The sequence below is a fragment of the Hymenobacter saemangeumensis genome, from assembly GCF_039541835.1.
Lineage (GTDB): Bacteria > Bacteroidota > Bacteroidia > Cytophagales > Hymenobacteraceae > Hymenobacter > Hymenobacter saemangeumensis.
The window spans coordinates 57,538-166,121 of record NZ_BAABGZ010000080.1 but is presented as its reverse complement, the minus strand read 5'-3'; the positions used below and the strand labels follow the sequence as shown (position 1 = coordinate 166,121).

92 protein-coding genes, 2 tRNA genes and 2 pseudogenes are annotated in these 108,584 nt (G+C 61.5%); 44 read left to right on the top strand and 52 right to left on the bottom strand.

Annotated features, from left to right (window positions below; genetic code table 11):
* The first annotated feature begins 38 nt into the window (after positions 1-38).
* Positions 39-2,801 carry a DNA methyltransferase gene (locus ABD919_RS21870; protein WP_345238217.1) on the top strand — a complete coding sequence of 921 codons (2,763 nt, stop codon included), beginning with the start codon at positions 39-41 and terminating at the stop codon, positions 2,799-2,801.
* Positions 2,802-2,853: 52 nt separating this feature from the next.
* The gene (locus ABD919_RS21865) at positions 2,854-3,369 is read left to right on the top strand and encodes a hypothetical protein (RefSeq protein WP_345238216.1); all 516 of its coding nucleotides are present in this window, start codon (positions 2,854-2,856) and stop codon (positions 3,367-3,369) included.
* Positions 3,370-3,585: 216 nt separating this feature from the next.
* On the opposite strand, the gene ABD919_RS21860 is transcribed toward ABD919_RS21865, so the two are convergent.
* The 3 genes from ABD919_RS21860 to ABD919_RS21850 all read right to left on the bottom strand — a co-directional run bounded on the left by ABD919_RS21860 (position 3,586) and on the right by ABD919_RS21850 (position 6,107).
* Entirely contained in the window at positions 3,586-4,131 is a 546-nt protein-coding gene (locus ABD919_RS21860; protein WP_345238215.1) for a GNAT family N-acetyltransferase, read from the bottom strand.
* A 185-nt stretch (positions 4,132-4,316) separates the two neighbouring features.
* A complete protein-coding gene (locus ABD919_RS21855; protein WP_345238214.1) occupies positions 4,317-5,159 on the bottom strand; it encodes an energy transducer TonB in 843 nt (280 codons plus the stop codon).
* Between the two features lie 393 nt (positions 5,160-5,552).
* Positions 5,553-6,107, bottom strand: a complete 555-nt coding sequence (locus ABD919_RS21850; protein WP_345238213.1) for a 2'-5' RNA ligase family protein — start codon at positions 6,105-6,107, stop codon at positions 5,553-5,555.
* A gap of 426 nt (positions 6,108-6,533) precedes the next feature.
* On the opposite strand from ABD919_RS21850, the gene ABD919_RS21845 reads away from it, so the two are divergent.
* The 7 genes from ABD919_RS21845 to ABD919_RS21815 all read left to right on the top strand — a co-directional run bounded on the left by ABD919_RS21845 (position 6,534) and on the right by ABD919_RS21815 (position 14,985).
* Positions 6,534-7,988 (top strand): erythromycin esterase family protein, encoded by a 1,455-nt coding sequence (locus ABD919_RS21845; protein ID WP_345238212.1) that lies wholly within the window; start codon positions 6,534-6,536, stop codon positions 7,986-7,988.
* Between the two features lie 339 nt (positions 7,989-8,327).
* Entirely contained in the window at positions 8,328-8,657 is a 330-nt protein-coding gene (locus ABD919_RS21840) for a hypothetical protein (RefSeq protein WP_345238211.1), read from the top strand.
* 203 nt (positions 8,658-8,860) lie between these two features.
* A complete protein-coding gene (locus ABD919_RS21835) occupies positions 8,861-9,409 on the top strand; it encodes an RNA polymerase sigma factor (RefSeq protein ID WP_345238210.1) in 549 nt (182 codons plus the stop codon).
* A 119-nt stretch (positions 9,410-9,528) separates the two neighbouring features.
* Positions 9,529-10,395, top strand: a complete 867-nt coding sequence (locus tag ABD919_RS21830; protein ID WP_345238209.1) for a zf-HC2 domain-containing protein — start codon at positions 9,529-9,531, stop codon at positions 10,393-10,395.
* A 217-nt stretch (positions 10,396-10,612) separates the two neighbouring features.
* Positions 10,613-11,380, top strand: a complete 768-nt coding sequence (locus ABD919_RS21825) for a DUF4097 family beta strand repeat-containing protein (RefSeq protein WP_345238208.1) — start codon at positions 10,613-10,615, stop codon at positions 11,378-11,380.
* Positions 11,381-11,538: 158 nt separating this feature from the next.
* On the top strand, positions 11,539-12,285 hold the full coding sequence (locus tag ABD919_RS21820) for a DUF4097 family beta strand repeat-containing protein (protein WP_345238207.1): 747 nt from the start codon (positions 11,539-11,541) through the stop codon (positions 12,283-12,285).
* 111 nt (positions 12,286-12,396) lie between these two features.
* Positions 12,397-14,985: a DUF5916 domain-containing protein gene (locus ABD919_RS21815; protein WP_345238206.1), complete on the top strand. Its 2,589-nt coding sequence runs from the start codon at positions 12,397-12,399 to the stop codon at positions 14,983-14,985.
* A gap of 124 nt (positions 14,986-15,109) precedes the next feature.
* Here ABD919_RS21815 and ABD919_RS21810 read toward each other — a convergent pair whose 3' ends face one another.
* Positions 15,110-15,592, bottom strand: a complete 483-nt coding sequence (locus tag ABD919_RS21810; protein ID WP_345238205.1) for a hypothetical protein — start codon at positions 15,590-15,592, stop codon at positions 15,110-15,112.
* Positions 15,593-15,736: 144 nt separating this feature from the next.
* Here ABD919_RS21810 and ABD919_RS21805 point away from each other — a divergent pair, with 144 nt between their 5' ends.
* The 3 genes from ABD919_RS21805 to ABD919_RS21795 all read left to right on the top strand — a co-directional run bounded on the left by ABD919_RS21805 (position 15,737) and on the right by ABD919_RS21795 (position 18,257).
* Positions 15,737-16,810 carry a hypothetical protein gene (locus ABD919_RS21805; RefSeq protein ID WP_345238204.1) on the top strand — a complete coding sequence of 358 codons (1,074 nt, stop codon included), beginning with the start codon at positions 15,737-15,739 and terminating at the stop codon, positions 16,808-16,810.
* A 372-nt stretch (positions 16,811-17,182) separates the two neighbouring features.
* Positions 17,183-17,506 carry a hypothetical protein gene (locus tag ABD919_RS21800; RefSeq protein ID WP_345238203.1) on the top strand — a complete coding sequence of 108 codons (324 nt, stop codon included), beginning with the start codon at positions 17,183-17,185 and terminating at the stop codon, positions 17,504-17,506.
* Positions 17,507-17,531: 25 nt separating this feature from the next.
* Positions 17,532-18,257: a DUF434 domain-containing protein gene (locus ABD919_RS21795; RefSeq protein WP_345238202.1), complete on the top strand. Its 726-nt coding sequence runs from the start codon at positions 17,532-17,534 to the stop codon at positions 18,255-18,257.
* 281 nt (positions 18,258-18,538) lie between these two features.
* Here ABD919_RS21795 and ABD919_RS21790 read toward each other — a convergent pair whose 3' ends face one another.
* Positions 18,539-19,306: an SDR family oxidoreductase gene (locus ABD919_RS21790; protein WP_345238201.1), complete on the bottom strand. Its 768-nt coding sequence runs from the start codon at positions 19,304-19,306 to the stop codon at positions 18,539-18,541.
* 454 nt (positions 19,307-19,760) lie between these two features.
* Here ABD919_RS21790 and ABD919_RS21785 point away from each other — a divergent pair, with 454 nt between their 5' ends.
* Together ABD919_RS21785 and ABD919_RS21780 are read left to right on the top strand one after the other, a co-directional pair.
* On the top strand, positions 19,761-21,815 hold the full coding sequence (locus tag ABD919_RS21785) for a HelD family protein (protein ID WP_345238200.1): 2,055 nt from the start codon (positions 19,761-19,763) through the stop codon (positions 21,813-21,815).
* A 238-nt stretch (positions 21,816-22,053) separates the two neighbouring features.
* Positions 22,054-22,521: a carboxypeptidase-like regulatory domain-containing protein gene (locus tag ABD919_RS21780; RefSeq protein WP_345238199.1), complete on the top strand. Its 468-nt coding sequence runs from the start codon at positions 22,054-22,056 to the stop codon at positions 22,519-22,521.
* Between the two features lie 147 nt (positions 22,522-22,668).
* Here the strand turns inward: ABD919_RS21780 and ABD919_RS21775 are convergent.
* Both ABD919_RS21775 and ABD919_RS21770 read right to left on the bottom strand, forming a co-directional pair.
* Positions 22,669-22,756: transfer RNA gene (locus tag ABD919_RS21775), tRNA-Ser, on the bottom strand.
* Positions 22,757-22,914: 158 nt separating this feature from the next.
* A complete protein-coding gene (locus tag ABD919_RS21770) occupies positions 22,915-23,997 on the bottom strand; it encodes an asparaginase (protein ID WP_345238198.1) in 1,083 nt (360 codons plus the stop codon).
* 391 nt (positions 23,998-24,388) lie between these two features.
* Between ABD919_RS21770 and ABD919_RS21765 the strand changes: the two genes are divergently transcribed.
* The 3 genes from ABD919_RS21765 to ABD919_RS21755 all read left to right on the top strand — a co-directional run bounded on the left by ABD919_RS21765 (position 24,389) and on the right by ABD919_RS21755 (position 27,243).
* Complete coding sequence (locus tag ABD919_RS21765) at positions 24,389-25,909, top strand: malate:quinone oxidoreductase (RefSeq protein ID WP_345238197.1); 1,521 nt, start codon at positions 24,389-24,391, stop codon at positions 25,907-25,909.
* 110 nt (positions 25,910-26,019) lie between these two features.
* Positions 26,020-26,589: a GNAT family N-acetyltransferase gene (locus ABD919_RS21760; protein ID WP_345238196.1), complete on the top strand. Its 570-nt coding sequence runs from the start codon at positions 26,020-26,022 to the stop codon at positions 26,587-26,589.
* A gap of 39 nt (positions 26,590-26,628) precedes the next feature.
* Positions 26,629-27,243 (top strand): hypothetical protein, encoded by a 615-nt coding sequence (locus ABD919_RS21755; RefSeq protein ID WP_345238195.1) that lies wholly within the window; start codon positions 26,629-26,631, stop codon positions 27,241-27,243.
* Positions 27,244-27,353: 110 nt separating this feature from the next.
* On the opposite strand, the gene ABD919_RS21750 is transcribed toward ABD919_RS21755, so the two are convergent.
* The 3 genes from ABD919_RS21750 to ABD919_RS21740 all read right to left on the bottom strand — a co-directional run bounded on the left by ABD919_RS21750 (position 27,354) and on the right by ABD919_RS21740 (position 30,411).
* Positions 27,354-28,160 (bottom strand): class I SAM-dependent methyltransferase, encoded by an 807-nt coding sequence (locus ABD919_RS21750; RefSeq protein ID WP_345238194.1) that lies wholly within the window; start codon positions 28,158-28,160, stop codon positions 27,354-27,356.
* Between the two features lie 209 nt (positions 28,161-28,369).
* Positions 28,370-29,290, bottom strand: a complete 921-nt coding sequence (ctlX, locus tag ABD919_RS21745; RefSeq protein WP_345238193.1) for a citrulline utilization hydrolase CtlX — start codon at positions 29,288-29,290, stop codon at positions 28,370-28,372.
* A gap of 308 nt (positions 29,291-29,598) precedes the next feature.
* Positions 29,599-30,411 carry an arylamine N-acetyltransferase family protein gene (locus ABD919_RS21740; protein WP_345238192.1) on the bottom strand — a complete coding sequence of 271 codons (813 nt, stop codon included), beginning with the start codon at positions 30,409-30,411 and terminating at the stop codon, positions 29,599-29,601.
* 123 nt (positions 30,412-30,534) lie between these two features.
* On the opposite strand from ABD919_RS21740, the gene pncA reads away from it, so the two are divergent.
* The gene (gene pncA, locus ABD919_RS21735) at positions 30,535-31,152 is read left to right on the top strand and encodes a bifunctional nicotinamidase/pyrazinamidase (protein ID WP_345238191.1); all 618 of its coding nucleotides are present in this window, start codon (positions 30,535-30,537) and stop codon (positions 31,150-31,152) included.
* A 132-nt stretch (positions 31,153-31,284) separates the two neighbouring features.
* Here the strand turns inward: pncA and ABD919_RS21730 are convergent, their stop codons facing one another.
* Positions 31,285-34,188, bottom strand: coding sequence for an endo-beta-N-acetylglucosaminidase (locus ABD919_RS21730; RefSeq protein ID WP_345238190.1), 2,904 nt, complete (start codon positions 34,186-34,188; stop codon positions 31,285-31,287).
* 79 nt (positions 34,189-34,267) lie between these two features.
* Between ABD919_RS21730 and ABD919_RS21725 the strand changes: the two genes are divergently transcribed.
* Complete coding sequence (locus tag ABD919_RS21725) at positions 34,268-34,612, top strand: hypothetical protein (protein WP_345238189.1); 345 nt, start codon at positions 34,268-34,270, stop codon at positions 34,610-34,612.
* 807 nt (positions 34,613-35,419) lie between these two features.
* Here ABD919_RS21725 and ABD919_RS21720 read toward each other — a convergent pair.
* The gene (locus ABD919_RS21720; RefSeq protein ID WP_345238188.1) at positions 35,420-36,271 is read right to left on the bottom strand and encodes a phosphatase PAP2 family protein; all 852 of its coding nucleotides are present in this window, start codon (positions 36,269-36,271) and stop codon (positions 35,420-35,422) included.
* A gap of 123 nt (positions 36,272-36,394) precedes the next feature.
* On the opposite strand from ABD919_RS21720, the gene ABD919_RS21715 reads away from it, so the two are divergent.
* From ABD919_RS21715 to ABD919_RS21705, 3 genes and pseudogenes are all read left to right on the top strand, one after another.
* Positions 36,395-37,477, top strand: coding sequence for a mechanosensitive ion channel family protein (locus tag ABD919_RS21715; RefSeq protein WP_345238187.1), 1,083 nt, complete (start codon positions 36,395-36,397; stop codon positions 37,475-37,477).
* 464 nt (positions 37,478-37,941) lie between these two features.
* Positions 37,942-39,588 (top strand): hypothetical protein, encoded by a 1,647-nt coding sequence (locus tag ABD919_RS21710; protein WP_345238186.1) that lies wholly within the window; start codon positions 37,942-37,944, stop codon positions 39,586-39,588.
* A gap of 316 nt (positions 39,589-39,904) precedes the next feature.
* A pseudogene (locus ABD919_RS21705) lies at positions 39,905-40,012 on the top strand (DUF4197 family protein); the annotation flags it as partial.
* 6 nt (positions 40,013-40,018) lie between these two features.
* Here the strand turns inward: ABD919_RS21705 and ABD919_RS21700 are convergent.
* Both ABD919_RS21700 and hutU read right to left on the bottom strand, forming a co-directional pair.
* On the bottom strand, positions 40,019-41,149 hold the full coding sequence (locus ABD919_RS21700) for a redoxin domain-containing protein (protein ID WP_345238185.1): 1,131 nt from the start codon (positions 41,147-41,149) through the stop codon (positions 40,019-40,021).
* 378 nt (positions 41,150-41,527) lie between these two features.
* A complete protein-coding gene (hutU, locus tag ABD919_RS21695; protein WP_345238184.1) occupies positions 41,528-43,312 on the bottom strand; it encodes a urocanate hydratase in 1,785 nt (594 codons plus the stop codon).
* Positions 43,313-43,561: 249 nt separating this feature from the next.
* On the opposite strand from hutU, the gene ABD919_RS21690 reads away from it, so the two are divergent.
* The 3 genes from ABD919_RS21690 (at position 43,562) to ABD919_RS21680 (ending at position 45,950) form a co-directional block, all read left to right on the top strand.
* The gene (locus ABD919_RS21690) at positions 43,562-44,335 is read left to right on the top strand and encodes a DUF2490 domain-containing protein (protein WP_345238183.1); all 774 of its coding nucleotides are present in this window, start codon (positions 43,562-43,564) and stop codon (positions 44,333-44,335) included.
* Positions 44,336-44,650: 315 nt separating this feature from the next.
* The gene (locus tag ABD919_RS21685) at positions 44,651-44,923 is read left to right on the top strand and encodes a hypothetical protein (RefSeq protein WP_345238182.1); all 273 of its coding nucleotides are present in this window, start codon (positions 44,651-44,653) and stop codon (positions 44,921-44,923) included.
* A 79-nt stretch (positions 44,924-45,002) separates the two neighbouring features.
* Positions 45,003-45,950 (top strand): MBL fold metallo-hydrolase, encoded by a 948-nt coding sequence (locus ABD919_RS21680; RefSeq protein WP_345238181.1) that lies wholly within the window; start codon positions 45,003-45,005, stop codon positions 45,948-45,950.
* Positions 45,951-46,069: 119 nt separating this feature from the next.
* Here ABD919_RS21680 and ABD919_RS21675 read toward each other — a convergent pair whose 3' ends face one another.
* Complete coding sequence (locus ABD919_RS21675; RefSeq protein WP_345238180.1) at positions 46,070-46,867, bottom strand: DUF4097 family beta strand repeat-containing protein; 798 nt, start codon at positions 46,865-46,867, stop codon at positions 46,070-46,072.
* A gap of 97 nt (positions 46,868-46,964) precedes the next feature.
* Complete coding sequence (locus tag ABD919_RS21670) at positions 46,965-47,873, bottom strand: arginase family protein (RefSeq protein ID WP_345238179.1); 909 nt, start codon at positions 47,871-47,873, stop codon at positions 46,965-46,967.
* A gap of 249 nt (positions 47,874-48,122) precedes the next feature.
* Between ABD919_RS21670 and ABD919_RS21665 the strand changes: the two genes are divergently transcribed.
* From ABD919_RS21665 to ABD919_RS21640, 6 genes are all read left to right on the top strand, one after another.
* On the top strand, positions 48,123-48,671 hold the full coding sequence (locus ABD919_RS21665; RefSeq protein ID WP_345238178.1) for a hypothetical protein: 549 nt from the start codon (positions 48,123-48,125) through the stop codon (positions 48,669-48,671).
* Between the two features lie 122 nt (positions 48,672-48,793).
* Positions 48,794-49,528 carry a YebC/PmpR family DNA-binding transcriptional regulator gene (locus ABD919_RS21660; RefSeq protein ID WP_345238177.1) on the top strand — a complete coding sequence of 245 codons (735 nt, stop codon included), beginning with the start codon at positions 48,794-48,796 and terminating at the stop codon, positions 49,526-49,528.
* Positions 49,529-49,618: 90 nt separating this feature from the next.
* Positions 49,619-49,837, top strand: coding sequence for a type II toxin-antitoxin system VapB family antitoxin (vapB, locus tag ABD919_RS21655; protein WP_345238176.1), 219 nt, complete (start codon positions 49,619-49,621; stop codon positions 49,835-49,837).
* Complete coding sequence (locus tag ABD919_RS21650; protein WP_345238175.1) at positions 49,834-50,217, top strand: type II toxin-antitoxin system VapC family toxin; 384 nt, start codon at positions 49,834-49,836, stop codon at positions 50,215-50,217. Before vapB ends, ABD919_RS21650 begins: the two co-directional genes overlap by 4 nt.
* A complete protein-coding gene (locus tag ABD919_RS21645) occupies positions 50,211-51,353 on the top strand; it encodes an acyltransferase family protein (RefSeq protein ID WP_345238174.1) in 1,143 nt (380 codons plus the stop codon). Before ABD919_RS21650 ends, ABD919_RS21645 begins: the two co-directional genes overlap by 7 nt.
* Positions 51,354-51,478: 125 nt before the next feature.
* Positions 51,479-52,582 (top strand): hypothetical protein, encoded by a 1,104-nt coding sequence (locus tag ABD919_RS21640; RefSeq protein ID WP_345238173.1) that lies wholly within the window; start codon positions 51,479-51,481, stop codon positions 52,580-52,582.
* 206 nt (positions 52,583-52,788) lie between these two features.
* Here the strand turns inward: ABD919_RS21640 and ftsZ are convergent, their stop codons facing one another.
* The 13 genes from ftsZ to mraZ all read right to left on the bottom strand — a co-directional run bounded on the left by ftsZ (position 52,789) and on the right by mraZ (position 70,294).
* Positions 52,789-54,270 (bottom strand): cell division protein FtsZ, encoded by a 1,482-nt coding sequence (gene ftsZ / locus ABD919_RS21635; RefSeq protein WP_345238172.1) that lies wholly within the window; start codon positions 54,268-54,270, stop codon positions 52,789-52,791.
* A gap of 105 nt (positions 54,271-54,375) precedes the next feature.
* Positions 54,376-55,767 carry a cell division protein FtsA gene (gene ftsA / locus ABD919_RS21630; protein WP_345238171.1) on the bottom strand — a complete coding sequence of 464 codons (1,392 nt, stop codon included), beginning with the start codon at positions 55,765-55,767 and terminating at the stop codon, positions 54,376-54,378.
* Between the two features lie 85 nt (positions 55,768-55,852).
* The gene (locus tag ABD919_RS21625) at positions 55,853-56,611 is read right to left on the bottom strand and encodes a cell division protein FtsQ/DivIB (RefSeq protein WP_345238170.1); all 759 of its coding nucleotides are present in this window, start codon (positions 56,609-56,611) and stop codon (positions 55,853-55,855) included.
* 123 nt (positions 56,612-56,734) lie between these two features.
* On the bottom strand, positions 56,735-58,138 hold the full coding sequence (gene murC, locus ABD919_RS21620) for a UDP-N-acetylmuramate--L-alanine ligase (RefSeq protein ID WP_345238169.1): 1,404 nt from the start codon (positions 58,136-58,138) through the stop codon (positions 56,735-56,737).
* 276 nt (positions 58,139-58,414) lie between these two features.
* Positions 58,415-59,503, bottom strand: a complete 1,089-nt coding sequence (gene murG / locus ABD919_RS21615; RefSeq protein ID WP_345238168.1) for an undecaprenyldiphospho-muramoylpentapeptide beta-N-acetylglucosaminyltransferase — start codon at positions 59,501-59,503, stop codon at positions 58,415-58,417.
* Between the two features lie 95 nt (positions 59,504-59,598).
* Entirely contained in the window at positions 59,599-60,768 is a 1,170-nt protein-coding gene (locus ABD919_RS21610; protein ID WP_345238167.1) for an FtsW/RodA/SpoVE family cell cycle protein, read from the bottom strand.
* 92 nt (positions 60,769-60,860) lie between these two features.
* Positions 60,861-62,228, bottom strand: a complete 1,368-nt coding sequence (gene murD / locus ABD919_RS21605) for a UDP-N-acetylmuramoyl-L-alanine--D-glutamate ligase (protein ID WP_345238166.1) — start codon at positions 62,226-62,228, stop codon at positions 60,861-60,863.
* Between the two features lie 112 nt (positions 62,229-62,340).
* A complete protein-coding gene (gene mraY / locus ABD919_RS21600; protein WP_345238165.1) occupies positions 62,341-63,561 on the bottom strand; it encodes a phospho-N-acetylmuramoyl-pentapeptide-transferase in 1,221 nt (406 codons plus the stop codon).
* 178 nt (positions 63,562-63,739) lie between these two features.
* Positions 63,740-65,212, bottom strand: coding sequence for a UDP-N-acetylmuramoyl-L-alanyl-D-glutamate--2,6-diaminopimelate ligase (locus tag ABD919_RS21595; RefSeq protein WP_345238164.1), 1,473 nt, complete (start codon positions 65,210-65,212; stop codon positions 63,740-63,742).
* A gap of 116 nt (positions 65,213-65,328) precedes the next feature.
* A complete protein-coding gene (locus tag ABD919_RS21590) occupies positions 65,329-67,809 on the bottom strand; it encodes a penicillin-binding protein (RefSeq protein ID WP_345238163.1) in 2,481 nt (826 codons plus the stop codon).
* Positions 67,806-68,741 (bottom strand): FtsL-like putative cell division protein, encoded by a 936-nt coding sequence (locus ABD919_RS21585; protein WP_345238162.1) that lies wholly within the window; start codon positions 68,739-68,741, stop codon positions 67,806-67,808. Before ABD919_RS21585 ends, ABD919_RS21590 begins: the two co-directional genes overlap by 4 nt.
* A gap of 156 nt (positions 68,742-68,897) precedes the next feature.
* Entirely contained in the window at positions 68,898-69,821 is a 924-nt protein-coding gene (gene rsmH, locus ABD919_RS21580) for a 16S rRNA (cytosine(1402)-N(4))-methyltransferase RsmH (protein WP_345238161.1), read from the bottom strand.
* Complete coding sequence (gene mraZ, locus ABD919_RS21575; protein ID WP_345238160.1) at positions 69,818-70,294, bottom strand: division/cell wall cluster transcriptional repressor MraZ; 477 nt, start codon at positions 70,292-70,294, stop codon at positions 69,818-69,820. The genes rsmH and mraZ overlap by 4 nt, the downstream gene beginning before the upstream one ends.
* Positions 70,295-70,599: 305 nt before the next feature.
* On the opposite strand from mraZ, the gene ABD919_RS21570 reads away from it, so the two are divergent.
* On the top strand, positions 70,600-72,972 hold the full coding sequence (locus ABD919_RS21570) for a TonB-dependent receptor (RefSeq protein ID WP_345238159.1): 2,373 nt from the start codon (positions 70,600-70,602) through the stop codon (positions 72,970-72,972).
* Positions 72,973-73,117: 145 nt separating this feature from the next.
* Positions 73,118-73,465 carry a heavy-metal-associated domain-containing protein gene (locus ABD919_RS21565; protein ID WP_345238158.1) on the top strand — a complete coding sequence of 116 codons (348 nt, stop codon included), beginning with the start codon at positions 73,118-73,120 and terminating at the stop codon, positions 73,463-73,465.
* Positions 73,466-73,663: 198 nt separating this feature from the next.
* On the opposite strand, the gene ABD919_RS21560 is transcribed toward ABD919_RS21565, so the two are convergent.
* From ABD919_RS21560 to ABD919_RS21505, 12 genes are all read right to left on the bottom strand, one after another.
* Positions 73,664-74,323 (bottom strand): fatty acid desaturase, encoded by a 660-nt coding sequence (locus ABD919_RS21560; RefSeq protein WP_345238218.1) that lies wholly within the window; start codon positions 74,321-74,323, stop codon positions 73,664-73,666.
* A gap of 53 nt (positions 74,324-74,376) precedes the next feature.
* A complete protein-coding gene (locus tag ABD919_RS21555) occupies positions 74,377-75,228 on the bottom strand; it encodes a 4-hydroxy-3-methylbut-2-enyl diphosphate reductase (protein WP_345238157.1) in 852 nt (283 codons plus the stop codon).
* 177 nt (positions 75,229-75,405) lie between these two features.
* Positions 75,406-75,984: a hypothetical protein gene (locus tag ABD919_RS21550; protein ID WP_345238156.1), complete on the bottom strand. Its 579-nt coding sequence runs from the start codon at positions 75,982-75,984 to the stop codon at positions 75,406-75,408.
* A 55-nt stretch (positions 75,985-76,039) separates the two neighbouring features.
* A complete protein-coding gene (locus tag ABD919_RS21545; protein WP_345238155.1) occupies positions 76,040-76,882 on the bottom strand; it encodes a phytoene/squalene synthase family protein in 843 nt (280 codons plus the stop codon).
* 72 nt (positions 76,883-76,954) lie between these two features.
* On the bottom strand, positions 76,955-78,439 hold the full coding sequence (locus tag ABD919_RS21540; protein ID WP_345238154.1) for a phytoene desaturase family protein: 1,485 nt from the start codon (positions 78,437-78,439) through the stop codon (positions 76,955-76,957).
* A 144-nt stretch (positions 78,440-78,583) separates the two neighbouring features.
* Positions 78,584-79,129 (bottom strand): sigma-70 family RNA polymerase sigma factor, encoded by a 546-nt coding sequence (locus ABD919_RS21535; RefSeq protein WP_345238152.1) that lies wholly within the window; start codon positions 79,127-79,129, stop codon positions 78,584-78,586.
* A gap of 567 nt (positions 79,130-79,696) precedes the next feature.
* Positions 79,697-80,596, bottom strand: coding sequence for a MerR family transcriptional regulator (locus tag ABD919_RS21530; protein ID WP_345238151.1), 900 nt, complete (start codon positions 80,594-80,596; stop codon positions 79,697-79,699).
* A gap of 44 nt (positions 80,597-80,640) precedes the next feature.
* Positions 80,641-81,147, bottom strand: coding sequence for a sterol desaturase family protein (locus tag ABD919_RS21525; RefSeq protein WP_345238150.1), 507 nt, complete (start codon positions 81,145-81,147; stop codon positions 80,641-80,643).
* 314 nt (positions 81,148-81,461) lie between these two features.
* Entirely contained in the window at positions 81,462-82,268 is an 807-nt protein-coding gene (locus ABD919_RS21520; RefSeq protein ID WP_345238149.1) for an enoyl-CoA hydratase/isomerase family protein, read from the bottom strand.
* Positions 82,269-82,595: 327 nt separating this feature from the next.
* Complete coding sequence (locus ABD919_RS21515; RefSeq protein ID WP_345238148.1) at positions 82,596-84,872, bottom strand: ComEC/Rec2 family competence protein; 2,277 nt, start codon at positions 84,870-84,872, stop codon at positions 82,596-82,598.
* Positions 84,873-85,102: 230 nt separating this feature from the next.
* Positions 85,103-85,534, bottom strand: coding sequence for a GNAT family N-acetyltransferase (locus ABD919_RS21510; protein WP_345238147.1), 432 nt, complete (start codon positions 85,532-85,534; stop codon positions 85,103-85,105).
* A gap of 253 nt (positions 85,535-85,787) precedes the next feature.
* On the bottom strand, positions 85,788-86,876 hold the full coding sequence (locus ABD919_RS21505; RefSeq protein WP_345238146.1) for a PhoH family protein: 1,089 nt from the start codon (positions 86,874-86,876) through the stop codon (positions 85,788-85,790).
* Between the two features lie 232 nt (positions 86,877-87,108).
* Here ABD919_RS21505 and ABD919_RS21500 point away from each other — a divergent pair, with 232 nt between their 5' ends.
* Positions 87,109-87,879, top strand: coding sequence for an SAM hydrolase/SAM-dependent halogenase family protein (locus ABD919_RS21500; RefSeq protein WP_345238145.1), 771 nt, complete (start codon positions 87,109-87,111; stop codon positions 87,877-87,879).
* A 413-nt stretch (positions 87,880-88,292) separates the two neighbouring features.
* Here the strand turns inward: ABD919_RS21500 and ABD919_RS21495 are convergent, their stop codons facing one another.
* A complete protein-coding gene (locus ABD919_RS21495; RefSeq protein WP_345238143.1) occupies positions 88,293-88,490 on the bottom strand; it encodes a hypothetical protein in 198 nt (65 codons plus the stop codon).
* 130 nt (positions 88,491-88,620) lie between these two features.
* On the opposite strand from ABD919_RS21495, the gene ABD919_RS21490 reads away from it, so the two are divergent.
* The 4 genes from ABD919_RS21490 to ABD919_RS21475 all read left to right on the top strand — a co-directional run bounded on the left by ABD919_RS21490 (position 88,621) and on the right by ABD919_RS21475 (position 91,173).
* The gene (locus ABD919_RS21490; protein ID WP_345238142.1) at positions 88,621-88,911 is read left to right on the top strand and encodes a putative quinol monooxygenase; all 291 of its coding nucleotides are present in this window, start codon (positions 88,621-88,623) and stop codon (positions 88,909-88,911) included.
* Between the two features lie 124 nt (positions 88,912-89,035).
* Positions 89,036-89,572: an iron-sulfur cluster co-chaperone HscB C-terminal domain-containing protein gene (locus tag ABD919_RS21485; protein WP_345238141.1), complete on the top strand. Its 537-nt coding sequence runs from the start codon at positions 89,036-89,038 to the stop codon at positions 89,570-89,572.
* Positions 89,573-89,597: 25 nt separating this feature from the next.
* Positions 89,598-89,679, top strand: a tRNA-Leu gene (locus tag ABD919_RS21480).
* Positions 89,680-89,853: 174 nt separating this feature from the next.
* Positions 89,854-91,173 carry a site-specific integrase gene (locus ABD919_RS21475; RefSeq protein WP_345238140.1) on the top strand — a complete coding sequence of 440 codons (1,320 nt, stop codon included), beginning with the start codon at positions 89,854-89,856 and terminating at the stop codon, positions 91,171-91,173.
* 303 nt (positions 91,174-91,476) lie between these two features.
* On the opposite strand, the gene ABD919_RS21470 is transcribed toward ABD919_RS21475, so the two are convergent.
* Entirely contained in the window at positions 91,477-92,142 is a 666-nt protein-coding gene (locus ABD919_RS21470; RefSeq protein WP_345238139.1) for a hypothetical protein, read from the bottom strand.
* A gap of 166 nt (positions 92,143-92,308) precedes the next feature.
* On the opposite strand from ABD919_RS21470, the gene ABD919_RS21465 reads away from it, so the two are divergent.
* On the top strand, positions 92,309-92,872 hold the full coding sequence (locus tag ABD919_RS21465) for a hypothetical protein (protein WP_345238138.1): 564 nt from the start codon (positions 92,309-92,311) through the stop codon (positions 92,870-92,872).
* Positions 92,873-93,038: 166 nt separating this feature from the next.
* Here ABD919_RS21465 and ABD919_RS21460 read toward each other — a convergent pair.
* Positions 93,039-93,152: pseudogene (locus ABD919_RS21460) on the bottom strand (IS5/IS1182 family transposase); the annotation flags it as partial.
* A gap of 74 nt (positions 93,153-93,226) precedes the next feature.
* Between ABD919_RS21460 and ABD919_RS21455 the strand changes: the two are divergent.
* Complete coding sequence (locus ABD919_RS21455) at positions 93,227-94,567, top strand: SWIM zinc finger family protein (RefSeq protein WP_345238137.1); 1,341 nt, start codon at positions 93,227-93,229, stop codon at positions 94,565-94,567.
* A 57-nt stretch (positions 94,568-94,624) separates the two neighbouring features.
* Positions 94,625-97,609, top strand: coding sequence for a DUF6493 family protein (locus ABD919_RS21450; protein WP_345238136.1), 2,985 nt, complete (start codon positions 94,625-94,627; stop codon positions 97,607-97,609).
* 115 nt (positions 97,610-97,724) lie between these two features.
* Here the strand turns inward: ABD919_RS21450 and ABD919_RS21445 are convergent, their stop codons facing one another.
* Complete coding sequence (locus ABD919_RS21445) at positions 97,725-97,925, bottom strand: hypothetical protein (RefSeq protein WP_345238135.1); 201 nt, start codon at positions 97,923-97,925, stop codon at positions 97,725-97,727.
* A 163-nt stretch (positions 97,926-98,088) separates the two neighbouring features.
* On the opposite strand from ABD919_RS21445, the gene ABD919_RS21440 reads away from it, so the two are divergent.
* The gene (locus ABD919_RS21440) at positions 98,089-98,835 is read left to right on the top strand and encodes a hypothetical protein (protein ID WP_345238134.1); all 747 of its coding nucleotides are present in this window, start codon (positions 98,089-98,091) and stop codon (positions 98,833-98,835) included.
* A 140-nt stretch (positions 98,836-98,975) separates the two neighbouring features.
* Here ABD919_RS21440 and ABD919_RS21435 read toward each other — a convergent pair whose 3' ends face one another.
* The gene (locus ABD919_RS21435) at positions 98,976-99,872 is read right to left on the bottom strand and encodes a nucleotidyl transferase AbiEii/AbiGii toxin family protein (protein WP_345238133.1); all 897 of its coding nucleotides are present in this window, start codon (positions 99,870-99,872) and stop codon (positions 98,976-98,978) included.
* On the bottom strand, positions 99,844-100,743 hold the full coding sequence (locus ABD919_RS21430) for a type IV toxin-antitoxin system AbiEi family antitoxin (RefSeq protein ID WP_345238132.1): 900 nt from the start codon (positions 100,741-100,743) through the stop codon (positions 99,844-99,846). The genes ABD919_RS21435 and ABD919_RS21430 overlap by 29 nt, the downstream gene beginning before the upstream one ends.
* Positions 100,744-101,883: 1,140 nt before the next feature.
* On the opposite strand from ABD919_RS21430, the gene ABD919_RS21425 reads away from it, so the two are divergent.
* Positions 101,884-103,503, top strand: a complete 1,620-nt coding sequence (locus ABD919_RS21425) for an autotransporter outer membrane beta-barrel domain-containing protein (RefSeq protein WP_345238131.1) — start codon at positions 101,884-101,886, stop codon at positions 103,501-103,503.
* Positions 103,454-106,252 (top strand): T9SS type A sorting domain-containing protein, encoded by a 2,799-nt coding sequence (locus tag ABD919_RS21420; protein ID WP_345238130.1) that lies wholly within the window; start codon positions 103,454-103,456, stop codon positions 106,250-106,252. The genes ABD919_RS21425 and ABD919_RS21420 overlap by 50 nt, the downstream gene beginning before the upstream one ends.
* A gap of 166 nt (positions 106,253-106,418) precedes the next feature.
* Here ABD919_RS21420 and ABD919_RS21415 read toward each other — a convergent pair whose 3' ends face one another.
* The 5 genes from ABD919_RS21415 to ABD919_RS21395 form a co-directional block, all read right to left on the bottom strand.
* Positions 106,419-107,012 carry a PD-(D/E)XK nuclease family protein gene (locus ABD919_RS21415; protein WP_345238129.1) on the bottom strand — a complete coding sequence of 198 codons (594 nt, stop codon included), beginning with the start codon at positions 107,010-107,012 and terminating at the stop codon, positions 106,419-106,421.
* Between the two features lie 13 nt (positions 107,013-107,025).
* Positions 107,026-107,262 carry a hypothetical protein gene (locus tag ABD919_RS21410; protein WP_345238128.1) on the bottom strand — a complete coding sequence of 79 codons (237 nt, stop codon included), beginning with the start codon at positions 107,260-107,262 and terminating at the stop codon, positions 107,026-107,028.
* 103 nt (positions 107,263-107,365) lie between these two features.
* Positions 107,366-107,680, bottom strand: a complete 315-nt coding sequence (locus ABD919_RS21405; protein WP_345238127.1) for a DUF3846 domain-containing protein — start codon at positions 107,678-107,680, stop codon at positions 107,366-107,368.
* Between the two features lie 85 nt (positions 107,681-107,765).
* The gene (locus ABD919_RS21400; protein WP_345238126.1) at positions 107,766-107,954 is read right to left on the bottom strand and encodes a hypothetical protein; all 189 of its coding nucleotides are present in this window, start codon (positions 107,952-107,954) and stop codon (positions 107,766-107,768) included.
* A gap of 244 nt (positions 107,955-108,198) precedes the next feature.
* Positions 108,199-108,459: a hypothetical protein gene (locus tag ABD919_RS21395; RefSeq protein ID WP_345238125.1), complete on the bottom strand. Its 261-nt coding sequence runs from the start codon at positions 108,457-108,459 to the stop codon at positions 108,199-108,201.
* Between the last annotated feature and the right edge of the window lie 125 nt (positions 108,460-108,584).

Sequence of the window (108,584 nt, the reverse complement as noted above, 5' to 3'; positions counted from 1 at the left end):
TTGAGGAGCCGTGTGAAGCGAAAGTTTCAAGCACGGTTTTGAAGACCAGTCGGTGGGGCGACCTGCCGGCTGAGTTTAATGACACCGGCCTGATTCCCAAAGCCTCCTTCACCGGCATGCTGCGCCAGTACGGCACGCCCGAGCTGCTGGAGTTCTTGCCCGATGCCTTGAGCGCGCTGTGGCGCACCATGGACACGGGCGGCTACGCCTCCGACCTCAAGGCCCGCCTGCGCCGCTTCAACGGCCAGCTCTTTCACGATGCCACGGCCCTGCCCCTGAACGCCGACCAGGCGGCCCTGCTGCTGCTCGCGGCCCAGGCCGACTGGACGGAGGTAGAGCCGGCCATCTTCGGCACCCTGCTGGAGCGGGCCCTCGACCCCCGGGAGCGGCACAGCCTGGGCGCCCACTACACCCCGCGCCGCTACGTGGAGCGCCTGGTGCTGCCCACCGTGCTGGAGCCCCTGCGCCGGGAGTGGACGGCCGCCCAGGCCGCCAGCGCCCGCCGCCTCGACGAAGGCCAGCCCCAGCAGGCCCGGCAGGAGCTGCTGCGCTTCCTGCAGCGCCTCACCTCCCTGCGCATCCTGGACCCGGCCTGCGGCTCGGGCAACTTCCTGTACGTGACGCTGGAACACCTCAAGCGCCTGGAGGGCGAGGTGCTGGCCGCCATCAATGCCTTCGGCCACACGGGCCTGCTCGACCTGGGCGGGGGCACCACCGTGAGCCCACGCCAGCTGCTGGGCCTGGAGCTCAACCCGCGCGCGGCGGCCATTGCCGACGTGGTGCTGCGCATCGGCTACCTGCAGTGGCACCTGCGCACCCACGGCGACACCCAGCTGCGCGAACCCCTGCTCGATGAGTACCAGAACATCCGCCAGCAGGATGCCGCCCTGCAGCACGGCCCGCCCACGCCCCGCCTCGACGCCCAGGGCCAGCCCGTAACCCGCTGGGACGGCAGCACCAAGCCCCACCCCGCCACCGGCCAGCCCGTACCCGACGAAACCGCCCGCACCCCCGTGCTGGACTACCCCAACCCCCGGCCCGCCGAGTGGCCGGAGGCCGATTTTATCGTGGGGAATCCACCGTTTGTGGGGCCAGCCCGCATGCGCGAGGCCCTGGGCGACGGCTACACCGAAGCCCTGCGCAAAGCCTACAAGGGCAAAGTGCCTGACTCGGCCGATTTGGTGATGTACTGGTGGTACAACGCCGCCGCCGCCGTGCAGCGCGGCCCCGCCGAGCGGTTCGGCTTCATCACCACCAACAGCCTCAAGCAAACCTTCAACCGCCGCGTGATGCAACCCTTCCTGGAAGGCGACCCGGCCCCGCTCACCCTTACCTTCGCCATTCCCGACCACCCCTGGGTAGATGCCGCCGAAGGCGCCGCCGTACGTATTGCCATGACGGTAGCGGAACGCACCACCGCCGGTTCTACAGGTCAATTGCTGGTGCTGAAAACGGAAACCGCTGTGGAAGACGACGAAGCGGCTGACGTTACATTTGAGGAACAGCAGGGACAAATTCTTTCGGACTTGACTATTGGTGCTGCCTTGGATAGTGCCGATTCGTTAAAGTCAAACGAAAACCTAGCAAACAGAGGCGTCAGCTTATTTGGTGCAGGTTTTATTGTTGATTCCAATAAAGCTAGCGAACTAGGCTTAGGCAAAGTTGATGGCCTTGATAAACACATTCGCCCTTATCGAAATGGAAAGGACTTAACGGCACGTCCTCGCGGCGTAATGGTCATTGACTTTTATGGCCTAAAGTCACCCGAAGTATTGACGCGCTTTCCTAATGCCTACCAGCATTTGGTTGAAACTGTAAAGCCTGAACGCGACAATAACAACCGTCCTTCTCGGAGAGACAATTGGTGGCTTTTTGGAGAAACCAACCCAAAACTGCGGAGCATGGTCAGTGGCTTAAGTCGCTATATAGCTACAACAGAAACGTCAAAGCACCGTCTTTTCCAGTTTCTCGAAGCGGATATTTTGCCTGATAATAAGCTGGTTGCTATAGCACTTGATGACACTTATTATTTGGGTGTTTTGTCAAGCCGATTTCATACAACTTGGGCTTTTGCAGCTGGTAGCTTCTTAGGTGTTGGCAATGATTCAGTGTATGCAAAATCCCGCTGCTTCGACCCATTCCCCTTCCCCGCCGCCACGCCCGAGCAGCAGGCCCGCATCCGGGAGCTGGGCGAGCAGCTGGATGCCCACCGCAAGCGGCAGCAGGCCCAGCACCCCACGCTCACCCTCACCGACCTCTACAACGTGGTGGAGAAGCTGCGCGCCGGCCAGCCCCTCACGGCCAAAGATCAAACCGTAAACCAGCAGGGCCTGGCCTCGGTGGTGCTCAGCCTGCACCAGCAGCTCGACGCCGAAGTAGCCGCCGCCTACGGCTGGCCCCCCACCCTGCCCGAGGCCGACATCCTCGCCCGCCTGGTGGCCCTCAACCACGAGCGCGCCCGCGAAGAAGCCGGCGGCCTGGTCCGCTACCTGCGCCCGGCGTATCAGGATAAATCAATGAGCAATGAGCAGTTAACAATGAACAATAAGCTGGTTTCCCCACCCAAAACCGAGCAATTGCTCATTGCTCATTCCTCTTTGCTCATTGATTTTCCGAAGGAGCTGGCCCCGCAGATGCAGGCCCTGCGCGACGTGCTGCAGCAGGCCGCCCAGCCCCTCTCAGCTGCCCAGGTAGCCGCCCGCTTCAAGCGCCTCAAACCGGAGAAGGTGGAGCCCCTGCTCGATACCCTGGTGGCGCTGGCTCTGCTGCGCCACACGGAGGAAGGCTACGTAGCAGCGTAGCACCGGCTACTACGTTCGCCTTACCTTACCGCCTCAATTCCAGCTCCCACCTATGAAAACACTTTCCCCACTGGCCGCCCGCCACAGCCGCGCCCTGCTGGCCGGCACCCTCCTACTGTCTGCCCTGGCAGTGCCGGGCTGCAAGCAAGCCAAAGACCCTGAGCCCACCGGGCTGCTGACCGGCAAGAACTGGTACATGGTGTCCTGGAACCTCAGACAGCGTCATTACCCGAGCGGGGCCAACCCCGACACCATCCCTTTCGATTTCAGCTCCGATGCTAACCAGCATTGTGGCCGTGGCCTGGCCTACGACACCTACTTTGAGGATGGCACCATGAAGCACAACCAGGGCCTGGTACAACAATGCTTCCGCCAGCACACTAACGGGGGCTGGGAGTTGCTCAACAACAACACCATTCTACGACGAACTTTCTGGAACGACTACCCCAAGATGCTAATTATCAACGAGCTTACCCCACGGCGGCTGCGCTTTACCGATAGCCTCCACATCATACAGGGTACGTACACCCACGATTTGATATACAAGTTCCAGTATGAGGCGCGGTAGCCGGCGTGCGGCCCCGCATGAGGTGAGGAGGTGATGGGGTAATGGGGTGATGAAGTAAAATAGAACGTTATGCTGAGCGCAGCGCAGCGGAGTCGAAGCATCTTGCCCGCGGCAGTAATCCCTTTGATTGGATTTACTCTCGTGGTAGAGATGCTTCGGCAAGCTCAGCATGACGTTCTTTTTTCTTCTTCCTTCCTCACTTCCTTCCTCACCTAATCACTTCCTCACCTCATCACCAAAAATCACCTCTTTTTCCAGCACCAGTAGCTCCAGGGGCTGCCGGGGAATGCCGAAGCGGGTGTCGGTGGGGAAGGGCTCGGTGGCGCCGGTGGGCTGGTAACCCTGGCGCTGGTAGTAGGCCAGCAGCTCCTGGCGCACCGAAATAACCGTCATGCGGATGCGGGGGCAGCCCTGCTGCCGGGCGTGCTCCTCGGCCGACTGCAGCAGAAACCGGCCGATGCCCGCCCCTTGCCGGGCCGGGTCTACGGCCAGCATCGACAGGTAGAGGTGCTCGGGGCAGGCCCGCAGGTGCACGCAGCCCAGCAGCTCGCCGCCGGCGTCCTGCGCCAGCACAAACGTGGCCCGCGGCAGGTGCAGCATCTCTTCCACCCCGGCCTCGTCGATGCGCTGCCCATCGAGCAGGTGGGCCTCGGTGGTCCAGCCCAGACGGGCATCCTCGCCCCGGTAAGCGCGGTTGACAAAGCGGGCCAGGCGGGGCACGTCGGCGTCGGTGGCGGTAGTCAGGGTAAGGGCGGTGCTCATGATGCAAAAGTAGAAAACCGGCCTTTGCCCAGGGCCCGCCCACGGCCTGTATTTTATAGCTGCCCGTTGCGAGCTAACACACCGCAGTAGTGCGTCATTGGAGCGGCTTGTTAGCCTGGGTTCCTTGTCATTATTCGTAGAGAAGCCGCAAGCCTACTGGTCTGCCTCGCTCACTATGTGGCTACTTACCAACCGTCCGGGGAGCGGCCCAGCCGGGAAGCAGGGTTATCCTGAATCTTGAAGGTGATGGGCAGGGTGATGCCCACACTTACCGGGCGGCCCTGCTGGGTGCCCGGTTGCAGGCGGGGCAGCTTTTTCACGGCCACCAACACGGCTTCATCGCAGCCCCAGCCAATGCCTTTCACAATTTTCGGCTCCTTCACCTGCCCCAGGGAATCTACGGTGAAGCTTACGAACACCCGGCCCTGGACGCTGGACCTCAGCGCAGCCTCGGGGTAGATAAGCCCCCGTTGAATAGCCGCAACAAGTGTGGCGACGCCTTTGCCTTTGTTTTTCTCGCCCGGCATTCGCGGCAGCTCCTCCACATAGGCGGGTTTCTTTTCGGCCAGCTGGTCGGGCTGGCTTGGCTCGGCCAGCTGCAGGGGAGGCACCTCGGCCGGGGCCTGCAGGAGGAACACCACCGGTATTGTGACCAGTACGGCCACCGGCTGCCCGCCCTGCCGCCCAGGCAGCAGCTGGGGCAGCAGGCGCGCGGCCGCCACCACGGCCGAGTCGAGGTCGGCTCGCACGCCTTTCACAATGCGGGGATGCAGCACCTGGCCCCCGGCGGCTACCACAAAGGTCACAAACACCCGCCCTTCCACCTGGTCGCTGATGGCAGAGGGCGGATACACGGTGAGGCGCTGCAAAGCCGCCATAATGGCCGTGCCCCCCTGGCCGTTGGTCAGGGTGGGCATTTGTTCGGCTACGGTGTAAACCTGCGAGGCGGGCCCCTGCTGGGCCAGCGCGGCCGGGCCAGCCAAAGTGGCCAGCAGCAGAAGGCTGTAACGGGTAGAGTTTAGCTTCATGGCATGAAGGTATAGCAAATTGGCTGCCCCAGCGGCCCTGGCAAGCGCCGGCGGCAAACGAGCCTTACAACCAGCTGATACCTCGTATTAGCTTATCCCATTTGCGGAGCAAAACCGGCTCAGCACAAGCGGGGCGGCATGTAGATAGAAAAGAGGGGCCGCACCGCTGGGGTGCTGTTCTGGCTTACTCTACCCTACTATTTTTCTCTTTGGTTATCGCGGCCTGTTTTCGTGGCTTAACCAGAACCCCAGCGGGGTTCTCAGCACCGATTAAGACAAGCTTAAGGGTTGACCTTAAAGGCCGTCGAAAAAATCTTGGGGAAGCTTAGTTCTGGCTTTGTCGTTCTGACGGAAGACGCGAACCGAAGGTCGACGTAGCCAAGGGCATCGTCGCTACAGATGTGCGTCGGGGCTGTTCAGCGCAAACGTGGCCCGGGGCTGCCACTGCCGCCCGTCGTGCCGGAACAGGGTGATGGTTTGCACGTCAAAGCTGGCGCGGTAGTCCCGCTTGTTGAAGAGCTGGCGCAGCGCCGGCACCTGCTCGGCCGGAAGGTCGCGGGTGGCCAGGGTGAGGTGGGGCGTGAAGGGCCGGCTTTCACGGGGCACCTCGGGCAGGTGCCGGGCCAGCCAGTCGACGAGGGCGGCGTGGAAACGCTTTACCTCATCGGCCCCGCTTACGTGCACAAACAGCGTACGGCTGCCAAACCAGGCAAAGCCGTCGAGCTCCACCCGGAAGGCGGCCTGGCTGGCCATAAAATCCGTGAGCGTAGCCACGCAGCGGGCCTCAAAGGCGTCGTTCTGCTTTAGCGGCGGTATCAGGGTGATGTGGGGCGGCAGCTTCAAGGCGTTGCGGCTGCCGGTGAGCTGGTGTACTTCCTGCTTCATGGCCCAGGTTTCGGAGAACACCGGCTCGGGCGGCAGCAGGGCGAGAAGGTAAAGGGTGGTCATAAGATAAATAACTGCTATTACGTGGTATGGCGGTGATGGCGCGGGGTCGTACCCGAAGGGCTCTGCCCCGTGTCTTTTATTTGTCGGCCTCTGGCCGACGGTCGTTGAACGATTCTAACACAGGATGTTCTGGCGTTGCAGGCCAGAGGCCTGCGAATAGTAGACACGGGGCCGAGCCCTTCGGGTACGACCCCGCGCTATCACGCCCTGTGTACGGGCCACACTGTAACGCGGACTTGCAGTCCGCGCCTCAAGCTGTTACCAACGCCTGGCACCTTCCCAAACGCCCCTGCCCACGTTTTCCGACAACCCGACCATCTGCATTCCTGCCTCCTGAAAAACAGCGCAATCCTCAGCTCATCAATAACATCCTTTTTGCAAACCGGGTAAAATCCGTGCGCTGCGTACCATCGTGGCCGCTCTACCATGCCCTTCGCTCCTACCCCTTCCTTCCGCTGGGCCGCGCTGCTCATGGCTGCCCTGCTGCTGGGCTGCGACTCCGGCTCCCGCCAAAGCCAGCCGGCGCAGGCCACCACTGCCCCCGCCGCTGCCGAAACCAACCTCCCCATCGTGCCCGTGGGCGGCCCCACCAACAAGCCGCCGGTGAAGGTGCAGATTCCCAACTACCCCCTGCGCTCGGAGGCCGACCTCGACCCGCTGATGAAGGCCATCGGCAACGCCCGCGTGGTGCTGCTGGGCGAAGCCTCCCACGGCACCCACGAGTACTACACCTGGCGCGCGGCCCTGAGCAAGCGCCTGATTCGGGAGAAGGGCTTCCGGTTTATTGCTGTAGAAGGTGAGTGGGCCGACTCCTACCGCGTCAACAACTTCATTAAAGGGCCGCGGCAGGACAGCGCCGCCACCGTGCAGCTGCTGCGCCACTACAACCGCTGGCCCACCTGGATGTGGGGCAACTACGAAGTGGCCTCCCTGGTTACCTGGCTCAACCAGCACAACCAGGCCCAGGCCCCGGCCAACAAGGTGGGCTTCTTTGGCCTCGACGTGTACTGCCTCTGGGAAGCCCTCTCCGACCTCATGCCCCACCTGGAGGGCGATGCCCCGGCCCAGCAGGCGGCCCGGCGGGCCCAGCGCTGCTTCCAGCCCTACAGCCCCAGCGCCGAAGGCTATGCCGAGGCCGTGGCCCGCGCCGACGCCAGCTGCCGCGCCGAAACCCAGCGCCTGTGGCAAGCCATTCAGAAAAGCACCGGGCCCGGCGTGGCCCAGAATGAAGGTCAGTTTGTGGCCCAGCAGCACGTCCTGGTGGCCCTGAACGGCGAGCGCTACTACCGCACGGCCGTGCAGAGCTACACCGAGTCGTGGAACATCCGCGACCGCCACATGGCCGAAACCCTCAGCCGCCTGATGACCCTGCACGGCCCGGCGGCCAAAGCCATTGTGTGGGAGCACAACACCCACGTGGGCGACGCCCGCTACACCGACATGGCCCGCAGCGGCGAGGTGAACGTGGGCCAGCTGGTGCGCAAGCAGTACGGGCCGGAAAACGTGTTCATCGTGGGCTTCGGCTCCTACCAGGGCTCGGTAATTGCCGCCGACGCCTGGGGCGCTACGCCCCGGGCCATGCCCGTGCCCGAGGCCCAGCCCAACAGCTGGGAGGACCTGCTGCACCGCAGCGGGCCCGGCAACAAGCTGGTGCTGTCGCAGGACCTGCGCGGCAACAAGTTTTTCAAGCGCTCCATCGGGCACCGGGCCATTGGGGTGGTGTACAGCCCCAGCCGCGAGCGGTTCGGCAACTACGTGCCCTCCATCATTCCGCAGCGCTACGACGCCTTTCTGTTCCTGGACCAGACCCAGGCCCTGCGCCCCCTGGGCACGCCCGTGAAAGGCAACGAGCCGCCGGATTTGTATCCGTCCGGGCTATAATACAGGGGCGCTGGATAGGCCCGGGTCTGCTTAGTGGTGCTGCCACTGCTTTAAAGCCATGGCAGCACCATCTGGCCCCGCCCTGCCTTCCGAATGGCAGCCGGCTGCAGCCTATCAGCTAGAAAAGCAAGGCTGCCTGCATCTCCTCCGTAGAAACACGGGTAAGCGCGACTATTACGGGCTGAAAAATCAGGGTTTCTACGTCCAACAACAAGACAATAAGAAGAGTAAATTAGACTATCAGTCCCTCCCTCGCCCAGACCAGCCTGGTGGCCGCTCTGGCCGCCGCTTCGCCCGCGGGACGGCACTATTCTCTTCATCGTTTATCCCACTTTTGGTATGATAACATCTTTTCAAGCTTTCCTGCCCGCCGCGGGCTCCCATTCCCACATTGCTTCGCTCGACCTGGATGCGGTGGATGCCGTGCACATGGCCCGCGGGCTCAGGATGAACCCCCAGCACTCGCGCCCGCACTTCTTTATCGACTGCAGCTCCCTGAGCTGCCAGCGCAACCTGGGCGTCAGCCACGTGGTGTCGCAGCTGCTGCTGCTGCACCAGGCCGGGGCCAGCATCTGGCTGCGCAACGTGAACGCCCCGCTGCGCCACTGCCTGGAGCTATTGCAGCTCAGCCAGTTGTTTCATGTGGAGGCCGCCCTCGAGCAGGCTTAGGCTTGCTCAGCAGGCAGCCAAACAGTATTGTTCACCCCGTATGCCCCCGGCAAGTCGTAGCACTAGCCGGGGGCTTTTGTATGCCTTTGATTATTAGCCGACGACAGGCAGTAAGCGCGGGAACTCAAAAAAATATTTCTTAGCCTTGTAACGAATGGGGAAGCTTCCGGTACTCCTTTCACCAACCCCGAAACACTGACCCCGTGACCACCCCGCGTACGAGCGACGAAGACCTGATGGCCGCTGTGAAGGCCGACAACCTCGACCAGCTCGTGCCTTTGTTCGAGCGCTACCACGCGCCGCTGTTCAACTACCTCTACCGCCTCTGCAACGACCGTGAAACCAGTGAAGACCTCACCCAGACCGTGTTCGAGCGGGTGCTGAAGTACCGGGCCAGCTACCAGCCCAGCCAGCCTTTTAAGGCCTGGGTGTACCAGATGGCCCGCAACGTGCACGCCGACCACTACCACCGCCGCGAGAAGATGCGCGCCGCTGACGTGGACGAAGCCGAGCAAACCGGCCAGCTGCGCGGCGCGGCCTTTGCCCAGATGCGGGTAAGCAGCCACCACGACGACCTGCACGAGGCCCTGGCCCAGCTGCCCACCAACCAGCGTGAAATTCTCCTCCTCAACCGCTTCCAGGGCTTTGCCTACGATGAGATTGGCCAGCTCCTGGGCTGCACCGCCGAAGCTGCCCGCGTGAAGGCGCACCGCGCCCTGCAGGCTTTGCGCAAAATCTACTTTTCCAGCTAGTTGTCAGTTGTTCGTTGTCAGTTGTCAGAATGTTCTATAGCCCTATTCCTGACAACTGACAACTGACAACTGACAACTGACAACTGACAACTGACAACTGACAACTGACAACTAATAATATGCACTCCCTCACCCACTGCGACGAAATCGAGGCCCTGCTGCCGGCTTATGCCGACCGCAGCCTGCCGGCCGCGGATGCTGAGCTGGTAGCAGCCCACCTCCCCAGCTGCCCGGCTTGCCAGCGGCAGCTGCAGCAGCTGCACACCCTCAGCGCCGAGCTGGACGCCGCCATGCCCGAAGTGCCCCGTACCGCCCTGCGTGCCAACTTTATGGCCATGCTCGACGAGCAGAAGGCCCTGCTGGGCCAGCAGCCCGCTGCTGCCCCGGCCCCGGCACCGGTGGCGCCTTCGCCCAAAGTGGTAGCCATGTGGCCCAGCGCCCTGGCCAGCCCCTTGATGCGCATTGCGGCGGCCATTCTACTGGTGGTGGGCGGCGTGCTGCTGGGCCGCAACCTGCCGGGCTTCGGCGGGCAGGCGGGCAGCGTGGCCACAAATCCGGCCCCGGCCCAGCCGGAAGCTTCGGCCTCCGGCCAGCGCCTGGCTACCGTGCTGGCCGGCAACACCCGGCAGCCGGTTTCGGCCAGCGACCGGATTGAGCTGGTGAATGCCACCCGCGCGGAAGTAACGCCCGGCGACCCCACAGTGCAGGTGCTGATTAACACCCTCAACTTCGACCCCAACGCCAACGTGCGCCTGGCCGCCTGCGAGGCCCTGTTCCAGCTGCGGGCCGACCCCCGCGTGGCCGAAGCCTTCGTGCACTCGCTGCCCATCCAAACCGACCCCAACGTGCAAATCACCCTCATCGAGCTGCTGGTGGCCCTGCGCGACCCCCGCGCCGTGCGCTCCCTGGAGCGCCTCTCCCGCCGCCAGGATGCCCTGCCCGTGGTGCGCGACCAGGCCAAAGCCGGCCTCGGCAAGCTGATTTAGAAGTTAGGGACTTAGGTGTTAGGTCTTAGGCCCTAGGGATTGGGGGCTAGAGATTAGGAATTACTCTTCCTTTTTCCTTAATGCCCGACATGCAACAGCCGCTAGCCAGCCTAACACCTAAGACCTAAGTCCCTAAGATCTAATCCCTTTTTTCTGTCAAATGCCGGCCACTGGCTTCCACCCCTACGCCGCTGGCCATTTACCTCCCTTCAAAACCATGAAAAAGACCCTAACCATTAGCCTGTTGAGTTTGCTGGCCGCCAGCACTGCGCTGCAGGCCCAGGAATACAAAACCAAGCTCGCCAAAGACCGCAAGGTGGTGATTGACATGCAGGGCTCCAACGTGACCGTGGAAGGCTACGACGGCAACGAGCTGGTGATTCGGGGCAACGGCTTCGAGCCGGCCCCCAAGCGGGCCGAGGGCCTGCGACCGGTGTACAACTCGGCCGTCGACAACACCAACATTGGCATCTCGGTGACCGAGCAGGGCAACACCGTGCGCATCGCGCGGGCCTCGCGCAAGGATGCCACCTACACCATACGGGTGCCCCGCAGCACGGCCGTGCAGTACAACCAAACCAACTGGAACGGTGGCGACCTGCAGATTCGCGACGTGAACGGCGACCTGGAGGTGAACATGAAGAATGGCGACATCAAGCTGCTCAATGTGGCCGGGCCCGTGGTGGCCAACACCGTGAGCGGCGACATCACCGTGCGCTACAGCACCCTGCGCCAGGGCCCCAGCTCCATCTCGGCCGTGAGTGGCAACGTGGACGTGAGCATGCCCGCCAACAGCAAGGCCTCCCTGAAGCTGCGCTCCATCTCCGGAGAAATCTACACCGACTTCGACCTGGCCCTGCCCAAAAACCAGGGCGACATGCGCCACGTGGGCGGGCAGGTAGTGGACGGCACCGTGAACGGCGGCGGCACCACGCTCTCATTGAAATCCGTGAGCGGCGACATCTACGTGCGCAAAGCCAAGTAGGTGTTAGGTGTTAGGTGTTAGGGCTTAGAGTCCTGGATACCAGGAACGGATAATAAGCCAAGGGCTGAAGCATCTAAAAACAAGCCCTGCTACCTAAGCCCTAAAACCTAAGCCCCACTACCTAAGCCCTAAGACCTAAAACCTAAGACCTAAATCCCATGCCCCGCCTCGTCTTCTTTCTGCTCATTAGCGTTGCCCTTGCCAGCCTGCAGCCGGCCCAGGCTCAGAAAATCATTGAAAAATCGGTTAATCTGGCCAAGGGGCAGCGGGTATACCTCAACCTGAAGCACGCCACCAACATCCGTATCCGGGCCGGAGCGGCGGGCAGGCTGGCCCTGCGGGCGGCCGTCGACATCAACCAAGGCAAGGCGAACGAGGCCCTGCTTCTCAGTCAGGAACAAACGGCCGAGGAGCTTACCTTCATAACCAAGCTCGACAAGGAGCGGCTGCAAAACGGCCAGATGGCCAACTGCCCTGACGGTGGGGCCCACTACGGCGACAACTACGTTACCCGCAATAAGAAAGGGAATTACGGGGTTGACAAATCCGATGGTCACAGCTCCTACTCGGCCTGCGTGCGCGTCGACTACGACATCACCGTGCCGGCCGACGTGACGCTGCGCGTGAGCACCATCAGCGGCGACATCGACATCGTGGGGCTTACGGGCGACATCGACGCCAAGTCCATCAGCGGCTTTGTGGACGTGACCTGGCCCGGTCAGGCCGCCGAGGTGTCGTTCAAAACCATTACCGGGGAGGTGTACACCGACCAGGACGTGGCCTTCAGCAACCACAAGCCCAACCCCATAGTGGGCTACCAGCTGCACGGCAGCCTGGGCAGCAAGGGGCCGCTGGTGAAGCTCGAATCCATCAGCAACGACGTGTATTTCCGCAAGCGGAAGTAACCATTGCCACTTCCGGGAGTTTCCCCGCCCGACAAGGCCCAAAACCTTGTCGGCAGGCTCGCTGCGGCCTTTTTCCTAACGCCACTCTTCTCTCTTTTCCAAGCACCGGCTATGTTTCTCACCTCTTTTCTGCGCCCCTTTTTTCTGCTTCTTGGCCTCTGGACGCTGGCGGCCCGGGCAATGGCCCAGGCCCCGGCGCCCACAGCCCCGGCTGCCGCTACCAAACGCCAGCTCACGGCCGTCCGCATCAGCCAGCCCATCAAGCTGGATGGGGTGCTGGACGAAGCCCAGTGGCAGCAGGCCCGGCCGGCTACGGACTTTATCCAGAACCGCCCCAAGCCGGGCCCGCACGAAAAGCACCCCACCGAGGTGCGCATTCTCTACGACGACACCAACCTCTACGTGGGCGCTATCATGCACGACGTGAGCCCCGACTCCATCATGCGCGAGCTGACGGCCCGCGACCGGTTCGGCAACACCGACTTCTTTGGCATCTTCCTCGACACCTACGCCGACAAGCTCAACGGCTACGGCTTTTTCGTGACGCCCAGCGGCGGGCAGATGGATGCCCGCTACTCGCCGGCCGGTGGCGAAGACTTCAACTGGAACGCCGTGTGGGACAGCCGCACCAGCCTGCAGGGTACCGACTGGGTAGCCGAGCTGCGCATTCCCTACTCGGCCATTCGCTTCAGCACCACCGAGGTGCAGCGCTGGGGCCTGCAGCTGATGCGGCAGCGGCAGCGCGACAACGCCGGCTTTTTCTGGAACGAGGTGAAGCCCGAAGTAAATGGCTTCGTGAACCAGTGGGGCGAGCTGCAGGGCGTGCAGGGCGTGAAGCCGCCGCTGCGCCTCTCGCTCACGCCCTATGTTAGCGCCTACGTCAACCACAACCCCCTCAGCGCCGAAGGCAGCCGGCCCACTACCACCAGCTTCAACGGCGGGGCCGACGTGAAGTGGGGCATCAACGAGAGCTTCACGCTGGATGCCACCCTGGTGCCCGACTTTGGGCAGGTGCAGAGCGACAACCAGGTGCTCAACCTCTCCCCGTTTGAGGTGCAGTTCAACGAAAACCGCCAGTTCTTTACCGAAGGCACCGAGCTGTTCAACAAGGGCAATCTGTTTTACTCCCGCCGCGTGGGCGCCACGCCTATGGGCTTTTATGGGGCCGGCAGCAAGCTGCGGCCCGGCGAAAAGCTGGTGAGCAACCCGTCCGAAACCCAGCTGATTAACGCCACCAAGGTGTCGGGACGCACCAGCCACGGCCTGGGCATCGGCGTGTTCAACGCCCTGAGCCGGGAGATGCAGGCCACGGCGCGCAACACCGACACCGGCGAGGAGCGCACGCTGACCACCCAGCCCCTGGCCAACTACAGCATCGTGGTGCTGGACCAGAGCCTGAAAAACAACTCCTACCTCAGCCTCATCAACACCAACGTGACGCGGGCCGGCAGCACCTACGACGCCAACGTGACCGGCGGCCTGTTCCGCTTCAACGACAAGCAGAACATGTACGCCTTCGACGGCAGCGTGGCGTACTCGCGCCGCCGGGGCACGCAGTTTGGCTCCGAGCGGGCCGTGGACGACCGCGACGGCTACAAGTACAGCCTGGGCTACGGCAAAGTGGGCGGCACCTGGACCTGGGGCCTCAACCACGGCATCGAGTCCGACACCTACAACCCCAACGACCTGGGCATTCTGTTTGGCAACAACAACATCAGCCAGTCGTTTGAAATCGGCTACCACAAGTACCAGCCCTTCTGGAAAGTCAACAACTTCCACATCTTCAGCCAGCTCAGCCACTCGCTGCTGTACAAGCCCACGCGCTACCAGAGCACGCGCCTGTACGTGGGCGCCAACACCGTCTTCACCAAGAGCTTTGCGCAGCTGGGCTTCAACTTCAACTTCGACCCTCAGAACCACAACTACTTCGAGCCCCGGGTGTTCCCCCTGGGCCTGTACTACGTGCAGGTGCCCGGCAGCAGCAACCTGGTGCTGTTCCTGAACTCCGACACCCGCAAGAAGCTGTCGCTGGGCGTGAACGCCGGCCTGCGCTACGCCGCCCTCGACGAGCGCCTGGACCGGCCCCGGCGCCAGAACTACGGCTTTGGCTTCTACCCGCGCTACCGCGTCAGCAACCGCCTCACCTTCCGCTACAGCCTCGACTGGAGCCTGGCCCGCAACCAGATAGGCTACGTGAACGGCGGCCTCGACGCCGGCCAGGCCCTGGACCGCCGCCTGATTCAGGCCCTGGGCGGCGACACGCTGAGCGGGCGCGGCCCGGCCGACGTGCTGCTGGGCCGCCGCGACGTGGCCACGGTGTCGAACGTGCTGTCCATGGCCTACACCTTCACCAACCGCATGTCGTTTACGCTGCGCCTGCGCCACTATACCAGCAACGTGCACTACCAGGACTTCGCCCGCCTGGCCCCCGGCGGCGTGGAGACGCCCGCCGCCTATGCCCGCAACCGCGACAACACCTACAACGCCTTCAACGTGGACGCCGTGTACAGCTGGTGGTTTGCGCCCGGCTCCCAGGTAAGCGTGGTCTGGAAAAACGCCGGCACCACCTTCCTGCAGGCCGAAGAAGCCACCCCGCTCTATTTCGACAACCTGAGCCACACCATCAACACCCCGCACAACAACTCCCTGTCGGTGAAGGTGATTTACTTCCTCGACTACCTCAGCCTGAAGCGGCGCTAGGCTGCCGGATAAAAAGCGCTACCGCTTCCCAAAGCGCAGCAGCCCGCTATTATAGGGGCGAAGTTTACCCCTGCCCGCCGATAGCACGATAATCGTTTCACTACGGGCTGCAAGTGCGCCAGCTTTAAGAAAGCAGCCGGGCCTGATTGGCAGCGCTTATCAGGGCCGGGGCGTTCTGCAGCGTGGCCAGCACCACTTCCTTGGCCGCCTGCTTGAGCTCGTCTTTGCTGATGTCGCGGATTTCTTCGCGCACCAGCTCGGCCAGGGCCTGCGCGGTGTGGGTGAGGGCCTGGCGCCGGGGGCGCGGCTCGCGCAGCTCCTCGTACATCTCGGCCAGGTGGGCCTGAATTTTTTTACGCCGGGTCCGGAACACCGACTCGTTGGCTACCTGGGGCTGAATGGCATCAAGCAGGGCCACCAGCGGCAGCAGCTTGGTGGCGGTGCCCGCCACGGCGCCGGCCAGGCGCTGCCGCTTGCGCCCGCGCCGGGGAGCAGCTTTTTCGGCTGCCGCAGCCTCCTCGGGCAGGTAGGCCAGTACTACATCTGCCGGGCAGGTATCTTCGAAAGCGGATTCTTCCTGGAGTAAGGGCTGCTGCTGGGTGAGCATGCGCGTGAATGAGAAAGATTGGTTGGTCCACTAAGGTAAATCAGAACGGGCAGAACCACTCTCAACCCTCCTGGCAGCTACCACGCCGCTACCCTCGCCTTTTCCCTGTATCTTTCCTTATCTGTCATCCTCAGCGCCCTTTTTATGCCAGCCCCTTCCATGCCGCCCCCCGCTCCCGCTCCTGACCTGTTGCGCCACAAGCTCGGCAAGCGGGCCCGCATCAAGGAGGCCTTCTTCCTCAGCCAGAACATCGTGCGGGGCAACCTGATTCACAACACCGGCGGGGGCTTTCACGTGCTGCGCCTGCTGTCGGTACACAAGATGACAGCCGGCATGCTCCCGGCCGACCACCCCTGGGTGACGGGCCTGGCCCCGCAGGACCAGCAGCCCGTATGGCCGCGCAACGTGGTGTTTGCCACCCCCGTGGGCACGCAGTGGAGCCAGCCCGACTACCAGCCCGATGATGACGCGGCCATTGTGAGCAAGGTGGGCAAGTTCCTGGCCGCCATGGTGAAGAAGTCGGTATCGACGCCGGAAATCCCCCACGGCCCCACCCGGCGCATGCCCCACGCCATCAACTACCTGCACGGGGCGGTGCACTACAACGGCCTGACCATGCTGTTCAACAACTTCGCCGAAGCCATGTGCTACTTCGCCGATACGCGCTTCCGCAAGGAGCTGCGCCGGCTGGTGAAGGAAGAAAAGCGCGAAGTGACGCTGGTGTTCCGCGAGCGGCAGTACGACCCGGTGGAATTTGCCTATTTCTCGGCTTTCGTGATGTCGCACGTGCCCTGGTTTGCCAACGTGAACGGCGCCGGCCGCAAGGTGATGTGGGGCAACCCCTCCCCCTACCCGGCCGTCAACATCATCAACGGCGCCTGGGTACACGACATCGAGCGGCTGCGGCACCACGACGCGGCTGGCATTGTGCGCCCGCCCCTGCAGCCCGGCCGCTACTTCCAGGGCAGCTACGGCGTGCCTACCCGCAGCTTCTGCACCCTGGAGCGCACCCATGCCTTTCTCATCAACAACTGGGTGCGCAGCCGCGGCTTCAAGGGCGGCCTCTACTTCGTGGACCGGCGCCGCATCGAGCCCGAGCGCTACAAGGCCTACCTGGAGTCGGGTGGCACGAGCGGCCCCACCAACCACCCCATTCCCAACCCCCTGCGGCGCCGGCTCGACCGCTTCCGCCGCCCCCGCCCGGCCCGGGAAGAGTAGCGGTTTATCCGGGTGAAGGCCGGTTAGCCTGAGGCATTATGGCTATAGCCCAGGGCAGTTTACAGAGTTATACTTCTCGCGAAATGGTCTGCGAAACCTGAACGATGTAGAGACGCAATATTTTGCGTCTGCGGGACTGCGCCATTAAAGCCGGGATTGCTCCGTTAGTATCGTTCGGGTATCGTTCAACGATGAGACGCAAAATGTTGCGTCTCTACATCCGCCAGACGATTACCGCAATGCACTTTGGGATGAGTTTAAAGGTTGAGAGTTAAATGTTAAAAGTCAGACCAAGTGAGTTTTACTGTTAACTTTTAACTTCTTACAAAAGTCTGCATCAACACTGAAAGCGCTACAACGTACTCTTTCCTTATGCCAGCCGCTCCCGTCCACCCCACCGAAGAACGCCTGTTCCTGGCCGCCTGCCTGGCCCACATCAAACGCGCCGACGGCAGCCTGGCCAAGGACTGGTCGCTGGCCGAAACCGCCCGACGCGGCGCCGACGACTTACTGAAACGCTACCTGGCTTCTCCCACCCTGCCCGACCAGCTCACCGAGCAGGCCTACCGGGCCAGCGAGGACCTGCGCACCAGCCCGGCCGACAGCCACAACTGGCCGGCCACCCAGGCCCAGGCCGAGCGGGTGCTGCCCGTGGCGATGCGCGTGCTCTACGTGCTGAGCACAGCAGCCGGGTAGCCCACTACACCACCGCCATCAGCCTATGCGCCCTGCCGATACGCGCCACCGCGGCCCCCACCCTGCCGATGAGCGGCTCTTTGCCCCTGAGTGGGTGCCGGTGCTGCGCCAGGCCGTGGCGGAGCTGTCGTGGCTGCTCTCGCGCGACTACCCCCCGGCTGGCTCCATGAAGCTCGTGGGTGACCGATACGCCCTCACCGAGCGGCAGCGCTGGGCCGTGGGCCGCGCCGCCTGCAGCGACGAGCAGCAAATCTGCCGGGCTGCTTCCCTGTTGCCGCCCGGAGACCTGGGTGGCCGGCCCGTGTCCATCGACGGCTTCAACCTGATTATCACCCTGGAAACCGCCCTGAGTGGCGGCGTGGTGCTGCGGGGCCGCGACGGGGCCCTGCGCGACCTGTCCAGCATTCACGGCACCTACCGGGCCGTGCAGGAAACCGACCGCGCCATCCGCCTGGCTGCTACCACCCTCCTGCTCCTGAATCCCGGACCCGTCTGCTGGCTGCTCGACCAGCCCGTATCCAACAGCGGCCGGCTGGCGGCCCGCCTGCGGGAGCTGGGCCCCACCCTGGGCCTGCCCTGGACGGCCGAAGTCGTGATGAACCCCGACCGCGTGCTGGCTGAGACCAGCGACATCGTCATTACCTCCGATTCGGCCGTGCTCGACCGCGCCGGCGCCTGGCTAAACCTGGCAGCCCTGGCCCTGACGACGGAGCCGGCCTGCTGGCTGCTGGAGCTAGGCGAAGCCAGCTGAAGCCTGGATTGCCTGAAACTATCGGCCCTGGAGGCTAACTCTACTTTGGCAGGTTAGCGTGTTTTTCACCGCAGAAGTCGCAGAGGCCCGCAGAAGAGACGCAGAGGTAGTTCTTCTGCGGGTCCTCCGCGACCCTTCTGCGGCTTCTGCGGTGAAAACAGCTGGACGGGAAGCCGTCATTTATAACTTACCAAAGTAGAGCTAGCTGGTATTATGGCCGCTGCTGGCAATTTGGCTGGCCTTTGGGACTTGCTTATCTAAGCAACTGCAACGGCTCAAACCTACATGCCCTTGGCGCTCAACCCGCCGTCAATAAGCAGGCACTGCCCGGTGATGTAGGACGCCCCGGGCAGGCACAGAAAGGCCACCGCGGCTGCCACCTCGGCGGGCTCGCCCACGCGGGCCAGCGGCGTGCGGGCCTCCACCTGCGTCAGAATCTCGGGGCGGGCCAGATAGGTCTTTGTCAGGGGCGTGTGAATAAACCAGGGCGAAACGGTGTTGACCCGAATGCCCGCCGGGGCCCACTCCACGGCCAGGTGCCGGGCCAGCTGCTCTTCGGCCGCCTTGGTCATGCCATAGGGCGCCCCGGTGCCCACATCAAACCGGCCGGCTACCGAGCCGATGTTTACCACCGCGGCCTGCTCGGCCGCCGCCAGCAGCGGGTAGGCTGCCCGGCACATCTCCAGGGCGCTGAAGAGGTTCACCTGGAAGAGGTACTCGTACTCGGCGGTGGTATAGTCGATGAAGGACTTACGAATGTTGGTGCCCACGTTGTTTATGAGCAAATCCAGGCCCTGCCACTGGGAATGGACCTGCTCAAAGATGGCGGCGCGGCCGGCTTCGGTGCTTACATCGGCCGCGATGCCCGTGGCAGGCAGGCCCTCCCGCAGCCACTCGGCCACGGTCTGCTCGACGTCGGTTGCGTCGCGGGCAACAATGAGTACCTCGGCGCCCAGCGTCAGCAGCTCTTCGGCTACGGCACGGCCAATGCCTTTTGTAGCCCCGGTCACCAGCGCCCGGCGGCCCTTCAGATTCCAACGATTTGTCATAGCTGCTCAGACGAGAGCAGCCGCGAAAGGGTTGAGCTGCCTCTCCTAAAAACGCCCCCGCCCACGGCATCCCGCTCACCCAAAGTGCCTGCCCAGAGCATTCTACGCAACAGTAAGCGAATGGCGCAAACGCTGGCTGAAGGGGCGTACCCCTTCGCATCTGCCGACAATACAACCAGCCGGCACCGGCACCGGCGCAGTCCCGCACCCGCGAACCAGTAGGCTGGCATAGCCAAGCGTCGCGACTCTACCCTGCCTTGCTTTTGCAATCAATTTGCGTTGGGGACAACCAGCTCTATCGCCCCTGGCTTAACCTAAAGCTACACCAGGCGAACTGAGCTGTAAGTCAGAAGCGTCCCGGCCAGCGTCAGGCAATGGGCTTGCGCAGCCGCAGAAGAGCGGTCGAAAGACCAGAATTTGATGGCACCTTTGCCGTTTATTTTTCAAGCGCCCCGTGATAAACGCCACCGAACCGGAAGAAAGAGCCTACCTGGAAGAAATCAAGGAGAAGCTGGCCCTGGCCATCAAGCGGGTCGATGACGCCGTCAGGCAGTACTCCAGCGACCTGCGGGAAAAGAAGCGCTACATCCACGAGCACCAGTCGGGCATGGACGAAGCCGACATGGTGGCCGCCGACCAGTCCATCAACCGCATGGCATTTACGGGCGAGGCGGCCGTGGCCCGCAAGCGCAAGCTCTTCAAGCTGGGGCAGTCGCCCTACTTCGGCCGCATCGACTTCCGCACGCCCAATCAGGAGCAGGCCCTGCCGGTTTACATCGGCGTACACTCGTTTGTGGATGAGCTGCAGCGCCAGAGCTTTATCTACGACTGGCGGGTGCCCATCGCCTCCATGTTCTACGACTTTGAGCTGGGCGAGGCGTTTTACTCGACGCCGTCCGGAACGGTCAGTGGCAGCATCACGCTGAAGCGGCAGTATAAAATCCGGGACGGACGCCTGGAGTTTATGCTGGAAAACGACGTTAACATCCACGACGACGTGCTGCAGCGGGAGCTGGCCAAGTCGTCGGACGACAAGATGAAGAACATCGTCGCCACCATTCAGCGCGACCAGAACGCCGTCATCCGCAACGAGACCGACCCGGTGATGGTAATTCAGGGCGTGGCCGGCTCGGGCAAGACGTCCATTGCCCTGCACCGCATGGCCTTCCTGCTCTACCGCTTCCGCGACACCATCGCGGCCAAAGACCTGCTCATCATCTCCCCCAACAAGGTTTTCGCCGACTACATCTCCAACGTGCTGCCCGAGCTGGGCGAAGAGCACATTCCCGAGATGGGCATGGAAGAGCTGGCCGCCGACCTGCTCGAAAACCGCTACCCTTTCCAGAGTTTCTTCGAGCAGGTGTCGGCGCTGCTGGAAAGCCCTCACCCTGCCTTCATCGAGCGCATCCAGTTCAAGTCGTCGTTTGAGTTTCTCAGCCAGCTCAACCAATTTCTGCTCCACATCGAGAACACCTACTTCACCATTACCGAGCTGCGGGTGGGCAAGGTGGTGGTGCCCCGCCAGGTTATCGAGCAGAAGTTCCGCACCTACCACCGGGTGCCGCTGCTGAAGCGGTTTCCCCTGGTCAGCCAGGATATCCGCGACTACGTGCGCAACGCCACCGGCCGCAAGCTGAGCGGGCAGGAGAAGGGCACCATTGGCGAGGCCATTCCGCGCATGTTCCGCCTGCACCAGCTCATGGACCTGTACCGGGACTTTTACCGCTGGCTGGGCCAGCCCGCGCTTTTCCGCTTCGACCCCAACCGCGGGCTGGAGTACGCCGACGTGTTTCCCCTGATTTACCTGCGCCTGCGCCTGGAAGGCATCAGCAGCTACGACCACGTGAAGCACCTGCTCGTGGACGAGATGCAGGACTACACGCCGGTGCAGTACGCGGTGCTGTCGCGGCTGTTTCGCTGCCGCAAAACCATTCTGGGCGATGTCAGCCAGACGGTGAACCCCTACAGTGCCTCCTCAGCCGAAACCATCGAGCGCGTCTTCCCCCAGGCCGAGGTAGTCCGGCTGTTCCGCAGCTACCGCTCCACCCTGGAAATTACGGCCTTCGCCCAGCGCCTCCGGCCCAATCCCGACATCCTTCCGCTGGAGCGGCACGGGCCGGCGCCGGTGCTGGCCCACTGCGCCAGCCTGGGCGAGGAAGTGGCCGCCATCCGGCAGCTGCTTGCCGACTTCAAGAGCTCCGGTAACCATTCGCTGGGCATCATCTGCAAAACCTTGCGGCAGGCCGAGCAACTGCACCGGGAGCTGGCAGCCCTGGGCGGCGTTCACCTGCTCACGGCCGAGTCCACAACGTTCAAGGAAGGCGTGGTTATTACCACGGCCCACCTGGCCAAGGGCTTGGAATTTGATGAAGTCATCGTGCCGTTTGCCTCCGACCGGGTGTACAAAACCGAGGTTGACAAAAGCATGCTCTACGTGGCCTGCACCCGGGCCATGCACCGGCTCACGCTGACGTACACCGGGGTGCTTACGGCTTTCCTGCCGGCCTGAGCATCCCCCACGTGTATCACAGCACAGGCATAGGCATTTGAAGTCAGCACCTCGGAGTTGAAACCGTAGTGCTTACTGTCCATTTCATTTATCGGCCATAAGAGCGGCATCCAGCGGCAAAAACATGCTACTCGGCTAATGACGTCCGGCCGCCATCAGGGTCACGCTACTTTTGAAGCATCAACGGCAAACACCGCTGTTGGGCTCCGCCAAACCCTTTTTTACTTCTCCTTTTAGCATGCGCCCCCTCTTTCATCTTTTCGCTTTCTCATTTTTCGTTGCCTGCCTGGCCATGGCCAACCCAGCCGCAGCCGCAAGCACCACGCAGGCCAAATCAACCGGCAAGCCCGCGCCCCGCAAGGTGATTGTGAAGGTGAGCAAGCCGATGAAGGCCCCAGGGTTGGCTCCGGCCCCGGTTGAGGCGCCGGTAGCTGTGCCCGGCGCCCCCATAATGGTTGTCATCAAAGGCATTGTGCGGAGACAAAATGGGAAGGTTCTGCCCGGCGCCAGCGTATTTCCGGCCAGCGAACCCGATTTGGCCGTGGTAACCGACCAGAACGGCGCCTTTGAGCTTACCGTGCCGGCCAGCCAGCTGCCCGCCGGGGTGCTTACCATCGCCTACGCCGGCCTTGCCGATTACCAGGTAGCCATGGAGAAAGCACAGCAGCAACCGCTGCTCGTGACGCTGCCCCCCAAAACCAAATAAGGCTCCTCCTCCTGCCTACTCCAGCCCCGGTCGCCCAGCCGGGGCGTTTTTGTGCGCCACGCTGCCGGCAGCCAAAGCGAGGCAGCTCGCGCAAAAAAGAAAAAGGGCCCGGTAAGTTCTTCACTTACCGGGCCCTTTGCTACTCTGCAGAGAGGAAGGGATTCGAACCCTCGATGAGCTTGAGACCCATACACACTTTCCAGGCGTGCTCCTTCGACCACTCGGACACCTCTCTGGGTCGGGGTTTGTGGGGCAAAGATAAGGCGACAACGGCAGTTATCAGTGAGCAGCGAGCAGTTATCAGTGAAATTTTCGGCTTGCCTGCACGCAGCAAGTAGCCACGGCCGTCCGCTTGCTCACTGTTAACTGTTCATTGTTAACTGCTAACTGTGTTCAAGGCGTAATCTCCCCTCGCAAATCCTGGGTGAGCAGGCGGCGGGTGTCTTCTTCGCCCAGGCCCAGGCCGAGCACGAACATGAGCTTGGTGATGGCGGCCTCGGAGGTGATGTCGTCGCCGCCGATGATGCCCAGCTCGGCGAAGCGGGCGCTGGTTTCGTAGAGGCCCTGCACCACGCGCCCCTCCTCGCACTGGCTCACGTTCAGCAGCCACACGCCGCGCTGCCGGGCTTCGCGCAGGCAGGCAATAAACCACTCGGATGTTGGCGCATTGCCCGAGCCGTAGGTTTCGAGCACGCAGCCGCGCAGGCCGGGCACGCTCAGCACGGCCCGCACCACGGCTTCGGTGATGCCGGGGAAGAGGCGCAGCACGGCCACGCCGGTTTCCAGCTTCTCATGCACGGTGAGGCGGCCGGCTGGCAGCAGGCGGATGTCTTTGTCGGCAAACTCCAGGGTGATGCCGGCCCGGGCCAGGGGCGGGTAGTTTTCGCTTTTAAAGGCCGCAAACTGCTGGCTTTCCACCTTCTTGGCCCTGGTGCCGCGAATCAGCTCGTCGTTGAAGAACACGCACACCTCGGGCACGCGCACGGTATGGGCCCGGGGGTGGCGGGCGGCGGCAATCTCCAGGGCCGTGATGAGGTTGCGCTGGGCATCGGAGCGGGAGCGCCCCACGGGCACCTGCGCCCCGGTAAACACCACCGGCTTGCCCAGGTGCTCGAGGATGTAGCTCAGGGCCGCGGCCGAGTAGGCCATGGTGTCGGTGCCGTGCAGCACCACGAAGCCGTCGAAGTCGGCGTAGTGCCGGCCAATGAGCCGGGCCAGGTACAGCCAGTCCTGGGGCGTCACGTTGCTGCTGTCGATGGGATTGGGCAGGCTCAGCAGGGAGATGCGGAAGGGCAGGCGCGTGAGGTCGGGCATCTTGCGCTCGAGGCGGCCAAACTGCATCGGCACCAGCTCGCCGCGGCGGTTGAAGGCCATGCCCACGGTGCCGCCGGTGTAGATGATGAGCAGGCGCGGGGCGGTGGCATCGGCCGCGTCGGCCAGGGTAGGAAGGGCCAGCAGGGGCAGGTCGGAAGACATGGCGCAAGGTAGCGCCGCCAGGACTTACCCGGCACTGCCCATAAACAAAAATGCCGGGCAAAGCCCGGCACTTTTGCGACCATTTTCCATTTCCATTTCCATTTTCACATATTATACTTTACCGTCCTTAATAACGGATAACGTCGTCAATATTGCGCCGGAGTATAACTTTTTCGTCCGGCGGGTACTACAATATTAGCACACGAAGCAGCAAAAAACAAGAAGCCGACGATATTTATTTCCGCAATCGTTGCCGGGAACGTAATCAATTTGTTGCACCGGCAAAGCAGCCCCATTCGGGCTGGCTGAGCCGCGGTTTCTTGCCGGTGCAGGGCCACACTTTTTGCTTTTTTGCCGTATGGCATAGCGTGCAAGCATTTTCGTACCGCCGATGAATCCTACCCAAGTTCCTGACCAACCCATTACCGACGTCGTCCTGATTGGAGCCGGCATCATGAGCGCCACCCTGGGCATGATGCTCAAAGAGCTGCAGCCCAACCTCAGCATTACCGTTATTGAGCGCCTGGATGTGGCCGCCGCCGAAAGCTCCGACGCCTGGAACAACGCCGGCACCGGGCACTCGGCGTTCTGCGAGCTCAACTACACCCCCGAGCGGGCCGACGGCTCCATCGACATCAGCAAGGCCATCAGCATTGCCGAGTCGTTTGAGGTGTCGAAGCAGTTCTGGGCTTTTCTGGCCCAGAAGTACGACGTGCAGGAGATGAGCCGCTTCGTCAACCACATTCCCCACCTGAGCTTTGTGTGGGGGGAGCAGAACGTGGACTTCCTGCGCCGCCGCCACGCGGCCCTGGTGCAGTCGCCGCTCTTCAAGGGCATGACCTACACCGAAGACCCGCAGGAGCTGCAGCGCTGGATACCGCTGGTGATGGAGGGGCGCGACCCCGGCCAGCGTGTGGCCGGCACCTGCATGGAGCTGGGCACCGACGTCAACTTCGGCTCCATCACGCGGGGCATGTTCACGCTGCTGCAGCAGAAAGACCAGGTGAACTTCTACTTCAACCACGAGGTCGACTCGCTGCGCAAGAAGGAGGGCGGCTACTGGAGCGTGTGGTCGCGCAACCTGCAGACGGGCGAAATCCTGAAAGTGCGGGCCCGCTTCGTGTTTATCGGGGCGGGCGGGGGCTCGCTGCCCCTGCTCGAGAAGTCGGGCATTCCCGAGGGGCGCGGCTTCGGCGGCTTCCCCGTGAGCGGGCAGTGGCTGAAGTGCGTGAACCCCGCCGTAATTGCCCGCCACCACGCCAAGGTGTACGGCAAGGCCGCCGTGGGCTCGCCGCCCATGTCGGTGCCCCACCTCGACACGCGCATGATTAACGGGCAGCGCGAGCTGCTGTTCGGTCCCTACGCCGGCTTTACCACCAAGTTCCTCAAGCGCGGCTCGTTCATGGACCTGCCCCTGTCCATCAAGCTCAGCAACATGAAGCCCATGATAATGGCGGGCCTGAAGAACATTCCCCTCACCCGCTACCTTATCGACCAGGTGCGGCAGAGCCCGGAAGACCGGCTGGTGGCCCTGCGCGAGTACCTGCCCGAGGCGCGGGCCGAGGACTGGCAGCTGGAGATTGCCGGGCAGCGGGTGCAGGTGATTAAAAAGCACGAAAAGGAAGGCGGCGTCCTGGAGTTTGGCACCGAGGTGGTGAGCGCCGCCGACGGCTCCATTGCGGCCCTGCTGGGCGCGTCGCCGGGCGCTTCCACGGCCGTCAGCATCATGGTGGGCCTCATTCAGCGCTGCTTCCCGGAGCAGGCGGCCCAGGCCACGTGGCAGGAGCACTGGCGCCACATGATTCCCTCCTTCGGGCAGTCGCTGCACGACAACCCCGCCCTGCTGGCCGCAGTGCGCACCCACACCCACGCCGTGCTGGGCCTGGACGTGGAGCCGGTAGGGCAGAGCTAGCCCGGCCCCGCCCGGTCGTGTCCGGATTCGCCTCGTTGTGCAGTAGCTTCGCACCGGATGGCCGCGACTGGCGGCTATCCGGTGCTATTTACCTGTAAACGCTTCCTGCTATGATTCGCCTTGAGCCCTTCACTCCTTCCGACTTCAACCAGCTGATTGAATGGATTACCAACGAGCGGCTGATGAAGGAATGGTCGGGCTCGCTGTTTTCGTTTCCGCTCACCGAAGAGTCGCTGGCCTGGTACCTGGAAGGCGCCAACGACTTTAAAAGGCCCGAAGTGTTTGTGTACAAGGCCGTGGATACCAAAAGCCAGGAGGTAGTGGGCCATATTTCCCTGGGCGGCATCAGTGAGCGCGACAAGGCCGGGCGCATTACCCGGGTGCTGGTGGGCAGCAAGGCTGAGCGGGGCAAGGGCGTGTGCACCAAGATGATAAAAGGCATGCTCAAAATCGGCTTCGAGGACCTGGGGCTGCACCGCATCAGCCTGGGCGTGTACGACTTCAACGAAGCCGCCATTCGCTGCTACCTCAAAGCCGGCTTCAAGCAGGAAGGCCTGATGCGCGACGTGGTAAAGCACGGCGACGAGTACTGGAGCATGGTGGAGATGGGTATTCTCGAGGATGAGTGGCGGGCAATGAAAAAAGCCGGCTCCGATGCCGAGCCCTCGTCCGGCTGCTAGCCTTGGTGCCTTCATTCAGTCAGCCTCCCGCCTTCCAACGTGCTTAAACCTTTAGCTTACTGCTGCCTGCTGACCATCGCCGGCCTGCTGGCGGCCTGCTCTTCCACCCCGTCCACCGACCGACCTTACCTGCCGGTTACTTTGCGGCAGGACAGCTTCAGCCGCACCCCCGGCCGGGATTTCGACACACTGTCGATTCGGCGCGACGCCTTCTCGCTGCTTTTCGACAATCAGCCCTACGATGGGCAGGGGCAGCGCTATCACGCGGCCCATGTAGTGGTAGCCACCAATCCGCAAGCCCTGGCAGGCATCACCGTGGGCCTGAAAACCCAGGACTCCCCCTACCTGGAAGAGGGCTCAGGCATGGCCGGCACCGACCTGGGCTACACCTCCATTTTACCCGATACGGAGGGACAGCACTACCTCTACTACGATACCCCCACCGACCACCGCGTAGAGCTGCTGGGCACCAGGCCCGACGGCACGCGGCAGCTGGAATGGAAGATTTCGCAGGTGCTGGTGAACGAGCAGGACGTGCCCCTGGCCCAAACCCGGCTGCGGGCGCTGTACTTCGCCGTGTTCATCGACCACAACCTGAATGAAGTGGTGGAGGCCGGAGAGCTGGCCAAGCTGGCCGTGCGGTTTACCGACTAGAGCGGTTTCGAAGTTAGTGGATTTGTAGCGTGGACTCTGCGAGTCCGCGTTTGTGAACGTTCATCCGCGCGGACTAGCAGAGTCCACGCTACAGCCACCGCGGAACTGCGCTAAGCCGGCCGGCCAGCCACTACCGAGTACAGCAGCGGCGCCTTAGTGCCCAGCGGCCCAACGTGAAAGGTACCGTCGGCATTGGCTACGGTGTGGGCAAAGCAGTTGTAGGGAGAATAGTCGTACTCGCCGAGGTGCTGCAGCTGCAGGCCCTGCCCGAGCAGGCTGCTGATGACCTCGCTCAGGCTGTGGTTCCAGGTGATGGACTGGTGGGTGATGGGCGCGCCGGTATCGGCATAGGTGCCCACCTCGGTTTCTTCGATGGGGCCGGCGTTGAAGTAGCTGTACTGCACCCGGGTGAAGTCGTTGTCGAACATCCACACCACGGGGTGAAACTCGACCAGCACCAGGCGGCCGCCGGGGCGCAGGTAGCGCTGCACCAGAGCCGCCCAGCGGCTGAGGTCGGGCAGCCAGCCGAGCACGCCGTAGCTGGTGTATACCACGTCGAACTGCGCCTCGGGCAGGTAGGCGGGCAGCTCGTACACGTCGCAGCAGATAAACCCGGCCGGCACGCCCAGCTCCGCGCTGAGGCGGCGGGCGGCGGCAATGGCTTCGTCCGATAAATCGACGCCCGTTACCTGCGCGCCCATTCGGGCCAGGGAAAGGCTGTCTTGCCCGAAGTGGCACTGCAGGTGCAGGATGCGCTGCCCGGCCACCTCGCCCAGCAAGCCCAGCTCGATGCTGTTCAGGGAAGACTTGCCGGCTTTGAAGCCGGCCACATCGTAAAACTCCGAGCTCAGGTGGGGGCCGGTGCGGGCATTCCACAGCTCACGGTTTACGGACAGGTATGACGATTCTGGGCTCATTCTTTGGGGTTGCTGGTTTCTTGTTTCTGGTTGCTGGTTACACTTATCGTGGTTTGCAAGATGGGGTACAGAGCCGACGAGCCGTAGCGCGGAATTTCATTCCGTATTTCCGCGCCTTTAATGCCAATCAACCGGCAGAGAAGCGCGGAATGGAATTCCGCGTTACCCTCCCCCTACCTGAAAACCGATTTAAACCAGAAACCAGTAACCTACTTCGCAGGCAAAAACACTTCCGCCAGCATGCAGCGGGCACTGCCGCCGCCAATGGTTTCGATGGTGGGAATGGGCAGGGGCAGCAGCTCGCAGTATTGCTCCAGGGTTTGCCGCTGCCCGGTGGTAAGGGCATCGTAGGCGCTCTGCGACATCACCAGCAGTTCGGGACTGGCGGCAGGCTGCACGGTGAGCATGTTGCCGGCAAAGCGCGCTACCTGGGCCAGGGAGATAGCCACGATTTCGTGGCCCGTGGCCGTAAGTGAGTCGACTACCGCGGCCCGCTCGCTGGCGTCGCTGATGCTTTCCACGCAGAGCACGGCGAAGCGGGCGCCCACGCACATCATCACGTTGGTGTGGTAGATTTCCTGGCCTCGCGCATCGTGGGAGTGGAAAGCCACAGGCCGGTAGCCCAGGCGGCCAGCTACCTCGCCAAACAACGCCGCGTCGGTGCGGGGCGACACGCAGGCGTAAGCCAGGCGGTGCTCGTGGTCGAAGATGATGCTGCCGGTGCCCTCCAGGAAGCGGCCCTGCTGCTCGTGGTCCGACAAGTCGACTACCTCGCGAATGGCAAACTGCTGCCCCAGCGCTGCCAGGATGTCGGGGCGGCGCTCGGGGCGGCGGTTAGCGGCGCACATGGGGTAGAGCAGCACGGTGCCGTCGGGGTGCAGGGTCAGCCAGTTGTTGGGAAACACGGCATCGGGCTTGGCCGGCGTGGGCGTGTCGTCGAACACCAGCACCTGCACGCCGCGGCTGCGCAGCCGCGCCACGGCGGCATCGAACTCGGCAAAGGCCCGGGCCTGCACGGCCTCCTCCCCCAGCCCGCTCAACGCCTGCTGGAAGTGGTTAGACAAGGCCGTTTCCTCATTAAAGGCAAAGCGGGCCGGGCGAACGAGGAAAACGGTGCGGGCAGACTGCATGGCGGGCTACATTAAGCTTGAGCCCGCAAATATGGGCTGTCAGCCCTAACCCTGCTTTCCTACCCGGCCGCGATGCCGCTCCTGCCCGGGGACAGCCTTGCTCTGCTTCTTTAAGTCGCGGTGGTCTACACCGCGGTGCCACGACTTTTTGGTCGTGGTACCACTGAATTATAGGACGGACTTAGACATGTCGTTCTGCGCCGTTAGTGGTGCCACGAACCGCTGTGCGGAATTCGTGGCACCACCATGCTTTAGACCACTGCCCTTTAGTTTTATCGATTCTTGCTTTCTCACGTGCAGCGGGTGCTTTAGGCCAGCCTAGCGGCCCCGGGCCGGGCCGGGAAAGCCCCCAGGGGCAGCTCCACGCCAAAGTGCGTGGCTAGCGCCTCGTGGTAGGCCGCCTCATCAGGCAGCGTGGTTACCGTGGCACCTTCGGCCCGTCGAATTTTCAGCTCGTAGTCGACCAAGCTGACGCGGTAGCCGGGGCCGGAGCGGGTGGTGATGCGCTGCTGCCGGAACGGCGAGTCGGGCGACTGCGAGTAGAAGTAGTTCATCATCTGGTAGTCGCTGGGCTGGGCTTCGTCGAGGGCAAAGCCGTAGAGCGTTTGCCACTCGCCGTTTATCAGCAGCTGCAGGTGAAAGTTCAGCAGCGGCGCGGCCTGCAGCCGGTAGCAGTCGAAGCCCTGCTGGAATTCGGGGCCGGCGACCAGCGGAATGGGCTCGATGAGGCTGTTGGCGCCGAAGCCCAAATCCACCAGCCAGGGCTGGCCCTGCAGCTGCACCAGCAGAATCTGGTGGGCCCGGGGCCGCAGCGGGTAGCCGGCCAGCAGGTTGCGGCCCACTAGGCAGCTCACGTCAAATCCCAGCTGCTGCAGCACCAGCCGGAACAGGCCGTTCTGCTCGAAGCAGTAGCCGCCGCGCCGCTCGTGCACCAGCTTCTGCTCAATGCCCGCCGCATCGAGCCGGATGCTGCGGCCCAGGTGGATGTCCAGGTTCTCGAAGGGAATGCTGAAGGCATGGGCCCGGTGCAGGCCAACGAGGGTGTCCGCCGTTGCATCGAGTGGGCCCTGGTAGCCGGTGCGGGCCAGGTAGGCGGCCAGGTTGATGGTGGGCTCGGTCATGCGGGAAGGCTTGGGTTTTAACTTTTAACTCAGATTGGCCGCGAAGCCCACCGCAAAATACGTCGCTCGCCGTATTACCGGCAGCTGCTGCAATTTCGCAGCCTCACCACTTCCTACCTGCCCATGAAGGCCCTGCTGCTGATTGACGTGCAAAACGACTTCGTGCCCGGGGGCGCGCTGGCCGTGCCCGATGGCGACGCCATCACTCCCCTGCTCAACCGGCTGCAGCCCCAGTTCGAGCTGGTGGTGGCCACCCAGGACTGGCACCCGGCCGGGCACCGCAGCTTTGCCAGCTCCCACCCCGGGCAGGCGGTGTTCACCGAGATTGACTGGCAGGGCCTGCCGCAGATGCTCTGGCCCGACCACTGCGTGCAGCAAACACCCGGCGCCGACCTGCACCCGGCCCTGGATACGCGGCGCGTAGAGGCCATTTTCCGCAAGGGCACCGACCCGGATATCGACAGCTACAGCGGCTTTTTCGACAACGGCCACCGCCGCTCCACCGGCCTGGGCGCTTACCTGCGCGGGCGGGGCATAACGCAGGTGTACCTGGCCGGCCTGGCTGCCGACTACTGCGTGTACTTCTCGGCCAAGGATGCCCTGCTCGAAGGCTTCGGGGCCGTGCTGCTGGAAGACGCCACCCGGGCCATTTCCGCAGAAGGATTTGCCCAGGCCAAAGCCGACTTGCTGGCCCGGGGCGGGCAGGTGATGTCAACCATTGCCGCCGGGCTGCAGCCCTGAATCCAGTCAGAAAAGCAGGCGCCCGAAAACAGTAGCGCGGAATTTCATTCTGCGTACCCACCACAGGAAGGCGCCGCCAAATGAAACTCCGCGCAAGCACAACAGCTGGCACCTGGCCGCAAACCCTGGCCGCTACTGCTTTAGCAGCTTCAGCGAAGCGCTGCCCGAGGCCGTGCTTACCCGCAGCACGTACAGCCCGGCTCCCTGCGGCAGCGGCAGCGCCAGCTGCTCGGCGCTGCGGCCCGGCGTGAGGCGCTGCTCGTACACCAGAGCGCCCACCGTGTTGTAGAGCTGCAGCAGCGTCGGCTGGCCCTGGGCGCCGTGAACCTCCACCACGGCCTGGCTGCCGGCCACGGGGTTGCCCAGGGCATACAGGCGCAGGCCGGCCGCCCGGCCGGGCAGGGCGGCGCTGATCTGGGCGCACTGCGTGGGCACGTCGGCCGACCAGTCGCTGGGCCGCATGTTGATGAGGGTGCCGGTGTGCCCGTTGCCGGTGAGGTCGTTGGCCACCGAGCCCGTGGCCTCGTTCAGCTTCCAGTACGCTTCCAGGTTGGCGGCGCTGGGGCTGACGCTGCAGGCGTTGGCGGCGATTTCAGCGGCCGTCAGGCCGCGCTTCCAGATGCGCACCTCGTCCAGGGCCCCGTCGAGAATGCGGGAGTTGGCGTAGTTGCGGCCCAGGGCCACGGGCCCGCTGGCAATGACGCTGCCGCTCACGTTCAGGCTGGCATCGAGCGTGCCGTTGATGTAGATGCGCATGGCCGTGCCGTCGAACGTAGCCGCCACGTGCGACCAGGCCCCCAGCGGCAGGCGGCCCACCGAGGGCAGGCGCCGCGCCGCGCCGTTCACGTTCAGCACAAACTGCAGCTGGTCGGCGGCCAGGCTGGCATCGCCCAGGCGCAGCATGGCCGTGTTGCTGCCGTCTTCCATGCCCACCAGGCTGGAGATATAAGGCGAGCCGGCCTTGAACGAAGCCGGCTTCACCCAGCACTCAAAGCTGAGGCCGCCCCCGCCCAGGTTGATGCTGCCCGCATCCACGTACTTGCCCACGCCGTCGAACAGCAGGGAGGTGTTGCTGCCGGGCACGGCGGCCGGCACCACGCGCACGTAGCCGGTGCGGGTAAGGGAGTCGCGGCCGAAGGCATTCTGGGCCCGCAGCTTCACCGGGTACAGGCCAGGCGCGGCGTAGCTCACCACCGGGTGCACGGCATTGCTGGTGGCCGGGCTGCCGCCGGTAAAGGTCCAGGTGTAGCCGGCAGCGTTACGCGAGAAGTTGGTGAAGGTGACGGCCTGGTTGGTAACGACCACGGTGTCGCTGGCGCCAAAGCTTACGCGGGGCGCGGCCGTGGGGGCGGCGCTGCCATTGGCCACCCGCAGCCGGCCCAGGTTGAAGCGGTAGCTGGCCACGGGGGTGCCCGACGAGGCCACCAACCCGATGATGGCCAGCTCGCGCCCCTGCTGGGTGCCCAGGCCGATGCTTTGCGTGTGCCACTGCCCGGCCGGCTGCCCCTGGCTGCCGATGTCGACCAGCACAGGGTTGGCCAGGTCGTCGCTGAAATACAGGGCCAGCCGGGTGGCCGTAAAGCCTGGCTGGGATGCTTTATAGGTCAGCTCAATGGTGGTGTTGGCTGCCACCGGCAGCTTTGTTTGGTAGAGCTTCACCGTGGCGTTGTCGCTGCCGCTGAGGCTGCCGGCCAGCTTAATGGAATTGCCGCCGTAGAAGGCATCGTCGAAGTCGAAGCCGGCGCTGATGGCCGCGCTGCCGGTTTTGGCCCACTGCCAGCTGGGCAGCATAGCCTGCCGGGCCATGTGCGTCCAGCTGCGGCTCACCAGCACGCCGTTGTTGGCAAAAACCTTCCCCTGCCCTACCGAGAAGTCGGTTTCAAACGGCAGGGTGTTGACGGCGCTGCGCACCGGCACGTAATGGCCCAGGCCTTTCCAGCCGCTGGCATCGGGCGTGGTGATGTCCAGGTCGTTGCCGGCGAAGATGCGCTGCTCGGTCTGGTAGAAGCTGGCGTAGGCCGTGGGGTCGCTGCTGAAGGTGTTGAAGCCGCCGTTGTAGGTGAGGTTGGCCGCAAACAAGCCCAGCGACACCTTGGGCTGGGCGGGGCTGCCCCCGGTGAAGTAGTTGTCAATCCAGGCCGAGTTGGCAAACAAAGACTGGTTGGAGCGGCCGGGCCAGAGGTCGGCCCCTTTGTATACCTCAAAAGGACTGCGGCCCAGGGCCGTGGCCGTGGCCACGGAGGTGTTGATGTTGGTGGGCCCCGACCAGAAGTAGTTGGTAAACATGGCGTCGCTGACGCGGGCGCTGCCGTCCTGCAGCAGCTGCTGGTTGTTGGCGTTCAGGGCGTTCTGGTAGGAGACGCGCCCGTTGGGCAGCATGGCGTCGTACCAGTGAATCTCCATGCCGGCGGGCTTGATGGTTTGCAGCTGCTTGAGCAGGTTGATAAGCTGCGTGGCCGTAGCCGTGCTCACGTTGGACTCTTCATTGAAAAACCAGCCGTCGAAGCCGTAGTAGCTGGCCACATCCACCAGCTTCTGGGCGCCGATGTAGTTGCCGGCCGCGTCCTGCTGCACCAGGGCCGCCACGTCGGTGGCACTGGTGAAGATGGTGCCGATGACCTTGACGCCGTTGCGGTGGGCCGTTTCCACCCAGGGCCGGGTGGGGATGCCTACCGGCCCATCGAACCAGGTCAGCACGTCGACATACTGCCAGTGGGTGAAGTTGTAGAGGTTGAAGATGCTGCGCTCGTTGAGGTAGCCGGCAAAGTTGGCCATGCCGTCGGGAATGTAGTTCACCTTGTGGCTGAAGCTCTGGGCCGGGTTGAGCTGGGCCGCCAGCGCGTTCTGGCGCGTGGCCAGGGGCACGCGGCTTACGTTGGCCGGCACGGCGGTGGGGCCGGCGGGCGTCCAGGCCATGAGCTGGGCCACGCTGAGCTTGGTGTACTGCGCGGCGGGGTCTATCTGGGCCTGAGCGGCGGGCAGCGTCAGGCAACAGGCCAGCAGGAGCAGGCAGGCACGGAAGTAACGGTGTATCATGCAGGTGCGGGGGTGGTGATGGGGTGGGTAAACTCCCAGGCAAGGTAAGGCGTAAGCTAGATGCATTTTAACATTACCAATGAAAAATAACCTGTTCTTTCTGCTTCTGGCCGCCGCCTGCACCTTGGGCAGCTGCCAGAAATCTCCTTCTGCCACCGAGCAGGCCAGCTCGGCCAAGCCGGGTACCCAGGCGGCTCCCAAATCGGTGAGCGACGCGGCGGGGGCCCGGGCCGCCGTAGCCGGCTACCTGCAAAACCAGTCCGACGCCTCGCTCTATGTATTGGACTCGGCCTTCGTCGTGGATGTCGACACCCGCTTCCAGGTGCTGGTGCCGCGCACCGACTGGGCCGGCCGCAGCCCCAACCGGGCCCGCTTCGAAGTAGACAAAGCCACCGGCATCGTGCAGGACCTGCCCGTGAAGTAAGCCCTGCTGCCGCGCTGCTTCGGCCGGGGTTAACCGGCTGTTGCTACGCCAAAACCGGTTTTCTGAAATAGCCTTTCAGGGTGTCGCCCAGCTGCAACGCCGTCAGCACCCCGTTGGCCGCCGCCATTCCTCCCTGCAGCAGCGGGCTGGCCTGGGCTTGCTGCCGCAGCCGCTCGTCGCTGCGGCGGAAAGGGGCATGGCAAGCTCGGCATCGGAAACCAGGCCCCGGCATCGTAGCGGATGCGGCCCGGACTGATGCCCGTGCTCAGGATGCGGAGCGTTTCCAGGCCCTGGCGTTCGAAAAGTCGGCGCAGGGTGGGCGCGGTGGAAATGAGCCTGCTGGCCCACGAGTGGCGCGCCGCGCGCCAGCCCCTTCCCATTCCCCGGCCTGCCCGGTGGCAGTGGGCCAGTCCCGTGCCGGCTGGCCGCCCGCTGTACCAGGAATAAGCTTCCCCCCTGCTCCTGCTCAATCTCGCCCCTTGCTTTTCAGGGTGAGGGCAATGGCTAGTGCCGACTGTCCAAGTACAGCGCACGTTTGCCGGCTCCAGCAAACTGCCCGCTCCCATCAGGAAGTCTTTAGAGCATCTTGCTCATCTGGCGTCCGCGCAGGCGATGATTGTCTACCACAAGCGGAACGAGAACGTCATCACCACAAGCGTAAATAGAACGTCATGCTGAACGAAGTGAAGCATCTCTACCACGAGAGTAAATCCTTTGGATTACTGCCTCCAGCAAGATGCTTAGCCAAGCGGACGCCAGATGAGCATGACGGCCAAAATCTCAGAATACTCACTGCTTACAACCTAACTACAGCTGCTTGCTAAGCTGCAGGCCGGTGTAGGCGTGGCCATTCACGTTCACGCCCTGCAGGGGCAGCACCGACAGACCGTTGCCGTCGCGCTTTTTGTGCAGCTGCGGCACCAGCACGCCCACGGTGGCGCCAATGGTGTAGCCCACGAGTACGTCGCTGAGGAAGTGCTTGCCGGCTTCCATGCGGTAGTAGCCTACAGCCGCCGGCACGGCTGCCGCGGCCGCCCAGATGTAGGGCTGGGCCGGCGAGTCGGGGTTGAAGTCGTGGTAAACCTTGGCGGCAAAGAAGGTAGCCGTGGCGGTATGGGCCGCGTGGCCCGCGAAGAAGGAGTTGGTGGCAATCTTGCCGTTGCGCCCGCTGCCGCCTTCGCTGCCGTAGAGGTAAGGCCGGTAGCGGTAGGTGGTGCCCACCGTCATGGTAAACATGGCGTCGGTGGTCATCATGGTTTCGAGGTAAAGAATGGCCACCTGCCCGAACTTAGCCTTGGCCGCGGGGTTGAACACCAGCAGGCCCGGGGCAATGAGCATGGTGGGGTAACACAGGATGTCGCTGGCAAACTGGGCGCTTTCGCTGTACTTGCCGGCTACCCAGCGGTCCATTTTGGGCACGTCGTTTTTATCGAGCCGGGCCAGCTCCTCGTTGCTGAGGCCACTTTTTTGCTGCACCAGGAGGAGGCCCGTCACGCTCAGGCCGGTAAGGCCGGTGATAATGGCGCCGTCGCGGTACAGGTGGGTGCGGTAGGGCGTGGGCACGGCCGACTGGGCCGTGGCGGCAACAGGACTGCCCAGGCCAAGGCCGGCGCCGAGCAGCAGAGAGAAAGCAGGGGTGGAAAGTCGAAATGCGGGCATGCTGGGTACAACGCATAAAGCCCGGGCGGGGTTAGCGGGCGGCAGCGGGGCTAACCTTTCGGCTGCAACGAGGGTACAGACAAGCTCACCTGCGGGCGGCCCGGCCGGCCCGGCCGTTGAGCTATGAGAGAACAGCTTACCCATCTGCTGGAGCATTTCCCGCAGATATTCACGACGCTGGGCGTCCTGCTGGGCGGGGCTGCCCTGGGCCTGCTGGTTAAAGCCCTGCTTTTTGCCCTGGTGCGGGCCTTCAGCCGGCGCGAAGACTCACCCCTGGCCCGCTCAGTACTGCGCCACCTGCGCCAGGCCAGCAGCTGGTTTTTTCCGGTGCTGGCCATTTCCCTGCTGCTGCCCCTTACCCAGCTGCCGCCCCGGGCGTTTGAGGTGCTGCGGCGCTTCGTCGAAATTACCCTCATCCTGACCTTCGCCTGGGGCCTCATCAAGGTGCTGGACGTGGCCCAGGACCTGGTGCAACGCCGCTACCAGCTCGACAGCGGCGACAACCTGCGGGTGCGCAAGCTCTTCACCCAGCTGCAGTTTATCAAGAAGCTGGTGATGTCGCTGATTGTGCTGGTGGCCGTGGGCCTGGTGCTGATGAGCTTCGCTACGGTGCGCAAAATTGGCACCGGCCTGCTCACCTCGGCGGGTATTGCCTCCGTCATTGTGGGCTTTGCGGCCCAGCGCTCCATCAGCAACCTGCTGGCCGGGTTTCAGATTGCCTTCACCCAGCCCATCCGCATCGACGACGTGCTGGTGGTGGAGGGCGAGTGGGGCCGGGTAGAGGAAATCACCTTCACCTACGTGGTGCTGCGCATCTGGGACGAACGCCGCCTGGTGCTGCCCCTCAACTACTTCATCGAAAAGCCCTTCCAGAACTGGACGCGCAACAGCGCCCAAATCCTGGGCACCGTGCACGTACAAACCGACTACACCGTGCCCGTCGACGCCGTGCGGGCCGAGCTGCAGCGCATCGTGGAAGGCAGCCCGTACTGGGACCGGCGCGTGTGCGCCCTGCACGTAACGGACTCCAAGGAGCGCACCCTGGAGCTGCGCGCCCTGGTGAGCGCCGCCGACGCCGGCGCCGTGTGGGAGCTGCGCTGCATCGTGCGCGAGCAGCTGGTGGGCTTTCTGCAGCGCGAATACCCCGGCAGCCTGCCCCGGCTGCGAGTGGAAGAGCCCTTGGGTCAGGTAAAAGCTGAGAGTTAAAAGTCTTGGCCTACTGCTAGCGCGCGTCTCTGACGCGAACCGCCCGCGCCGCCTACAGCCCATTGCCGTGGCATCGCCGACGCAAAACCGCCGGGCACGCGGCGCCAATGCGCGCTAGCCTTCAGCCATCTGCCGCTGGCTGATGTGGGTTAAAACCGACTCGAGCCCTTTCCCAACAAAGCATAACCGGGCTGTTTCTGCTTATTGCTCATAAGGAGGCCAACATCCGTGAAAATACCGGTGGCCCGTACCACGGCCCTGTTCGAGCCGGTCTTTGGGAGTTCGAAAGCGGCTGTAGACCATATTGAAGCACCCCCGTACCTGCTTTGGTACGGGGGCTTTTGTGTTGGCGCAGAATGGTTTCCTTAAACCTGGGCCCGGTTTTAACTGATGACGCGGGTCAATGCCGTCGGCACCCTACATTTGGGCACGGTGCATTCATCTTTCTTTTTCCCGTTTACGCTATGGCTGAGCTTTTACTTATTAATCATCCTGACCGCAGCATCGGCCGGGTATTTCTGAGCCTGCTGCTGGCGCTGCCCCTGGGGCAGGCGCTGGGCCAAAGCTACGTGCGACCCGATGCCAGCTTTGGCACCAACGGCAGCGTAAACACGGCCCTGACGGGCAGCGGCGGAATTGAGGCCGAGCCGCCCCATGCCCGGCCCTCGACGTTCAACAACCAGAAGGATTTTATGCTGGCCAACAACCGCCTCTGGGTGTGCGGCGGCGGCAATGGCAGCTTCGTGGTGAAGCGCTACCTGCTGGACGGGACGCCCGATGCAGCCTTTGGCGCCAATGGCACCGTAACGACGACCTTTCCGCTGAGCGCCGAAGCCAACGGCATGGCCCTGCAGCCCGACGGCAAGCTGGTGGTAGTAGGCAAGGTGCTCAGCCGGTTTCAGGATGCAGGCCTGGCCGTAGCCCGCTACGACCCCACCGGGGTGTTGGACCCGGGGTTCGGCACGGGCGGCATGCTGTACAACCCCGACCCTTCCAGCGGCCCATTTATGGATACCAGAAAGGTAGTGGTTCTGACCAACGGCAGCCTGCTGGCTACCTTCAACTACCCGGGCTCTTACACTTCCCGGCTGGTGGCCATTACGGCCAATGGGCAGCTGGACCCCAGCTTCAACAATAACTCGCCGTACCAGGCGCTGAGCGACTACATCCACAACATCGTGCAGCTGGCCGATGGCCGCGTGCTGCTGGTAGGCGATGATTTCTCGGCGGGCGGCAGCCCGAACAGCCGGGCCGGTGGAGTGGTATACCGGCTCACGGCTGCAGGGGCGCGCGATGCCGGCTTTGGCATCAACGGCCGGGCCGTGATAACCGGGACCCAAGTAAACGCGGGGGTGGCGGCCCCGGCGTTCACGGAGCTATTCGGCGCAGCCGTGCAGCCCGATGGCCGGATAGTGGTGGCGGGCACCGTGCGCTACGACCAGACCAGCACGCCCAGCAACGCCCCGGCCCTGCTGCGCCTGAACGCGGATGGCACCCCGGATGCTGCCTTTAACACCGCCACCACCCGAACGTTGTACGGAAAGGGAGGCCTGCAGGCAGTAGCAGTGCAGCCCGATGGCAGCATCGTGGTGGGAGGCAGCCTCGCGCGGAGCGCGCTTGGCAGCTCCCTGAGTGATGTACTCGCCCGCTACACGGCCGCTGGGCAGGTCGATGGGACGTTTACCCCTAATACGCAGCTGGGCTACGGCGGCAGCGGAAACGGCATCAGCAGCCTGACCCTGGCCCCCAATGGCCAGATTTATACGTTTGGCGGCATTGGCGGTACTTCGCTGCTGCTGGCCCGCTATACTACGGCCATGGCCGCGGGCCTGATCCCGGCCGATGAGGCGGCGCTGCAGCTGCAGGCCACGCCGGTGCCGGCGGCTGGCCCGGTGCAGCTGCACTACACCCTGCCCCGCCCGGCTAGGGTGCGCGTGGTGCTGCACGACCCGCTGGGCCGCACGGTGGGCACGCCCCCGGCCGGCGTCCTGCAGGCGGCGGGTACGCAGACCCTCCGCCTCGATACCCAGCAGCTGGCCCCAGGCCTGTACTTCTGCACGCTGGAGGCCGGCACCCTGCGGCAGACGGTGCGCCTGCCGGTAGCGCGCTAGTATTTCGGTGTTTAGATAGAAAAGGCACGGGGCAAGGTCCCGCGCCTTTTTTGCTGGTGCCTTAGCAGTAAGGCTAAAACGCTCACGAGGCTACGCTGATGGCGGCTGCGGAACGAGCGTGGCGGCGAAGTGCCGCGACCGATACAATTAATATTAAATTGGTTAATGGAAACCGCACCTGCTCGCGCCTCTCTGACACGTCCTAACCAGCATCCGGGACGCGAATCGCCCGCGCCGCCTAAAGGCCTTTACCATTGCATCGCCGACGCACGCTTGTCTCCAGCTAGCTGATGCTAGCGAAAGGAGCCCTTACCACCAAAGCATAGCCGGGCTATTCACCCTCATTGCCCAGGAAGAAGCCAACATCCGCGAAAACCCCGTGGCCCGCACCACGGCCCTGCTCAAGCGCGTGTTTGGCAGCTAAAGGCTCCTATTTCCGGATAAAACGCGCCAGGGTCGTGGCCAGCTCGTCGCCGTGCAGGCCAGAGGCCACAATTTTGCCGTCGGGGTCAACGAGGAAATTCTGCGGGATGCCCTGGACGCCGTAGAGCCGCGCGGCTTCGTTTTGCCAGCCGCGCAGGTCCGACACCTGGCTCCAGGCCATTTTGTCGTCCTGAATGGCTTGTACCCACTTCTCGCGGGTTTTTTCGTTGTCGAGCGACACACCCAGCACGTCGAATTTCTGGCCTTTGAATTCGTTGTACACTTTGGTCAGGGCGGGTGTTTCCTGGCGGCAGGGGCCGCACCACGATGCCCAAAAGTCTATCAGCACGTACTTGCCGCGGTAGTCGGCCAGCGAAACGGACTTACCGTCGGGGGTTGTCTGGGTGAAGGCGGGCGCCTGGGCGCCAATGGCTACGGCCTTGAGCCCTTTCACCAAATCGCCGTACATGCGGCCGGGTGGGCTGTTCTTCAGGGCGGGGCTCAGGGCTTCGTATAAGGGCCCCACAACCGTGTATTCGGGCGGGGCCAGCATGTTCAGCTGCATTAGCTCATACAGGCTTACCCAGGAGTTCGGATTAGAACGGATAAAATCACGCTTCCGCTCCGCGTACTCTTTGTTGATGCTGGCCCATTGCGCTTCGCTGCGCGCCTTAAATGCGGGCGTGTTGCGCTCTTCCTCCGAGACCTTTTCATATACGGCGGCCTGGGCTTTCACTTTAGCATCGGTAGGCTGCAACATGGCCTCCAGCCTTTGATAGTCTGCCGTGATGGGCCCACCCGTGACCTTGGCCGCTTCTAAGCTCACGGGACTGGTGACAAGCACCTGGCCAGCTTCCAGGTACAGGTTTTTTCGGTCGCCCTGACCATACATCCCCGTGCCCAGCTTGCCATTTGGCCTTAGGAGTAAGCTGGCCTGCACGGGAATATCGGTGCTGCCTTTCAGCTCGAAGGCGCCATTCTTTAGGGTAGCGGAGTCGATTTGGCCGTTGCGAAAAAGGTAGATTTTGGCCGGCGCATTCAGGTTGCCAATCTTTCCTTTCACGGTGAAAGCAACTGGGGTTTGGGCCGTGGCCCAGCCGGCCATGGGTAAGAGAATACCGAGGAGCAGTTTTTTCATAGACGGGCAGGGCTGAGGGTGAAGCATTATTGCGCAAAGTAGCCCCTGTAGTACCTGCCAACGGCAACACTCCCTGAAAAGTATGTTTTCAGAATCTGACTCTCAAACGCTGAATAGAAACTGCTCCGTGGGCTGGTAGGGAGAAAAGGCAAAGCCGGGCACAATCACCGACCGCCGCTGGGCCGTCCCCTACTGCACAGGCCGCAGCTCGTTTCTATCATCCATTCCAGGATAATCACCTTTTCCAGTTTGTGAAGGTGACGTAACCGGCGTGCTCAACAACAATAGCTGGCCTGGTGACAAGGACGTAACGGGTTTGAACAATAGCGAAAGGCACAGCCAAACGAAAAGGGCGGGGACAAGCCCCGCCCTTTTTTTCTACTTCAAGCTCGGAATCTTCGCCCCTCTTTCCCGCGCCACGTTCTCTGCAATCTCATACCCTGCATCGGCGTGGCGGAAGATGCCCATGCCGGGGTCGGTGGTAAGTACGCGCTTGAGTCGTTCGGCTTTTCCGGGGGTGCCGGTGGCCACTATCACCATGCCGGAGTGGGTGGAGTTGCCGATGCCCACGCCGCCGCCGTTGTGCAGGCTTACCCAGTCGGCACCACTGGCGCAGTTGGCCAGGGCATTGAGCAGGGGCCAGTCGGCCACGGCGTCGGAGCCGTCTTTCATGCCTTCGGTTTCGCGGTTGGGCGAGGCCACCGAGCCGCAGTCGAGGTGGTCGCGGCCGATGACGATGGGGGCTTTCACTTCGCCGCGGGCCACCAGGTCGTTAATGACCAGGCCGAATTTCTCCCGCTCGCCGTAGCCCAGCCAGCACACCCGCGCGGGCAGGCCGATGAAGGGCACCTTGGCTTGGGCCTTTTCAATCCAGCGGGCCAGCATCTTGTTGTCGGGGAAGGTTTCGAGCAGGGCGCGGTCAATGCGCAGGATGTCCTGGGGGTCGCCGGAAAGGGCGGCCCAACGAAAGGGGCCCTTGCCCTCGCAGAACAGCGGGCGGATGTAGCCGGGCACGAAGCCGGGGTAGAGGAACTGCCCGTTCTCGTCGCGCACCCGAAGGCCGCCTTTCTCGGCCTGCCCACGCAGGTTGTTGCCGTAGTCGACGGCCACGGTGCCCTGGGCCTGCATGTCCAGCATGGCCTGGCAGTGCTTCACGATGGACTTCAGGGCCTGGCGCTTAAACTCCTCGGGGTTGCCTGCGCGCAGGGCCAGCACCTCCCCTATCTCGCCCTCCGGGATGTAGTCCATCAGGTCGTGGGCCGAGGTCTGGTCGGTCACGATGTCGGCCTTGAAGCCCAGCTCCAGCAGCTGGGGCAGCACGGTGGCGGCGTTGCCGGTGAGGCCCACCGACCAGCCCTGGCGGGCCGCTTTCTTGTCCTGGCAGATTTGCAGGGCGTGCTCCAGGGAGTCGGCCTGCTCGTCCACGTAGCCTTCGCGCACCTTCTGCTTTACCCGCTCATCAATGGGCTCGATGACGAGGCAGACGCCGTCGTTCATGGTCACGGCCAGGGGCTGGGCGCCGCTCATGCCGCCCAGGCCGGCCGTCACGGTGATGGTGCCGGCCAGGGTGCCGTTGAAGTGCTTGTCGGCCATGGCCGCAAAGGTTTCGTAGGTGCCCTGCAGAATGCCCTGGGTGGCGATGTAAATCCAGGAGCCGGCCGTCATCTGCCCGTACATCATCAGGCCCATCTTGTCGAGCTCGTCAAAGTATTCCTGGGTGCTCCAGGCCGGAACGATGTTGGAGTTGGCGATGAGCACGCGGGGGGCGTGGGCCCAGGTTTTGAGCACGCCCACGGCTTTGCCGCTCTGCACCAGCATGGTTTCGTCGGCCTCCAGGTTTTTGAGGGTGCTCACGATGGTCTGGTACTCCTTCCAGTTGCGGGCGGCGCGGCCGGCACCGCCGTACACAATCAGCTCATCATACACCAGGCTCACGGCCGGGTCGAGGTTGTTTTCGAGCATGCGCAGGGCGGCTTCGGCCTCCCAGGTTTTGCAGCGCAGCTCGGTGCCGTGCTTGGCCTTGATGGTTTCCTCGGGCTTGAACTCGTAATACATGGGGCGCTTGGCGTCGCCCCGAAACTTGGTGCCTTCGGCCTGGGCGAAGGAATTGGCTTCGAGGTTGAGTTCGGGAGTAGCGGTTTCGGCGGGGAATTGAGACGACATAAGAAGGGACGTATTGGGTGGGCTGGCAAGTTAGGAAAGGGCAAGGAAAGGTATGGGTCGGGCCGGAAGAAAATCAGCGTCAGCACAGTTCGAAAGGGCATGCCTGCGGTGCAAATGGCCAGCTGTGGGGAGTCTGCTCCTGCTCATCTTTCCCGGCCCTTCTTAACAAAGAAATAACTGCCAGGGCCTGGGTTTGCGTACCATAGGCGCTCTACCACCCTTCCAGCCACTCTTACTGCCTTATTTGACATGTCTTTCCGCTCCAATCTATACCGCGGCGCCTGCCTGGCGCTACTGCTTTCTTTTGCTTCGGCTACCAGCCAGGCCCAATCTTCCCCCGAAGGCCGGGTGCAGGACAAAAATTTCAATACCTGGCTGATGTTTTTCAGCGACGCCCGGCTGACCGACCGTTGGGGCCTGCACACCGAGTGGCAGTGGCGCCGCTCCAAAGGGGTGCGGGAGCCGCTGCAGGATTTCGGCCGGATAGGCATCAACTTTTACGCCGGCGACAAAGCCATGCTCACCGCCGGCTATGCCTACGCCCTGACGCATCCTTATGGCGACTTCCCCGCCGCCGAGAAGTTTCCCGAGCACCGCCTCTACGAGCAGCTGCAGCTCCGGAGCGAACACGGCCCCTTCCAGGTATCGCAGCGCTACCGGCTGGAGCAGCGCTGGATACAGCGGCCCCAGGAAACGGACTTCACCTATACCAACCGCGCCCGCTACCAGATTCGGGCCGTACTGCCCCTGGCCGGCCCCATGGAGTCCTTGCGCCCTGGCACGCCCTACCTGGCGGCCTACGACGAAATATTCGTGAACTTCGGCCGCAACGTAGCCCAGAACATCTTCGACCAGAACCGCGCCTACGGGGCTCTGGGCTACCAGTTTACCCGGGCGACGGCCGTGGAAGTCGGCTACCTGCACCAGCTGGTAGCCCAAGGCAATGGCCTGGTGTTCGAGCACAACCACACCCTGCAGCTTTCGCTCACCTTCAACCCCGACTTCCGGGCGTCGGAGCGGTAGCTATGATGGGGCCAGACACTCTTTAATTGGGAATGTCATGCTCATGTTATAGCTGCTATCAGCACGGCGTCTGCATTTAAGAGCATGTTTGGGAGTTTTATTTTAGGTCATGCTGAACACAGTGAAGCATCTCTACTGCTTCATCGGGGCCGCTCAACGAAGCGGTAGAGATGCTTCGACAAGCTCAGCATGACGTTCTAGAGTGGATTTTTACAAATTCCAAATACTATGTAACAATTCCTCAATTTCAAGCTAAGAGTTAAAAACAAATCAGCGCTTCAACTTTTAACTCTCAACTTTTAACCGATTTTAAGTATGGCTACGGACTACAAGCCCATCGACTGCAATTATTACGACGAGCTGGAAGCGGCCGCTACCCTGAAAAAGCGCGTGCTGCTGCAATACTTCAGCGAGCTGCGGGAGCTGACCATTGAGTCGGTCATTATCGAAACGTTTTTCATGCGCGACGGCGCCGAGTACATGCGGCTGAAATCGGGCGAGGAAATCCGGCTCGACCACATCATCCGCATCGACGACAAGCTCTCCCCTACCTACGCCGGCTACCCCGATTTCAGCTGCGGGTGCTAGATTCGGCCCTTAGCCTGTCAACCGCCAAGGGCATTCTCTGCGTAAGGTCAGGGTAGTATTCTTCTCATTTTCTCTGCTTATGGACCAGGTAGCCACCGGCGTCACCCAGCTGCGTATTCAGCGCTTTGTCAACGTCTACTTCGTAGAAACCGGCCTGCCCGGGGAGTGGGTGCTGGTAGATACCGGTTTGCCGGGCAGCGAAAAAACCATCCGGGCCGCGGCGGAAGAGCTGTTTGGCCCGGGTGCCCGGCCCCGCGTTATTTTCCTCACCCACGGCCACCTCGACCACCTGGGCTCGGCCAAGGAGCTGGCGGCTTACTGGCAGGTGCCGGTGCTGGCCCACCCCCTGGAGATGCCCTACCTCACCGGGCAGGCGCAGTACCCACCCCAGGACCCCACCGTGGGCGGCTCCCTTGCTTTTATGAGCCGCTTTTTCCCGCGGGAGCTGCCCAACCTGCGCGGCTGTGTGCAGGCCCTGCCGCTCGACGACCACCAGCCGCCCTTCCTGCCGGGCTGGCGCTGGATTCACGTGCCAGGCCACGCCCCCGGTCAAATTGCCCTGTTCCGGGAGTCGGACGAGACCCTGCTGGGCGGCGACGCCTTCGCCACTACGCACCACGACTCCGTGGCGGCCATCCTGCTCGACAAGCCCCAAATCAGCCGGGCGGGCACGCCCTTCAACTACGACTGGGAGGCGGCCCGCAAGTCGGTGCAGGTGCTGGCCGACCTCAACCCGGTGGCCATAGGCTGCGGGCACGGCCCGGTGATAAAAGGCCCCGCCGCTACCGAAGGCCTGCGCCAGCTGGCCGATAATTATCCCGTTCCCAGTCAGGGCCGCTACGTGCAAACCCCGGCCCGCACCGATGCCAGCGGCGTGGAGTTCCTGCCCCCGCCCCCGCCCGACCGCCTGCCGGTGCAGGCCGCCGTGGTGGGCGCCAGCATCCTGGCCGCCGGCCTGACCTGGCTGCTGGTGGGCGGCCGTCGCAGCGGCAAGCGTCGCCGCCCGGTGCATTGGCGGCCGATGTAGGCCTTTCCGGTAGCTTCTCATTGTTTGAGTTAAAAGTTAAAAGTTAAAAGTGAAGCGTTAAAAGGTGGTTCTGCCTTTTAACGCTTCACTTTTAACTTTTAACTCGATAGCTTACTCTATCAAATCCGCCGAATGGAAATGCCGCCGTTCGTAGTTACCGCCTTTACCGGGGCGCCGCCCTTGCCCAGGGCCAGGTTTACTTCGCCGCCCATCATACTGCGGGAAATGGTGGGAAAATCGGAGCTGATGCGGCCGTGGCTGGTGCTGCTGTAGAGTTGGGCCGCATAGTTGGCCGGAACAACCCAGCTGACGCCCCCGTTGGTGGTGGTCACGTCTACGCCCTTGCCTTCCCATTTTTTACCATTGAGCACAATGCTCACGCCGCCGTTCTGGGTGTGGCCGCGCACATCGCCCCCATCGCCGACGATGCTGACGCCGCCGTTCTGCGCGGCAAAGGTGACGGGACCCCGCACGCCGTCGAGGCTGATGCCGCCGTTGTGGGTTTTCAGGTCCAGCGCCAGCTTCTCGGGTACCAGCAGCTCGTAGCTCACGGCCCAGTTCTCGCCCTCACCGGCCCTGGCCCTGAGCTGGCCTTCGGCGCTGCTGATGTTGATGCCCGCCACCACGGCCTTGGCCGCAGCCTCGTCGGGCCCCCAGGCCTGCACCTTCACGCGCACCCGCACCTCCTTGCCCGCCCAGCTGCGCACGCTGATGCCCCCGTTCTGGTCGGCATCGACATACAGGGGGCCTGACTTAGGCAGTGACATGGTCAGGTCGCGGGTTTCGCAGTAGCGCTGCTGCCCGCGGCCGGAGTGGAAGTTATGTTCGTCGCAGCTGGACTTGAAGGCGGGGGCCGTTTGGGCAGCGGCCGGCAGCGTAAGAGCGGCAAGCAGCAGGGGAAAGAGGAGCTTTTGCATGGCGTGGGTTGTAAAAGGTGAAAACCAGGTTGATGACAGTGGTGAAATCCGCTCGGATTTCAATTTCCACAGCCAATACCTGGCTTTCGCCCATTCGTTACACGCCGGGCTTCGCTAGTCCCGTTAAAAAAGCGGTGATGATGGTTGCCGCCAGGCGAGCCGTCTGATTATCACGGTCGTAGAGCGGGTTAAGCTCTACTACTTCGAACAGGCGCACCCGCGGGTGGCGCCCGGCCAGGAAGGCCGCTTCCACGGCTTGCCGGGGCGTAAAGCCGTCGGCGCTGGGGGCCGACACGGCCGGGGCGTAGGCCTCAGCGCAGCCGTCGATGTCGAAGCTTACGAAGGCCGCGCCATTGGCCGTGGCCCGGGCCAGCGCCCCCTGCATGGGGGCCACCATGCCGTCGGCCTGCACCATGCACAGCGGCACAATGCGGGCCTGCTGCTGGCGCAGAAAAGCAATGTCTTCCTTGGTGTTGAGGTTGGAGTGCAGCCCGATTTCTACGAACTGCTTGCCGGCCAGAAAATGCTCGCGCAGCAGCCGCCCAAACGGCGTACCGCTGCTGATGACGGGCCGCTCCTTCACATCGGCGTGGGCATCGAGGTTGATGCCGCCCACGGGTCCGGCAGCTTCGGCATCAAACAGGCCCCGCACGGTGGAGTAGGTGCCGTCGTGGGAGCCGCCCAGCACCACCACGCGCGGGTACTGCCGCAGCAGGGCGCTTAGCCGCTCCCGGATGCACTCGTGGTTCTCGGCGTGGTCGGTGCTGCTCAGGTCGAGGTTGCCGGCGTCGGCAATGCGCAGCTCGTCGAGGCTGATGTCGTGCTCCAGGTTGTAGGCTTTGTGGTAGCGGCGCAGCTCCCGGCGGATGGCATCGGGCGCATTCACCGCCCCGGCGCGGCCGCCTTCGAGTACGGTGCCGAAGTCCAGGGGCAGGCCTACCAGGCACACGTCGGCCTCGGGCAGCTCGGCGGCGGGTTGAATCAATTCGCGGAGGAAGGTGGGCATAATCCGGCAGTGGAATGGTTTCTGCATCAAAGCAACGACAGGCCCGGTGAGCCATCCAAGCCGGCAGGCACATTATTTTCGACCTTTGCCCCCAGACTCCGGGGTTTAGTTAGACATGAAAATTTAGACATGAGACATGAGACGTTAGACATGAGAAAGTTCTTCTGTCAGAACGATTCTAATGTCTAACGTCTCATGTCTAGCGTCTTATCTCAAATGTCTTACTTCCAGGCAAATCCTTCCTGACACATGCTGTTTTCCCGTATTCTACTGCTATTCCCTTTTGTCGCAGCCAACGCCCTGAGCACCTCGGCACCGGCGCAGGTGCCTACACCAAAGGCTGCCTACTTCGAGGCCACGCAGCTCAAGTCGTTTTACAACACTTACACCTACACGGCCTACACCGTGTACGACAACACCAGCGACGAGCCACCCACGGAAGTACAAGGCGTAGGCGGCACCCTGACGCTTAACGCCGACGGCAGCTACCAGAAGCGGCTGACTTTGCAGATGAACCAGGGCCTGATGCCCTTCAGCCAGGACGGGCAGTTCGTCATCAAAGGCGACAGCATCCGCTTCGCCTTCACCGACCGCAAGGGCCCCGACGTGCAGTACGGCACCTTCCGCTTCGACCCGCAGACCCTGGCCCTGGAAATCACCCTCATCGGCTACCCCAGCGGCAACCGGGGCGTGTACGTGCTGCAAGGCCAGGGTGCCCCGCCGGCCCGGGCGGTCAAACCAGCCCCCGCTGCTTCTAAAACCACGCCGCCGAAACGAGCCAAATCCGGTCGGAAGTAGCTGGCCCCGGCGCCTGCCGTTGCCGCCCCCGCCCCTGCTTGCTAACTTGCAGCCCGTTTCGGCCCCGCCCCCTGGCTGGCCCGAAACTGTTCATTGTTAATTGTTAATTGTTCACTGTAGAAATGGGACGCGCGTTTGAATTTCGTAAAGGCCGCAAGATGAAGCGGTGGGACCGGATGTCGAAAGACTTCACCCGCATTGGGAAGGAAATTGTGATGGCCGTGAAAGAGTCCGGCTCCAACCCCGACACCAATTCCCGCCTGCGCACCGCCATCCAGAACGCCAAGGGCGTGAACATGCCCAAGGACCGGGTGGAAGCAGCCATCAAGCGCGCTACCGGCAAAGACGAAAAGGACTACCAGGAAGTGGTGTACGAGGGCTACGGCCCCCACGGCGTGGCCATTGTGGTGGAAACCGCCACCGACAACCCTACCCGCACCGTGAGCAACGTGCGCATGTACTTCAACCGCGGCAACGGCGCCCTGGGCACGGCCGGCTCCTCCGACTACACCTTCACCCGCAAGGGCGTGTTCAAGCTGGCCGCCGAAGGCCTCGACCGCGACGAGTTGGAGCTGGAGCTGATTGACTTCGGCGCCGAAGACGTGTACGAAACCCAGGAAGAAGACGAGCACGGCGCCGAGCATGCCTATATCGTAGTAGAAACCGCCTTCACCGACTTCGGCCAGATGCAGAAAGCCATCGAAAGCAAGGGGCTGAACGTGGTAAGCGCTACCCTGCAGCGGGTGCCCAACACCACCGTCACCCTCACCGACGAGCAGGCCGAGGAAGTGGAGAAGCTCATCGAGAAGTTCGAGGAAGACGACGACGTACAGGCCGTGTACCACACCATGGGCTAAGCCGGCGGCACAAAATGACAGACGGCCTCGTTTACACGAGGCCGTCGCTGTTTGCAGGGTGCTGGTTAAATCTTTAGATTTACAACAATCATGAATCCTTCCACCGTTTACTCCAAGCTGGCAATGCTTCCGGAAAATCTCCAGCAACAAGCCGCCGACTTCATTGAATTCCTGCTTCAGAAAGCCGAGCAGGAAAAGAGCGTTCAGCCGCAGCCCAAACCTGTTTTTGGCAGCGCGAAAGGCATGTTCAAAATGCGCGCCGACTTCGACGAGCCCCTTGACGACTTTGCAGAGTACACGAATCCATGAGCAACTTACTGGATACCCATACGCTCATTTGGTTTCTGAATGGCGACACCAGTTTGTCGGAGCGGGCTAGGCAGGCAATTCAAAGCCCAAACGCCCTAAATTTCGTCAGCATTGCCAGCCTGTGGGAAATTGCCATCAAGCTCAATCTAAGTAAGCTGGAGCTGCAGATGCCCTTTGCCGAAGTTATTAATCAGCTCGCGGCCAACGGCTTTCGAGTACTACCTATTGATGTAGCGGACACATTGTTGCTATCGACACTGCCTTTCCATCATCGCGACCCATTCGATAGAATTATTATTTGTCAGGGCATTAGCAGCCGCCTGAGTATCCTTTCGAAAGACCAGAATTTTAGTTACTACGACGTCGAGGTAGTGTGGTAAATCCTGTCTCGCCCGCTTCCGCTCAGCGGCACTACTTCCCTGCTCTCACCGGGCTGCGGGCCGTGGCGGCGTGGCTGGTGTTTTTCCACCACTACCCCTTTGGCGAGCTGCCGGCGGCTGGGCCGGCCCGTGCCCTGCGCTACTTCGTGAGCGAGTTTCACGGCCTGCCGCTGCTGCTGCTGCTCAGCGGCTTTCTCATTGCCCTGCGCTACGACCCGAACAGTACGGAGTTCCGGCCCCGCGGGGGCTGGCGGCGCTACCTGCGCAACCGCGCGGCGCGCATCTTCCCGCTGTACTGGCTGCTCACGCTGGCGGCCTTTGCCCTGCTCTGGCGCTGGCACTCGCCCCAGGCCACGCCGGGCCTGCTGCTGCTGCACCTGAGCTTGCTGCGCGGCTTTTTCGCCGATTACCTGTTCACCGGCATCGGCCCGGCCTGGTCACTCACGCTGTTCGAGTGCTTCTACCTGGCGGCGCCCCTGCTGCTGGGTTTGCGGGCGCGGGGACTGCCGCTATGGGTGCAGCCGCTGCTTTTGGTGGGTATCGGTGGCGGGCTGGTGGCGCTGCTGGCTCCGTTGCGCCTGCACGGCCTGTTCGGCTCCTACCCATTTATGCTCAGCTTTACTTTTCTGGGCCACAGCCTGGAGTTTTTCGTGGGCGCCTGGCTGGCCCTGCGCTATAAGGCCGGCCGCCTGGGCGCTCGGGCCGGCTGGGGCCTTACCGCCGCCGGGCTGGCCGCCTGGCTCGCCCTCACGGTGGCCCTGGCCCTTACCCAGGCCTGGCTGCCCCACGCCCCCCAGCGCCCCATCAACCTGCTTCTGAACCTGGTGGGCCTGCCCCTGGCCGGGGGCCTGCTCTTTGCCGGCCTGCTGCGTGAGACCACCTGGCTGCGGCAGCTGCTCAGCACCCGGCTGTTTCAGCACCTGGGGCGCAGCTCCTATGCCTTTTATCTCTGCCATGCCTACCCGCTGGCCTACTGGGTCTATGAGCGGCTACCCGACTTCTGGCCGCTGCGGCTGCTGGCGGTGCAGGTGGTGGCGTATGGGTTGTATAAGCTGGTGGAGGAGCCCCTGGGGGAATGGCTGCGCGCGGCTGAAGCTAGGCCGGCTTCTGTAGAAGGAGCTGGCGAGTTGCGTTAATCCTTTCTATTTGGCCTGCTTGCCGCAATGCGTATTGCGTACTATGGATGGATTAACGCAACTTGCTTATCTTGGCAGTTGCGTTAATCCATATGTTAGCGGTTATTATTAGGACGACAGACATAATGAAGAAATTTATCGGACTGGCCATACTATTATCTATTCTTTTGCTTTGTTCTCAATGCAATCAAACAGACATCGTTTTGTCGCCAATTGACAATGGTCCTGATAGTAATGTTTTTGCAATGGCAGTTTATAAAAACGAATTATATGTTGGTGGATGTTTTGACTCTGTAGGCAACACAAAATCTAAATACATTGCAAAATGGGACGGTAAAAAATGGACTTCAGTTGGCAAAGGACTTAATCAGGGTTATAGCGGAGTTGAGGCATTAGTTGTTTACAAAGGAGAATTATATGCAGCAGGAGACTTTAAACTAATTAATGATAGCACCGAGGTTGAACATATTGCTAAATGGAATGGTAAAGAGTGGCTCCCTGTTGGAACTGGACAAGCAGACGGTGTTCATCCATATGTAACGGCTCTTTGTGTATATAAAGATGAACTCTATGCAGCAAGCTCGTTTGACAGCATTGGGGGGATTAAAGCGAAAAATATTGCAAGGTGGAATGGTGTAACGTGGGACAGCGTTGGCAATGGTGTTAATTATACTATTATCGCTCTTGCAGTATTCAAAGATGAACTATACGCAGGCGGTATTTGCAATGATGAAGATGGCCCATCGGTAAAATGGAATGGAACTAAATGGAATTATTTATCAAATGAGAAAATAGATTTTACCGAAGTGCAATCTTATACTACTTTTCAAAGCAATTTATTAGTTGGCGGCACATTTGGTAGATACACAGGAGGCTCTGGTGGACGAACAGGTTTTAATCCATTCAATCATATTGCTAAATATGATGGGGTATCCTACTCAGCTTTTGATGAGGGAATACATGATGATGAAGCCTCAATTGCTTCGATGGCAGTTTATAACAATGAATTATTTGTTGGTGGAAAGTTTGATTTTCCAAGTGGAGAAAAAGCAAATAACATTATTAAATGGAATGGGAAAAATTGGCAAACGGTGGCAACTGACACAAGCGGTTATGTGAGCTGTTTTGCCACATACAAGGGCGACTTTTATGCTGGCGGTTCATTCCGCAGACTAAACGGACAACCAATTAAATTTTTAACTAAATTGACAACATTGAAAGATAAATAACAACCGCTAACAGGCGTTTGGCAAAAGTGGCGGTTCAGTGCTCCGCAGACAGTTTTGTGGTTAATCAAAGTTTGGTTCTCCGAATCAACATTTGTGGTGAAAATCGCCACATTCGCCAAGCGCCAAAACGTTAGACCGCCAATACATAAAAAAGCCGCTGCTGAAACTATCAGCAGCGGCTTTTTTATGTAGCGCTAGTAATTTACCTAGTCCACGTTGTCATGCAAAAACCGATTGTCGCCAAGCAACTCATTATCATCGGACAGATTAAAGCGGGAGATGTTCTGCGCGGAGCTGGGCACCACGTTTTCCAGCTTCACCTGGCGGCGCAGGTAGGCCGGGGTGTCGTAGTGGCTCACGGCTTCGGGCGGCAGGCCGTTGCTGAGCTCCTGCAGGCGGCGGCGACGTTCCACGGCTTGGGCATCCAGCCCCGGGCGCGGGCGGGGCTCCGGGGCCGGCGGTGCGCTCGACACCAGCACCGGCTCGGCCGGGGCAGCGGCGGGGATGCCGGTCAGCGGCGGCGCGTTATGAGCGCCAGGCCCGTCGAGGTTGAAGGTGACGCGGGCGGGCTCGGGCTGGGCACTGCCGAAGCTGGGCACGAAGGGCCCGCTTTGCGCAGCGGGAGCTGCAGCGGGCTGCTCGGCTACCGGGGCAGCCTGGGGTGCCGCAGCTACCGGCTCGGCGTGGCTGCCACCCGTGGCGGGCGTGGTGATGGAGTGGGCCTCCCGGGCAAAGCCGGTGGCAATAACCGTCACGCGGATGCTCTGGCCCAGGGCTTCGTCGATGCCGTGACCGAAAATCATTTCGGCGTCCTGCCCGGCTTTATCCTGAATGTACTCGGTGATTTCCGTCAGCTCGTCCATCTCCAGCTCGTGCTCGGCACCCGACATGATGGAGAGCAGGATGCGCTGCGCCCCGTGAATGTCGGTGTTGTTGAGCAGCGGCGACGACAGCGCTTCCTCGGCGGCGCGACGGGCGCGGTTTTCGCCTTCGGTCACGCTGCTGCCCATTACGGCGGCGCCGCTGTCCTTCATCACCGTTTTCACGTCTTCAAAGTCGACGTTCACGTCGGCGGTTACCGTGATGATTTCGGCAATGGACTTGGCCGCCGTGGTCAGCACGGTGTCGGCCTTGGCGAAGGCCGCGCCCATGGTCAGGTTGCCGTAAATCTGGGGCAGCTTGTCGTTGAGAATCACCAGCACCGTGTCGCAGTGCTCGCTCAGGGCCTTGATGCCTTCTTCGGCCTGCTGGCGCTTTTTCTTGCCTTCAAACATGAAGGGCGCCGTCACGATGCCTACCGTCAGAATGCCCAGCTCCTGGGCCACCTGGGCAATAACCGGGGCGGCGCCGGTACCGGTGCCGCCGCCCATGCCGGCCGTGATGAACAGCATCTTGGTGCCCTGGTTGAGCAGGTCGCGGATTTGCTCCTTGCTTTCCAGGGCGGCCTGCCGGCCCCGCTCGGGCTTGGCCCCCGCACCCAGCCCTTCGGTGAGGTCCACCCCAATCTGGAGCTTGTTCGGCACGGTAGAGCTTTGCAGGGCCTGGTGGTCGGTATTACAGATAATAAACTCCACGTCCTTGATGCCCTGCTTGTGCATGTGCTTCACGGCGTTGGAGCCACCACCGCCTACCCCAATCACCTTAATGATGGACTTGTTCTGAGCGGGAATTTCGAATTTGTAATTCATTGCTTGTTCAATTAACAATGAGCAATGAGCAATGAACAATGAGTAGCTCAACCATTCCGAAGAACGTCAAATTGCTCATTGTTCATTGCTCACTGTCAATCGATTTTAATAAGATTTATCGTCGTAATCATCAATCAGCAGCCCTTTGGTGCGGCTGAGGATACTCTTGAAGAACTCACCGGCCCGGTTGGGCTGCTTGGGCTTTTCGGGCTGGGGCGCGGGGGCCGGTGCCGCGGGGCGGGCTTCAGCCACGGGCTGGGGTGCGGGCGCTACCGGTGCGGGCTGATAGGTGGGGTAAAACAGCTCCTCGGGCTCGTACGACGGGCGGGCCGAAGAGGTGCGCTCGTCGAGGGAGTGGTAACCCGACAGCACCAGGCCCACCGTGGTGGCGTACATCGGCGACTTCACCGCCTCAATGCGGGACTTGCCGAGGTGCTGGTTGGGGTAGCCGATGCGGGTGTCGAGGCCGGTGATGTACTCGGTGAGCTGCTCCAGGTTTTGCAGCTGCGAGCCGCCGCCGGTGAGCACGATGCCCGCCGAGAGCTTGTCGTGCAGGCCCATGCGGTAGATTTCGGCATACACCAGCTCCATGATTTCCGACATGCGGGCCTCGATGATGTAAGCCAGGTTTTTCAGCGAAACCTCTTTGGGCGGACGGTTGGGCAGGCCGGGGATGCTCACGATTTCGTAGTCGGACGCTTCCTCGGCAATGGCTTTGCCGAACTTCACCTTCAGCTGCTCGGCCTGGCCGGGGGCTACGTTGCAGCCCTGCTTGATGTCCTGGGTGATGATGTTGCCACCGAAGGGCAGCACCGCCGCGTGGCGGATGATGCCGTCCTTGAACACAGCCAGGTCGGTGGTACCGCCGCCGATGTCAATCAAGGCCACGCCGGCTTCCTTCTCCTCGTCGGAGAGGATAGACATGGAGCTGGCCAGCGGCTCCAGGATGAGGTCGGCAATTTCCAGCCCCGCCTTGGTCACGCACTTGTTGATGTTGTTGATGGCCGTGCTCTGGGCCGTGATGATGTGGAAGTTGCCTTCCAGGCGCACGCCCTCGTAGCCCACGGGGTCGGCAATGCCTTCCTCGTAGTCCACTTTGTAGTCCTGCGGCATCACGTGAATGATTTGCGAGCCGGGCTGGGTTACGAGGCGGTACATGTCCTGGGTGAGGCGGTTCACATCGTCGGGGCCGATGGTGTCGGCCGAGTTGCGCGTGATGCTGCCGTTGTGCTGCAGGCTCTTGATGTGCTGGCCGGCAATGCCCACGTTTACCACCCCAATGCTAATTCCGGACTGCTCTTCCGCCTGGCGGATGGCCCGTTTAATAGCATCTACGGTTTTGTCGATATTGAGTACGATACCGCGAGAAACACCCTCAGACACGGCTTTGCCCATGCCCAGAATTTCGAGTTTCCCGAACTCGTTTTTGCGACCCACCAAGGCGCAGATTTTTGTGGTGCCAATGTCGAGCCCGACGACGATTTTGTCTTGTTGCATATGCTGCGGTGCTGGCGAGCGGTTAGGTAAGCGTAGTTTTTTAGCAAAAAACTAAAAGGTTATTTGCTTGAGATTCAGCGAGATATTACTCGCAAATGATTTGATTTTGGTATTCCACGTTCACACGGTGGTAAGTATCCCAGCCCAGAACTGACGGAATTTGCCGGTAAAATACCATAAGCTTGGCGAATTTTTCAGAAATATTTTCGGGAAGCCCAAATTCTATACGCTGGTCGCCTACCTGCTGCGTGAACGACAGACGGCCTCCTGGCTCAATAAAAACCTCTGCCACCTGGGCCCGCCAGAAAGGATGCTCGTCGACATAGCGTAAAAATGCCAGGTAGCGCTGCCCCGTACTATCACGAAAAAATCCATTTTGCAGTGCCAGCCCTCCCGGACGGGAAACGGTTGCTACGCGGGCCGTAAACAAGGGGGAAAGCGGCAGGGGCTTGCCTTCGGCGTCGATGTAGTTATCGAGGCGGGTGTCCGGGTGTACAAGGCGGGCAATGGGACGGTTCTGCCGCACGTCGGCGTGCAGGTTGCCGGCCAGGTCGCGGTACACCTGGGCCTCGCGCACGAAGGGATGGGCCTTCAACCGGTCTTCGAGCTCACGCAGGCGGGCCCCTTCGGGCCGGGTGCCCACAATGGGCTCCTTGCCGCCTTTGGTGAGTAAGGCCGTCACGCCCCGCTCGCTGATAAAGAAGTTGTCGAACTCGTTGGCGATGGTCACGGCCACCTCCCCTACCGGGCGCGTGGCTTGCCGCACGGCCGCAAATACCCCCATGCAGCCCAGCACCAGCAGACAGGCAAAGGATACGAGCAGGTTTCTAACGGTACGGTCCATGGGTTGATGTGGTAGATGTGCTGATTTTTTGATGTGCTGATGTGTTGTCCGCCTAAGGGACTTGAGCGCGAGACAACTAGCGGACTGTCATATTAGGAGGTTTGTCTTACTACTCACTACTTACTACTCAATACCCACTCCCCAGCGGGCGGTAAGAATCTGTTTAAGCTGAGGTACGAGGGTGTCGATGTCGCCAGCGCCAACGGTGGCGAGGATGTCGAAAGAGTCGTCGGTTTTGGCTGCCTCCAGCACCTGGGGCATGGTTTGAATACTCCTGGCCGGGGCGCTGATGTTGGCGAGTAAAATTTCGGAGGTAATACCGGGCAAAGGCTTTTCCCTGGCCGGGTAAATATCCAATAAAATTACCTCATCTGCAATGCTTAAGCTCTCGGAAAAGCCCTGGGCAAAATCCCGGGTGCGGGTGAAGAGGTGAGGCTGAAAAACAACGCGCAGACGCTTGCCCGGGTAGAGCTTGCGCACCGAACGCAGAAAGGCCTCAATTTCGCGCGGATGGTGGGCATAATCGTCGAGGTAGACCTTGTCGCCCGCCGTTACCACGAACTCAAAGCGCCGCTTTACGCCGCGGTAGGCGGCCACGGCGGCCCGCAGCTTTTCGGGGCCAATGCCTTGCAGCTGGGCCACGGCCGCGGCGGCCAGCATGTTTTCCACGTTGTGGAAGCCCGGCACGGCTAGCTGCAGGCCCTCCACCACGCCTTGTGGCCCGTGCAGGGTGAAATGGAACTGGTGGCCCTGGGCCGTGATGCCGTCGGCGTACAGCTCCGGGCCCTGCTCGGCGCTGAGGCCGTAGCGGATAACCCGGGTGCCGGCCGGCACCGCCGCAGCCACGCTGGGGTGCGCCGTATGGTTGATGAGCAGGGTGCCGCCGGGCTTTAGCTGGCCCACAAACTGGCGGAACGACTCAATCAGGGCGTCCTGGTCGCCGTAGATGTCGAGGTGGTCGGCATCGGTGCTGGTGACGATGGCCACGTCGGGGTGCAGGGTCAGGAAGCTGCGGTCGTACTCGTCGGCTTCCACCACTACCGGGGCCTGGTCGGACTGCGGCAGCAGCAGGTTGCTGCCCAGGTTCACGGAGATGCCGCCCAGGAAGGCGCCGCAGTCGAGGCCGGCGTGGTGCAGCAGGTGGGCCACCATGCTGCTGGTCGTGGTCTTGCCGTGGGTGCCGGCCACGGCGATGGTGGGCCGCCCGGCCGTGAGCACGCCCAGCACCTGGCTGCGCTTGCGGATGTCGTAGCCCTGCTCCCGCAGCCAGGCCCACTCCAGGCTGTCGGCTGGAATGGCAGGCGTAAGCACCACCAGGGTCTGGTCTTTGTTTTCGCGCACGGCGGCCGGAATATTTTCCACGGCATCAGCATAGTGCACGGCCACGCCCTCCGCCTGCAGCGCCCGCGTGAGGGGCGTTTCGGTTTTGTCGTAGCCGCTCACCTGGTGGCCGTTGGCCTTAAACCAGCGCGCCAGCGCCGACATGCCAATGCCGCCGATACCGAGAAAAAAGACGTTGGTTTTCAATTAAAAATTATGAATTAAAAATTAAAAATTGGGGGCAGGCGGGTAATCTGGGTAAAAGTGGTGCGGCTAAGAGTGGTGCCACGAATTCCCCGAAGGGGTTCGTGGTACCACTAACCTTAGAACAACTTCTTAGACAGCAGCTAACGTGAGGCTATTCTCGGAATTCCGGGCAGTATTTATCTCAAAGTGTCCCTTTTTATCGTTCTGAAGTTCATTGTTCTGGCTTTAGTGGTACCACGAACCCCTTCGGGGAATTCGTGGTACCACGCCGTTCTTTTATTTTTTAATTAACCGCAGCAGCTCGTCCACTATATCCTCAGTAGCCTGGGGCCGGGCCAGCTCCCGCACGCGGGCACTGAGCTGAGCCCGGCGCTCGGGGTCGGCCAGCAGGCGCAGGGTTTCGTCGTAGAGGCGGTCCGCGGCGTGCTCGTCGGTGATGAGCACGGCGGCGCCTTTGCCCACCAGGGCCAGGGCGTTTTTGGTTTGGTGGTCTTCGGCCACGTTGGGCGAGGGCACCAGGATGCTGGCTTTGCCGGTCAGACAGAGCTCCGACACCGACAGGGCCCCGGCGCGGCTCACCACCACGTCGGCCGCGGCGTAGGCCAGGTCCATGCGCTTAATGAACTCCAGAGCCTGCAGCCCGTCGGCGGAGTAGGGCGCGGCCAGCTGCTGGGCTTCGGGGTAAAACAGCTTGCCGGTTTGCCAGAGCAGCTGCACGCCGGCCTCGCGCAGGCGCGGCAGGGCGGCTGCCGTAGCCAGGTTGAGGGTGCGGGCCCCCAGGCTGCCGCCTACGACGAGCAGGGTTTTCTTGGCCGGGTCCAGGCCAAAATGCTGCAGGGCCTCGGCCCGGCTGCCATCGGCAATTTCGGTGCGTACGGGGTTGCCGGTCAGCACCAGCTTGTCTTTGGGGAAGAACTTTTCCATGCCCTCATAGGCCACGCAGATGCGGCTGACGCGGCGGGCCAGCAGCTTGTTCACGAGGCCGGCGTAGGAGTTCTGCTCCTGTATCAGCGAAGGAATGGCACGGGAGGTGGCGGCCAGCAGCACCGGGGCCGAGGCGTAGCCGCCCACGCCCACCACGGCATCGGGCCGGAACTCCCGAATGAGCTTGCCCGCCTTGCGCACCGAGCGAAACACCTTTACCGGAAACAGCAGGTTGCGGGGGGTGAGGCGGCGCTGCAGGCCGGCAATGTCCAGGCCCACGATGTTGTAGCCCGCCTCAGGCACGCGCGTCATCTCCATGCGGCCGTTGGCGCCCACAAACAGGATTTCTGCCTCCGGATGGCGGCGGCGCAGCTCGTTGGCAATGGCCACGGCCGGAAAGATGTGCCCGCCCGTACCGCCGCCGCTGATGATGATTCTCATTTTTTGTTAGTTGTCAGTTGTTCGTTGTCAGTTGCCAGGTTTGTTCTAGAGTCCCTTTATCAGAATAACCTGACAACGAACAACTGACAACTCTCCTAATAGCTAACCGATACTTTGGGAATGCGGGCCGTATCCTCGGGCTCGCCGGTCATGGGGCGAATTTCGCGCTCGCCGCGGCTTACGGCCAGGATGATGCCGATGCTGATGCCCGTAAAAATCAGCGAGGTGCCGCCCATGCTCAGCAGGGGCAGCGGCAGGCCGGTGATGGGGCCCAGGCCCACGGCTACGCCCATATTGACGAGGGCCTGCAGGACCAAGCTAAAGCTCAGTCCGGCGGACAGCAGGCCCCCGAAGGCCCCGTAGCTGTTCATCACGGTTTTCAGCCCTCGATACAGGAAGGCCAGGTAGAGGAACAGCACCACGGCCCCGCCAATCAGGCCGTATTCTTCGATGATGATGGCGTAGATAAAGTCGGAGTATGGGTGGGGCAATATGTTGCGCTCGGTGCTGTTGCCGGGGCCTTTGCCGGCAATTCCGCCGGTGGCAATGGCGATGTAGCTGTGCTCGAGCTGAAAGGGCGTTTTCTTGGTGGGGTCGGTGAAGCTTTCCAGGCGCGACTGCACGGTTTTCCAGCGCTGCCCGCTGGCCAGGGCGGCCCCGCCCACGGTCACGCCAATGAGCACCATCACCAGCATCTGCTTCAGGGGCACGCGGCCGATGAACATGAGCAGCAGGCAGGTAGCAAACAGTAGCGAAGCCGTGGAGGCGTTGGTCAGCGCAATCAGGCCGCAGATGATGCCCACCCACAGCATTACCGGGAACATGGTGGTCCAGAACTCTTCCAGGTGCTGCTGCCGCCGGCTCAACATGCTGGCCAGGTGGGAAATCAGGGCCAGCTTGGCCAGGTCGGAGGGCTGAAACGTCTGGTTGATAACCGGAATGGTGAGCCAGCGCGAGGCGTCGTTGATGTTGGAGCCCAGCAGGTAGGTAAACAGCAGCAGCGGCACCGACAGCAGCAGGGCGTACAAAGCCAGGCGGGAGTAGTAGCGGTAATCGATGCGGTGGGCAAACCACATAAACAGCAGGCCGACCAGAATCAGGCCGGTGTGCTTAATGAGAAAGTGCTCGGTGTTGCCGTCCATCTTCTTGTAAGCCAGCGTGCCCGTGGCCGAATACACCACCGCAATGCTGATAAAGGAAAACAGCAGCACGATGGCCCACAGGATGGGGTCGCCTTTAAGGTTGCGTTGTAGCCAGTCTTTCATAATCAATGAGGGAATGGGGGAATGGGGGAATGAGCGAATGAGTGAAACTGTGAGGTGTATATCAGTGATTGAAGTCAGCAAAGACCATTCACTCATTCACCCATTCGCTCATTCACGCATTGGATAAACTGTCGGCCGCGGTCTTCGTAGTTTTTGAACAGGTCGAAGCTGGCGCAGCAGGGCGAGAGCAGCACCACGTCGCCGGGCTGGGCCAGGGCGGCAGCGCGGGCCACGGCGCCGGCCATGCTGTGGGTTTCCTCCTCGATGTGCGGCACGACGGGGCCGAAGCTCGTTTGGAGCTTGGCATTGTCCTTACCCAGGCACACCAGGGCTTTCACCCGGCTTTGCGCCAGGGGCAGCAGCGAAGCGTAGTCGTTGCCCTTGTCTACCCCGCCGGCAATCCAGACAATGGGCTGCTGCAGGCCATCGAGGGCAAACCAGGCGGCTTCCACGTTGGTGGCCTTGCTGTCGTTGATGAAGCGCACGCCGTTGATTTCGGCCACCAGCTGCAGGCGGTGGTCGGCGTTCTGGAAGGAAGCCAGGCCGGCCTCAATCTGCTCAGGCGTGAGGCCGGCCACGCGGGCGGCCAGCACGGCCGCCAGTGTGTTCTGCCGGTTGTGCTGCCCAATCAGCGGCGAGCGGGCCGTGCTGATTTCTACGTCCTCATCAGCCACCACGCCGCCCGTCAGGTTGGTGCAGATGGTGGTTTCCGAGGTGAAGTAGCCGCCGAGGTGGTAGTCGGGCCGCTGGTGCAGGCTGAAGGGCAGCAGGTTGGTGCTGAGGAAAGCCGACTGGAAGTAGCGGTTGGTTACTTCGTCGTCGGCGTTGTAGATGAAGTAGCCGCTGCTATCCAGGTTGCGGGTGATGCGCAGCTTGGCCTGGGCGTACTTCTCCATCGAGTACTCGTAGCGGTCGAGGTGGTCGGGGGTGATGTTGAGCAGCACCGACACCCAGGGGCGGAAGTCGTACACGTCGTCGAGCTGAAAGCTGCTCAGCTCCAGCACGTAGTACTCGTGCTTATCCTCAATCACCTGCTCGGCCAGGCTGTAGCCCACGTTGCCGGCCAGGCCCACGTTCAGGCCGGCGCTCTTCAGCAGGTGGTAGGTGAGCAGCGTGGTGGTGGTTTTGCCGTTGGTGCCCGTGATGCCAATGCACTTGGCCTGGGTGTAGCGGCCGGCAAACTCAATCTCGGAGATGACGGGCGTGCCTTTTTCGCGCAGGGCTTTCATCACCTCGGCCTTTTCGGGAATGCCGGGGCTTTTGATTACCTCATCGGCCTGCAGGATGCGTTCGAGCGTGTGCTGGCTTTCTTCGAAGGCGATGCCGGCCTGCGTGAGCTTCTGCTTGTACTCAGCCTGAATGGTGCCGCGGTCCGACACGAATACCGTGTGGCCTTTCGCCTGAGCCAGCAGGGCCGCGCCCACGCCGCTTTCGGCGGCTCCGAGGATGATAATGTTCATAGGTATGCAGGCAAAATTTCACCACAGAAGGCGCTGAGGTTCCGCTGAAGGAGCGCAGAAGAACGGCTCTGCGTTACTTCAGCGAGGCTTCTGCGTCATCTGCGGTGAAAAACTATCTTAATTTCAAAGTAACCAAAGTAATGACAGCCAGCATGATACCCACAATCCAGAAGCGCGACACGATTTTGGATTCGTGGTAGCCCAGCTTCTGGTAGTGATGGTGCAGGGGCGACATGCGCAGCAGGCGGCGGCCTTCGCCGTACTTTTTGCGGGTGTATTTGAAGTAGCTCACCTGCACAATCACCGACAGGTTTTCGATGATGAAGATGCCGCAGAGCACCGGGATGAGCAGCTCCTTGCGCACCACCAGGGCCAGCACCGTGATGATGCCGCCCAGGGTAAGCGAGCCGGTGTCGCCCATGAATACCTGCGCCGGGTAGGAGTTGTACCACAGAAAGCCGATGCAGGCGCCCACAAAGGCCGTGCAGAAGATAACCAGCTCCCCGGAGTCGGGGATGAACATCACGTCGAGGTAGTCGGCCAGCAGGGCGTTGCCGCTCACGAAAGCGAAGATGGCCAGGGTGATGCCGATGATGGCCGAGGTGCCCGCCGCCAGGCCGTCGAGGCCGTCGGTGAGGTTGGCTCCGTTGCTGATGGCCGTAATCAGGAAGATGACGATGGGAATGTAGAGGAAGCCGTAGAGGCCGTTGAACATGTCGCCGGCCGTGGCAAACAGGTCGCCGTAGTTCAGCTCGTTGTTTTTCATAAACGGCACGGTGGTAATCATCAGGTGCACGTCTTTAAATACCTTGGTAGCCTGAATGGCCGAGTACTGCCCGTTGGGCAGCAGGTACTGGCGCACGGTAATCTCGGGGCTGTAGAACAGCACCCAGCCCACGGTGAGGCCCAGGCCCACCTGCCCCAGAATTTTAAAGCGCCCGCTCAGCCCGTCCTTGTTTTTGCGGAACACCTTGATGTAGTCGTCGAGGAAGCCAATCAGCCCCAGCCACACCGTGCTCAGCAGCATCAGGATGATGTAGATGTTGCGCAGGCGGGCCAGCAGCAGCACCGGCACCAGAATGGCCAGGATGATGATGAGGCCGCCCATGGTGGGGGTACCTTTTTTCTCAATTTGGCCCTGCAGGCCCAGGTCGCGCACCACCTCGCCAATCTGCTTTTTCTGCAGCATGCGGATGAGGCGCTGCCCGAAGGTGAGGGCAATGAGCAGGGAGATGACCACTGCCAGCCCGGCCCGGAACGTGGTGTACTGAAACACCCCGGCGCCGGGCAGGTGGTAATGTTCGTTGAGGTAACGGAAGAGGTAATAAAGCATCGGCGAGGCTGGTTAAGCCTAAAAAAGTCACGCTGAAATAAACGTCATGCTGAGCGGAGCGTAGCGTAGGCTAAGCATCTTGCCAGGGGAAGTAATCCTTTTTGATGGGGTTTACTCTCGTGGTAGAGATGCTTAGCCTGCGCTCAGCATGACGTTCTGTTGACGCTCAAATGACGTTCTATTTGTGTAGTTCAGAAAAAATTTCAGCCAAAACGGCCTTGTCGTCGAAGGGCGACTTCACCCCTTTCACTTCCTGGTAGGTTTCGTGGCCTTTGCCGGCCACCAGCACAATATCATCGGGGCCGGCCAGCTGCACGGCGCGGCGAATGGCTTCGCGGCGGTCGGGCACGGTCTGCACCTTGGGGGCGTCGGCGGGTGTCACGCCGCCCTGCATCTGGGCCAGGATGTCGAGCGGGTCCTCAAACCGGGGGTTGTCGGCGGTCAGAATCACCTGGTTCGACAGGCGGGCGGCCAAGTTGGCCATCACCGGGCGCTTGGCCGCGTCGCGGTTGCCGCCGCAGCCCACCACGGTAATCAGCTGCTGGCTGGGCTGCCGGATTTCCTGAATGGTTTGCAGCACGTTTTCCAGGGCGTCGGGCGTGTGGGCGTAGTCCACGATGCCCGTCACGCGCTGGGCTTTCGACACGATGGGCTCGAAGCGGCCGGGGGCGGTGGTGAGGCCGGAGAGAATGGTCAGCACCTCGGTGGAGTCCTCGCCCAGCAGCACGGCGGCCCCGTACACAGCCAGCAGGTTGTAGGCGTTGAACACCCCGATAAGGCGAAACTGCACCTCCTGGCCATCAATCTCCAGGTGCAGGCCGTGCACCTCGTTGCCGATGAGGCGGGCCCGGAACGTGGCCGAGCCGCGCAGGGAGTAAGTTTCGCGGCGAGCGGCCGAGTTCTGCAGCATCACCGGGCCGCGCTTGTCGTCGGCATTGGTGAGGGCGAAGGCCGTTTTGGGCAGGGCATCGAAAAAGCCCTTCTTGGCCTTCAGGTAGTTGTCGAAGGTGCCGTGGTAGTCGAGGTGGTCGTGGGTGAGGTTGGTGAAGATGCCGCCGGTGAAGTGCAGGCCCGTGACGCGGTGCTGGGCCACGGCGTGGGAGCTGACTTCCATGCAGGCGTGGGTGCAGCCGGCGGCCACCATGCGGGCCAGCAGGGCGTTGAGGCGGATGGCGTCGGGCGTCGTGTGGGTGGCCGGAATCACCTCCTCGTCAATCTGGTTCTGCACTGTGCTCAGCAAGCCGGTGTGGTAGCCCAGCTCGCGCAGCAGGCGGTGCAGCAGGGTGGCGCAGGTGGTTTTGCCGTTGGTGCCCGTCACGCCAATCAGCTTGAGCTGCCGCGAGGGGTGGCCGTAGAAGGCGGCGGCCATGTGGGCCAGGGCCGCGGCGCTGTTAGGCACCAGCACGTAGGCCGTCTGGGGGTTCCGTTCGGCCGGCAGCTCTTCGCAGATGATGGCCGCCGTCCCCTGCCCTACCGCCGTGGCAATGTACTTATGGCCATCGGTGGCCGTGCCGCGCAGGGCGCAGAAGGCCATTCCCGGTGCCGCCTCCCGCGAATCGAGAGTTAGCCCGGTAATGGGCACGTCCGTCGGGCCGTGCTGCTGCAGCACTACTACATCGGTAAGTAAGGAAAAAAGAGGCAGAGAAGTCATGAGTTTAATTAAAAATTATAAATTAAAAATTATGAATTAAAAACCGGGCTTGTGACAGATGACTTGTTCAGCCAAGTCCAATTTTTAATTATTAATTCTTAATTTTTAATTCTCTTCTAGGCGCGTCGAAGCTGGGGCTTGGGGGTGGGCGGTGTTTTTTTAGAGTCTTCGGCCGGCTTCTTCACCGGCTTAGACTTTTCCTTGTCCTTATCCTTGTCCGGGCTTTTGGACTTGCCCTGGTCTTTCGCGGGCTTAGTGGCTGGCTCCTTGGCTTTGGCCTTGTTTTTACTGGCCTCGGCTTTGACGGCGGGCTTGCTGGCGGCTTCCGCCTTTGCGGGTTTCGCCGCCGGCTTGCTGCTGGGGTTGGCTTTATGCGTCGAGCCGGTTTCTACCGGAATCAGCAGCTGGTTTTCGGCCAGGTCGGTGTGCTCGGGGGCGGGCAGGGCTTTGGGGGCCGACAGGCGCGGGCCGGTTTCGGCCAAAGTCAGGGTGATGACGGCGCCGCGCTTGAGGGGCTCGCCGGGGTTGAGCGACTGCTCGCGCACGCGGCCGTTGCCTTCGGCGCGGATGCGCAGGCCGCGGTTTTCGAGCAGGTAGAGGGCATCGCGCAGGGTCAGGCCTTTCACGTTGGGCACGCGGCCGGGGCGCACGGGGTTTACCACCAGGGCCACGGTGCGGGCGTGGAAGGCCGTGTCGGAGGCCGCCCGCACCCACTCTTCGCCGCCGGTGGCCTGGGTTTGCCCGGCCAGGCCCAGCTTCTGGCACACCAGGGCCAGCTCATCCTGCATGCCGGCCCGCACCAGCGGCACCCGGCTCTTGTTCAGGCGGGCCTTGGCCAGCAGGGGGCGCTGGCTGAGCAGGTCGCGGGCCATGCACTTGTCGGCCACTTCCCGAAACACCGGCGCGGCCACGTCGGCCCCGTAGATGCGGCCGTTGCGGGGCGAGTCCACCACCACAATGCAGCTGTACTTGGGCTTGTCGGCCGGAAAGTAGCCGCAGAAGCTGGTGGAGTAGGTTTTGGTGTACTGCCCGTTCTTAAACTTCCAGGCCGTGCCGGTTTTGCCGGCAATGGTGTAGTCCTTGGGCCGGATGCCGCGGGCGGTGCCCGCCAGCACCACGCCTTCCATCATGGCCTTCACCTTGGCCAGCGTGGCGTCGGAGCAGATTTTCTCGTCCAGCACCTTGGCCTCGTAGCGCTGAATCACCTGGTCGGCCTGCTTGATTTCCTTCACGATGATGGGCTGCACCTTCACGCCGTTGTTGGCAATGGCGTTGTAGAGGGCCAGGGTTTGCAGCGGGGCCAGCTTCAGCTCGTAGCCGATGCTCATGGTGGTGAGCGAGGTGCGGCTCCAGCTCGGGTCCTTGGGGTCTTTCACGTAGGGCCGGGCTTCGCCGGTCATCTGAAAGCCCAGGGGCTTGTGCAGGCCAAACTTCTTGAGGTAGTCGGTGTACTCGGTGGGGTTGTTCGAAAAGTTTTCGTGCACGAGGCGGGCAATGCCGATGTTGGATGACTTCTCAAACACCTGCTGCACCGAGATGCGGCCGTAGCCGTGGGAGTCCGACTTCACGGCCCCACCCACCAGCATGCGGCCGTTGCCGGTGTCCACGATGTCGGTGAGCTTGATGTTGGGCCGCGCTTCGAGCAGGGCCATCATGGAAGCCAGCTTGAACGTGGAGCCCGGCTCGGTGCGGCCCTGGTCGGCAAAGGCGTAGCTGTAGTCTTCCTTGTAGCTGTCGTCGGAGGCCTTGCCCAGGTTGGCCACGGCCTTGATTTCGCCGGTGGCCACTTCCATCAGAATCACGCAGCCATACTGGGCATTGTTGCTCACCAGGGACTTGTACAGGGCATTTTCGGCTACGTCCTGCAGGTTGATGTCCAGGGTGGTCTTGATGTCGTAGCCCGCCTGGGGCTTGATTTCGCTGCCATCGTACACCGGCTTCACGCCGCCGGGCACGCGCTCAAACAAGGCCTCGCCGGGCTTGCCGGCCAGGGTTTGCTCGAAGGTGTACTCCAGGCCCGCCCCGTGCTTGTCTTCGTTCACGAAGCCAATGGTGCGCTGGGCCAGGCCACCGAAGGGCCGGAAGCGCTTGTCGACCTTTTCGAAGATGACGCCGCCGCGGTTGCGCTTGGTGCGGAAGATGGGCCACTGGGTCAGCAGCTTCTTTTCCTGGAAGTTTATCTGCCGCGAGTTCAGGCGGATGTAGCGCACGGCGGGGTTTTTGGCCGAGTGGGCGTTCAGCAGGCGGCGCTTGTACTCCTGCTTGCTGCGGTCGCCAAAAAACTGGGCCAGGTGCCAGGCCAGCGAGTCCACGCCGGCCCGAAACACGGCGTCGTCCACCACGCCGGGGTCCCAGGCTACCCGGTAAAAGGGCAGCGAGGTGGCCATGATGCTCTCGTTGTCGGAATAGATGTTGCCGCGGGTGGCCGGCACCGGCTGGTAGCTGATGCGCCGCTCCTGCTCCAGGGCCCGCCACCGGGCACCTTCCTGAAACTGAATGCGGCTGGCTTTCCACAGAATGGCGCCCGAGAAAAGGGCCACTCCAAGAAAAGCCAGACGCACCCGCGTTACGATGGACTTCTTAACGTTGCCTTTCATCTTTTAACTGGCTTAGCAGCTTGATTAGCTGGCTGTTTCTTTTTCTGCTGGTTTGTACCTTTTTGTACCGAATTCTTGCTGTCGGGCTTATTTGCCTTTGCGTCTTTCGCCGCTGGTTTTGCCGTGCGGGCTTTAGCCGGGGCTGCGGGCTTGCGGCTGGCAGCCTTGGCGGGGCGGGCAGTGGCTTTGCGGGCCGCGCTGGCACGGAGGGCGTTGGCTACGGCCAGGCCCGAAGTGTCGGTTTCCAGCGGCGGGGCTATGATTTCCGGCCCGCTGTCGGGCGTATTGGCCGAGCGGCGCCGCCGGCCGGCCAGGGAGTCGGCCAGGTGGGCGGCGGCTGAGTCGCGGGCGGCCCGGGCGGCCAGGGTGTCGGCGGTCAGCACGGGCATCAGCTCCAGCTCGGCGGCATCGAGGTGGCCGGCGGGCACGGTTATGCGGAAGGGCGGCGAGGAGCTTTCCACCAGCCCGAAGGCCGCTACTTTGCGCGCCACTTCGCTTTGCTTGCTGGCTTCCATGTAGTCCGACTTCAGCGTGGTGTAGTCGGCGCGCAGGTCTTCGGTTTCCTGCTTCAGCCGCTGAATGTTGCGGTTCATGCGGTTGCCGTAGTGGGTGTTGCCGATGTAGAGCAGGGTCAGGCCCATCACAAACAGCAGCTTGGGCAGGTAGCGCACCGGCAGGCCTTCCCGAAACAGCCCATCCACGCTGGTGAGGCGGTCGAGCAGGGAGAAAATGCTCCAGCTGCTGCGGGGCCCGGCCGGCTCTTTGGGCTCGCGGGGCTCGCGCGCCTTCTTCTTTTCGGCCACCACCTTTTCGGCTACCGGCTCGGGGGCCGGCTCCGCTACCGGAGCAGCCACCGGCTCCGGCGCAGCCACTACCCGGGGCACGTTGGCCCGGCGCGGAGCATCGTTGGAACGGGGAGTATTGAGGGCCATTCTTTTTTCAGTTAGCAGTTGACAATGAGCAATGAACAGCTTGAAAATGCAGCCATGCCTTCTCCAGCTACCACTGCCAATAGTGAGAGCCTCCCACGCCCTGGGCACATCGCAGCAACTGATTTTGGAGAATTGTACATTGTTAATTGTTCATTGTTAATTGCGCACCGCAACCCGCAATTTAGCACTGCGGGCGCGGCTGTTCAGGGCTACTTCCTCGGGCGAGGCTTCTTCGGGCTTGCGGTTCAGGGCCTCAAAAGGCTTGTTTTCATTGCCGAAGAAGTCTTTTTCCACTTCCCCGAAAAATTTGCCCTTGCCAATAAAATTCTTCACCAGCCGGTCTTCCAGGGAATGGTAGCTCATCACCACCAGGCGGCCGCCGGGGCGCAGCACCTCGGCGGTTTGCAGCAGCATTTCCTGCAGGGCCTGCATCTCCTGGTTTACCTCGATGCGCAGGGCCTGAAACACCTGGGCCAGGTACTTATTCTCCTTGCCTCGCGGCGTGCAGGGCGCAATGGCCTGCTTGAGCTCGGCAATGGTGAGCAGGCGGCGGCCCCGCCGCGCCGCGGCCACGGCCTGGGCCAGGGTGCGGGCATTGGTCACCTCGCCGTACATGCCGAAGATGCGGTGCAGGTCGGCCTCTTTATACTCGTTGAGCACGTCGGCCGCCGTCAGGGGGCCGTCGGGGTCCATGCGCATGTCCAGGGGCCCGTCGAAGCGGGTGGAGAAGCCGCGCTCGGGCGTGTCGAACTGGTGGGAGCTCACGCCCAGGTCGGCCAGCAGGCCATCGACGGGCAGGGCATCGCGCTGCCGCAGCTCGGCGGCCAGGTCGCGGAAGTTGGCCCGGATAAAGGTGAACTGCGGCCGGGCCAGCTTGGCGGCCTCGGCTTCGGCGTCGGCGTCCTGGTCGAAGCTGTAGAGGTGGCCGCTGCCGAGCTTTTCCAGGATGCGCGCCGAGTGCCCGCCCCCGCCGAAGGTGACGTCGACGTAGCGGCCCCCGGGCTGCAGGTCCAGGGCGGCCAGGCACTGGTCCAGCATCACCGGGCGGTGGTAGGCGGTATCGTTGTGGTAGCTGCTCACGCGGCAAGGCCGCCCGCGGGCGACGTTTCGGAAACGGATAAAAACTTCTGCGCCAGCTTGCTGAAGCTCTGCTGGTCTTTGATAAGAAACTCGTCGTAGCGGGCCGGGTCCCACACCTCGCAGCGGTTGCCCAGGCCCACGATAATGGCTTCCTTCTCGATGCCGGCGTAGCGCAGCATGGTGCGCGGCAGCATAAAGCGGCCAATGGAGTCGAGCTCCACCTCCGTCATGCCCCGGAAGAAGTTGCGCTGAAACTGCCGGTACTCCTCGTTGAACTCGTCGAGGGCCATTACTTTCTCGTGAATCACCTGCCAGGCCGCCCGCGGGTACAGCACCAGACAGGGCTCGAAGCCGCGCACCAGCACCAGCTGGTTGCCCGACTCATTGGGCAGGCTGCTTTTCACCTTGGCCGGCAGCACCAGCCGCCCCTTGGGGTCGAGCTTGCATTCGTATTCGCCGGAAAGCAGGTTCATGGGCAGGTCCGCCGGGGGGTATAGCAGGCGTTAATAACAAATGTACGGCATGCCCCTGAGAAAGCAACCACGATTTACCATTTTCTACCACAATCCTAAAAAGGCACTCCAGCACTGCTCAGTGCTGTTTTACAGCCGGTTTAGTATACGATGCGAGCTAAGCCCCCATCGGGCAGCCTCCTGGTCAAATTGTCAGCCAGTGGCTCTACCCTAAAAGGCCGGGCCGTGACGCAACGCCCCGGGTGCTACGTTCGAGTTGGAGGAACTGCCTGCCTTCGCCCACAGTTTCGTAATTTTAACCTCCCATGAACACCCCGCGCGGCATTTCTTCGCTGTCTTTTCTTGCTTGTGCGCTGCTGCTTGGCCTGCCCTTCAGCGGGGCCCGGGCCCAATCGAGCAGCATCAGCTCGGTGCGCGGCGAAGTGCGGGAGGCGGGCAAGGCCGCGCCCCTGCCCGGCGCCGTGCTGCGCTGGCTGCTGGATGAGCCCGACGCCCCCAACAATGGTCCTACCACCACCACCGATGCCCAGGGCGCCTTTACTCTGGCGCGCCCCGCCCGGGCCGCCTCCCGCCTGGTGGTGCAGGCCCTGGGCTACCGCCCGGATACGCTGCGGGTGCCCAGCGCCGGTGCCCCCTTTCTGCGGGTGGCCCTGCGCGCCGGCGCCGAGCTGGGCGAGGTAACCGTGACGGCCCGCACCCTCACCTATTCTTCGCTCACGCCCACCCAGGCCCAGGTTATTTCCAGCCGCGACCTCACCAAGTCGGCCTGCTGCAACCTGGCCGAAAGCTTTGAAACCAACGCCGCGGTGGAAGTGACCACCTCCGACGCCGTGTCCGGCGCCAAGCAGATTCAGCTGCTGGGCCTCGATGGGACCTACTCCCTGCTCACGCTCGACAACCAGCCGGCGCTGCGCGGCCTGGCCGCCCCCTACCGCCTGGGCTACCTGGCCGGCCCCTGGATTGAAAGCATTGAAATCATCAAGGGCACGGGCTCGGTGGTGAACGGCTACGAGGCCATGTCGGGCCAGGTAAACGTCAAGCTCAAGGAGCCCGACAAAACCGACCAGCTGCTGTTCAACGCCTATGTCAACGACCTGGGTAAGTTCGACGTGAACCTCAACACCTCGGCCCGCATCAACCCGAAATGGAGCACGGCCCTGCTGCTGCACACCGACCACCTGGGGCGGCGCGTAGACCGCAACGGCGACAACTTCCTGGACCTGCCCCTGGCCACGCAGTACAATGCCATCAACAAGTGGAAGTACAAGTCGGATTACGGGCTGGTGAGCGAGTTTGGCCTGGGGGCCCTGCGCGAAACCCGGCAGGGCGGGCAGCTGGGCTTCCGGGAAGACGAGGCCAACGCCTACACCACCCATTACGGCACCACCCAGCGGGCTACCCGCTACACGGGCTTTGCCAAAACGTCCTACACCTGGCCCACGCGTCCCTTCCAGAGCCTGGGCCTGCTGCTGAGCGGCACCAGCCACGACTTCGTGTCGGCCTACTCCTCTGGCTACCAGGATTTCAGCGTGGTTCCAGAAGTAACCAGGCGCACCGTGCGCACCTACGATGGCACCCAGCGCACCGGCCTGGCTACCCTGCTGTTTCAAAGCGTATTGGGCAATACGGCCCACGTGTACCGCACGGGCCTGAGCTTCCTGTACGACGACTACCAGGAGGTATTCAAGGACGGGCGCAGCTACCTGGCGGAAACGCCGGCCATGGCCTATGCCCGTGAGCACCGCAACCGCCGCGAGCAGGTGCCCGGCGCCTTTGCCGAGTACACTTACCAGAACAGCCGCAACCTGACGCTGGTAGCCGGCCTGCGCGCCGACCGCCACAACCTCTACGGCTGGCAGCTCACTCCCCGCCTGCACGTCAAGTTCGACGCAGCCAAGAACACCGTGCTGCGGGCATCGGCCGGCCGGGGCTTCCGCGTAGCCAACCCCATTGCCGACAATGCCGCCATGCTGGTCAGCTCCCGCGAGTTTTTGATTGCTAACAACCTGCAGCCCGAGCGGGTCTGGAACCTGGGCGGCAGCCTCACGCAGTATTTTACCCTGCTGGGCTTCCCCGCTACGTTCGTGGCCGACTACTACCACACCGAGTTCAGCAATCAGGTGGTGGCCGACGTGTACTCGGCCCCGCAGTATATTTCGATTGACAACCTGGCCGCCGGGGGCCGCTCCTTTGCCCGCAGCCTGCAGGCCGAGCTGCAGCTGCAGCCGGTAAAGCAGCTGCATGTGAAGGGTGCCTACAAGTACCTCAACGTACGTACCAGCTACGACGGCCAGCTCCTGCCCAAGCCCCTCACCCCCAGCCATCGCGCCTTCCTCAACCTGGGCTACGCCAGCGCCTTCGACAAGTGGCGGGCCGACCTCACCGTGCAGTGGTACGGGCAGCGCCCCCTGGCTCACGTCGGCGGCGAAGGCCACCAGTACCATACCGGCGCCGAGCTGCCCACCGCCCCCCGCTTCGCCCTGCTCAACACCCAGCTTACCCGCGCCTTCAAGCGCCTGGAAGTGTACGCCGGCGTGGAGAACCTGACCGACTACCGCCAGGCCAACCCCATCGACGGAGCCGCCGCGCCCTTCGGCCCCAACTTCGACGCCGCCATGGTGTGGGGCCCGGTGTTCGGCCGCCTGACCTACGTGGGGCTACGGTATCAGATTGAGTAAGAGTTATGAGTTATGAGTTATGAGTTATGAGTTATGAGGCTACTTTATTGAGAGGTGTTTGTTGCGGCTGCGGATTAAAAGTTTGTGGTGTTTGTCACTTTCCGGCCGCATTTTTGTTGGCCTATTATTCCACCCAATATTCAGTATGAAAGCCATTTTTGCCTCCCTCCTGCTTTTCTTCAGTGTCAGCTTTGCCGCACAGGCCCAGAGCAAGCCGGGCACCGAACAGGTGAAGTTCAAGACCTCGGCCGTGTGCGACATGTGCAAGGCCCGCCTCGAGAAGAGCCTGGCTTATGAGAAGGGCGTACAGAGCGCCACGCTCGACGTGCCCAGCCAGGTGCTGACGGTGAGCTACCGCGCCGACAAAACCAACGTGGCCGCTCTTCGCACCGCCGTACAGAAAACCGGCTACGACGCCGACGACCAGGCAGCCGACGCCAAAGCCTACGAGCGCCTGCCCGACTGCTGCAAAAAGACCATGGGCGTGCACTAAGGACCGCAGATTTTAACGGATTTGACGGATAAGAACGGATTCATTTCCGCTTGTTCTTTAAATTCGCTTGTTCTTTAAAAGCAAAAAGGCCACTACCTCATGTTTAGAAGTAGTGGCCTTTTGCTTGTTTATTGATTGGATTGAGGAAAAGGACTTTTGAATCCGTTCTTATCCGTCAAATCCGTTAAAATCTGCGGTTCAGACCTTCGCCCTCCACAGCCTCCACCAGGGCAGGTAGGGCTGGTCGTGGTGTTCGTAGTGGTAGCCGAAAAAGTAGCAGCTGATGAAGGCCCAGAGGTGGTGGCGGAACTGGCTGCGGGAGTGGTGGGGGTTGTCCGGGGCGTGCTCGCCGCGGTGGGGCAGGTAGGTGCCGAAGAAAAAGAGCTGCAGGGTGGCCAGGATGGCCGGTATCATCCAGAAGGCAATGACGTTGGCCTGGGAAAAGAACAGCTTCAGCACGTTGTAGGTGAGGGCCATGAGCAGCACCTGCCACCAGGTGAGGTAGTTCCAGGCGAAGCGCAGCAGCCAGGGCAGAAAGCCCGGGTGGCGGCCGTCGTGGAAGTCGGGGTCGTCCTGCGTACCCACGTGGCGGTGGTGGGCGTGGTGCTTGGGGAGCTGCCCCGGAAACCAGTTGTAGGCAAACAAGAGGGCCGTAACCGTGCCCACGGCATTGTTCACGCGCTTGTTACGGCTCACCAGGCCGTGCATGGCGTCGTGGGCCGTGATGAACAGGCCGGTGTAGAGGTGGGCCTGCAGCAGCACCAGCAGGTAGGGCCAGGGGCTGCGCCAGTCGGGCTCGTAGTAAGCCAGCAGAAACGTCAGCAGGGCGGCCCAGGCTGCTACGATAAGGCCAGCCATGGCCACGCCCTTGTTGCCGATGGGCTCGGGCTTTATGCGAGCTGCCGCGCTGCTCACAGGGCCAGCAGCCGGTCGCGCACCTGCTCCATCAGCCACATGGGGGTGCTGGTGGCGCCACAGATGCCTACCGACTGGCCCGGCTGAAACCATGCGGCTTGAATCTCATCCACGGTGGAAATGAAGTGGGTGCAGGCGTTGGTGTCCTTGCACACCTGGTAGAGCACCTTGCCATTGGAGCTTTTGGTGCCCGACACAAACACAATCTGGTCGAACTCGGCGGCGAAGCGACGCAGGTCTTTGTCGCGGTTGCTGACCTGCCGGCAGATGGTGTCGTTGGCATTCACCTGGTAGCCGCGGACTTCCAGCTGGTTTTTGATGTTGTAAAAGCTGTTGGTGCTCTTGGTGGTCTGGCTGTAGAGGGTGATGTTGGCCGGCAGCTCGTGGCGCAGCAGCTCGTCGAGGCTTTCAAATACCACGGCCTCGCCGCTGGTCTGCCCCAGCAGGCCCAGCACCTCGGCGTGGCCGTGCTTGCCATAGATGAATATTTTCTCCTTGCGGTCGAAGCTGCTCTTGATGCGGTTTTGCAGCTTGAGCACCACCGGGCAGCTGGCATCAATCAGGGTCAGGTTGTTTTCCATGGCCAGCTGATAAGTAGCCGGCGGCTCGCCGTGGGCCCGGATGAGCACGGCTTCGTCGCGCAGGCCAGCCAGCTTTTCGTGGCAGATGATGCGCAGGCCCCGGGCCTCCAGGCGTTGCACTTCCTCGTCGTTGTGCACGATGTCGCCCAGGCAATACAGGTAGCCCTGCTCGTCGAGCAGGTCCTCGGCCATCTGAATGGCGTAAATCACGCCAAAGCAAAAGCCGGAGTTGGGGTCGATGCGGACGCTGAGATGCAAGGCAGGCATACGGGGAGGTAACTAGGAAAGCCCGGCGAATGTTGCGGGGAGCACGGCGGAGCTTGTTCTTACCAGGTAGAGAGTAGTGAGTAGAGAGGAGTAAGTATCAAGTAGTCAGATTTAGCTTGAATCCCCAATAATAAATAAGTCTGACTTACTACTCAATACTTAATACTCTCTACTAGCTTACTGCGCCAGCTTGTTCAGCCGGCCCGCTTCGGCCTCGCTTACGTGGTTGCGGCTCACCATGAAGTGGCGTATCATCTGGAACACGCCGGGCTCCAGGCCGGAGCCGGGGTGCTTGAGCAGGGCCTGCAGCACCACTTCCTTGTCTTCGTCCAGGTGCTTGCTCAGGCCCAGGAAGCCGGGCAGGTTGCTTTCCACCGAAAAGCGCAGGAAGCGCACTTCCGCATTCCTGGGGTCGGCAGCTACGGCCTGCTCGAAGGTGCGGGCCGCGTCCTTGATATAGTCCATCTTGTTGAACATGGAGGCATCGCGGGCCCGGATGGCTTCGGCCGCGCCCTTGTAGCCCAGCACCAGGGCGTTGCCCTGGTTGTAGTTGGCCAGCAGCTTGTAAAATTTCTCGCCGGCGGCTTTGTCGGCGGCGGCTTGCTCGTAGTGACGGCGCAGGGCGTTGGGGTCCAGGTTAGAATCCACGGAGGCGGGGGTTAGCGAATGAAAAGGAACGGCAGTTTTGGCCAGGGCCGGCCCGGCACCGGGCGGGCTCGCCACGGCCAGCGCAAACAGGAACAGCGGAAGCTTCATGCCGCAAAAAACGGAAGAATAGCCTTCGCGGTTCCTGCCCGGCCCGGCTGGCACCTCAGATGCGGGCCAGCCGGTAGCGGAAGTAGGAGCCCAGCAGCAGCAGCAGCTTGGTGTTGTCGGGCACCCGCACCCGCTCGCCCAGGATGCGGGCCGCCGGCAGCTGCCGGATTTTGTAAAACAGCTTCAGGTAGTACACATAGGCCAGGTACACGCCCAGCCTGGCCGAGCGCGGCAGCTGCAGAATGCCCGCGTAGGCCGCGTCGAAGTCGGCCTTGATGTCGGCCTCAATCTCGCGCTTGGTGGCGTCGTTAAAGCGCTGGTACACCACGCCGGGAAAGTACACCCGCCCCCGGTCCTCGTAGTCGGAGCGGATGTCGCGCAGGAAGTTCACCTTCTGGAACGCCGCGCCCAGCCGCCGGGCGGGCTCCCGCAGGCGTTCAAACAAGGCGTCGTCGCCCTGGCAGAAGATGCGCAGGCACATGAGCCCCACCACTTCGGCCGAGCCGTAGATGTACTCGTTGTACAGGTCGGGGTGGTAGTTCTGGTCTTCCAAATCCAGCTCCATGCTGTGCAGGAAGGCATCGATAAACTCCCGGTCGATGCCGTACTCGCGCACCACGGCCTGAAACGCGTGCAGCACCGGGTTCAAACTCAGGCCACTTTCCAGGGCCTCGTAGGTCTGCCGGCGAAAGTCAGCCAGCAGCGCTGCTTTGTCGTGCTCGTGGAAGGTGTCCACAATCTCATCGGCCCAGCGCACGAAGCCATACACGGCATACACCGGCAGGTGCAGGCTTTGGTCGAGCGTGCGAATGCCCAGCGTAAACGAGGTGCTGTACCGCCCCGTGATAAGCTTGCTGCACGCCAGGCTGGTATCGGTGAAGAGTTTAACGTGGTCCACTTTTTTCAATTAACAATGAGCAATGAACAGTGAGCAATTAGAACGACATTGTTCATTGCTCACTGTTCATTGTTAATTCTCCTTCAGCACTTCACTGGCTACCACCTGCCCCGATATCAGCGAGGGTGGTACGCCGGGGCCGGGTACGGTAAGCTGGCCGGTGAAGTACAAATTACTGACTTTTTTACTTTTGAGCGTAGGCTTGAGGATGGCCGTCTGCTTTAGGGTGTTGGCCAGGCCGTAGGCATTGCCCTTGAAGCTGTGGTAGTCGGCCAGGAAGTCGCGGTGGGCGTAGCTGCGCTTGAATACCACATGCGCACGGATGGGATGGCCGCAGTGGCGCTCCAGCTTGTCCATCAGCATTTCATAATAATGCTCGCGGGTATCGTCGGTGTCGGGCAGGTTGGGCGCCACGGGAATGAGCAGGAAGAGGTTTTCCTGGCCTTCGGGCGCCACCGTGGGGTCGGTCTGGCTGGGCACCGAGGCATAGAACAGCGGGCGGCTGGGCCACTGCGGCGCCTCGTAGATTTCGTGGGCGTGCAGGGTGAAGTCCTCGTCGAAAAACAGGTTATGGTGGCGCAGCTTGTCGAGGCGACGGTTTACGCCCAGGTAAAACAGCAGCGACGACGGCGCCATGGTGCGCGTGTCCCAGTATTTGGCGTCGTAGTGCCGGTACGCGGGCGCCAGCACCTGCTGCTCGATGTGGTGGTAGTCGGCCCCGGCCACTACGGCATCGGCAGCGACCAGGCCGCTGGCGGTGCGCACGCCGGTGCTTCTCCCCTGCTCTACCACAATTTCCGTCACCTCCTGGTTGCAGCGGATTTCCACGCCCAGCTCCCGGGCCAGCGTCACCATGCCTTCCACAATCTTGTGCATGCCGCCCTTGGGGTACCAGGTGCCCAGGGTCAGGTCGGCGTAGTTCATGAGCGAGTACAGGGCCGGCGTGTTCTCGGAGGTGGCGCCCAGGAAGAGGATGGGAAACTCCACCAGCTCCAGCAGGCGCGGGTCCTTGAAAAAGCGGCGCACGTGCTTGTGCATACTCTGCAGCACGTCCATGCGCAGCATGTCGACCAGCAATTTGGGGTCGGCAAACTCCAGCACGGAGCGGCTGGGCGCGTACACCAGCCGGTTGATGCCCACCTCGTACTTGTAGGCTGCCTGCCGCAGAAACTCATCCAGCCGCGCCGCGCTGCCGGGCTCGTAGCGCTCGAACAGGGCCCGCAGCTCGTCCATGGCGGCGGGAATGTCCACCGCTTCGTTGCCCTTGAAAATCACCTGGTACGAAGGGTCCAGGCGCTGCAGCTCGTAGTAGTCGGCTACTTTCTTGCCGAAGCGGGCGAAGTACTTCTCAAACACGTCGGGCATCCAGTACCAGCTCGGGCCCATGTCGAAGGTGAAGCCCTGGGCGCGGAACACGCGGGCGCGGCCACCGGCCATCTCATTCTTTTCCAGAACGGTGACGCGCCAGCCGGCCTGGGCCAGGGTGCTGGCGGCGGCCAGGCCGGCAAAGCCGGCACCTATTACGACGGCGTGTTTGGGGGTAGTGGGGTTGGTCATTCTGCGCAAAATAGGCTCAGCCGGCTATTTGACGAGTTATTGAGGAAACGAAAAAGCCCGCAACCTTCTTGGCCACGGGCTTCTAAGTATTTATTGGTTATCTGAGAACGCAGCTCACAGGTACAGCTTACTTAATGTGAGAGGCTACTCCTCCAGCGTATCCACGTTGGCGCCGGCGCCTACCGGGGCGTACACCTGCAGGGCGTTTTTCAGCTCTTTGCGGGCAATGTGGATGCGGTTTTTTACGGTTCCGATGGGAATCTGCAGCTTCTCGGCAATCTCCATGTACTTGTAGCCGATGTAGTACATCATGAAGGGCGTGCGGTAGTCGGAGCCCAGGCTGGCGATGGCCTCGTTGATGTCGCGCACCACGAAGTCCGACGTCGCGCCGTTGTGGGTGATGTAGTTCTGGTCGGTGTTGAAGTACTGGAAGTACTCGGTGGAGTCAATGTTGGAGCTCCGCTTGGTAATCTTGTTATAATTGTTGATGAAGGTGTTGCGCATGATGGTGTACAACCACGCCTTCAGGTTGGTGCCGGCCTTAAACTTGTCTTTGTTCAAGAGGGCTTTGAGCAGGGTTTCCTGCACGAGGTCCTTCGCGTCGTCGGCGTCGCGGGTCAGGTTCATGGCCGCGGGCCGCAAGGTGAGGGAGATTTTCTGCACTTGCGAGGTGAATTCGAGCGAAGTCATGTTGTTTAGCTTTTCGTGCCAGATTCTTAAACAAATATACGAGCCGAATTCCAATTCGAACAGCTTCCAGAAAATATTTTTTGTTCGGCCTGCATACTTTCTTCTCTGGCAAACAATGTAGGAATTCACCCCTCTGCGCTGCACTTTACCCAGCCAACGGCATAAAAAACTCGGCGAACGGAGGAAGCTACGAGGCGAATGAAAATCAGGATTGCGCACCCAGACAGTTTTTTTTAGTCTGGTTTCCTGAAAAAAAACGTAAAAAGCCCCTGATAAATTCAGCTTTCCACGGTCGAAGCCGCTCATGGGCTGGGAACCCGGCGCCGCCACTCCCCTCCCGCTAGCGTGCGTCTCTGACGCGTGCTTACCGGCACCGCGTCTGCGACGCGAATCGCTCGCGCCGCCTAAATTTCTATACCGTCGCGGCACAGACGCGGTACCGAAAGGCACGCGTCGCAGATACGCGCCAGCAGTGCAAGCAATGCTGCCTTACCCCCGGCGGCATGTCCGGCCAGAAACTGCCAGAATTATTCCCTGCGGCAGTTCGCCCGGATGAGAGGGCTGGTATTAGTCCTTCGCCTGTAAGGAGGTCTCAGTTATCAGGGTCAGGAAATCTGTCATCAGCCGTGGAGCTACGCAGTAGGCGGGCAGCTCCAGTCCTTCCTGCCGGGCCATGGGGCCATAGAGCACCAGGCGGGCATCGGGGCAGGCGGCCTTTACCACCTGGGCAAATTCGCCTACCCGGCCGCGCTCGGGCTGGGAAGTGAGCACGGTCACCAGCGTCTGGGGCTGATAGGCGGCATACACCGAGGTCAGCTCGCTGATAGGCAGGTTCTGGCCCAGGTAGAGGGTATGGTGGCCGCGCACGCGCAGGGCATAGTTCATGAACAGCAGCGCCAGCTCGTGAAGCTCGTGCTCGGGCAGAAAAAGCACCCAGCGGCTGGCCTGGTTTAACGAGCTCAGCGGCAGGGCGTCGGTAGCAGCTAGCAGCTTTTGCCGCAGCAGGTGCGAGAGCAGGTGCTCCTGGGCCGGGCTCATGGTCTCGGCCAGCCACATCAGCCCAATGCGCTGCAGCAGCGGGTACACCACGCGCAGCATCATTTCCTCGAAGCCCAGCTTGCTGGCACCCGAGTTCAGCAGGCTATCCAGGCGGGCTTCGTCGAATGCCAATATCGAAGCCAGCAGGTTGTTTACCTGTTGGTTGTAGTCCTGCGCATCGTCGCAGCAGGCCAGCACCTCCTGCGCCATCTCCGCGTCGCTGAGCTTGGCCACCTGGGAAATTCGCCGGCCCCGGCCGCAGAGTGTGGTTACGTTTAGCAGGCGGCGCAAGTCGCTGTCGCAGTAGGTGCGAATGTTGGTTGACGTGCGCACCGGCCGCAGCAGGTTGTAGCGCTGCTCCCACATGCGAATGGTGTGCGCTTTGATGCCCGAGAGCTGCTCTAAGTCGCTGATGGAGAAAGAACCCAAGCTCTTGTTATGTTAAGATTAGTACGCTAAAGTCAAAAGTAAGCTTACTTGTTCGACTCTGCGGCATCTGCTTTTACCTTCAAATCTTTCGATTTTTGCTGCTTCAAGGCCATCTGCAGATATTTGGGCGAGACCCAGAGCAGGCCAAACTCTACCGACCCATCGCGGCCCGTGGTTTTGTGGTGCATCTTGTGGGCCATGTTGAGGGCCCGCAGGTAGGGGTGGCGCGACTTTTTCCAGAAGCGCAGCCGGCCGTGAATCAGCACGTCGTGCACGAAAAAATACACAGCCCCATAGGCCGCAATCCCGACGCCTACCCAAAACCACCAGCGCCCGCCGTTGTCGCCGGTCATAAACAGGACGGCCGATAAAGCCCCGTAAAACAGGAAAAACAGGTCGTTGCGCTCCACCGGGTGCGGGTGCCGCACATGATGTGAGCGGTGCAGAAACCACAGCGGCCCGTGCTGCACATACTTGTGCATAAACCAGGCCCAGAACTCCATAAAGGCGAACGTGGCGAGGGTGATACCGGCGGCAGCAATCCAATTCATGGGCTTTTAACCGAAAAAAGGAATGGAGGTTTCAGTGGATGGCGCAATAAGCAGTGGTGGCACGACTGTAAAATCAGGGCTTCCCTGCACGTGCGGGCATAACCGGCATACGTGTTTTCAGGAAGAAGTTGGGCGGAAACGGCCGCGAAAATCCGTTGCGTGACGAGCCTGCGGAGAGCAGGCAGTACCGTGTGCTGCTGCATCGGCGCTTGTCGCGCCACGCGAAATGGAATTTCGCGTTACAGGGCCCAAAAACGAAAATGTCCTGCCGTGGCTACCACAGCAGGACATTTTCAGTACCAGCACGCCGGCAATTACCAGCTAATCTTTTCTTTGTTGAGGAAGGCCGAGATACCGCGGCGGCAGTCTTCGGAGCCGCGGGCTTCGGCGTTGCGCTGGGCGGCGTAGCGCAGGGCTTCTTCCAGGGGCAGCTCGGGCAGGCGGGCCAGCATCTCCTTGGTCACCTCCATGCTCTGCTCCGAGTTTTCGCGGCACAGGCGCTGGGCGTAGGCCTTTACCTTATCGGCCAGCTCCTCTTTGGGGCAGAGGAAGGTAAGCAGGCCCATGTCGAGCGCTGCCTGCGCCGACACTACGTCGCCGCTCAGCAGCAGCTGCTTGGTGCGGGCTTCGCCAATCTTACGCAGCAAAAACACGCTGACAATGGCGGGCAGGAAGCCAATCTTCACTTCGGTGTAGCCAAACTTGGCTTCGGGCACGGCAAAGCTGATGTCGCAGATAGCCGCCAGGCCGCAGCCCCCGGCCAGGGCATGGCCCTGCACCTCGCCGATGACGATTTTCTTGAGGGTATAAATCTGGTGGAAGAGCTGCATCAGGTGGGTGGAGTCTTCCAGGTTGTCGGTGTAGCCATAGCCCTGCAGCTCCTGAATGTAGCCCAGGTCGGCGCCGGCGCAGAACACCTCGCCGGCGGCGCGCAGCACCACCACCTTGCAGTTTTCGTCGTCTTCGGCAAAGTCGAACGCCTGCTTAAGCTCCGTTACCACATCGGCACTCAGCGCGTTGCGCTTGTCGGGCCGGTTCAGGGTAATGTAGCCGATGCGGTCCTGGCATTCGTAGCGGATGTAGCGGAGGGCTTCGAGTTCGGGGGTGAGCAGGTTATCCATGGGATGCGGGGCAAAGCAGAATGTAGTAGAGGCGCTCAAGCTTCTGGAAGCCGAAAGCTAGCTTCCTCTGGGCAATTAACGGAAAAAACGGGCAGATGGACTGAAATCCTGGACCGCCCGGGTTGTAACGTCGCTTAAATGAGCCGCTGAACCGCTGAATGGTTGCTTTTTCCTACTCGAAACCTGAGAAGGCGCGGTTGCCTGGTTTAGTAGCGGCCGGTCAACTGGCAGGCAGGATTCCGCCCTGCCCGCCGTTGTCCTACTGCGCCTGAACAACAGCCATGCCAGGCGTCAACGTCCCGGCAAGAGCCGCCACCATTGCTCGCTTTACAGCTGCGCCGGTGGGCGCTGGTGATAGGCTCCCTGGGCCGTTACGTCCCAGGTACGAAAGCCCAGGGCCCGCAGGGCGGAATCCTGCCGGGCCACGTACCAAATTTTGCAGGAGGAGTCGAAGACAACCCGGGCCTGCGTGCCAAACACAGCGGCCAGGATTTCGGGCTTTACGCGGGCGTTGCGGCGCAGCACCAGCACGTCAACCGGCAAAGGCTGGGCAGCGCTGGAAATGCGGTTAGCCACGAAGGCCAGGCGCAGCCCCCGCCACTGGGCCAGTACCACGGGGCCGGGCCGGAAAAAGGGATTGCGGGCCGTCGTATCGGCATCGGCTACGCAGGCCACGGGCACGGCTGCCTGCTGCCAGCCCACGCGGTAGGCGGTGCGGCGGGCAGCCCGCTGGATAATGCCCGGCAGCAGGCGGTAGGTGCGCTCGGTCTCACTCAGGGGCAGGGAGTCGACGGTTACAAACTCAGCCGCTGCTCCCTGCCAGAAGCCCACCGCCGAGCGCCGCGGAATGCTGTACACGATAAAATCCTCGTCGGGTGCCAGCTGCCGGGCTTCCCACACCCGGCTGCCGCCGTAGCCCAGCAGCAGCACGGCGGCCCAGCGCAGCCACAGCAGCTGCTTGCCGTGGGCCCAGGCCAGGCAGGCGCCGATGATGGCGAAGAGCAGCACCGTCTGCAATGCTGATACATGGATGTCGCGCACCATCCAGCCCGCCATTGTCCGGCTGATAAAGAAGATGTACTCATTGAAAGCGTACACCATGCCCTCCAGCAGCCGGGCCAGCGCCTGCGGCGGCACGTCCAGCCACCAGTCGGCCCCGGCCGGCAGCAGCATTCCCAACCCGGCCATCAGGCCTTTAAGCGCCAGCAGCGCCAGGCCTACGTACACGGCCATGCTGGAAATGGGCACCGCGCCCAGGTTAGACACCAGAAAGCTGAGCGGAAACTGGTGGAAGTAGAACAGCCCCAGCGCACAGGTGGCTACCTGCGCCGCTACCGACAGCGCCGTAGCCTGCCACACCACGTCCAGAAACCAGGCGCAGCCGGCCCAGGCCCGCTGCACGGCCCGCGGCTGCCAGGGCTTGCGGCGGCGGCTGAAGTAGCCTTTCACATCCAGCCGCTTCACAATGCGGGGCTGCAGGTACACAATGCTCAGCACGGCCAGAAAAGATAGCTGAAAGCCCACATCGGCCAGGATGAAGGGGTTGTACACCAGCAGCGCAAACGCCGCCACGGCCAGGGTGTTGAAGATGGTATCCTGCCGGCCCAGCAGCCGGCCCATAATCACGAAGCTAAACATGACCGTAGCCCGCAGCACCGAAGCCGACAGCCCCGTGAGAAAAGCATAGCTCCAGATAACGGCCAGGCCCAGCAGGGCCGACCACAGCCGAAATCCCCGCAAGCGGCCAAACAACATGCCCAGCAGGCCCGACATGGCCGTGAACAGCAGGCCCACCTGCAGCCCGGACACGGCCATAATGTGGGTGGTACCGGTGTTGGAGTACGCCAGCTTGGTGTCGGCGTCCACGTCGTCTTTGGAGCCCAGCACCAGGGCTACGGCAATGGCATATTCCCGCTTTTCGCTGATGTAGTGCCGGAACACGCCTTCCATCGCCTTGGCGGCGCGCATGCTGATGGCCACCAGGTAGCTGGGCGGCTGCAGGCCCAGCACCCGGTACTGGTCGGGGTGCACGTACTGCTGGTGGTACACCTGCCGGTATTCCAGGTAGCGGCGGTAGTCGAACTCGCCGGGGTTGAGGGGTGGCTTGCTGGGGTCGGGGTGGCCGCGAACCAGCCAGACCTCGCCGTAATGAGGCTCGGCAATGCCAGCCACCCGCGGCAGGGAGATGCGCACCCCGCCCGTGGCCCGCTGCCAGCGGCCGGCTACCCGCACACTCTGCACGCGCAGGGTGGTAGCATAAGTGGCAGCCCGCACCACGGTATAGTCGTCTACCACAGACTGGTAGCACTCTACCTGGCCTTCGAAGCGAAACAGATGGTCGGCCCGCCGGGCCTCCACGGCGCGCTGGGTGAGTGTAGCGCCCAGCAGCACAACGCAGAGCAGGCAAAGCAAGCCGGCAGCATCGGTGGCCACGGGGGCTGCCTGACGCTGGGCCCACACCGTGAGCAGCCCGGCAAGCCCAACCCCGCCAGCGCAGAAAGGCCAGAGCTCGGGCCAGCTTTCGCCTAAGTGGAGGTAGCCCACAATGCCCAGTATCAACGCCGGCGTGTAGCGGACGAAGGGGAAGTTAGCCCAGGTTATCATGCCAAAAGAGCTTAAGGGTAAATTAAGCTCTTGCAATGTAGCAGTTCACCTGAGTTAAACCGATTGAAAGGGGCCGATTTTCTATGCCTGCCCGGTAGAACGTTCTTTATCAGCCGTCCAGCGAGGAGACGCAAAATAGTGCGTCTCTACCGCGGCTAGCTAATTTTTGCATTCCAAATCGCGATGAGTTTATCGCAGCATACGGACCTCTAATCCGCTCAGAAAAGCCCCTAGCCCAGCACCATTTTAAAGTGCTGAATGCCGGCTTCCTCAAACATCTCTCCCTCCTTCTTAAAACCGTGGCGCTCGTAGAACGGCACGGCTTTAAGCTGGGCATTGAGGTAGACCGGGGCGGCGGGAAACTCAGCGTTTACGTCGCCCAGCACGGCACGCAGCAGCGAGGCCCCGATTTCCTGGTTGCGAAACTCGGGCAGCACCGCGAAGCGCTCCAGCTTAATGCCTTTGTCGGTTTCGCGCCAGCGAGCGGCCCCGGCCGGCGTGCCCTCGGCAGTGCGGGCGAGGTAGTGACGGGCGCCCTGGCGGTCGTGCTGGTCGTTTTCCAGGTCCAGGGGCACGCCCTGCTCCCCTACAAATACCTGTTCACGGATGCTGAAAGCGGCGCGGAGGTCGCCAGGGTCGGTTACACGGACTGTCTGAACCACGGATTTTTCGGATTAAACGGATTACACGGATTTTGTGAACGATTCAGGGCCGTCCCTTTATCCAATTAATGCAAAGGTCGAACTTTAACCAAAAAGGCAGCCTTTCGGCTGCCTTTCTTAAGGAAAATCTCTTTCGTTAATCAAAAAGGACTTTAGAGAATCGTCTACAACCGAAGGTCAGCGAAGCTAAAATCTGTGTAATCCGAAAAATCCGTGTCAAACGAAGTTCAGCGCAGCTAATCCGTGGTCCAGATTACTGCTCCTGGTTGACGGGCAGGCCGTCGCTGCTGCGGGGGCCGGCGTCGGGGTGGGCTTCGGGGCGGCGGTCTTCCACGCGGCGGTCGTCGGAGCGGCGGCTGTGCTGGCGCTGCTGGGCTTCGCGCTTCTGCTCTTCGCTGTCGAACCGGTCGTAGGCCTGCACGATTTCCTTTACCAGGCGGTGGCGCACCACATCCTCGGAGGTCATTTCCACGAAGCCGATGCCGGGCACGTCGCGCAGAATGTCCAGGGCCTGCATCAGGCCCGACTTCTGCCGGGTGGGCAGGTCAATCTGGCTGCGGTCGCCGTTTACCATCACCTTGGCCGTGGGGCCCATGCGGGTCAGGAACATCTTAATCTGGCTGGGTGTGGTGTTCTGGGCCTCGTCGAGCAGCACAAAAGCATTGTTGAGGGTACGGCCGCGCATATACGCCAGCGGCGCAATCTCAATGATTTTGTTTTCCTGGTAAAACTTCAGCTTTTCGGCCGGAATCATGTCTTCCAGGGCGTCGTAAATCGGGCGCAGGTAGGGGTCGACTTTTTCCTTCATGTCGCCGGGCAGGAAGCCCAGGCTTTCGCCGGCCTCCACCACGGGGCGGGAGATGATGATTTTCTTCACCTCCTTGTTCTTGAGCGCCCGCACGGCCAGGGCCACCGAGATGTAGGTTTTGCCGGTACCGGCCGGGCCCAGGGTGAACGTGAGGTCGTGCTTCATCACGGCATCGACCAGCTTCTGCTGGTTGCCGGTTTTAGCTTTGATGACGCCGCCTTTGGCGCCAAACAGAATCACGTCGGGCGAGGCGGCCAGCACCCGGCCCTCGGCTTCCTCGCTGGTGGCCGACAGGTACTGGTTTACCGTTTTGTCGGTAATCTGCCCGTACTGGTGGTAGTGCTCGATAAGGGAGCTGAGGATGTCGTTGATGCGGGAGATAACCTCCGGCTGGCCCTGGATTTTTATCTCGTTGCCACGGCTGATGATTTTGGAGCCGGGAAACGCCGCGCCAAGCTGACGGATGTTCTGGTTGTCGGGTCCGAGGAAATCAACCAGGGACACGTTTTCGAGGGTGATGACTTTTTCGACCAAGAGCTGGAGTGATGAAGTGATGAGGTAACGGGGTGATGAAGTGTTAGATGCTGAAGCCGAGCAAAGAAATCAGGCGGTACGTAAGTCTGATGGCAAAAGCTTTTTGTTTAAAAGCTTTCCTGTCTTCATCACCTCATTACCTCATTTCTCCATCACCTAAGCACAAAACCGGCTACTTTTGCGCTCGGTTCAGGCGAACGAACAATACTACGAAAAACTTCAGAACGCGGGCATGGGCCTGATTACACTGCTCACGGATTTTGGCTACCGCGACCACTACGTGGCCGCCCTGAAGGCGCGGCTGCTGCAGCTGGCGCCGGCCCTTACCGTGGTGGATATCAGCCACGCCGTAGAGCCGTTCGACATTGCCCACGCGGTATACGTGCTGAACTCGGTGTTCCGCGATTTTCCGGCTGGCTCGGTGCATGTAGTAGGCGTGAACGACCACGGCGCGGGGGCTAGCTCGGCCTGGCACGCGGCCCGCTACCAGGACCACTTCTTTGTGACGGCCGACAACGGCCTGCTGGCCCTGCTTTGCGACGGGGCCCCCGAAGAGTTGGTGGCCCTGCCCGCCGCCGACACGCCCTCCCCTACCCGCGACGTGCTGCTGCCGGCAGCCGTGGCCCTGGCCCAGGGCGCGGCCCTGCCCGAGCTGGGGCCCGTCGTGCAAGAGTTTCACCGCCTCAACAACCGGCAAGTGCGCCTGCAGGACGACCGAATTACGGGGCACGTGGCCCACATCGACCACTATGGCAACCTGATTACCAACATCTCCCGCAGCGCGGTGGAAGTAGTTGGCCGCGGCCGTCCTCTTACCGTGCACTTCGGCCGCGAAGTGGTGCGGGAGCTGCTGCCCCACTTTTCGGCCGCCGAGCCCGGCGAGGCAGTCACCGTCTTCAACAGCCAGGACTGCCTGTGCCTGGGCATCTGCCAGGGCAACGCCGCCGAGCTGCTGGGCCTGCACTTCGACTCCCAGGTGGACGTGCGGTTCCCCGTGGATTAGGTGATGGGCTGATTTTTGATGTGCCGATGTGCTGATGCGAAAAGGCGGGTCATTGCGAGCGAAACGGAGTGGAGCGCGGCAAACGAAGCTCGGCGTAGCCAACCCTTCCTTGCTCAGCGCAAAACCTAGAGCGCATCCCAAATTTCTGTACAGGTATTTTAGACCGGCTCCCCCTCTCCCTTTCGGAAATGCGAATTAAGCATTTTTTGGGGGCGGGGGGTGAGGCGAACGATAGAACAAAGTCTTTACGCCAACTTGGGAATTGCTGTAAAGGATGTGATACATAAAAAAGCCCCGATGCCAGCTCTGGCATCGGGGCTTTTCACATTACCTGGCTGGTCGCTCAGCGAGGACGGATTAGCTATGCTGAACTTCGTTTGCTTCGGCTGCGCCTCGCAAGAACAATTCTTTATTTACTGCGCGGGTGCTTCCGTACTCGTGGTGTCGGCTGTTACGGGTTCCACATCGGGGTTTTCTACCACGGTAGCCGTATTATCGGGGTCGGTGGCTTTGGGGTCGTTGCTGCAGGAGCTGAACAGCAGGCTGGCGGCCAGGGCCGGAATCAGCAACAGGGAGAAGCTGCGAAAGGAGGATTTTGCGGTGGTGGTCATGGCAAAAGACGTAGTAATCGGTTGATGTCAAAAGTCCTGGTACGGTAGTTATCACGCTTATGGCTGAAACATCCTCCAGCCAGAGCCCCCTGGCCTTACCTTCGCGGCCCCTTACCACTCCACCACCAGTATGCTGATTCGCGTCGTTCGCATGACCTTTCACCCGGACCGGGTAGCCGACTTTCTGACCATTTTTCGCAACTCCGAGCAGCTCATCCGCCAGCAGCCCGGCAACCGCCACCTGGAGCTGTGGCAGGACGCCGACAACCCTAACATTTTCTGCACCTTCAGCCACTGGGAAACGGCCGAGGCCCTGGATGCGTACCGCAAGTCGGCTTTATTCGGCGAGGTGTGGCCGGCTACCAAGCGCCTGTTTGCGGCTCCGCCCTACGCCTTCTCCTCGCTGATTCACGCTGGTTAAGCTGATTTCCTTGATTCAGGCGGCTGGTTTCTGATTGAAGCGCTTTGCTTCTATTCAGTCCTTTGGCCTGGCTGACCACGTCGGCTTTACCCTGCGTAGCACTGCTAGAAAATACCCCAGTACCATGACCAACTACTTCGAATTTTATGGCCTGCCCGAAAGCTTTGTGCTGGACGAGGCGGCCCTCAAGCGCCAGTACTACGCCAAGAGCCGCGAAACGCACCCCGATTTTCACGCCACTTCCTCGTCGGAAAACCAGGCCGAGATGCTGCGCCAGGCCACCCTCAACACCGATGCCTACCGCACCCTATCCGACTCTGACCGCCGCATGGCCTACATCCTGGCCCAGCACGGCCTGCTGGAGGAGGGCAAGCAGGAGCAGCTGCCGCCCGACTTCCTCATGGACATGATGGAGCTGAACGAGCAGCTTATGGAGCTGGAAATGGAGCCGGACGCCGCGGCCCAGGCCAAAGTAGCCGATGAGGCCTCAGCCATTTCCCAAACCCTCGACGCGGGCATCGCGCCTCTGCTGGCCGGCTATGCCGAGCTGCCCACCGACCACCGCCCGGCGGCTCTGCAGCAAATCCGCACCTACTACTTAAAGAAGCGCTATCTGTTGCGTATCCAGCAGCAGCTGGCTACCTTTGCGGCCCGCTCCTGATACCGGCAGAGCGGAAATTGTTCTTGCCCGGATGGCGGAACCGGTAGACGCGTTGGTCTCAAACACCAATACCGCAAGGTGTGCCGGTTCGACTCCGGCTCCGGGTACTTGGACGGTCTGACGACCCTCTAAAAATCAAGCCTCAAAAGCTGTAAATCTGGCAACAGATGCAGTTTTTGAGGCTTTTTTGCGTTCTACCCAAACTGGATTTACCAGAGCTAATACCTGGACTTACCAATGGGTTTACGCCACCTCCTACGCCACCTCTTTTTTCCAATCTTATGAAAGTTGTGTTTGAGCTGCGGCATGATAAACAGAATAAGGCGGGCACGGTGCCGGTCTATGTATCGGCGTACTTCGACGGGCTGCGGCTGCGCTGCTCCACCAAGGAGCGGTGCGAGCCGCGGCAATGGAACGAGAAGGAACAGGAGTTCCGGCGCTCGCTCCCGGGCTACACCTCGGCGAACCAAGGGCTGCAGGCCCTGGCGCGCCGGCTGGAAGACAAGTACCGGGAGCTTCGGGCGGCCAATGTGGCCCCGACGGTGGCGCTGATGCGCGAGGCCGTGAACCCGGCGGTGGTGGTAGTGAAGGAAGAGCCAACGCTGGTGGCCCGGTTTGCGGAGTTCCGCGAGGTGCTGTCCGGGCGGGGGTACGCCTTTCACACCTTGCGGCACTACAAGACTGCCTGTAACCACCTGGCGGCTTTTCTGGAAAAGTCCCGGCGCAAGGGCCTAACCCTGGCAGACTACACCTCAGCCATTCATGACGACTTCGTGAGCCACCTGCGGACGGGCTGCGGCCTTTCCGCGAATGGAGTGTACACGATAGTGAAGGACCTGAAAACCTTTCTGCGGCATGCACAGGACGAACGGGGCCTGACGCTGGGCATGGAGCTCAAGCGGCTGGAAGTGCGCTACACGGACCAGGCCAAGACGTACTTGACCGGGGCCGATTTGGCGGCGCTCGTGGCAGTGAAGCTCCCAAAGACGCTGGAGCCGGCACGGGACGTGTTCTTGTTCTGCTGCTACACGGGGCTGCGATATTCGGACGTGGCTTCCCTTCACGCCGGCAACGTGCACGGGCTCGGGCCCAAGGGTGACGGCGACCGGGTGCTGCGGCTGACACAAACCAAGACGCGGGCTACCGTGAGCATCTACCTGAGCCGGCTGGCGTCGGAAATCCTGGACCGGTACGACGTGCCCGAGCGGCAATTTGAGGGCGCCCGGCTGCTGCCGGTGCTGGCTAACCAGCCCATGAACCGGTACCTGAAAAAGATTACGAAGCTGGCGGGGCTGACGCGGCTGGTGGAAGTGGTAAGCACGGCCGGCGGGCAGGTAGTGAAAGAGGCCGTGCAGCTGCACGAGCTGGTGACAATGCACACGGCCCGCCACACGTTTGCCGTGCAAAGCCTGCTGCGCGGCATGCCCGTCGCCGTGCTGCAGCGCGTGATGGGTCATGCCAAGATTCAAAACACCATGCGGTATGCCCAGGTGGTAGAAGAGCTGCAGCACCAGGCCATGCGGGCGGCCTGGGATGGGCCGGCTACTGCACCCGCCGTGAGCGCACTTGATGGTACAGTTTGTAATGTAATGGCAGCGTAATTGACAGGCCGTTCGGAGATGAGAAATCCCGGCCAGAATTACGTTCAAGCCAGGTATTTCATCGAAGTAGCTCACCATTATATAATGAACCACACCTACCGAATCTACAAAGTCGCCGTGTAGTTTATAGCTAGTGCTGTGCTGAAAACCCGTTTAGTTGACTTCATTTCGAATAGGTTAACTAGTGTTTGCCGTACAGATAGATTTTGCCGGCTTCATCCTTGAAGAAGTACCGGAGCTGGCGTTGTGAAACGCGGTTGTGATTGATTGGCTTGCTCATTGGTTGTTCGAGTAGGATAAGAGTTAAGCAGTACCGCCCTGAGCGATATTATAAGATGCTATATTGTCGGTCACCTGCTTAATCAAATCCGCTATAATAGCGCTCTTTTCCGCTTCTGTGATACCCACAGGTAGATTACGACCTGTATTTGCAGCAATAAAGTCACCGGGAAGTTGCACGCATTCGGGGAAGGCTTTGTTAAGTATTTCCTTCATGATTTTTAGGCAATCACTCACCAGCATATAATCTGGGATGGTGATTGGCACTTTAAGGCTGGCAATGTACCCGCCGCGATAGGCGTTTGCATAACCCTGCTTTTGTATCCTAGCATTGTGCGCAAGCAGGTTGCGCATCTCAACTAGGCCCGTGAACTTTCGAATCTCCTTAGAAACGGGCTTGGTGACCTTTTTTAGCTTTCTGAATCGCTCGGGCTCGATGCCTTGAGCAATTAACTCGCCTATCTGGTCATCCCATTCATCCATAAAGGAACAGATGCGGATAACGATAAACATAAAGGCGGCTTGTATCAGTTTTTCTTCTGGTATCAGCTCGCGGGGGAAGCTTTTTTCAGCTAGTTTGTTCTTCGTAAATACCTCCTTGGCGGATTCAACATAGTGTTCTACCTCATTTGCGGTGGAGTTGAGGATGAAAACCACATCTTCAATCTTCTCTTTTTCCTCTTGTGTCATTATCGGCTAAATTAAGTTGTGGATGCCAAACAAATATAAATGAGCAGGTCCATAAAGGCTCATTATGTTGATGTTAAATTTAACAATATTTTATTCACAATTATCAGTGTAAAAGATTCTTCACCGCTGGTGCGTATCTTGGGATTCTCATCAAAGCCAACTCAGTATGCCACTCACAGATTACGAGCACAAACACCCAGTTTACCAGTTTTATATTGAGGCTGACGAACCGCTGGAAAAGAAGTTGGAAGCCGTAAAGGAGTACTTGCTTCGCTATAAAGACGATTACGATTTTACTGATTCACGCGATGGTGGTGAGCATACCTGGTATAACATTCGCGTTGAAACTAGAACGGAAGGGATGCCCAAGCTTTTAATCAAGCTACCACAAAACTCGGAACAGAATAAAGTGGAGGTGGCAGCTTTTGATAAGGTCTGGACTGATACACTTGAGCTGAGCTGCAATCTGCACGACCTTTGGAATGGAACTGGATACTGGGTGTTTAAGCGCCGTACGCTTGATTGCAAAAAGTCTGTTTTAGAACAGTTTGTGAAGGAGGTAGCAGGTTTTAATATTGATATAAACCCTGCCTTCAACAGCGGTGAGTCATTCCGGGCTGTAGCTCACACGGATACAGGCAAAGTTGAACTCATCATCAATTATCACCCGGAACGATTGGGTGAGGCTGTTGACTTAGAGCGCGCCTATTTGGAATACACCACTAATTAAAACAGCTAATGGTGACACTTGCTTGAACATATTACTCTCACACTTTAAGAGGTAAAAGGTGGTCACTTTAGACGGCATTATGTACCTGCGGGCAAACTAAGGGTTGCCGTTTTGGCAAGTATGAGTATGACAAAGTCCTAGCAGGGAAGCTGTTGCAAGCTACAGTCATACGTTCGTAGTCGCGGGTCAAGCGTTTGTAGCGGGCACTCCAGCTCAAGCTGCGCTCGACCACCCAGAGGTGGCGCAGCACAAAGCCACGCTTGATGTGGCCCAGCTTGACGTATAGACTAATTCTATGGCTCACTCTCATGTCAAATTAGTAGCTTGCTAGTTAATTAGTCTGTTACTGACTTCATGTCTGATTTTGCTTATTCGTACGCCCGTCCTTCTGCTTTGGAGCAGCGCCCGGACGGCAATGCCTTGCTGCTGTCTGCTTTTTCGGAAGAAGGGCTGGACGCGGAAACCGCCTGCTTTTTCTGGGGCCGGATGCGCAACTCCTGGCTGGCAGCCCGCGGGCTGAGCACCCTGGCCAAGGTGGTTGCCTCGCGGTTTGTGCCCCAGAGCGCCGCTTTGCGGGACCCCATCGTGACGGCCGGCGCTTGCCAGCTACGATTTGAAGCCTTTTCTTCGTGCAACGGCGTGTATGCGCGGCTGGACCTGGGCCCAGAGGCCCTGGATGGGGAGTTCCTCAGCAGCGGCACCACCAACGTGGACTTCAACGAGCCCATGGTGAACGCGCTGGCCCGCATCTCCCGCACGGAGCCCGTGCTGCTGTCGGTGGGACAGCAGGAAGTGGTGCTGGAGCGCGCCGCGGGCAAAGTGGTGGAACGGAAAGTAGCCCTGCCTGAGCGCTGGATTAAGGGCCTGACCTCGGTGCAGGCCTACCTGGCGTTGATGGAGGAAAAGCTGCGCCTCACCCGCGTTCAGGCGGTTCAGCTGGTACAAAGCATTCCGGCAGGCTCCGCCAAAGCCGATTATTACCTGGTGCTGCGGGGCGTGCGCCCCAGCTTCACCCCAGTGGCCAGCGCCGGGGCCGTGCGGGTGGGCGGGGTGCACCGCCTGCGCCTGCTCGACGGGCTGCTGCCCCTCTGCGAAGCCGTGCGCGTGTACGCCACACCGGACGGTCAGGCCTCGGCCTTCTTGCTGGAGCTTGGGGGTGGGCAGCGCTTTTTACTGGCGTTGTCGGCCGACGTGTGGCGCGGCTTCTCGGGCGAAGGCAACCAGCTAGAAACCCTGATGGACGAATTGCCGGCGGAGTGGATTAGCGGCGCCAACCGGCTGTTTCGTGGCAATGAGGTGTTTAACCCCAGCCTGTTCGCTCTGGAGCACGACCTGGCGCCCGACACTGTGGACCGGCTCTGCGCCAGCCTGTCGGCCATGGGCCTGCTGGGCTTTGACCTGGCCGACAACCAGCACTTCTACCGCCGCCTGCCCTTCAAGCTCGGCCGAATTCTGAGTTTGAACCCGCGCCTGAAAAATGCCCGGGCGCTGCTCGACGCGGCCGACAATGTGCAGCTGCTGGGCCTGGGGGCCGGCGGCCGTACCGAGGCGCGCGTACGCGGCACCGACGTGTGGCATACGGTAGTAGTGGGCGGCGCAGAAGGTGCGCGCTGCACCTGTCCCTGGTTTAGCAGCCACCAGGGCCAGCGCGGTCCGTGCAAACACATTTTAGCGGCTCAGATGCGCTTTTTGTAGGTCGCCTCTATTCCAGTTTGCTTTCCTCCCCTCCTCCCCGACTCTCCGTACTTATCTATGTCCGCTGTTGATATTTTCGAGCGCATCATTCGCCACCAGGGCCTGCCTCAACTTGTGCCGTTCCTGTTAGCCCTTGACAAAAAAGAGCAGCTGGCCGTTCGCGCCAAAGCCAAGGCACTTCGAAAGGAATTAACGGAGTTCCGGCAGCTGGGCTCCTCTACCTGGGGGCGGACCGGCACGGAGCCGCAGCTGGCCATGCTGTTTTTGGCGGGCGTGGCGACGTATACCCGAAAAGAAGCCACCGGGCTGAACGAGCCCCTGGACATGCATTGGGGCGAGGGCGACACTCGCACCGCTCATCGGGAGGCCTTTTTCACCGTGGCGGAGCACGCCCGGCCGAACTGGTTTGGGGAATGGTTTGAGCGCCAGAGCCGGGGCGGCCCGTGGAACCTGCCCGACTACGGACTGCTGCGGGAAATGGAAACCCGGCAGCTTGTTGACTACGAGCCGGCACTATTCAGCCGCACGCTGGCGCATTCATTGCATCTGAAGAGCTACCACTTCCGCCGCGACAAGAAGCCGGTCTCCAACTACGCCGAAAAGCTGCTGCTGGACTTCGAAGCTAGCGCCGCCACTATTCAGCGGGACTTACTTGGGTTTTTCGATTACGACACGACGGTTGACTCGACACAGGCGCACACGGGGGTAGCCCAGCAGCACATCACGTGGTTCGACGTGCTGGTGCAGCTGGCGGCAGCGGGCCACCTCGACCGGACGGAGCTGCTCACGCGCAGCCTCATGGCCTTACGGCGCGACTTCCGCCGGCCGCTGCTGACGTGGTTCAAAAACCTGTTCCTGACCCTGCAGCCCACCCCGGCAGAGTGTCTGGCCCAGCAGCAGGAGCTGGTCGAGCTGCTGGCACATACGCAGCCTCTGGTAGTCAACTTTGCGGTGGAGCAGCTGAAAGCTTTCTGGGCGGATGCGGCATTCGACCCAGCCCCGCTGCTGCTGTACGCGGAAGGCATGCTTACCCGGCAGGACCTTAAAACGGCGCAGCGCACCTTGCTGGGTGGATTGGAGAAGCTGCTGAAGCGTAGCCCGGCCCTTGCGCCGGAGCTGGGCCCACTGGCCGTGGCCGCTCTGGCCAGCGCCGATGCCGCCGTGCAAGCGAAAGCAGCGAAGCTGCTGGCCTTGATGCTAAAGGCCAAGCAGCCGCTGCTGTCGGCCGATGAAACGGCGGACCTACTGGCTTCCCTGGCCGACTACGCCGACCTGATGACAGCGGACGCCCGGCAACTCCTGGCTCCCTGGATGGGGTCGGTCCCAGCACTCTCACCGACGGAGGGCGCTGCCTATGTTCCACAGACTGGGTTTGCGCCTGATTTGTCGGCGGCCAATGCAGTGGTTCCGGTTGCTGATTGGCATGAGCTGCTCTTTCTTACCGGCCAGGTGCTGCGCCACGACAACGTATCGGAGCTGGAACGGTGGGTGGACGGCTTGCTGCGGCTGCGCCCGCAGTTTCCAATTGATGCGGCCCAGCAACTGCTGCCCTACCTGCTGCAGGTGCGGCCTTGGCTGAAAGGCAAAACCGGCGAGCAGACTACTGCCATCATTGCCGGCAATGGCCTGTCGGGGCACTATGGCTTAGTTCAGGCCCTGTTGCTCGGCTGGGCACAGGGCTTTACCACTGAGCGCGTGAACAAGGTAAACGTGCGGGATGACCAGGACACCTCCGACCCGCTGGTGCTGGTGGAGCAACGTCGTTTCGTGGCCGCTGAAGAGCACCTGCGCACCCGCTCCGGCCTGCCGTTGCTAAGCACCCCGTCGCACGCGCCGTACTGGGTAGCGCCTTCGGTTCTGGTCGACAAGCTATTGGAGTACGAGGCCTCCAACTCGGAGCCGGACCCGTTTGACCTGGTGGTGGCGCTGGCCCGTACGGCCTACGCCAATACAGCGGACGCGCAAACAGCGCTGGCCCGGCTATCCCAGCTACAGCATCCGGAACTGCGCGAGCTGCTGCAGTGGCTGCTAACGCCGGGTCAGCAGCCCTTACCCAGCTTCCAACCCGCGAAAACCTCCCTGCTCAAGCACCTAACTACGCGCCTGGGCAAGCTGCTGCCGGCCAATGCCGGGGGCGCCAGCACCCTGGCCGACGCCTGGCCGTGGCTGTGGGCGGTGGCCGCCCGCACCCGTCAGCCGGAGGGTGTTTTCGAGGAGCTGACCGCGCTGATTCCGACGGATTACACGGGCGTTGTTCGCCCCTGGGCGCCGGGGTGGCACTTTGAAATTAAAACCAACACCTGGGTGGAGCAGTGGAAACCCGGCAAGCCCACGGTGACGCAGCAATACCCCGTGCTGCAGTTCCCGAGCAAGTACACCAGCCAAACCCCGCCGTCGCCGTTGCTGCTTTACTCCCAGCACGCCCGCTTCCGGGCCATGGGCCACGCCGGATGGCTGCTTCCCCACGACTACCGCTTCGTGGCCAGCCTGATACCCCACAACGCGGCGCCCTTGCACTGGCACGTGGTGCGCACCGCTGCCTGGGCCGATGGGCTGGAATCGACCGAGCGGGACGTGGTGCAGGCAGCCCTGCAGGAGCTGCTCGGCCCTGGCCCGGTGTTCCCAGAGCCCACTACCCTGCTGCTGGCGCTGGGCCTCATGCACAAGGCACCGACTTGCCGGGCCCTGGCTTTGGAAGCCTTTCTCTCTGCTTGTACGACCGGGCGCCTCGTCCCCACTGTGCTGGGCTCCATATTAGGGAGCTTCCTCGCCCACGAGTTCGCACCGGTGCAGCGCCTAGCCGACAACCTGCAGCAGGCCCGCGCTATCGATGCCACAACCGATGACGCCCTGCTGCAGGTGCTGGACCAACTGCTTCCGCAGCTGCCTGCTGCCCCGCTGCGGAATACCAAGAAGCTAGTTGAGCTGTACGCCGACCTATGCATTCGGAGCGGCCGGCTGCCAGCCGAACCAGCTAAAACCAATCTGCGCAGCTGGAAAGGAAGCGCTGCCCTTAAAAAAGCGGTAGGAGAATTGGTGTAGCAACTCTCGGTGCCGACAGGTTGCCGGGGCGTTGTTGGCGGGCGGTGGTCCTGCAGCTATCCACGCTGGAAGTATACTCTATGGTGGCTTTAAGTATGGCTGGAGGTGGGCAGTATTAGCTGGCTTTGCGGTTTAGGGCCTCGCTTACTTCGGCAGCATCCAGACCGGTGAGACGGCAAAATTCCTGAATGGATACAAGTGACCCGGCGGGTTTACCGGCGGCCTGGCGGACGCGGCGCACCAGGCGCTTGGCAGCATCGTAGCTGCGGCCAGTGAGGCGGGCCACGTCTTTGGGGTAGATGCAAATGCGAAGCATGGGGCTGGATGGGTGCATACCGGGTTATACGGGGCAGCGCGCTTGACTTGTCAAATTTACTTGACGTATTTCAAACCCACAAACAACGCCCTGGCATTGAATGCGGGCCAGAACGTTGGCCAATAGTGGCATCCCAGGCGCGTTCAGCTAACTTATTTTCATTATGGCTCAACAAACAGGCATTATTGGCATTCGGGGCACCGTCGGGGGTCTCGTCTTTGCCAAGGACGGCAGCATTCGCCAAAAGCCCCCGTCTAACAAGGCGGCCTTCAACAGCAAGGCCAGCATGGCGCGCACCCGTGAAAACGCCAACGAGTTCAGCAGGGCCGCCAAGTACAGCAAGCTGCTGCGCGACTCGTTGCGCGTGGCTATCTCGGCTGCCAGCGACAGCCGCGTGGCGTCGCGCCTGACGCAGAAGATGCGCGAGATTATCGGCATGGATGACACCAACGACCGGGGGCAGCGCGTGTACGACTCGAACAACTCGGCCCCGCTGCTCGGCTTCAACTTCAACATCGACGCCGGTATTGGGCAGACCATGTACTTCCCCTACCAAGTGACGGGCGCGGGGACTGACGTGACGCTGAGCATCCCCCGCCTGACGCCGATGGTCGAGATTGCTGCACCTCAAGGGGCATCGCACTACGAAATCGTGTTCGCGGCTTCGTCGCTGGACATGGAGGCGCTGACCTACACCAATGCTTCGGTGGCGGCTCCGCTGGGCATTCAACCGCTCAATGGGGCAGCTCAGTCCAACTTAAGCATGGTGGCCAGCTTCCCGGCGGCTCCTCCAGCCGCCAACCTAGTGGTGGGGGTAGTCGGCATTAACTTCTACCAGGAAGTAAACGGCAAGATGTACCCCCTCAATAACAACAGCACCAACCCGCTGGCCATTGAGTACGTGGCTTAGCCCTTCCCAACGGTTACTGAAACGGCCGGCTCCTTTAGGGGCCGGCCGTTTTTGTTTGCACAATATCTGCTCAGGTGTTTCAGCGAATAGCACGGCTGTAGGCTGGAACTGTTACTACCAGCCAACTAAGTCCTGATGGATTATTCGGTAGAGGAAGGACGTGGCCACTCCTCAGCTATGCCCGTGCGCAGGGCACTTAGCGCCGCCAGGCAAGTAGCTATTTCGGGGCCCTGGCGGCTCATTGTTCTGGCCAGGGGGCTGTCCTGCCCCAGCTTCAACTGGTCGGCCAGGAGCGCGAGCAGGCGGGCCTGCACCGGGCGACCAAGCAGCAACTGACGTACCTGGCGGCCTAACACCCGGGCGCCTACCAGCAGCGTCAGGTTGGTCGTGTCGTCGGTTTCATCTTCCGCAAAGAGGTCAAGATGCAGGGCGTAGATGTCATCAGTTACCAGGTTGAAGTAGACCGCCAGCATGTTCCAGACGTCGACGGCGTCCTTGCCCCGCTCGGGGCGGTCCTGCCAGGCCATTAGCTTGAGCACCACCATGCCGGGCAAGGTCACCACGCGCCATTGCTCGCCGGTGGGGATGCTGACGGTGGCCGCATCAGCCAGCACCTCGGTAAAGCCGACGGTTGAAATGCGTTCCATGCCACGCCCCGAGAAATAGACATTACCGGCCTCGTCGGCAATGGCCCCGAAGGGCATCAAGTCGACGGTAATGCTGGGGCCGGTGGTGGAAGGATAGAGCAGGCAGAAGGCGCTGCTCTGCGCCTGCACAAACCCTTCCTGCGCGACCAGCCAAGCCTGCAGCGCCTCATACTCGGTGGTATCGTGAATAAATACTGCCAGGTCCAGGTCTTTGGTGGTGCGGCGGTCTGGCTCGTCGTATATCTGGCTCAGCCAGATGTCGCGGGCTACTGCCCCGACGATGTAGCTGTCGACCCCGAAGTGGGCAAACCCGCGGTGCAGGGCCACCATCGCCGCGCCCAGGCCTGCGGGCTGCAGGCGCTCAGGCGAGATGGGATAGATAGTGCTCATGCAGGAGTTGGGCCACTTCGCGGTTGCGCGGGTCGGCGGTTAAAAGCAGGTCAGCGTAGGCTAATAGCGGATGAACGGCTTGCGGTTGGGGCCGCCCATGGCCCAGGGTGGTGGCCATAGGCTGCAGCACTTCTACTTTGCCGGCGGCATCCGGCACCAGCCGGAGCCGACGGATGACGTCGCCCCGCACGGCCGTGGTATAGAGAGTGAAATATTCAGGCAGCAGGTAGCCATTGAGGAGCAAATGCGCGGCAGGCTCCCCTCCCCAGGCCATGTCGGGCCCTAAGTCCAGCGCCTGCCAGCCCTGACGGGCCACGGCGGGGTCGAGCCAGCGGTAGCGTTGCGTCGTCAGCCTGGGGCGAACCACCTCGCCGTAGGCGTCTACCCACCGGCGCAGCACCTGCGCCGGGTCGGTCCAGCGGCGCTGGCCTGATTCATCGCGCAGCAATTCCAGCTGCTGCAGGCCCCGCAGCAAAATGCTGACCGAGCCCAGCGCTACCTGGGCCTGCTCAGCCATGGCCCGGTAGCTGGCCTGGAGCAGTTGGGGCTCACTCAGCAGGTGGTAGAGCAGCTGCACGCCCGCGGGCTGGAAGGCGCGGTGCTGCACCTGCTTGCCGATGGCCGGCTGGCGCTGACCTCCTATCAGGATAAAGAGGCTGGCATCGGCCGCGTGCAGATACGCATTGCCCGCCGTGTCCAGGTACTGGATGTTCTCGCGCTGCAAGACCTTGCCCAGGCTGTCGGGTATGTAGGGAGCCGCCAGCACCACTGGCTCTTGGGTACGGCCATTGAGACGCCGTAACTGAGCTATTGTATCTTTTCGCAGGCCCGCTTTGGCCTCTACCAGGAAGCGGTGCTGTTGAGCTCCCACCAGTAAGCAACCATCGGCGTGGTAGCCTGTTTTTACGGCTTGTTTTGAGTCAGCACCGCTCATTGCGGCTAACTGAACGGGCTGGCCAATTCGGCTTTCCAGCGCCTGGCTAGCCAGCAGCAATAGATTTCCCTCTTCTGGCGCGTTCATTATTACACAGTGTTCACTAGTAATGAACACTCAAAAATAATGAACAAACCGATTAAAACCAAATGATATGCCAGCCAAGGATGGCCCTGGTGGCGTATTCTGCGCCCGATGGCTTAAATGACATTCTCGGTACTGGCTGAGCTACCCAATTGCACGTGCAAACCGGGCTGGCGGTGGCGCAGCAGCTTTATAGTTTTCGGCTGGCGACAGGCCCCGACCTGGGCTAGGAATTAGTCAATGCGCGCCCGACGCGGCATTGATGGCTACGAGCGTCACCAAGGCCTAACGACTGCACCAGCAGCAAAAGGCCAGCTCCTGTCGGACAAGGGCTGGCCTTCTTATTTTGGGCAATCGGTCGCTGGTTTAAGAAATTTTCCAGACAGTGTCTGGAGAATGGCAGCAAGTGATTTTCTCAACACTGTCGAGAGAATTTCAACCTGGCTTATAGGCGGGTACGAGTGTAATGCATTATAACTTTCATAAATAGGCCGGGAATTCTGCAGACGGTGTCTGCAAAATTCCCGGCCTATTCAACCGCACGTGCTTTTTAGTAGGGCTTACGCAGCCTAGGCCATTACTGGCACGAGGGCATGTGTGGGGTAATGGACTGGCGTACGAGGTGACGTAGCAGAGCACTGTATTGCTTGCGGCCCTGCTCAATAAAGCTGGCGGCTTGGCCTTCGCAGCCCCCATTTTGCTCTTTTCGTCCAGTCCCATGAATACCCGGGCTGATACTGCGTGGCCACCAACGCCCAGCTAACAAGGCACTACCAGCAACTTTCAGTAGTCAGCAATCATCTTCTGAGAGTTATCCGACATCGATGAAAATCAGGTTGAAGCGGGACAAAATACCTGAAAGCAGGTATTGCAGGGCCGGGTATTTTGTCGGAACCTTTGAGATGAATTTATTTTTTCTCATATTTTTTGTAGCTTATGTCAAAATGCTTACAACCAAACAGAGGCCTCAACCAATTGACCCGTTGCGCGTTGGTGTTGCTGACGCTGCTGTTTGCCTCGCCCGTATGGGCCGGCTCCTCGCCTGCCAATGAGCCCGGTAGCGGGCCCATCCCCTCACTGGCCGAAGCGCTGAACCCCGACGGCACCCTGCGAGCAGGCGCTTCGGGCTCGTTTAACCCGAAAGGCTACCGGATGGCCACGGCCCCGGATGGCAAGCCCATGTTCCGGCCAGCCGGTGTGACAGGGGCCGGAGATGAAAACTGGGATGACCGGTTTGGCTTTCCCGGCACAAATGCAGATGGCCAGGTGTTGGCAATGGTCGTCAGCGGCACGGATGTATACATTGGGGGCATCTTTAACCGCGTTAGCGATGTGCTCGTTAACAAAGTAGCCAAGTGGAACGGCCGTAGCTGGAGCGCACTGGGTGAGGGAGTGAATGGCACGGTGCGAGCACTGGCCTTGAGCGGGGGTGACCTGTACGTGGGGGGAAACTTCAGCACGGCCGGGGGCTCACCTGCTAGTAATATTGCGAAGTGGAATGGCAGCATCTGGAGTGCGATGGGTTCGGGGATGAATAGCAGCGTTCGAGCGCTGGCTGTGATTGGGAGTGAGGTATATGCCGGGGGTGATTTTAATTCGGCAGGGGGGGTAAACGCTTCTTTTATCGCCAAGTGGAACGGCAGCGCCTGGAGCCGGTTGGGCGCCGGCTTCAACGGTGGCAGCGTCTACGCACTGGTCGTGAGCGGCAGTGACGTGTATCTGGGGGGTGATTTTGGTACTACTAAGTGGAATGGCAGCACATTTAGTACGCTGGGAGCCGGCCCAAGTAGCGGCGTGCGGGCCCTGGCCGTAAGCGGGGGCGAGCTGTATGCCGCCGGTAGTTTCACCATGGCGGGGAGCGTAGCAGCCAATCGGATAGCCAAGTGGAACGGCAGCACGTGGAGCGCGCTGGGTGCGGGCCTGGATAGTAATGTTTCGGCCCTGGCTGTAAGTGGAAGCGATGTGTATGTTGGTGGACAATTTACCTCAGCTGGCGGTGTGATGACGAGCCGAGTAGCCAAATGGGACGGTAGTGCCTGGAGTGCATTGGGCGCAGGCATAAACCCAGATTTCATCGTCAGTACTTCCGTATCAGCTCTGGCCGTAAGTGGAGGCATTGTGTATGCCGGAGGGCTTTTTATAAATGCAGGAGATGATGTGCAGGCCAATAACATAGCCCAGTGGAGCAGTAGCTCCTGGAAAACAATGGGAAAGGGAATAGGCGATGTCAGTTTTGGTGGCACGGTGCATGCCGTGGCCGTGAACGGAAACGAGGTATACGTTGGTGGACAGTTTAATAGAGTCGCGGGCGTTCGAATCAATAACATCGCCAAATGGGACGGCAGCGACTGGAGTCCACTGGGCACAGGCACCCAAGGGACTGTTTGGGCGCTGGCCATGTTCAGGGGGGAGCTATATGCTACGGGTTCTATAGGAACGATTGGGGGTGTAGCAACCAGTGGAATAGTCAAATGGAACGGCAGCAACTGGAGTGGCGTTGGCCCAGTACATACAACGAACCAGCGCCAGGGAGTAGATGGAAACGTTTATGCCCTGGCCGTGAATGGGGGGGGACCTCTACGTGGGCGGCGACTTCTTATTTGCCTACAATGAGACGAACTTGGCAGCTTATGGACTGGTCAAGTTTAATGGCAGCACCTGGAGCAAGTTGTTTACAGGCGGTTCTCATTTCTTTCAGACCGTTCGGGCGCTGGCTGTGAGCGGCTCGGACGTGTATTTCGCGACAAACACCCAAGTAGTCAAGTGGGACGGCACCTCCTTGAGCAATGTAGGGCCTTCCCTGAATGCCACCATTCGGGCCTTGGCTGTGAGCGGAGGAAACGTGTACATAGGTGGGGATTTCACGAATATTAGTGGCGGGGGCGTGGCACTTAATTACATCGCCAAGCTAAACGGCAATACCTGGGAGCCGTTGGGTACGGGCCTGAATCGTACCGGCGGCGGTAGTCAGGCCTTTTCTCTGGCCTTGGTTGGGGGCGACCTGTACGTGGGGGGATTGTTTCAAAGGGCCGGGGGATTAACATCACCCCACATTGCCCGATGGAATGGCAGCAGCTGGAATGCCGTAGGCACGGGCCTGGATGGCGTGGTTCGCGCCCTGACCACCGGTTCTGGGGGGCAGGTACACGCTGGCGGTGACTTCGGACGTGTAGGGGATGGTAGCGTGGGGACATGTCATTACAGCGTTTACAATACAAACCCCTTGCCTGCCATCACCTCATTCAGCCCCGGCACTGGCCCGGCAGGCACGAGTGTGACCATCACCGGCACCAATTTTACGGGGGCTACGGCCGTGGCCTTCAATGGCACGGCGGCTTCGTTCACCTTCAACTCTGCCACAAGCATCACGGCCACGGTAGCGGCTGGCACGACCAGCGGCACTATCAGCGTAACCACACCGAGTGGCACAGCTACTTCTAGCGGGAGCTTTACGGTGACGATTCCTGACCTGATGGTGAGCAGCCTACAAACCATCAGCGGCAGCTACAACAACGTGACCGTGACCGGCACGGGCGTCGCCACGCTGGCGGGCCCGCTGACGGTAGGCGGTACGCTGACGGTGCAGCCCGGTGGGCAACTGCTCACCGCCTGCCAGCCCATCACCGGCCCTGGCAGCTTCGTGCTGGACGCCGGCGCTACGCTGGGCGTGTGCGACGCAACGGGTATCAGCAGCAGTGGTGCCACGGGCGCGGTGCAGCTCAGCGGCACGCGCAGCTTCTCTAACGACGCCAGCTACCGCTATAACGGTACGGTCGCCCAGGTGAGTGGCTCGGGGCTACCCGCGCTGGTACGGGAGCTGGTGCTGAGCAATGCGGCTGGCCTGACACTTGCGAATAACCTGGACCTGCGCCAGGTGCTGCGGCTCAATAGTGGCTTGCTGCGTCTGGACGGGCATGTGCTCACGCTACGCTCGTCGGCCGCGGGCACGGCCGTGCTGGTGAATGCCGGCGGCCAGGTGCTGGCCAGCTCCGGCACCTGCCGCATGGAGCGCTACATTGACCCGAGCCTGAACCCCGGCCCGGGCTACCGTCACTTCTCTTCACCGGTTACGGGCATGACCGTGGCCCAGCTGGCTACCATGGGTTTCACGCCCGTGCTCAACCAAGCCTACAATACCACGGCCACGCCGGGTACCGTAATGCCTTTCCCCAACGTGTTTGGCTACGAAGCCAGCCGCCTGAGCTCCAGCCCGGCCACGGGCCTAAGCGACTTCGACAAGGGCTGGTACGTGCCGGCCCCTGCAGACTTGCTGGCCCAGGCCACAGGTTACACGGTAAATATTCCTGCTTCTGCACTGGTCACTTTTAGTGGCCCAGGCTTCTATCAGGGCAGCAGCCAGGGGTATTCTCAGCCGGCCAGCGGTGCCCAGGAAACGCCCTGGGTGCTAACCGGCAACCCCTACCCCTCCCCTTTCGACCTAAGCGCGGGCGGGGCTACCACTTCAGTAAACTTCGACGCGGCCCGCTACGTGTTTGAAAGCACCAGTCAGTACGGCGGGCAATACCGGGCGTATGTAAACGGCATCGGTGGCAATCCGCTGCTGGCCGCCGGCCAGGGCTTCTTCGTACGCAAAACTACGACCGGCAACTTTGCCGCCCTGGGCTTCAACCAGGCCGGGCGCATCACCGACTTCGGTACGCAGGTCCCCTTCCACCGGGGCAGAGCCGATACCCGCCCGCAACTGCAGCTGACATTGCGGAGCAACACCCACGCGGACGTAGCGCATGTGTATGCTGAAGCCAGCGCTACCAGCGGGCTGGATGTTGCATTCGACGCGGTGAAGCCTACCAACCCTTCGGGGCTGAACCTGTCCATGCTGGCTGGTACGGAGTTACTGGCCATTCAGGGCCTGCCGGCCTTCACCGCCGGCACGATGCTACCCCTTTCGGTTCAGGTGCCCGTCGCCGGTACGGTGTCCTTCTCGGCCACCTTGGCCAACCTGCCCGCGGGCCTGACGGCCTACTTGAGTGATGCTGTAAGCGGAACGCGCCAGGACCTGAGCACTACGCCCAGCTACTCGTTTACTGCGACGCAGGCCGGCACCTTCACTGGGCGGTTTGCCCTGGTATTCGGCCCGAGCAACAGCCTGCTGGGCGTGGCCTCGGCTAAGGCTTCCTCACTGGCCCTGTACCCCAACCCGGCTCACACCACAGCTACGCTCAACATTGAAGCCACGGCCCAGGCCCGCACAGTGCAGGTGCTTGACGCGCTTGGTCGCCAGGTAAAGCAGCAGCAACTCCCGGCCCGGGCCACTTCGGCTCTGCTGGAGCTGAGCGGCCTATCTAGTGGCGTGTACCTGGTACGCTGCGGCGCTGCTATGGCCAAGCTGGTGGTAGAGTAGACTTTAAACATCATGCATAAAAATGCCTCAGCCATTAGCTGAGGCATTTTTATTTTTCAAAGTACTACTTCATGATAATAGGGGCTGGCAGATGTAGTCGCACACCAGTTGACCCTAGGGTTTGGCAGGCATGGTGGCGCAGCAGCGCCGAGTACTTCTTGCGACCCTACTCGATGAGGCCAACTGCAGCCGTGGCATCGAACAGCCAAACCTCGTGCGGAGCTCTTTTCCGCACGTCAATAATCAGGAAGCGCGTGGCTCCGAGTACGTCGGTGTAAAGGGCCGCCTGGCGGTCGTAGTCGTACTGCTCGGTGGTAGCCAGAAAGTGGGCATAGTCGGGGGCGCTGGTGGTTTTGAAGTTGACCAGGGTGAGCTGGCGGCCGGCGGGGCTGCGCACCAGTAGGTCGGGGCGCACCTTCACTCCTACCCCAGTGGCGGTGTGAATGGCCGTGTGGGGCAGCTCGGGAGTGCCGCGGTGCAACAGGTCGCGGCAGTAGCGCTGGCGGCGCACCTGGCGGGCCAGGGTTTCCAGCTCGGCCCAGCGGTTGCCGGGCTCGGCGGTGCGGGCGTAGGTGGCCGGCTCCAGGGTGGCGGCGTGGAAGTGGGCACCAAAGGCTAGAGCCACGAGGTTGGGCCGGCGTAACTGGCCTAGCACTTGGGCCTTGCAGTCGGACAGGTCGGTATTGGAGACGTGCAGCAGGGCGCGGTGCTGGGCCTGGGTAAGGCCGGGATGGGCAGTGAGGTTGTGGAAACATGACATTGAAAGAATAGAGTTAGCGAATAAGGGCCAAGCGGTGGGCGTCGCCGGCGCGGTGCAACCAGATGTGGGCGCTGCCGCAGCCGACCAAGTAGGTGGGCTCGGGGAAGTGATGGCGCACGGCTGGCGCGAGGTCGCGCAGGCCGGGCAGCTGGGCAGCAGTAGCAACCAACTCGGTGAGTCGGGTTAGTTGGGCAGCTTCGGCCTCGTCGTGAGCGGACTGCTCGATGAGTAGCTGTAAAGTATCGGACATGATAGGCTAGGGAATGGTGGTGGCTGTACCACGGTGGGCGTCGTGGAGGCCGGTATTTTAGCTAGCAAGGAGCCGGGCATCCGGCCCCTTGCTCCTGTTACAGTTAGCGGAATTGTTGGTCCTGGCAAAGGATGGCGCGGCCGACAATGGAATCGTGGCCCCGGGCGCCGGGCTGGTGCTGGTACCAGAGGTAGGTAGCTAGCAGGTTGAGATAGGCCGGGTGGCGGAACTTGCCCTCGTCGTCGATTATCAAAATCAACTCATCGGTGAGGCGAACCACGTCGACTAGGCGGCAGTCGAGCAGCTGGTACAATTCGGCCAGCTTGAAGCTGCGGCCGTTGGCCGGACTGACGGGCCGGGGCTCGACGCTGTGCGGGTCGAGCAAATGGGGCTGATAGGGAGTAGCGGTATTAGACATGGGTAGCGGACTTGGTGGGGCCGCCGAGCGTGGCGGCCCCTGGTTGAAAGAATTTGTAGCCTTCGACATAGGCGAGCATCTGCTCCTATTCGCCCTCCTCCCACGCCAGCTGCTCCTGCTCCTGCTCGTGGTAATGGTGGGCCTGGTGCTCCCACCCGGCCTGCTCCTCGTAAAAGGCGGCCTGGGCTTCATCAGCGGCCATTGCATCGCCGCTCAGGCCGGTGAGCTCGGCCTCAGTTAGTTGGCCAACGCCGTCCTTCGGGTCGTACTGCATGAAATGAAGGGGCTTAGTGGCCCGCACCTGTGGCGTAGGCCGGTGAGCTATTGGCGTGACTGGCCGGCATGGCAAAGCAGACCCAACGGGGTGGTGCCGGGCGTGTAGCGCGGCGGTGGGCAGGCTAGCTGGACGGAGTAGGCTGCCGGGGGGCTGTATTAGCGGCCGGCGCGACAGCGACGCTAGGCATGAGCAATGACGCAAGCAAACTCATCCTCGGCCTTCATCACCTCCCAAACAGCGGCTAAGGCATGGGTGGAGCCACGGGCCGCAGGGCGCGGAATGCCTCACGCAGGGCCTGAAATGGGCACGGATGGGCGCCGGTGAACTCGGGGCGGGCCTGCCCTTCGGCGGGCTGCTGGGCCAGCTTGATGCTGACGTACCAGCGGCTACCGCCTTGGTCGTAGGTGGCGGCGGACTGAGATACCCAGATGCCGGAAAACGGGCAGAGGGCGGGGCCTTTCCAGGCGGCAAAGGCGAGCTGCAAAAGTTGATTGGGTTGCATGGCTGTAAGGGTTAGCCGTGGGTGCCCCGCGCCGTAGGCCTCCGGTGGAGCGGCAGCCAGGACCTTTCCGACTACCCACCTAATATACAAACTTATTTTTACTTTAGCAACTGTTTTGGTAAACT

What these genes read in the sequence shown, in the direction of transcription:
- ABD919_RS21770 (WP_345238198.1), bottom strand. Translation starts at nt 23,997, where the DNA reads ATGTCTTCCGACCTGCCCCTGCTGGCCCTTCCTACCCTGGCCGACGCG.
- ABD919_RS21810 (WP_345238205.1), bottom strand. Translation starts at nt 15,592, where the DNA reads ATGCTCACCCAGCAGCAGCCCTTACTCCAGGAAGAATCCGCTTTCGAA.
- ABD919_RS21550 (WP_345238156.1), bottom strand. Translation starts at nt 75,984, where the DNA reads ATGAAGCTTCCGCTGTTCCTGTTTGCGCTGGCCGTGGCGAGCCCGCCC.
- ABD919_RS21820 (WP_345238207.1), top strand. Translation starts at nt 11,539, where the DNA reads ATGCCCCGCCTCGTCTTCTTTCTGCTCATTAGCGTTGCCCTTGCCAGC.
- ABD919_RS21445 (WP_345238135.1), bottom strand. Translation starts at nt 97,925, where the DNA reads ATGCTTCGCATTTGCATCTACCCCAAAGACGTGGCCCGCCTCACTGGC.
- ABD919_RS21850 (WP_345238213.1), bottom strand. Translation starts at nt 6,107, where the DNA reads ATGACCACCCTTTACCTTCTCGCCCTGCTGCCGCCCGAGCCGGTGTTC.
- ABD919_RS21715 (WP_345238187.1), top strand. Translation starts at nt 36,395, where the DNA reads ATGAGAGAACAGCTTACCCATCTGCTGGAGCATTTCCCGCAGATATTC.
- ABD919_RS21710 (WP_345238186.1), top strand. Translation starts at nt 37,942, where the DNA reads ATGGCTGAGCTTTTACTTATTAATCATCCTGACCGCAGCATCGGCCGG.
- ABD919_RS21455 (WP_345238137.1), top strand. Translation starts at nt 93,227, where the DNA reads ATGTCTGATTTTGCTTATTCGTACGCCCGTCCTTCTGCTTTGGAGCAG.
- ABD919_RS21410 (WP_345238128.1), bottom strand. Translation starts at nt 107,262, where the DNA reads ATGTCCGATACTTTACAGCTACTCATCGAGCAGTCCGCTCACGACGAG.
- ABD919_RS21750 (WP_345238194.1), bottom strand. Translation starts at nt 28,160, where the DNA reads ATGAGCCCAGAATCGTCATACCTGTCCGTAAACCGTGAGCTGTGGAAT.
- ABD919_RS21795 (WP_345238202.1), top strand. Translation starts at nt 17,532, where the DNA reads ATGCGCCCTGCCGATACGCGCCACCGCGGCCCCCACCCTGCCGATGAG.
- ABD919_RS21840 (WP_345238211.1), top strand. Translation starts at nt 8,328, where the DNA reads ATGATAACATCTTTTCAAGCTTTCCTGCCCGCCGCGGGCTCCCATTCC.
- ABD919_RS21660 (WP_345238177.1), top strand. Translation starts at nt 48,794, where the DNA reads ATGGGACGCGCGTTTGAATTTCGTAAAGGCCGCAAGATGAAGCGGTGG.
- ABD919_RS21855 (WP_345238214.1), bottom strand. Translation starts at nt 5,159, where the DNA reads ATGAAGCTAAACTCTACCCGTTACAGCCTTCTGCTGCTGGCCACTTTG.
- ABD919_RS21665 (WP_345238178.1), top strand. Translation starts at nt 48,123, where the DNA reads ATGCTGTTTTCCCGTATTCTACTGCTATTCCCTTTTGTCGCAGCCAAC.
- mraZ (WP_345238160.1), bottom strand. Translation starts at nt 70,294, where the DNA reads ATGAACCTGCTTTCCGGCGAATACGAATGCAAGCTCGACCCCAAGGGG.
- ABD919_RS21675 (WP_345238180.1), bottom strand. Translation starts at nt 46,867, where the DNA reads ATGCAAAAGCTCCTCTTTCCCCTGCTGCTTGCCGCTCTTACGCTGCCG.
- ABD919_RS21685 (WP_345238182.1), top strand. Translation starts at nt 44,651, where the DNA reads ATGGCTACGGACTACAAGCCCATCGACTGCAATTATTACGACGAGCTG.
- ABD919_RS21450 (WP_345238136.1), top strand. Translation starts at nt 94,625, where the DNA reads ATGTCCGCTGTTGATATTTTCGAGCGCATCATTCGCCACCAGGGCCTG.
- vapB (WP_345238176.1), top strand. Translation starts at nt 49,619, where the DNA reads ATGAATCCTTCCACCGTTTACTCCAAGCTGGCAATGCTTCCGGAAAAT.
- ABD919_RS21680 (WP_345238181.1), top strand. Translation starts at nt 45,003, where the DNA reads ATGGACCAGGTAGCCACCGGCGTCACCCAGCTGCGTATTCAGCGCTTT.
- ABD919_RS21830 (WP_345238209.1), top strand. Translation starts at nt 9,529, where the DNA reads ATGCACTCCCTCACCCACTGCGACGAAATCGAGGCCCTGCTGCCGGCT.
- ABD919_RS21760 (WP_345238196.1), top strand. Translation starts at nt 26,020, where the DNA reads ATGATTCGCCTTGAGCCCTTCACTCCTTCCGACTTCAACCAGCTGATT.
- ABD919_RS21590 (WP_345238163.1), bottom strand. Translation starts at nt 67,809, where the DNA reads ATGAAAGGCAACGTTAAGAAGTCCATCGTAACGCGGGTGCGTCTGGCT.
- ABD919_RS21440 (WP_345238134.1), top strand. Translation starts at nt 98,089, where the DNA reads ATGGCTCAACAAACAGGCATTATTGGCATTCGGGGCACCGTCGGGGGT.
- ftsA (WP_345238171.1), bottom strand. Translation starts at nt 55,767, where the DNA reads ATGCAACAAGACAAAATCGTCGTCGGGCTCGACATTGGCACCACAAAA.
- ABD919_RS21420 (WP_345238130.1), top strand. Translation starts at nt 103,454, where the DNA reads ATGGGGGGGGACCTCTACGTGGGCGGCGACTTCTTATTTGCCTACAAT.
- ABD919_RS21780 (WP_345238199.1), top strand. Translation starts at nt 22,054, where the DNA reads ATGCGCCCCCTCTTTCATCTTTTCGCTTTCTCATTTTTCGTTGCCTGC.
- ABD919_RS21670 (WP_345238179.1), bottom strand. Translation starts at nt 47,873, where the DNA reads ATGCCCACCTTCCTCCGCGAATTGATTCAACCCGCCGCCGAGCTGCCC.
- murD (WP_345238166.1), bottom strand. Translation starts at nt 62,228, where the DNA reads ATGAACATTATCATCCTCGGAGCCGCCGAAAGCGGCGTGGGCGCGGCC.
- ABD919_RS21535 (WP_345238152.1), bottom strand. Translation starts at nt 79,129, where the DNA reads ATGACTTCGCTCGAATTCACCTCGCAAGTGCAGAAAATCTCCCTCACC.
- ABD919_RS21570 (WP_345238159.1), top strand. Translation starts at nt 70,600, where the DNA reads ATGAACACCCCGCGCGGCATTTCTTCGCTGTCTTTTCTTGCTTGTGCG.
- ABD919_RS21395 (WP_345238125.1), bottom strand. Translation starts at nt 108,459, where the DNA reads ATGCAACCCAATCAACTTTTGCAGCTCGCCTTTGCCGCCTGGAAAGGC.
- ABD919_RS21520 (WP_345238149.1), bottom strand. Translation starts at nt 82,268, where the DNA reads ATGGATAACCTGCTCACCCCCGAACTCGAAGCCCTCCGCTACATCCGC.
- ABD919_RS21485 (WP_345238141.1), top strand. Translation starts at nt 89,036, where the DNA reads ATGACCAACTACTTCGAATTTTATGGCCTGCCCGAAAGCTTTGTGCTG.
- ftsZ (WP_345238172.1), bottom strand. Translation starts at nt 54,270, where the DNA reads ATGAATTACAAATTCGAAATTCCCGCTCAGAACAAGTCCATCATTAAG.
- ABD919_RS21525 (WP_345238150.1), bottom strand. Translation starts at nt 81,147, where the DNA reads ATGAATTGGATTGCTGCCGCCGGTATCACCCTCGCCACGTTCGCCTTT.
- ABD919_RS21470 (WP_345238139.1), bottom strand. Translation starts at nt 92,142, where the DNA reads ATGACACAAGAGGAAAAAGAGAAGATTGAAGATGTGGTTTTCATCCTC.
- ABD919_RS21540 (WP_345238154.1), bottom strand. Translation starts at nt 78,439, where the DNA reads ATGACCAACCCCACTACCCCCAAACACGCCGTCGTAATAGGTGCCGGC.
- ABD919_RS21740 (WP_345238192.1), bottom strand. Translation starts at nt 30,411, where the DNA reads ATGACCGAGCCCACCATCAACCTGGCCGCCTACCTGGCCCGCACCGGC.
- murG (WP_345238168.1), bottom strand. Translation starts at nt 59,503, where the DNA reads ATGAGAATCATCATCAGCGGCGGCGGTACGGGCGGGCACATCTTTCCG.
- pncA (WP_345238191.1), top strand. Translation starts at nt 30,535, where the DNA reads ATGAAGGCCCTGCTGCTGATTGACGTGCAAAACGACTTCGTGCCCGGG.
- ABD919_RS21435 (WP_345238133.1), bottom strand. Translation starts at nt 99,872, where the DNA reads ATGAGCACTATCTATCCCATCTCGCCTGAGCGCCTGCAGCCCGCAGGC.
- ABD919_RS21860 (WP_345238215.1), bottom strand. Translation starts at nt 4,131, where the DNA reads ATGAGCACCGCCCTTACCCTGACTACCGCCACCGACGCCGACGTGCCC.
- ABD919_RS21815 (WP_345238206.1), top strand. Translation starts at nt 12,397, where the DNA reads ATGTTTCTCACCTCTTTTCTGCGCCCCTTTTTTCTGCTTCTTGGCCTC.
- ABD919_RS21800 (WP_345238203.1), top strand. Translation starts at nt 17,183, where the DNA reads ATGCCAGCCGCTCCCGTCCACCCCACCGAAGAACGCCTGTTCCTGGCC.
- ABD919_RS21495 (WP_345238143.1), bottom strand. Translation starts at nt 88,490, where the DNA reads ATGACCACCACCGCAAAATCCTCCTTTCGCAGCTTCTCCCTGTTGCTG.
- ABD919_RS21560 (WP_345238218.1), bottom strand. Translation starts at nt 74,323, where the DNA reads ATGGCTGGCCTTATCGTAGCAGCCTGGGCCGCCCTGCTGACGTTTCTG.
- ABD919_RS21805 (WP_345238204.1), top strand. Translation starts at nt 15,737, where the DNA reads ATGCCAGCCCCTTCCATGCCGCCCCCCGCTCCCGCTCCTGACCTGTTG.
- ABD919_RS21585 (WP_345238162.1), bottom strand. Translation starts at nt 68,741, where the DNA reads ATGGCCCTCAATACTCCCCGTTCCAACGATGCTCCGCGCCGGGCCAAC.
- ABD919_RS21700 (WP_345238185.1), bottom strand. Translation starts at nt 41,149, where the DNA reads ATGAAAAAACTGCTCCTCGGTATTCTCTTACCCATGGCCGGCTGGGCC.
- ABD919_RS21865 (WP_345238216.1), top strand. Translation starts at nt 2,854, where the DNA reads ATGAAAACACTTTCCCCACTGGCCGCCCGCCACAGCCGCGCCCTGCTG.
- ctlX (WP_345238193.1), bottom strand. Translation starts at nt 29,290, where the DNA reads ATGCAGTCTGCCCGCACCGTTTTCCTCGTTCGCCCGGCCCGCTTTGCC.
- ABD919_RS21500 (WP_345238145.1), top strand. Translation starts at nt 87,109, where the DNA reads ATGGGCCTGATTACACTGCTCACGGATTTTGGCTACCGCGACCACTAC.
- ABD919_RS21400 (WP_345238126.1), bottom strand. Translation starts at nt 107,954, where the DNA reads ATGCAGTACGACCCGAAGGACGGCGTTGGCCAACTAACTGAGGCCGAG.
- mraY (WP_345238165.1), bottom strand. Translation starts at nt 63,561, where the DNA reads ATGCTTTATTACCTCTTCCGTTACCTCAACGAACATTACCACCTGCCC.
- ABD919_RS21730 (WP_345238190.1), bottom strand. Translation starts at nt 34,188, where the DNA reads ATGATACACCGTTACTTCCGTGCCTGCCTGCTCCTGCTGGCCTGTTGC.
- ABD919_RS21415 (WP_345238129.1), bottom strand. Translation starts at nt 107,012, where the DNA reads ATGTCATGTTTCCACAACCTCACTGCCCATCCCGGCCTTACCCAGGCC.
- ABD919_RS21595 (WP_345238164.1), bottom strand. Translation starts at nt 65,212, where the DNA reads ATGACTTCTCTGCCTCTTTTTTCCTTACTTACCGATGTAGTAGTGCTG.
- ABD919_RS21720 (WP_345238188.1), bottom strand. Translation starts at nt 36,271, where the DNA reads ATGCCCGCATTTCGACTTTCCACCCCTGCTTTCTCTCTGCTGCTCGGC.
- ABD919_RS21475 (WP_345238140.1), top strand. Translation starts at nt 89,854, where the DNA reads ATGAAAGTTGTGTTTGAGCTGCGGCATGATAAACAGAATAAGGCGGGC.
- ABD919_RS21465 (WP_345238138.1), top strand. Translation starts at nt 92,309, where the DNA reads ATGCCACTCACAGATTACGAGCACAAACACCCAGTTTACCAGTTTTAT.
- ABD919_RS21405 (WP_345238127.1), bottom strand. Translation starts at nt 107,680, where the DNA reads ATGTCTAATACCGCTACTCCCTATCAGCCCCATTTGCTCGACCCGCAC.
- ABD919_RS21555 (WP_345238157.1), bottom strand. Translation starts at nt 75,228, where the DNA reads ATGCCTGCCTTGCATCTCAGCGTCCGCATCGACCCCAACTCCGGCTTT.
- ABD919_RS21650 (WP_345238175.1), top strand. Translation starts at nt 49,834, where the DNA reads ATGAGCAACTTACTGGATACCCATACGCTCATTTGGTTTCTGAATGGC.
- hutU (WP_345238184.1), bottom strand. Translation starts at nt 43,312, where the DNA reads ATGTCGTCTCAATTCCCCGCCGAAACCGCTACTCCCGAACTCAACCTC.
- ABD919_RS21625 (WP_345238170.1), bottom strand. Translation starts at nt 56,611, where the DNA reads ATGGACCGTACCGTTAGAAACCTGCTCGTATCCTTTGCCTGTCTGCTG.
- ABD919_RS21640 (WP_345238173.1), top strand. Translation starts at nt 51,479, where the DNA reads ATGAAGAAATTTATCGGACTGGCCATACTATTATCTATTCTTTTGCTT.
- ABD919_RS21845 (WP_345238212.1), top strand. Translation starts at nt 6,534, where the DNA reads ATGCCCTTCGCTCCTACCCCTTCCTTCCGCTGGGCCGCGCTGCTCATG.
- ABD919_RS21690 (WP_345238183.1), top strand. Translation starts at nt 43,562, where the DNA reads ATGTCTTTCCGCTCCAATCTATACCGCGGCGCCTGCCTGGCGCTACTG.
- ABD919_RS21490 (WP_345238142.1), top strand. Translation starts at nt 88,621, where the DNA reads ATGCTGATTCGCGTCGTTCGCATGACCTTTCACCCGGACCGGGTAGCC.
- ABD919_RS21790 (WP_345238201.1), bottom strand. Translation starts at nt 19,306, where the DNA reads ATGACAAATCGTTGGAATCTGAAGGGCCGCCGGGCGCTGGTGACCGGG.
- ABD919_RS21565 (WP_345238158.1), top strand. Translation starts at nt 73,118, where the DNA reads ATGAAAGCCATTTTTGCCTCCCTCCTGCTTTTCTTCAGTGTCAGCTTT.
- ABD919_RS21610 (WP_345238167.1), bottom strand. Translation starts at nt 60,768, where the DNA reads ATGAAAGACTGGCTACAACGCAACCTTAAAGGCGACCCCATCCTGTGG.
- ABD919_RS21725 (WP_345238189.1), top strand. Translation starts at nt 34,268, where the DNA reads ATGAAAAATAACCTGTTCTTTCTGCTTCTGGCCGCCGCCTGCACCTTG.
- ABD919_RS21825 (WP_345238208.1), top strand. Translation starts at nt 10,613, where the DNA reads ATGAAAAAGACCCTAACCATTAGCCTGTTGAGTTTGCTGGCCGCCAGC.
- ABD919_RS21765 (WP_345238197.1), top strand. Translation starts at nt 24,389, where the DNA reads ATGAATCCTACCCAAGTTCCTGACCAACCCATTACCGACGTCGTCCTG.
- ABD919_RS21515 (WP_345238148.1), bottom strand. Translation starts at nt 84,872, where the DNA reads ATGATAACCTGGGCTAACTTCCCCTTCGTCCGCTACACGCCGGCGTTG.